Source organism: Nonomuraea sp. NPDC048881 (assembly GCF_040649795.1).
GTDB lineage: Bacteria > Actinomycetota > Actinomycetes > Streptosporangiales > Streptosporangiaceae > Nonomuraea.
The window spans coordinates 57,672-173,014 of record NZ_JBEZGC010000014.1 but is presented as its reverse complement, the minus strand read 5'-3'; the positions used below and the strand labels follow the sequence as shown (position 1 = coordinate 173,014).

General features: G+C 68.2%; 95 protein-coding genes (2 of these 95 cut by a window edge). 45 read left to right on the top strand and 50 right to left on the bottom strand.

Annotated features, from left to right (window positions below; translation table 11 throughout):
• The 4 genes from AB0C33_RS37760 to AB0C33_RS37745 all read left to right on the top strand — a co-directional run.
• Positions 1-1,041: the end of a type IV secretion system DNA-binding domain-containing protein gene (locus AB0C33_RS37760; protein WP_358296704.1), read on the top strand. The gene continues 1,554 nt to the left of window position 1, outside the view; 1,041 of the gene's 2,595 nt are visible here — the last part of the coding sequence; its start codon lies beyond the left edge, outside the window; its stop codon occupies positions 1,039-1,041.
• 70 nt (positions 1,042-1,111) lie between these two features.
• Positions 1,112-2,050 (top strand): replication-relaxation family protein, encoded by a 939-nt coding sequence (locus AB0C33_RS37755; RefSeq protein WP_358296701.1) that lies wholly within the window; start codon positions 1,112-1,114, stop codon positions 2,048-2,050.
• On the top strand, positions 2,047-3,033 hold the full coding sequence (locus AB0C33_RS37750; RefSeq protein ID WP_358296698.1) for a C40 family peptidase: 987 nt from the start codon (positions 2,047-2,049) through the stop codon (positions 3,031-3,033). Before AB0C33_RS37755 ends, AB0C33_RS37750 begins: the two co-directional genes overlap by 4 nt.
• Before the next feature lie 314 nt (positions 3,034-3,347).
• Positions 3,348-4,067 (top strand): hypothetical protein, encoded by a 720-nt coding sequence (locus AB0C33_RS37745; protein WP_358296696.1) that lies wholly within the window; start codon positions 3,348-3,350, stop codon positions 4,065-4,067.
• A 100-nt stretch (positions 4,068-4,167) separates the two neighbouring features.
• Here the strand turns inward: AB0C33_RS37745 and AB0C33_RS37740 are convergent, their stop codons facing one another.
• The 6 genes from AB0C33_RS37740 to AB0C33_RS37715 form a co-directional block, all read right to left on the bottom strand.
• The gene (locus AB0C33_RS37740) at positions 4,168-4,632 is read right to left on the bottom strand and encodes a hypothetical protein (protein ID WP_358296693.1); all 465 of its coding nucleotides are present in this window, start codon (positions 4,630-4,632) and stop codon (positions 4,168-4,170) included.
• A complete protein-coding gene (locus AB0C33_RS37735) occupies positions 4,629-5,174 on the bottom strand; it encodes a hypothetical protein (RefSeq protein ID WP_358296691.1) in 546 nt (181 codons plus the stop codon). The genes AB0C33_RS37740 and AB0C33_RS37735 overlap by 4 nt, the downstream gene beginning before the upstream one ends.
• Before the next feature lie 65 nt (positions 5,175-5,239).
• Entirely contained in the window at positions 5,240-5,827 is a 588-nt protein-coding gene (locus tag AB0C33_RS37730; RefSeq protein WP_358296689.1) for a hypothetical protein, read from the bottom strand.
• A 141-nt stretch (positions 5,828-5,968) separates the two neighbouring features.
• Complete coding sequence (locus AB0C33_RS37725) at positions 5,969-6,442, bottom strand: hypothetical protein (protein ID WP_358296687.1); 474 nt, start codon at positions 6,440-6,442, stop codon at positions 5,969-5,971.
• Positions 6,443-6,587: 145 nt separating this feature from the next.
• The gene (locus tag AB0C33_RS37720; protein WP_358296684.1) at positions 6,588-7,592 is read right to left on the bottom strand and encodes a DUF932 domain-containing protein; all 1,005 of its coding nucleotides are present in this window, start codon (positions 7,590-7,592) and stop codon (positions 6,588-6,590) included.
• 267 nt (positions 7,593-7,859) lie between these two features.
• Entirely contained in the window at positions 7,860-9,044 is a 1,185-nt protein-coding gene (locus AB0C33_RS37715; RefSeq protein WP_358296682.1) for a hypothetical protein, read from the bottom strand.
• A 415-nt stretch (positions 9,045-9,459) separates the two neighbouring features.
• Here AB0C33_RS37715 and AB0C33_RS37710 point away from each other — a divergent pair, with 415 nt between their 5' ends.
• Positions 9,460-10,224, top strand: a complete 765-nt coding sequence (locus tag AB0C33_RS37710) for a hypothetical protein (protein ID WP_358296679.1) — start codon at positions 9,460-9,462, stop codon at positions 10,222-10,224.
• A gap of 1,436 nt (positions 10,225-11,660) precedes the next feature.
• On the opposite strand, the gene AB0C33_RS37705 is transcribed toward AB0C33_RS37710, so the two are convergent.
• On the bottom strand, positions 11,661-12,359 hold the full coding sequence (locus AB0C33_RS37705; RefSeq protein ID WP_358296676.1) for an ATP-binding protein: 699 nt from the start codon (positions 12,357-12,359) through the stop codon (positions 11,661-11,663).
• 285 nt (positions 12,360-12,644) lie between these two features.
• Here AB0C33_RS37705 and AB0C33_RS37700 point away from each other — a divergent pair, with 285 nt between their 5' ends.
• A complete protein-coding gene (locus AB0C33_RS37700; RefSeq protein WP_358296673.1) occupies positions 12,645-13,034 on the top strand; it encodes a hypothetical protein in 390 nt (129 codons plus the stop codon).
• 44 nt (positions 13,035-13,078) lie between these two features.
• On the opposite strand, the gene AB0C33_RS37695 is transcribed toward AB0C33_RS37700, so the two are convergent.
• Positions 13,079-13,876 carry a bacterial transcriptional activator domain-containing protein gene (locus tag AB0C33_RS37695; protein WP_358296671.1) on the bottom strand — a complete coding sequence of 266 codons (798 nt, stop codon included), beginning with the start codon at positions 13,874-13,876 and terminating at the stop codon, positions 13,079-13,081.
• 1,671 nt (positions 13,877-15,547) lie between these two features.
• Positions 15,548-15,934: an SSI family serine proteinase inhibitor gene (locus AB0C33_RS37690; RefSeq protein ID WP_358296668.1), complete on the bottom strand. Its 387-nt coding sequence runs from the start codon at positions 15,932-15,934 to the stop codon at positions 15,548-15,550.
• A gap of 1,245 nt (positions 15,935-17,179) precedes the next feature.
• Here AB0C33_RS37690 and AB0C33_RS37685 point away from each other — a divergent pair.
• Complete coding sequence (locus AB0C33_RS37685; protein WP_358296665.1) at positions 17,180-17,629, top strand: NAD-binding protein; 450 nt, start codon at positions 17,180-17,182, stop codon at positions 17,627-17,629.
• A gap of 162 nt (positions 17,630-17,791) precedes the next feature.
• Here AB0C33_RS37685 and AB0C33_RS37680 read toward each other — a convergent pair whose 3' ends face one another.
• From AB0C33_RS37680 to AB0C33_RS37645, 8 genes are all read right to left on the bottom strand, one after another.
• On the bottom strand, positions 17,792-19,672 hold the full coding sequence (locus AB0C33_RS37680) for an NAD-dependent epimerase/dehydratase family protein (RefSeq protein WP_358296662.1): 1,881 nt from the start codon (positions 19,670-19,672) through the stop codon (positions 17,792-17,794).
• The gene (locus AB0C33_RS37675) at positions 19,669-20,316 is read right to left on the bottom strand and encodes a histidine phosphatase family protein (protein WP_358296660.1); all 648 of its coding nucleotides are present in this window, start codon (positions 20,314-20,316) and stop codon (positions 19,669-19,671) included. Before AB0C33_RS37675 ends, AB0C33_RS37680 begins: the two co-directional genes overlap by 4 nt.
• Positions 20,313-21,065 (bottom strand): phosphotransferase, encoded by a 753-nt coding sequence (locus tag AB0C33_RS37670; protein WP_358296658.1) that lies wholly within the window; start codon positions 21,063-21,065, stop codon positions 20,313-20,315. Before AB0C33_RS37670 ends, AB0C33_RS37675 begins: the two co-directional genes overlap by 4 nt.
• A complete protein-coding gene (locus AB0C33_RS37665) occupies positions 21,062-21,907 on the bottom strand; it encodes a class I SAM-dependent methyltransferase (RefSeq protein WP_358296654.1) in 846 nt (281 codons plus the stop codon). Before AB0C33_RS37665 ends, AB0C33_RS37670 begins: the two co-directional genes overlap by 4 nt.
• Before the next feature lie 31 nt (positions 21,908-21,938).
• Positions 21,939-22,451, bottom strand: coding sequence for a topology modulation protein (locus AB0C33_RS37660; RefSeq protein WP_358296652.1), 513 nt, complete (start codon positions 22,449-22,451; stop codon positions 21,939-21,941).
• A gap of 90 nt (positions 22,452-22,541) precedes the next feature.
• Positions 22,542-23,597: a hypothetical protein gene (locus tag AB0C33_RS37655; RefSeq protein ID WP_358296649.1), complete on the bottom strand. Its 1,056-nt coding sequence runs from the start codon at positions 23,595-23,597 to the stop codon at positions 22,542-22,544.
• Positions 23,594-25,306 (bottom strand): carbamoyltransferase C-terminal domain-containing protein, encoded by a 1,713-nt coding sequence (locus AB0C33_RS37650; RefSeq protein WP_358296646.1) that lies wholly within the window; start codon positions 25,304-25,306, stop codon positions 23,594-23,596. The genes AB0C33_RS37655 and AB0C33_RS37650 overlap by 4 nt, the downstream gene beginning before the upstream one ends.
• Positions 25,307-25,311: 5 nt before the next feature.
• Positions 25,312-26,268, bottom strand: a complete 957-nt coding sequence (locus tag AB0C33_RS37645; protein WP_358296644.1) for a thymidylate synthase — start codon at positions 26,266-26,268, stop codon at positions 25,312-25,314.
• Between the two features lie 204 nt (positions 26,269-26,472).
• On the opposite strand from AB0C33_RS37645, the gene AB0C33_RS37640 reads away from it, so the two are divergent.
• From AB0C33_RS37640 to AB0C33_RS37615, 6 genes are all read left to right on the top strand, one after another.
• Complete coding sequence (locus AB0C33_RS37640) at positions 26,473-27,681, top strand: hypothetical protein (protein WP_358296641.1); 1,209 nt, start codon at positions 26,473-26,475, stop codon at positions 27,679-27,681.
• The gene (gene ribD, locus AB0C33_RS37635) at positions 27,681-28,565 is read left to right on the top strand and encodes a bifunctional diaminohydroxyphosphoribosylaminopyrimidine deaminase/5-amino-6-(5-phosphoribosylamino)uracil reductase RibD (protein ID WP_358296638.1); all 885 of its coding nucleotides are present in this window, start codon (positions 27,681-27,683) and stop codon (positions 28,563-28,565) included. Before AB0C33_RS37640 ends, ribD begins: the two co-directional genes overlap by 1 nt.
• An 867-nt stretch (positions 28,566-29,432) precedes the next feature.
• Entirely contained in the window at positions 29,433-31,892 is a 2,460-nt protein-coding gene (gene hsdR, locus AB0C33_RS37630; protein WP_358296635.1) for an EcoAI/FtnUII family type I restriction enzme subunit R, read from the top strand.
• An 88-nt stretch (positions 31,893-31,980) separates the two neighbouring features.
• A complete protein-coding gene (locus tag AB0C33_RS37625; protein WP_358296632.1) occupies positions 31,981-32,454 on the top strand; it encodes a hypothetical protein in 474 nt (157 codons plus the stop codon).
• A gap of 5 nt (positions 32,455-32,459) precedes the next feature.
• The gene (locus AB0C33_RS37620) at positions 32,460-33,935 is read left to right on the top strand and encodes an N-6 DNA methylase (protein WP_358296629.1); all 1,476 of its coding nucleotides are present in this window, start codon (positions 32,460-32,462) and stop codon (positions 33,933-33,935) included.
• On the top strand, positions 33,935-35,071 hold the full coding sequence (locus tag AB0C33_RS37615) for a restriction endonuclease subunit S (RefSeq protein ID WP_358296626.1): 1,137 nt from the start codon (positions 33,935-33,937) through the stop codon (positions 35,069-35,071). Before AB0C33_RS37620 ends, AB0C33_RS37615 begins: the two co-directional genes overlap by 1 nt.
• Here AB0C33_RS37615 and AB0C33_RS37610 read toward each other — a convergent pair.
• The 5 genes from AB0C33_RS37610 to AB0C33_RS37590 all read right to left on the bottom strand — a co-directional run bounded on the left by AB0C33_RS37610 (position 35,055) and on the right by AB0C33_RS37590 (position 40,311).
• Complete coding sequence (locus AB0C33_RS37610) at positions 35,055-35,327, bottom strand: DUF397 domain-containing protein (RefSeq protein ID WP_358296623.1); 273 nt, start codon at positions 35,325-35,327, stop codon at positions 35,055-35,057. The two genes, AB0C33_RS37615 and AB0C33_RS37610, sit on opposite strands and share 17 nt — an antisense overlap.
• Before the next feature lie 227 nt (positions 35,328-35,554).
• Entirely contained in the window at positions 35,555-36,208 is a 654-nt protein-coding gene (gene radC / locus AB0C33_RS37605) for a DNA repair protein RadC (protein ID WP_358296620.1), read from the bottom strand.
• A gap of 76 nt (positions 36,209-36,284) precedes the next feature.
• The gene (locus AB0C33_RS37600; protein ID WP_358296617.1) at positions 36,285-37,979 is read right to left on the bottom strand and encodes a DUF262 domain-containing protein; all 1,695 of its coding nucleotides are present in this window, start codon (positions 37,977-37,979) and stop codon (positions 36,285-36,287) included.
• A gap of 205 nt (positions 37,980-38,184) precedes the next feature.
• Positions 38,185-39,372, bottom strand: coding sequence for a hypothetical protein (locus AB0C33_RS37595; RefSeq protein ID WP_358296614.1), 1,188 nt, complete (start codon positions 39,370-39,372; stop codon positions 38,185-38,187).
• 171 nt (positions 39,373-39,543) lie between these two features.
• Positions 39,544-40,311, bottom strand: a complete 768-nt coding sequence (locus tag AB0C33_RS37590; protein ID WP_358296611.1) for a hypothetical protein — start codon at positions 40,309-40,311, stop codon at positions 39,544-39,546.
• Between the two features lie 174 nt (positions 40,312-40,485).
• Between AB0C33_RS37590 and AB0C33_RS37585 the strand changes: the two genes are divergently transcribed.
• Complete coding sequence (locus AB0C33_RS37585; RefSeq protein ID WP_358296609.1) at positions 40,486-45,249, top strand: ATP-binding protein; 4,764 nt, start codon at positions 40,486-40,488, stop codon at positions 45,247-45,249.
• A 73-nt stretch (positions 45,250-45,322) separates the two neighbouring features.
• Here the strand turns inward: AB0C33_RS37585 and AB0C33_RS37580 are convergent, their stop codons facing one another.
• Together AB0C33_RS37580 and AB0C33_RS37575 are read right to left on the bottom strand one after the other, a co-directional pair.
• Positions 45,323-45,655 (bottom strand): integrase core domain-containing protein, encoded by a 333-nt coding sequence (locus AB0C33_RS37580; protein WP_358296607.1) that lies wholly within the window; start codon positions 45,653-45,655, stop codon positions 45,323-45,325.
• Positions 45,648-46,361: a hypothetical protein gene (locus AB0C33_RS37575; RefSeq protein WP_358296604.1), complete on the bottom strand. Its 714-nt coding sequence runs from the start codon at positions 46,359-46,361 to the stop codon at positions 45,648-45,650. The genes AB0C33_RS37580 and AB0C33_RS37575 overlap by 8 nt, the downstream gene beginning before the upstream one ends.
• 560 nt (positions 46,362-46,921) lie before the next feature.
• Between AB0C33_RS37575 and AB0C33_RS37570 the strand changes: the two genes are divergently transcribed.
• From AB0C33_RS37570 to AB0C33_RS37550, 5 genes are all read left to right on the top strand, one after another.
• Complete coding sequence (locus tag AB0C33_RS37570) at positions 46,922-47,140, top strand: hypothetical protein (protein WP_358296601.1); 219 nt, start codon at positions 46,922-46,924, stop codon at positions 47,138-47,140.
• Between the two features lie 71 nt (positions 47,141-47,211).
• Positions 47,212-49,005: a P-loop NTPase fold protein gene (locus AB0C33_RS37565; RefSeq protein WP_358296598.1), complete on the top strand. Its 1,794-nt coding sequence runs from the start codon at positions 47,212-47,214 to the stop codon at positions 49,003-49,005.
• Positions 49,005-49,808 (top strand): hypothetical protein, encoded by an 804-nt coding sequence (locus tag AB0C33_RS37560; RefSeq protein ID WP_358296595.1) that lies wholly within the window; start codon positions 49,005-49,007, stop codon positions 49,806-49,808. Before AB0C33_RS37565 ends, AB0C33_RS37560 begins: the two co-directional genes overlap by 1 nt.
• Entirely contained in the window at positions 49,808-51,094 is a 1,287-nt protein-coding gene (locus AB0C33_RS37555; RefSeq protein ID WP_358296592.1) for a 7-cyano-7-deazaguanine synthase, read from the top strand. The genes AB0C33_RS37560 and AB0C33_RS37555 overlap by 1 nt, the downstream gene beginning before the upstream one ends.
• Positions 51,091-51,867, top strand: a complete 777-nt coding sequence (locus AB0C33_RS37550; protein ID WP_358296560.1) for a TatD family hydrolase — start codon at positions 51,091-51,093, stop codon at positions 51,865-51,867. Before AB0C33_RS37555 ends, AB0C33_RS37550 begins: the two co-directional genes overlap by 4 nt.
• A gap of 322 nt (positions 51,868-52,189) precedes the next feature.
• On the opposite strand, the gene AB0C33_RS37545 is transcribed toward AB0C33_RS37550, so the two are convergent.
• On the bottom strand, positions 52,190-53,302 hold the full coding sequence (locus AB0C33_RS37545; RefSeq protein WP_358296557.1) for a hypothetical protein: 1,113 nt from the start codon (positions 53,300-53,302) through the stop codon (positions 52,190-52,192).
• 776 nt (positions 53,303-54,078) lie between these two features.
• On the opposite strand from AB0C33_RS37545, the gene AB0C33_RS37540 reads away from it, so the two are divergent.
• Entirely contained in the window at positions 54,079-55,332 is a 1,254-nt protein-coding gene (locus AB0C33_RS37540; RefSeq protein WP_358296554.1) for a hypothetical protein, read from the top strand.
• Positions 55,333-56,007: 675 nt separating this feature from the next.
• Here the strand turns inward: AB0C33_RS37540 and AB0C33_RS37535 are convergent.
• Complete coding sequence (locus AB0C33_RS37535) at positions 56,008-56,745, bottom strand: class I SAM-dependent methyltransferase (protein ID WP_358296552.1); 738 nt, start codon at positions 56,743-56,745, stop codon at positions 56,008-56,010.
• 305 nt (positions 56,746-57,050) lie between these two features.
• Here AB0C33_RS37535 and AB0C33_RS37530 point away from each other — a divergent pair, with 305 nt between their 5' ends.
• On the top strand, positions 57,051-57,332 hold the full coding sequence (locus AB0C33_RS37530; RefSeq protein ID WP_358296549.1) for a hypothetical protein: 282 nt from the start codon (positions 57,051-57,053) through the stop codon (positions 57,330-57,332).
• Between the two features lie 235 nt (positions 57,333-57,567).
• Here AB0C33_RS37530 and AB0C33_RS37525 read toward each other — a convergent pair whose 3' ends face one another.
• Positions 57,568-58,029: a hypothetical protein gene (locus AB0C33_RS37525; protein ID WP_358296546.1), complete on the bottom strand. Its 462-nt coding sequence runs from the start codon at positions 58,027-58,029 to the stop codon at positions 57,568-57,570.
• 403 nt (positions 58,030-58,432) lie between these two features.
• Here AB0C33_RS37525 and AB0C33_RS37520 point away from each other — a divergent pair, with 403 nt between their 5' ends.
• From AB0C33_RS37520 to AB0C33_RS37470, 11 genes are all read left to right on the top strand, one after another.
• Positions 58,433-58,636, top strand: a complete 204-nt coding sequence (locus AB0C33_RS37520) for a hypothetical protein (RefSeq protein WP_358296543.1) — start codon at positions 58,433-58,435, stop codon at positions 58,634-58,636.
• Between the two features lie 620 nt (positions 58,637-59,256).
• Positions 59,257-60,168 (top strand): ABC transporter ATP-binding protein, encoded by a 912-nt coding sequence (locus AB0C33_RS37515; RefSeq protein WP_358296523.1) that lies wholly within the window; start codon positions 59,257-59,259, stop codon positions 60,166-60,168.
• On the top strand, positions 60,165-60,968 hold the full coding sequence (locus tag AB0C33_RS37510) for a hypothetical protein (RefSeq protein ID WP_358296521.1): 804 nt from the start codon (positions 60,165-60,167) through the stop codon (positions 60,966-60,968). The genes AB0C33_RS37515 and AB0C33_RS37510 overlap by 4 nt, the downstream gene beginning before the upstream one ends.
• Positions 60,969-61,000: 32 nt before the next feature.
• On the top strand, positions 61,001-62,677 hold the full coding sequence (locus AB0C33_RS37505) for a BTAD domain-containing putative transcriptional regulator (RefSeq protein ID WP_358296518.1): 1,677 nt from the start codon (positions 61,001-61,003) through the stop codon (positions 62,675-62,677).
• Positions 62,678-62,752: 75 nt separating this feature from the next.
• Entirely contained in the window at positions 62,753-64,837 is a 2,085-nt protein-coding gene (locus AB0C33_RS37500) for a TOMM precursor leader peptide-binding protein (protein WP_358296515.1), read from the top strand.
• Positions 64,834-65,040 carry a thiazolylpeptide-type bacteriocin gene (locus AB0C33_RS37495; RefSeq protein ID WP_358296512.1) on the top strand — a complete coding sequence of 69 codons (207 nt, stop codon included), beginning with the start codon at positions 64,834-64,836 and terminating at the stop codon, positions 65,038-65,040. Before AB0C33_RS37500 ends, AB0C33_RS37495 begins: the two co-directional genes overlap by 4 nt.
• A gap of 532 nt (positions 65,041-65,572) precedes the next feature.
• Positions 65,573-67,480 carry a TOMM precursor leader peptide-binding protein gene (locus AB0C33_RS37490; RefSeq protein ID WP_358296509.1) on the top strand — a complete coding sequence of 636 codons (1,908 nt, stop codon included), beginning with the start codon at positions 65,573-65,575 and terminating at the stop codon, positions 67,478-67,480.
• A gap of 18 nt (positions 67,481-67,498) precedes the next feature.
• Complete coding sequence (locus AB0C33_RS37485; protein WP_358296506.1) at positions 67,499-69,001, top strand: SagB family peptide dehydrogenase; 1,503 nt, start codon at positions 67,499-67,501, stop codon at positions 68,999-69,001.
• 14 nt (positions 69,002-69,015) lie between these two features.
• Positions 69,016-71,730 carry a lantibiotic dehydratase gene (locus tag AB0C33_RS37480; RefSeq protein ID WP_358296503.1) on the top strand — a complete coding sequence of 905 codons (2,715 nt, stop codon included), beginning with the start codon at positions 69,016-69,018 and terminating at the stop codon, positions 71,728-71,730.
• Positions 71,723-72,745 (top strand): lantibiotic dehydratase C-terminal domain-containing protein, encoded by a 1,023-nt coding sequence (locus AB0C33_RS37475; RefSeq protein ID WP_358296500.1) that lies wholly within the window; start codon positions 71,723-71,725, stop codon positions 72,743-72,745. The genes AB0C33_RS37480 and AB0C33_RS37475 overlap by 8 nt, the downstream gene beginning before the upstream one ends.
• Before the next feature lie 104 nt (positions 72,746-72,849).
• Positions 72,850-73,938, top strand: coding sequence for a M50 family metallopeptidase (locus tag AB0C33_RS37470; protein ID WP_358296497.1), 1,089 nt, complete (start codon positions 72,850-72,852; stop codon positions 73,936-73,938).
• A 13-nt stretch (positions 73,939-73,951) separates the two neighbouring features.
• Here AB0C33_RS37470 and AB0C33_RS37465 read toward each other — a convergent pair whose 3' ends face one another.
• Positions 73,952-74,707, bottom strand: a complete 756-nt coding sequence (locus tag AB0C33_RS37465; RefSeq protein WP_358296810.1) for an AfsR/SARP family transcriptional regulator — start codon at positions 74,705-74,707, stop codon at positions 73,952-73,954.
• 713 nt (positions 74,708-75,420) lie between these two features.
• Here AB0C33_RS37465 and AB0C33_RS37460 point away from each other — a divergent pair.
• The 3 genes from AB0C33_RS37460 to AB0C33_RS37450 are packed head-to-tail and all read left to right on the top strand — an operon-like array spanning position 75,421 to position 81,854.
• Complete coding sequence (locus tag AB0C33_RS37460) at positions 75,421-75,804, top strand: YbaB/EbfC family nucleoid-associated protein (protein WP_358296495.1); 384 nt, start codon at positions 75,421-75,423, stop codon at positions 75,802-75,804.
• Positions 75,801-76,121, top strand: coding sequence for a hypothetical protein (locus AB0C33_RS37455; RefSeq protein WP_358296493.1), 321 nt, complete (start codon positions 75,801-75,803; stop codon positions 76,119-76,121). The genes AB0C33_RS37460 and AB0C33_RS37455 overlap by 4 nt, the downstream gene beginning before the upstream one ends.
• 6 nt (positions 76,122-76,127) lie before the next feature.
• Positions 76,128-81,854: a hypothetical protein gene (locus AB0C33_RS37450; protein ID WP_358296491.1), complete on the top strand. Its 5,727-nt coding sequence runs from the start codon at positions 76,128-76,130 to the stop codon at positions 81,852-81,854.
• Positions 81,855-81,862: 8 nt separating this feature from the next.
• On the opposite strand, the gene AB0C33_RS37445 is transcribed toward AB0C33_RS37450, so the two are convergent.
• Entirely contained in the window at positions 81,863-82,774 is a 912-nt protein-coding gene (locus AB0C33_RS37445) for a LysR substrate-binding domain-containing protein (protein WP_358296488.1), read from the bottom strand.
• A gap of 229 nt (positions 82,775-83,003) precedes the next feature.
• Here AB0C33_RS37445 and AB0C33_RS37440 point away from each other — a divergent pair, with 229 nt between their 5' ends.
• A complete protein-coding gene (locus AB0C33_RS37440; protein WP_358296486.1) occupies positions 83,004-84,764 on the top strand; it encodes an adenine deaminase C-terminal domain-containing protein in 1,761 nt (586 codons plus the stop codon).
• 75 nt (positions 84,765-84,839) lie between these two features.
• Positions 84,840-85,508 carry a DUF6198 family protein gene (locus AB0C33_RS37435; RefSeq protein WP_358296484.1) on the top strand — a complete coding sequence of 223 codons (669 nt, stop codon included), beginning with the start codon at positions 84,840-84,842 and terminating at the stop codon, positions 85,506-85,508.
• Here AB0C33_RS37435 and AB0C33_RS37430 read toward each other — a convergent pair.
• Positions 85,472-86,083, bottom strand: coding sequence for a hypothetical protein (locus AB0C33_RS37430; protein ID WP_358296482.1), 612 nt, complete (start codon positions 86,081-86,083; stop codon positions 85,472-85,474). The genes AB0C33_RS37435 and AB0C33_RS37430 overlap by 37 nt on opposite strands.
• Before the next feature lie 130 nt (positions 86,084-86,213).
• Here AB0C33_RS37430 and AB0C33_RS37425 point away from each other — a divergent pair, with 130 nt between their 5' ends.
• Both AB0C33_RS37425 and AB0C33_RS37420 read left to right on the top strand, forming a co-directional pair.
• Positions 86,214-86,774: an RNA polymerase sigma factor gene (locus tag AB0C33_RS37425; protein ID WP_358296479.1), complete on the top strand. Its 561-nt coding sequence runs from the start codon at positions 86,214-86,216 to the stop codon at positions 86,772-86,774.
• A gap of 20 nt (positions 86,775-86,794) precedes the next feature.
• On the top strand, positions 86,795-87,451 hold the full coding sequence (locus tag AB0C33_RS37420; RefSeq protein ID WP_358296477.1) for a hypothetical protein: 657 nt from the start codon (positions 86,795-86,797) through the stop codon (positions 87,449-87,451).
• 51 nt (positions 87,452-87,502) lie between these two features.
• Here the strand turns inward: AB0C33_RS37420 and AB0C33_RS37415 are convergent, their stop codons facing one another.
• From AB0C33_RS37415 to AB0C33_RS37400, 4 genes are all read right to left on the bottom strand, one after another.
• On the bottom strand, positions 87,503-87,637 hold the full coding sequence (locus AB0C33_RS37415; protein ID WP_358296475.1) for an ATP-binding protein: 135 nt from the start codon (positions 87,635-87,637) through the stop codon (positions 87,503-87,505).
• A 145-nt stretch (positions 87,638-87,782) separates the two neighbouring features.
• Entirely contained in the window at positions 87,783-88,244 is a 462-nt protein-coding gene (locus AB0C33_RS37410; protein WP_358296472.1) for a HAMP domain-containing protein, read from the bottom strand.
• 83 nt (positions 88,245-88,327) lie between these two features.
• Positions 88,328-89,839, bottom strand: a complete 1,512-nt coding sequence (gene glpK, locus AB0C33_RS37405; RefSeq protein WP_358296468.1) for a glycerol kinase GlpK — start codon at positions 89,837-89,839, stop codon at positions 88,328-88,330.
• A gap of 21 nt (positions 89,840-89,860) precedes the next feature.
• On the bottom strand, positions 89,861-90,706 hold the full coding sequence (locus tag AB0C33_RS37400; protein ID WP_358296465.1) for an MIP/aquaporin family protein: 846 nt from the start codon (positions 90,704-90,706) through the stop codon (positions 89,861-89,863).
• A 71-nt stretch (positions 90,707-90,777) separates the two neighbouring features.
• Here AB0C33_RS37400 and glpD point away from each other — a divergent pair, with 71 nt between their 5' ends.
• Positions 90,778-92,460, top strand: coding sequence for a glycerol-3-phosphate dehydrogenase (gene glpD, locus AB0C33_RS37395; RefSeq protein WP_358296462.1), 1,683 nt, complete (start codon positions 90,778-90,780; stop codon positions 92,458-92,460).
• 82 nt (positions 92,461-92,542) lie between these two features.
• Here the strand turns inward: glpD and AB0C33_RS37390 are convergent, their stop codons facing one another.
• Complete coding sequence (locus AB0C33_RS37390) at positions 92,543-93,529, bottom strand: S66 peptidase family protein (protein ID WP_358296459.1); 987 nt, start codon at positions 93,527-93,529, stop codon at positions 92,543-92,545.
• A gap of 418 nt (positions 93,530-93,947) precedes the next feature.
• Here AB0C33_RS37390 and AB0C33_RS37385 point away from each other — a divergent pair, with 418 nt between their 5' ends.
• The 4 genes from AB0C33_RS37385 to AB0C33_RS37370 all read left to right on the top strand — a co-directional run bounded on the left by AB0C33_RS37385 (position 93,948) and on the right by AB0C33_RS37370 (position 96,530).
• Positions 93,948-94,538: a hypothetical protein gene (locus tag AB0C33_RS37385; protein WP_358296456.1), complete on the top strand. Its 591-nt coding sequence runs from the start codon at positions 93,948-93,950 to the stop codon at positions 94,536-94,538.
• A 7-nt stretch (positions 94,539-94,545) separates the two neighbouring features.
• A complete protein-coding gene (locus AB0C33_RS37380) occupies positions 94,546-95,016 on the top strand; it encodes a hypothetical protein (protein WP_358296454.1) in 471 nt (156 codons plus the stop codon).
• Positions 95,017-95,083: 67 nt separating this feature from the next.
• Positions 95,084-95,596: a hypothetical protein gene (locus tag AB0C33_RS37375; RefSeq protein ID WP_358296451.1), complete on the top strand. Its 513-nt coding sequence runs from the start codon at positions 95,084-95,086 to the stop codon at positions 95,594-95,596.
• A 25-nt stretch (positions 95,597-95,621) separates the two neighbouring features.
• Positions 95,622-96,530 (top strand): cation transporter, encoded by a 909-nt coding sequence (locus tag AB0C33_RS37370; RefSeq protein ID WP_358296449.1) that lies wholly within the window; start codon positions 95,622-95,624, stop codon positions 96,528-96,530.
• Here the strand turns inward: AB0C33_RS37370 and AB0C33_RS37365 are convergent.
• The 11 genes from AB0C33_RS37365 to AB0C33_RS37315 all read right to left on the bottom strand — a co-directional run bounded on the left by AB0C33_RS37365 (position 96,503) and on the right by AB0C33_RS37315 (position 108,496).
• A complete protein-coding gene (locus AB0C33_RS37365) occupies positions 96,503-97,276 on the bottom strand; it encodes a hypothetical protein (RefSeq protein WP_358296446.1) in 774 nt (257 codons plus the stop codon). The two genes, AB0C33_RS37370 and AB0C33_RS37365, sit on opposite strands and share 28 nt — an antisense overlap.
• A 41-nt stretch (positions 97,277-97,317) precedes the next feature.
• Positions 97,318-98,166: a hypothetical protein gene (locus tag AB0C33_RS37360; RefSeq protein WP_358296443.1), complete on the bottom strand. Its 849-nt coding sequence runs from the start codon at positions 98,164-98,166 to the stop codon at positions 97,318-97,320.
• Positions 98,163-99,002 carry an ATP-binding cassette domain-containing protein gene (locus tag AB0C33_RS37355; protein ID WP_358296440.1) on the bottom strand — a complete coding sequence of 280 codons (840 nt, stop codon included), beginning with the start codon at positions 99,000-99,002 and terminating at the stop codon, positions 98,163-98,165. Before AB0C33_RS37355 ends, AB0C33_RS37360 begins: the two co-directional genes overlap by 4 nt.
• Complete coding sequence (locus tag AB0C33_RS37350; RefSeq protein WP_358296438.1) at positions 98,999-99,802, bottom strand: zf-HC2 domain-containing protein; 804 nt, start codon at positions 99,800-99,802, stop codon at positions 98,999-99,001. The genes AB0C33_RS37355 and AB0C33_RS37350 overlap by 4 nt, the downstream gene beginning before the upstream one ends.
• Entirely contained in the window at positions 99,799-100,326 is a 528-nt protein-coding gene (locus AB0C33_RS37345) for an RNA polymerase sigma factor (protein WP_358296435.1), read from the bottom strand. The genes AB0C33_RS37350 and AB0C33_RS37345 overlap by 4 nt, the downstream gene beginning before the upstream one ends.
• 133 nt (positions 100,327-100,459) lie before the next feature.
• Positions 100,460-101,383: an ABC transporter ATP-binding protein gene (locus AB0C33_RS37340; protein WP_352360871.1), complete on the bottom strand. Its 924-nt coding sequence runs from the start codon at positions 101,381-101,383 to the stop codon at positions 100,460-100,462.
• Complete coding sequence (locus tag AB0C33_RS37335; protein WP_358296432.1) at positions 101,383-102,357, bottom strand: ABC transporter ATP-binding protein; 975 nt, start codon at positions 102,355-102,357, stop codon at positions 101,383-101,385. Before AB0C33_RS37335 ends, AB0C33_RS37340 begins: the two co-directional genes overlap by 1 nt.
• The gene (locus AB0C33_RS37330) at positions 102,354-103,319 is read right to left on the bottom strand and encodes an ABC transporter permease (protein WP_358296429.1); all 966 of its coding nucleotides are present in this window, start codon (positions 103,317-103,319) and stop codon (positions 102,354-102,356) included. Before AB0C33_RS37330 ends, AB0C33_RS37335 begins: the two co-directional genes overlap by 4 nt.
• On the bottom strand, positions 103,316-104,233 hold the full coding sequence (locus AB0C33_RS37325; protein WP_358296427.1) for an ABC transporter permease: 918 nt from the start codon (positions 104,231-104,233) through the stop codon (positions 103,316-103,318). Before AB0C33_RS37325 ends, AB0C33_RS37330 begins: the two co-directional genes overlap by 4 nt.
• Positions 104,234-104,267: 34 nt before the next feature.
• Entirely contained in the window at positions 104,268-105,905 is a 1,638-nt protein-coding gene (locus tag AB0C33_RS37320) for an ABC transporter substrate-binding protein (protein WP_358296425.1), read from the bottom strand.
• A gap of 77 nt (positions 105,906-105,982) precedes the next feature.
• On the bottom strand, positions 105,983-108,496 hold the full coding sequence (locus AB0C33_RS37315; RefSeq protein ID WP_358296422.1) for a collagenase: 2,514 nt from the start codon (positions 108,494-108,496) through the stop codon (positions 105,983-105,985).
• A 153-nt stretch (positions 108,497-108,649) separates the two neighbouring features.
• Between AB0C33_RS37315 and AB0C33_RS37310 the strand changes: the two genes are divergently transcribed.
• A complete protein-coding gene (locus AB0C33_RS37310; RefSeq protein WP_358296418.1) occupies positions 108,650-109,606 on the top strand; it encodes a LysR family transcriptional regulator in 957 nt (318 codons plus the stop codon).
• A 25-nt stretch (positions 109,607-109,631) separates the two neighbouring features.
• On the opposite strand, the gene AB0C33_RS37305 is transcribed toward AB0C33_RS37310, so the two are convergent.
• The 4 genes from AB0C33_RS37305 to AB0C33_RS37290 all read right to left on the bottom strand — a co-directional run.
• Positions 109,632-111,623 carry an ABC transporter ATP-binding protein gene (locus AB0C33_RS37305; RefSeq protein WP_358296416.1) on the bottom strand — a complete coding sequence of 664 codons (1,992 nt, stop codon included), beginning with the start codon at positions 111,621-111,623 and terminating at the stop codon, positions 109,632-109,634.
• A 12-nt stretch (positions 111,624-111,635) separates the two neighbouring features.
• A complete protein-coding gene (locus AB0C33_RS37300) occupies positions 111,636-112,541 on the bottom strand; it encodes an ABC transporter permease (protein ID WP_358296413.1) in 906 nt (301 codons plus the stop codon).
• A complete protein-coding gene (locus tag AB0C33_RS37295) occupies positions 112,538-113,500 on the bottom strand; it encodes an ABC transporter permease (RefSeq protein ID WP_357983673.1) in 963 nt (320 codons plus the stop codon). The genes AB0C33_RS37300 and AB0C33_RS37295 overlap by 4 nt, the downstream gene beginning before the upstream one ends.
• A gap of 67 nt (positions 113,501-113,567) precedes the next feature.
• Positions 113,568-115,343, bottom strand: partial view of a peptide ABC transporter substrate-binding protein gene (locus tag AB0C33_RS37290; protein ID WP_358296410.1) — the 3' portion only. It continues 36 nt past the right edge of the window; 1,776 of the gene's 1,812 nt are visible here — the last part of the coding sequence; the start codon falls outside the window, past its right edge; the stop codon is at positions 113,568-113,570.

Genomic DNA, 115,343 nt, shown 5'->3' with positions numbered 1-115,343 from the left:
ATCCTCGCCGGGCCTGATCCCGCCTTCGCGGTCGACTCCGTTGTCACCATCTTCCACCGCTGCTTCTCCACAGCCTGGGGACCACGGGTGGATGACCTGCTCCGCTCCACCTGCCTCACCCTCACCCATGTCCTCGGCCGCATGGCGACCCTGAGCGAGGTGCCGAGGCTGCTGACAGACCAGGCCTTCCGCGCGCAGATCATCACCAAGCTGGATGACGGGCTGCTGGGCGGGTTCTGGGACTCCTACGAAGCCCTCACCCCAGCCGGGCAAGCAACCGTCATCGGCCCGGTGATGAACAAGCTCCGCGCCGTCCTGCTCCGGCCATTCGTGCGGCAGGCACTGGCCAGCCCGGACACCACCGTCCCCATCGGCAAGCTCCTCGATCAGGGAGGGCTCGTACTGGCTCGGCTACCCAAAGGGATCTTGGGCGATGATGCGGCCCGGCTGTTCGGCTCTATCCTGCTCGCCCACACCTGGCAGGCCGCCACTCGCCGCTCCAACCTCACGGAGGCCGACCGGCTGGACGCCTCCCTCGTCATCGACGAGTGCCACAACTTCCTCAACCTGCCCGGCCACATCAACGACGTCCTCGCCGAGGCGCGCGGCTACCGGCTCTCTCTGGTGCTCGCCCATCAGCATCTCGACCAGCTACCGGCGGACCTGCGTGAAGCGCTGTCGGCTGACGCGCGGAACAAGGTGTACTTCAACGCCTCGCCCAAGGACGCGAACGACCTCAAGCACCACACCGCGCCCCTGCTCACTCCGCACGACCTCACCCACCTCGGCGCCTACCAAGCCGCCGCCCGCCTCATCATCGGCGGACAGCAAACCTCCGCGTTCACCCTGCGCACCCGGCCCCTCCCCGCACCGATCGAAGGCCGGCAAGAGGCAGTCAGGCAGGCGTCCCGAGAGCAGTTCACTCAGCCCAGCCGTACCCCCCGGCCTCCCGTCCGCAGGGCCCGTCAGGTCCGCGTCGAGCTGGACCTGCGCCCCGCCATCCACAGCCAGACGACTACGCGAGACGAGCAGCTCGACTGAGCCTTCCTCGGCCAGCCACTCCCCCGCTACACAGCTCCACCAGCATCCATCTCAACCTTGGAGAACCGTCATGCCCGTCACCCGCCGCCCGCTCGGCCTGCCCCGCTTCGACGCCGCCGCCATCGCCCACGCCGCAGCCCGCCTCACCCCACGCGACTATCAGGTCCTGGAGCACCTTCTTCACCACCGGGTCTTGACCACTCACCAACTGGAAAAACTGTTCTTCACCAAGCCGCAGCCCACCCGCCGCCGCCTGGGCATCCTGCGTAGCCTCGGCATGATCACCCCCTACCGGCCCTGGACGCCCACAGGCTCCTATCCACACCACTGGATACTCGGCCGGGCCGGAGCCGAACTCCTCGCGCTGCGCGACCAGACCACGATCAAGGAACTGGGCTATCACCCGGACCGGTCCATGAGCGTCGCGGTGTCATCGCTACGGGGTCACCAGGTCGGCGTCAACGACTTCTTCGTCAACCTCGCCCACCTGGCCCGCCACCGTCCCGACACCCAGCTGCGGGCTTGGCTGTCAGAGAAGCAGTGCGCCCAGATGTGGGGCGACCTGGCCCGGCCCGACGCCTACGGATGCTGGGCCGAGAACGGCCGCCAGATCGACTTCTTCCTCGAACACGACACCGGCAGCATGACTCTGGCCAAGGTCACCGGCAAGCTCGCCTCATACAGCGACCTCGCCGACACCACCCGCATCACCACCCCGGTGCTGTTCTGGCTGCCCAGCCGCACCCGCGAATCCAACCTCCGCAAGCTGATCACCACCACTGACCTGCCGATCGCCACCGCCGTACAGACCGAACTGGACGACGGCCCGGCCGGGCCCTGCTGGTTTCCCACCACCGCCACGACCGGACAGGGAAGGATGCGGCTGGCCGACCTCGCCAACGGCTGGCCCCACCTCACCCTCGGCCAAGCCCCCGGACAACCCACCACTGCCGAAGACGGCGACGCATTCCCTGACCGCATCTTCGGTGTGGAGGAGCCGGGAAGGTGAAGGTCGCCGCGGCCGGCGCCGCTCTCCTGCTGCTCATCGTCTTGGCCTTCCTCGCAGCCGCCACCAGCATCCTCACCGGCTCAGCAACACCCGGCGGCATGGCCTGTGCGATCACACCCGCGACGACGGCGAGCAGGACGGCGGGCAAGCCGGTCGCGGCGCCCCTGACCGCTACCAGCCTCGCCACCGCCATGCCCTTGGACGGCGAGCAGCAGGCCAACGCCACGCTCATCGTCGAAGTCGCGATGGAACGCGGTCTGCCCGCGCGGGCGGCTGTGATCGCCGTCGCCACCGCCCTGCAGGAATCCCAGCTGCGGAACCTGCGCTACGGGCACCTCGATTCGCTGGGGTTGTTCCAGCAACGCCCCTCTCAAGGTTGGGGGACGCGTGAGCAGATCCTTGATCCCCACTATGCGACCGGCACTTTCTACGACCGGATGCTCAAGGTGCCGCGCTGGGAGCAGCTCCCGCTCACCCGCGCCGCCCAGGCGGTCCAGCGCTCCGGCTTCCCCGACGCCTACGCGCAATGGGAGGCACTCGCGCAGCGTGTGGTCGACGCCCTGGCCGGGACCTGCGTCACCCTCATCCCCGGCGAGCAGGTCGCCGCCGTCATCACCTACGCCCACGCCCAGCTCGGCAAACCCTACGTCTGGGGAGCCGAAGGACCAGCGTCCTTCGACTGCAGCGGGCTGACCATGCGCGCCTTCCAATCAGCCGGGATCTCCATCCCGCGCGTCGCCGCCGACCAATGGCGATGGGGACCCCCCATCCCGAGCGGGCAGGAACAGCCCGGCGACCTCGCCTTCTTCCGCATGGGACCAGACGGGCCCGGACACGTCGGCATCGTCCTCGGAGGCAGCCAGATGATCCACGCACCCAACAAGCGCACCGTCATCCAGATCGACACCTACCAGCGCAGTGACTTGATCGGGTTCACCCGCCCAGCCGCCCACGCACCCACCAGCCAGCCCGACCCGCGCTGACCATCCGCCACCCGACGCACCGGCCCCGGATGACGCGCCGTTCGGCATCCCGACACGGGGGCTGTTTGGAACGCCCTTACCGGCCGCCATACGGCCCGTACAGCGCCGGCAATGGGCCCTGCGGCACACCGCGTGACAGGGCCCAACCGGTGGTGACATGACGCCGCCACAAACGCGACCCGCCGGGTTGCCGACACCCCTATCCGCACGGTGAGCTGCGTGCTTCTTACCCAAAACCCCTGATTACTCAGGGCGACTTGACCGATACTGTTCGGGAAGATCTTGTTGTGGCACCAGGTGAAGGAGGCGCCCCCGTGCGCGCGATGCGGCTCGCCCCGTCCCAGCTCGTCATCAGCCTGCCCGAGGATCTCAACAACCCGATCAAGATCCGAGCCAAGCACAAGGTCGCCGGCATGCTCCTGCTCGACCGAGATCATGCCAGCCGCCTCGACCGAGGCTGGAACGTGCCCGGCGCCTACATCCTGCTCGACCGCCCCGACGCGAAGGGCCGGTGGGGAGCCTACGTCGGCAAGGCCACCAACCCGGGCCTGCGTAACCGAGTCCTACAGCAGCTCAAAGACCGCAACCACTGGTACCGCGCCCTGCTCATCCGCTACGAATCCAACGACGACGAAACGTTGAACAGCGCCGAAGCCGGATGGCTCGAAGGCGAGCTCTACAACTGCCTTGAAAGCTCCAGACTGGTCGACCTCCACAACCGAAGCAGACCCCAAGACCCCACCCTGACCGAGGACGACGAAGCCAGCCTCTTCGACTACCTGCTCCCCATCGAATCGGTGCTCCACCTCATCGGCCACACCCTCACCCCCCGAGCATCCGATGCTCTCAACGGTGATGGCCCTTTCATAAGGAGGATCGAATCCAAGGCCGAGCCCGGGTCAGACAAGCCCAAACCATACGTAAGCATCTTCGGATATGGCCCCAGCCCATATCTTCTCCAGAACCCAACCATGGAAGAGGCAATGGCAAGGTTCGCGCTGATCTTGGCAGCAAAGCGCCCCATATCGCGCTGACGCCGCCACGCACCCTCTCGTGAGCCGGTGGTGAAGGAGGTGTGCCCCGGCCAGCACACTGGACTTGTGCTGGACGGGGCATACCTCCTACATCACCGGCTCAGCTACCGCCATACGTCTCCTCGTCCCCGTACTCGTCCACCTCACCGCTGGACTCTCCGCCGAAGATCCGGCAGGCGAGCTCCTCCTCGGCCGTGAGGATCACCGCCGCCAGCTCGGGAACGCCGGTGGCCAGCGCCTTGTATAGGCGGTGCCAGCCGTCGATGATCAGCATGCCGCCGTTCGGGACGGTGGCCACGATCAAAGGCTCGGACAGATCTACGTGGGCGGCGTGCTCGGTGCTGATGGCGATCAGCCGGAGCATGCCCGCCCATTCCCTGGGATCGATCCGGCCCTGCGGGGTGCGGGCGCGGGTGAGCTTCTTGGCGGTGGTGATATCCCACCTCCATGCCATCATCTGGAAGAACTCCACCCGCGAGCTGTCCTGGTGGCGCGTGCTGGGACGGCTCGTGGCTGGCGGCTCGGGCGCGCTGGAGGGGTTGCCTGTGGCGGTGCTGTTGCTCATGCCTTCGCCTCCTGCGCGGCCGAGCTGCTGCTGGGGGCCTCTGCTGGGGAGGCCGGCTGGAGTGTCTTCGCCTGGGCCAGGAAGGTACGAGCCGCGTCTTGCCGGATGAGGGCCGAGGCCCGCTCGAAGTGGGCCAGGGCGAGTTCGTGCTCGCAGTGCAGTCCGAGGATGCGGCAGCTCGTAGCGGTGTCGAGCGTGCTGGCGTCGTCTTCCAGGTAGGGGCTGATCCAGGAGACGAACCTGGCCACCGTCTGCGCCGAGTTCAGGCCCCGGCCGCCTCGGGCGTGCCGGATGTGCCGGTCGACCAGAAGCCACCACCCGGCGCGCGTTTGGGCGTGCAGGATGTCGTAGAGCACCTCCGCACTCAGCCGCTCGCCCCGGCTCAGCCGCCGTCCGATGGTATCGGCGTTGTGATGCCGCATCTGGCGGGCCTGCTCGATCATCGCCTCCACCGACACCGGCTCGCTTGGGTTGAGGACGGAGGTGACGGCAGTGCCAGTGTCGGGTGCAGGAGCCGGTGCATCGGGGTGTGGGTTCCGCATGGGGCTGTCCTTTCGTGACGTGGTGGGGTCAGCACCGGGGCGCGCTGGCGCGGGGTGTTGGTCGTTCATGGCGCGTCCGCCGACGCTGGGGGCATCACCTGGGACGCTGCTGAATCGTCGGCGTGGCGGTGGTTCACGGGTGCGCCCGGAGCCGGGATGTCGGCTTGGTCGCCGGACTCGGTGGCGAGGTGGTGAGTCAGGATCTGACCGCTGGCGTTGAGGAAGTCGCGGGCGGCGATGCGTGAGGCGTGGGCGAGCGCGTGCTCGAACAGCGTTCCCGGACGCCCGGCCGGTGCCTCGTTCGTGAGGTAGTGGCGCGCCCAGGAACGCACCCGCCGCACCGCGTGATCACAGGCCAGCCTCTTGACCGTGATCTGCACGTCCACCAGATCCCACCAGCCGCGCGATGATCTGGTGTACTCGGCGGCGAACAACTGCTCGCCCGACAGCCAACGTCCGTTCTGCAGGGCGGCAACCGCCTCGGCCGCCGCCGCGTAATGCGCGTGACGCGCGGCGATGATCTTCTCGAACGTCAACTCGTCCAGCGAGCATTGCGTCTGCCCGGCCCAGACATTGGTGGTGCCCGAGCTCGGGGCGGCGGTGGGCGGCCCGTCATCCGGGAGCGGGGGGCGCGGCTGGTAGCGGTCATTCATCGCATGCGTTCCTTTCGTCGGGTGACATGGGCAGGTGCGGGATGAGGGTCATGAAGTAGCCCGCTGGTCCGGCGCTCCGCCCTTGCCACTGCGGGCAGAGGGCGGGCGAGACCATGCGGGCAGCGGGTGTCAGCCGCACTGTCACAGCCGGTACTCCCTGGCCGAAGCCCCAGACTCCGCAACGGCGGGCGTTGCGGCATGAGTGGCGGGGCCGTCAGCCGGGTGGGCGTCTCGTGCGGGCGGTGGGGTGAGTGCGTCGGCGAGATTCTGGGTGGCGTCCAGGAAGGCACGCGCGCCGCCTCGGCGGGACTCGGCCATCGCCAGGGCGAACAACCCGCCGTTGGTCAGCGGGCGGGCGTTGATCAGCAGGTCCTGTGCCCGTTGCCGGACGATCTCCAGCGCGGTCGCGCCGTCGACGGTCTCCTCGCGGCCGTGGGTGAGGTCGGCGACCTGCTGCCACCACGACATCCGCTGGTAGGCGTAGGCGATACGGCCCAGGTCCTTGTCGCGCAACGTGCCTTCGTCGTCGAGGGAGGCGATGCGGTTGAGGGCCTCGCCGAGCTCATGCCGGGTGAGGCAGGCGTTGTGCAGAACTAGGTCTTCGAGTCGTCCCATGATGAACTCCTTGAATCGCGGTTGATGGGTTCTGAGGGGCGGGCGTCAGATCCTGCGTAGCCCGGGGCGCGGGGACGCAGGGCCGTGGTTCTGGCGGCGGTTCCGGTACGGCCCCGCGCTGTGGGCCGTACCGGAACCGTCGGTGTCAGGCGGTGGCCAGGAGGCGGAAGGCGCGGGCCTTGATCTTGGCGTTGTCGTGGTCATCGAGCAGGGCGCGCTCCGCGCGCACCGTGGCCACATCGCGGCTGCCGAACACCGGGCTCTTGTGATCCAGCCGCTCGGTCACTGCGTTGTAGGCGGCCCAGCGGGTGTTACGGATCGGCTCCTGGGTGGGGGCCTGCGCGAACAGGTACTCCAGCTCGCGCATGGTCAGGTCGTGATTGCGCTTGGCCAGCTCCTTGGCGTCGGCGGGGAGTGGGTGGAGCCGGGTGGCGAACTGACGGAACTCCTTGACGTCCATCGGGACCGCGAGCAGCTTCTCGGCCTCGGCGGCGAACGCCTCACCGTGCTTCCACGTGAGTTTCAGCGCCTCGCGCGCCTCGGCGATGCGTCCGGCCACGTTGCCGGTATGCCGGACGGTGAACTTGGAGGCGTGGTTGGCCAACGCTGCCCGTTCGGTGTTGGCGCACACCACCCGGACCGGGGTCGCGACCGTTGTGAACGCGCCCCACCCGTCATGCCGGGAGAACGCCGCCAGGTAGAGGTCGATCTGGTCGAACCCGCCGACCATGAGGGGCTCGGGCAGGCGCATGGTGACGAACACGCGCCGCCCGTTGTTCAGCGATCCGCCGGTGTCGAAGATCGCCCCTGACTCATCCACGAGGGTCTGGAGAAAGTCGGTGACGTCCTCGTTCTGCAGGACCTGATACTCCTTACCGACGCGGCCGAGCCGTTCCGGTTGGCCGGTGACCGGGTTGGTACGGACGACCAGGAAGTCCTCGTCCGTGACGACCGGCTGGCCGGTGACGGGGTCGGTGACCTGACCGACCGGCACCTTGCGCACGTTCCACCCGGCGAGCTGGGCGTTGGACAGGAGCTCCTCGGCGGTCATCGGGCCGGGCGCGGTGTAGCCGAGTCCGTGCCAGCCGGGCCTTCCTGCGGCGGCGAATCCGGCTGAACCGTTGGCGAAGATTTCGATCTCGTGAGCCATGACAGTGCCTTTCTGGGGTGGGGATTCGATGTGCGGGCATGCGGGACAGACGCGATGCCGCGATGGGTGTTGTCAGGGGGGTTCGGCCCCGGCCCGTGCGGGGGGTGTGCCGGTGGATCAGTGGGTGAGGGGCTTTGGTCCGGCGCGGGGCCGGGGGCGGTGCTCGGGCGCGTTGCGGGCCGGTGCGGGCGGGGTGGTAGGGGTGTCCCGCCCGCTACTGGGCCGGGGCGGGCGGGCTGGTAAGGGCGGCCCGCCCAACCTCGGGCTTCAGGCCGCGTCGTCGTCCACGTCGGTGTCGGTGTTGTGGGTGTCGGCGGGTGCGGCGGGGGTGGGCTTGGCGGTGGGGGCGAGGCCGAACCGGCGGGGCCGCTCACACGTCAGCATCGCCTCGCCGAGGCTGACCAGTCGGTCCAGGGCGTTGGCCACCGCACCGGACGAACGGTTGATGACCTTCCCGATCTCGTAGGGGGTGAAGTCCTTGTCGGGGAACTCGATCAGGTGTGCGTACACCAGGTCCCGCAACGCACCCGGCCGAACCGCGTCCCCCGCGCCCGCGCCGCCACCGGCACCCGGACGGGACGCCGACACCGGACGGGCCGGGGCGGCGGTGCCGGTCAGCGCCGCCCGCGCGTTGCGGTGTGCCGAGGCGACCTTGGTCATTGCCATTTCCAGGCACCCCAACGCCATCACGGCGTTGCCCTCCTCGTTCGCCGAAATCACCCCGCCGAACAGGTTGACCAGTTCCGCCAGTTCTGCCCGTGCCCGCGCCCACGCCGGGTCATCCGCCACCGGCTCGCGCGCGTCGAGGTCGCCGTCCGTCCCGTCCGGATCCTCACCGGGCGCCTCATCGGCGATCAGGTCCTCCTCACCGATCGGTTCATCCGCCGATGCCAGATCGGCCGAATCGATCACGACCGAAAGCTCCTCTTCCGGCTCGGGCACCGCGCCAACATCTGGGATGTCGGCATCCGTGCCGGGTGTGGCGATCGCCTCGGGCTCGGCGTCCGGCGTCTCAGGGGCCGGGGCGGGCGCGTCGGCCGCACCGGTTGGCTCCGCGTCGGCGTCGGTGGTCGTAGCGGTGACGGCGTCGGCGTCGGCGATGATCGGGAACCACCGGTCAGCCGCCCGCCCGCGCCCGCCCTCGCTCACGCCCGGCTCACGCCGCGCCCGGCCGTCTGCCTCGAACTGGTTGAGGATCTTGCCCGCCGCCATCCGGCTCAGGCCCGCCGCCGCCCCGATCCCCGTGGCCGACCCGCCCGGCTCGGCGTTCAGCGCCGCCCACACCGCCATTTCGCGCCCGTCGGCGTCCGTCGCGGGGTCAGCGTCCGGGGCGGCGGTCGCGGGGCTGCCAGGGGCCGTCAGGGGCGCGGCAGCAACCGTTTCGGTAACGGCGATTTCCGCACCAGCGGGGACGATTTCGGTAGCGGTCATTTCCGGGGTGTGAATAGCCATTGCGCGACGCCCTTTCCGATCGAATTCCCGACCCCGTCCGGGTCGATGTTTTTCGTTTGCGCCACGACCATCCCTCGCCGATAACCCGGATGGCAAGCCGATCCGGCATCAAATGATGTCACCGCGACGGCTGGAGAGGCTGACCTAACAAAACAACATCTGGTCTGCGAAAACATCTCGCGAGAAGGCCGCCCGACCGACTTGACATTCCGGGTCGGCCCGACTCTTCACCTAACAGGAAGACGACGGTGAACGATGCCGGATTGCCCGAATCACCATGCAAAAGAATCTGCGAGATGAATACGAATCCCGGTTGACATCATTACGGGAACGAGCGTCCATGGAATTAGGCGAGAAACGCCGCTGGAACGCCGCCCCGGAATAACGCCGGGCCACAGGAAAGGGCACACCACAGATGACGCACACCGACCTCGGAACTGGCAACGGGAGCGGCACCGCCGCCCGCCGCACCGTCGAACCCGCGCACGCCCGCGCCCTCACTGACCATGGCCCCGGATGGGCGATCATGTGGGACGACCACCACGATCAGCCCGTCATCGCCCGCCCGGAACGCGGGGACGACGGCACCCTGCTGGAAGTCTGTGCCTACGAGCACATGTTCGGCCTGGGCAGCGATTGCGACACCTGCGACGACGCCCACACCTGTGAGGCATGCATGCCGGGCGGGCAACCTGACTTCGAGACGATCGCCGCCCACATGACCGACATCCTCGGCGACTACTACCTCAGCCGCGCCGACATCGCCGCGTACATGCCCCTCACGCTGCCCTACACCCGCGCCCTGCGGGCCCATGGCTACCAGCGCCACCTTCAGGGCAGCCGCCGCCCCGGCAGCCGCTCCCCCCGCATCTATGACACCTACGGTCAGGAGTACCGTTCGCCTGAAGGCCACCGTGTCGAGGTGAACATCCCGCTGACTGCGCCCGACCCCGCCCACGGGGACGCGCCCGCGCCGCCGCTCACGATCCGATGGATCTACCTCGGCCGCATCGCCTCCGGCGGCACCTACCCCCACACGGATCTCCGCGCCGACATCCCGCCCGCTGACGTGGCCGCGATGATCGCCGCGCACGTGGACATCCACCCGCCCGCCGCCCCGGACGCCACCGCAGGCGGCGCGGACGGGCCTGACAGCGCCGCCACACCCGCCCCCGTCTAACCCCTACCTCCGGCAACACAAGCGGCCCCGGCACCGCCCTACGGCGGTACCGGGGCCGCGCGTTTGCCCCACCCGCACCGTTCCCCGCGCCCGCGTCGCACCCGTCACACGCCCTCGCCGGGTCGGCCGGACGGAAGATGTCGATCAAGCCCTCAGGCAACGCGGACGGGTCCGCCACATGGCGGGCCAGGTTCAATATCACAGACGAAGGCACTGCTCGCCGCACAGAACGAGATCACCGCGAGGCCGGCCCGCGGCCAGGCCGCGGGCCGGCGACTGCTGATGGAAGAAGGGTAGGGCGGGGGCGCAGAAGCGGAACGAGAGAAGACAAGTTGATGGTGCAGGCACCCGCGAGAACGCGCGCACACATATTCAAAGGAGTCGCCTCTAGGCGATTCGGGGCGGCCAGCGCAACAGCCGATACCCGCATGACCTGAGCGCACGGCACGCCGGTGGGTGTCGCGCTCTCAGCGGCAACACCGGACGCGACAACAAAACGCGACACCGGATGCGACACCGAACAACGCCCAGTTTTTGAGTCCGCAACAGTGAACGCGACCCCCACACTTGCAGGCTCACTCTTGCGCTCGGCGGTGGGTTCGCCTCGCCCCTTACGCGAGGCGAACCCACCGGGCCGCCGCCAGGGCCGCCCCTCCGCGCCGGAGGGGCGGACCGGTATCAACACCCGCCTGCACCCCAGGTGTCAAGCCCGCCCCGCCCCCATGGCCGGACGCGGCCCTCAACCTATGCCGCGATGCCGCCAGCCAACTTCGGGGGCCTGGACCGGACACGGCGATGACGACGTCGAGCACCTTCCGCCGGCCCGGCTCGGAGGACCGAAGGAGTCGCTTCCCCCGCTCGCGGGTCTGGCCGTGACCGGTCACGCCGCCGCCCCCATGGCCACCATCCACCCTGCCGCCGCGCCACCCGCGCCCCATCAGCGCCCGCGACCGCCCACGTGCCCGTCACCGACCGCTCCGCCGCCATCACGCCCAACGGCGGCGCATCGGTCGTCCACGGACCGCTCATCCCCGCAGCGACCCCACCGCCCACACTGGCCGCACCCGCCTCCGCGCCGGGTGCGGACGCCGAGGCCAACAGCAGTGGCACGCTAGCTTTCGCCGAGCTCACACCGGGTGCTCCGTTGAGCAACTCGGCCAATCTCGCCAGGGGGCAAACCCCAACCACTCGGTGCTCGACCAGGCCAGAGAGCTGCGATCCTGACTCGAAAGCCGGCTGGGCCGGGATCGGCGGCAAGGCATGCCGCAGTGCCTGCGGCCCGGTGGCACTGATCATCACCTGCTTGCCGCGCAGCGCCAGCCACCGGTAGCCCACCACCAAGAAGGCCCAGTCAGGCCAGCCCCGGCGTAGCGCGGCGAGTGCCTGCCGCGCCCACGGCTCCTGCCCGTGCGCGGACACTTGGTCCGCCTTCGACCTCAATTCCTCTCCCGCAGAGCCGCGGAAGGGTCCAGCCGGACACCGTCCTGACGGCTAAAGCAGGGTCTAGCGGCCGATGGCAGTCCCAGAACGCCACTCGGCTCCTCCACCCAGTCACCTGTCACGTCATCCGAGGACGGTCCGGTAACCCCCTCCATCAGGGAGAGCTCCGCCCACACCGCATGCCCGGTCGCCGCATTACCCGCCACTCCGATGCGGTCCGCCAACTCGGCCACCGCGGCCAGCCCCCGGCCGTCCTCGGCCGTCTCCGGTACCGAGCCAGGCGTCTGAGAGAAGTCCGGGACCGGGCCGCCACCCAGGTCATAAACCACGATCCGCACCGACTCCGCCCCGCGCAGCACCTCCACCACGAAGAACCCCCGCTCTCGCCCCGAGAAAGAGTGCCGCAGCGCATTGCTGACCAGCTCGGCCGTCACCCACCGAGCATCGTCGGCCAGCCCGGTGTCGGCCAGGAGCTGCCCAACCATCCGGCGGGCTGCAGCCGACTGATCCGCCCTCCCGGCGAACGCCCGCCGCCAGGCCATCCCGGCCCACAACCGCGAGGAACGGAACGTCGACATCACCAGCCCTGGCGCCAGATCCGGGAACTCTTCCATCAACAACGGCTGCTGACAGCCTCGCGGGATGGGGGCGTCGACCGCCTCGCCCGAGATCGCGTGCTGCGTGAGCTTGTCCATGCGGAGCTGTCCCTTCCGGTCACGCCCCCGGCCGATCCAGGAGCGGCCAGCACGATCACCCACCTCGCCGCCCGAATCACACCCCCAACCCGAACCCCCCACCCACACCGCCCCGACCAGCGGCAACCCGCCGTGACCGGCACCGGCCGCCCCTCAACCCCGGCCGTCGAATACCCCACACCCAGACTGGAGCCCCTCTGCCGAGCCCGCCTACCGTCCCTCAACCCGAAACGCAACGGGCCCACCTCGCGCAACCATGCGCAACATGTGAAGGGACACCAGGCCATGTCCGGTACCGGATACCAGACCCTGCTCGACTGCCGACGCCGCAGCCGCTACCTACGCCAGCACGGCTTCACGATCGACCAGATCGCCGTCATCCTCGGCCTGGACCACCCCGCCACCCCGCTACGTCTCTACCGATACGCCGCCGGGCTCACCGCCGCCCAGGTGGTCGAGTGCTTCCACCGGCTCGCTGGCACCAACGGCGCAGGCCTGCGTGAGTCCCGCCTGTATGACTACGAGAACTGGCCACAAGCGGGCCGGCGCCCCTCCGTCTTCACCTTGCGGCTGCTGGCCCGCATCTACGCCGCCCAACCGGTCGGGCTGCTCACGGCCGAAGTTCTTGCCAGCTACCCCGCCCACGATCAGCGAGTTCTCCGCGAAGGCGGGTGACGTCACCGTCGCCGCCGCCAAGACCGCGCCTTCAGGCGCGCCGATCAGCGTAGAAGCCGCTCGTACACCTGCCGGACCTGCGGGCTCGGCACTGTATCGATCTCTGCCAATCGCTCCTTCAACAGCTCAAACGAGCGCCGGACTGCGAGCTGACGGCCCTGCTCTCCCTGAATCGTCATGAGGTGACCCCACAACATCTCGCTGTACGGATCGATGCGTTCCACCGCCAGCTGCAAGCCGTCCACCGCCCGATCCGGATCATCTGCCCGCACCAGCTCGGCCAGCCGTACAGCGGCGTTGACCGCATGCCGCTGAGCGGCCTGCCGGGGCGTGAGCACCCAAAGATCATCACGACCCGCCAGTAGCGGCCCCCGATACAGCGCCAGCGCCTCATGCAAGGCCGTCATCCGCGTCGCGTCGTCAGCCGCGGTGGCAGCGCGCTGGCGAGCGGCGTCGAACCGCCAGAAGTCCACATCGAACCACGCCGCAGGCAGCAGCCGCCGTTCTCTGGACTTCACCACGAACCGCACGCCCGACGCGCACCCGGTCGCGTGCCTCATGGCCTGGTTGATCTCCCGCACCGCCGACTCCAACCGGCGCCCGCCACGCTCGCCATCACCTGGCCACAACGCCTCTACGATGGCCTCGGACGACACCCCATCTTGGGAAACCGACAACAGCGCGAACAGATCCCGCGCCTCCGCCCGCCCAAACGACACCTCTTGTCCGCCCCAGCCCACCCGCGGCACCCCCAGCACCTCGACCTTGGTCTTGCCCGGCGCCACCACGAAGCCCGACTCCCCAGTCCCGAGCAAAGTTGCCGCCGTCGCGGCGTCTGCCACAGGAGCGGATGCTCTCGGCTGCTCCCCGCCTTGAGCAGGTACAGGCGCTTTGGTCTTCAGGCTCTCCGGTTCGCCGTCCGTCCTCACCTCGGCGGGCGCGACGCGGGGAGCCTGCATGCCAGTAGCCAGCGTGACTGGCAGAGCCGCCTGCTCACTTCGGTGACCTTGAGGTAGACCATCGACCGCAGGCGGGCCTATGCCTGATCGAGCGAGCCGGGACCGCACTCGAGCGATCACCGCGGCGCCCAGCAGCATGACCAGCAGCCCGAACGCCAGCGCGACGCCCAGCGGTCGCCTCACCTCAGATGAGGCCCCAGCCCGCTTCACCGTCGTATCGCCTGGACTGCCACTCACTGTCGGCAAGAGAGACGAAAGCAAGTTCGAGGGCGACGGAGTGGGCAGCGGCGGGGCAGTCGGCCTGATTCCGGCATCTCGCCGCTGCGAACGCACACCGTGGTCCTGATCACGCCTGCGATGGACGCGCCTGACCGTGTCGCTTCGATCCGGAACGGACTCCGATGGCAGCCGATCTGGCCGCGAGACCGTCTCCCGACGCTTGCGAGGCTCGTCCCTGCCTAGTCCGTCAGCCCCTTGTCGCCTGCTCGGCACAGGTACAGGTACGGCCACAGGCGTTGGCCGGCGACGCTCGGGCTGTGTCCTGGAGGGCGAGCTCTCCGGCGTCGATTGCGCTCGTGGTCTCGGCGACGGTGCCGTCCTCCCTGACACCCGCCGGGTCTCGGCCATCCGCTTTCCGAGATCGATCGGCCGGCCCTCCGCCAGGTCCTCATGAACCAGCAGGCACAGTTTCTCGACATCGAACATCTGGCGTGCCTGCTCTGAGGCCCACTGTGTCGGGCAATGAGGGTCTGCATAGGCCAAGGCCACGCTTGGATAACCCAGCAACTCGAACGTCAACGCGCCCGCGATAATAATTCGGCACAAAAGCTCGGAAGCTTCGCTCTTCCGGTCATTTGTAAGGCATTCCCGAATCACCAGGCTCCTCCAGAGGGGGTTGACTACGTCAAGGATTTACCACCGCACCCCTCGCATCACGACAAGGAATCAGAATGCGCATTACAAAGACTTGAAACCGCGCCGGACCTCGCACTCTCGCTCTCATTCCAGCATCCCGACACTCAGCCGTACGGCAATGGCATGAGAGCCTACGAGCCTGCCACAGCCAAGGTGATCACAGTGACGGCCTGGGGCCAGGCCCAGGTCCCGCCATACGCCTTCGAGGTCACTGGATGAAGCACCTCGGCAAGCGCGTCACAGAAGGGGGAATAGCTCTGCGCAAGCATTTGCGCTATGCGTGATGACGGAAAGGAACACCTTCTCAAGCTGAAGACGTTACCTGTGCCGCCGGGCAGAACTCCTCAACGTTCAGGCAGCCGCTCCTAGGCATGCCTTACCGGAGCGCTTGTGTCATCCCCTGTCGCGTTCAAGAGAGCGGCCTACGCCGGCCGCCTGCGTCCTCGACCTCCACACCCGTCCGTTTCTTGGCTACTACGGTCTGGGCGTCACCCAAGGATTAGTTCTCCTCGTTTAGGTCAGCCGGTGGATCAGGGAAGCCGCCGTATGCATCTGGCGCTCTCGCCCCGTTGCACGGTGAGCGCACTTGCTATCTCCAGCCCAACCGGTCCCACGTGTCGGTCCAGGTTGCGACCCCTGTCAGAAGCGGTAGATCACACCCGTCTTGGCGTAAAGCTCACAGACGCTGGGAAACGTCTTCTGCCAGCCGATCGATCGGTTCCGCCACATACCGTCCATTGTCGCTGTGACCGAGCCTTGATCCCCCCCGCACCGGCGGTATGGACTGCTGGAGAGACGGTTGAAGTCTCCGTCGACGGCGTCGATGGCGGCACATGCAGCCTCGCCGTACGGGTGCCCGCGCGTCGGATTCGGACATTGCACGTAGACGGCCCTCATAGTGGTGCCTTCGTGAGCCGTGACAGAGAGGAAGACCGCGTTCGGCCGAGCAGCACCATAGGCCGGGATGGCTGCGAGGACGAGACCAGCACAAAGACCGGCATTGGCGGCCAGCAGAGGCAGGCGCATCGACGCTCCAAACACTTGGTGGCGTAAAGTAGTTACAAGACTACAGTAAGTGCTCGGCCTGCACCCGGTATCCACCGAGTAAGCCTCACGAGACAGAGCCGCTTCTCCTGGGAGAGCGGCTCCCATGACGCCGAACCGCCCACTTCACCCCTCCATGGGTCCGGCGCACAGGATCCTGCCGACGACACACCTGCTCACGAGCACGCCCAAGGCCAGCCGCGACCACACCAGCAAAACGGCCCGAACTGAGAGAGACACGACGACCAGCGACCCGCATGAGATGGCAGCGTCATGAGTCCTCAAGGGGCAGCCAAAGCCCGGCGAATGTCCACAGAGCCGCAGCTACGCTACGCGGCGTAACGATCAAGAGCATCGGAGATCAAGGACATGCCTGACAACGGCCCGCGAAAGCGTGGACACGTTCGCCCCCGGACACTGCTCCTAGGAGGCGGGGCCGCTGCCGCCATAGCCGCCGCGATAGCGCTGAGCGGCACAGGAACAGCCAAGTCGAATGGCCAGCACGGCCTTGCACCTCAAGTCGTGGATGCTGGGCCAGCGATCGCCAGCCAGGATGCCGCCAGGCCAACTCTGCCAAGGCAAAAGCCCAGCGTCTCATCCACCCTCCCCTCACCGGTGTCACTCGCCCTCTCCCGCATAACGTCCGACCAAGATGAGAAGACGAGCAACGCCAAGGAGAGGAGCACGGCCAGAAACCGTGCACACATCCCTGAGCCACACCACCGGCACGGGATTCTGCACTCGCCACCACCAGCCGGTCCCGCAGCCGGGCGCCACCCATCCAAGCCAAGCAGCCAGGCAAAACGCGTAGCGGACGACCCACGCCCACCCTCGCTGGACCTGTCCAGATGGGGCATCAGCCCATTGATGATCGCCACGAAATGCGACGAGTTGTTCCCACCCCGCAAATCTGAGTACCGGATGCGCAACATCGCATGCCATCGCCTCTTCAGGTAATGCCCCGGTAATGCTTCGCTTGATCGCCTCCACCTGAGAAGTAGTCGTTCTGCTGTTTCATGAGCGCACGGTGCCACGCAGCGCGCGCAGCCAAGAGGCCACGGCGGGTCAGCCGGCAACAGCGGCCCAGCGAACCGCAGGCGAGGCAGCCGTCGGTCCTACCGAACCGCGGTGGAGGCGTACTCAACGGCCCCACTGCGTCCAGCCCTGCGTCACACGGCGGGGCCGCCTTCCTTGCAGGGTGCTCCTGCCCCGAGGAACGTGTCAGCGTTGGCTGACAAGAAGACGGATCCCGTCGTGGTCATCGGCCTGGGCCGGTTCGGCACCTCGCTCGCGCTGGAGCTGCCCCGGCGCGGCACCGAGGTCCTGGCCATCGACAACCGGCCCAAGGTCGCCCAGAGCCTGGCCGGGCAGGTCACCCACATCGCCACCGCGGACTCCACCGATCTGGAGACGCTGCGCCAGCTCGACGTGCCCGACTTCTACAAGGCGGTCGTTGCCATCGGGGGCGACCTGGGGGCCAGCATCCTGACCACGTCGCTGCCGATCGAGCTGGAGATCGACGACATCTGGGCCAAGGCCGTCAGCCGCCACCACGGCCGCATCCTGCGCCGTGTCCGGACGGACGGAGGACGTCGAACGCTTCGCCGAGCTTTCGTAGGACGGGTCGGCCGCCCGATCAACCCGGCCAACGTGCCCGTCTACAGGTTGGCTTGCTGAAGCCCTCCGAGAATGGCCTGAGACGCATTAGCGCTGTTGATCAGATATCTGGCGACCCCGTAGGAGGCTCCCAGCACTGCTTCGACTCGAAGTATGCACGCGTCGAAACGGGCGGCCTATCAGATCGCCGAGACTCGGCGCATCAACCGTCGAGGACGCCGTTCAGACCGGCTCTGCTGCTACCGGAGATCGGCTGCGGTTTGCTGTCAGCCATTCGAGCTGCGCGGTCATACCGCCGAGCAAGTCAGTGGTTGGGGCCCATCCCAGCAGCCGATGCGCGGTGGACACGTCCGCGTAGGTGCTGGAGACGTCGCCGCTTCGCGCGCTGGTCGAGCGAACGTTGAGTGGCTGACCTGTGAGCTTCCGTGCCAGTTCGACGACGTCGTTCAGACAGGTGGTGCCTGCGCCTCCAACATTGATCACGCTGTTGGGCAGATATGTGGTGCCGGCGGCGACGGTCGCGGCGATGGCGTCGTCGATGTAGGTGAAGTCCCGGCGCTGCCGACCATCTCCGTATATCTGGAGGGTCAGGCCGGTCGTGGCGGCGGTCAGCAGCCGTTGGACGAACATGTCCTCGCGTTGGCGTGGTCCGTAGACCGTGAAGTAGCGCAGGGCCACCACGGTGGTGTCGCAGTCGGACCGGGCCGCGTGAGCGAGGCAGAGTTGCTCCTCGGCCAGTTTGGTGACGGCGTACGGGGAGGCCGGGCGGGGGTGGTCGGTTTCGGCGCTCGGTCGGCCGCCGTTCGCTCCGTAGACGCTGGAGGAGGATGCGACGACGAGGCGGGGGATGCGTAGCCTGGTGACCGCGTGCATGAGCCGCTGAGTGGCTGAGATGTTGGAGGCGACGTAGTCGTCGAAGTCGGCTCCCCAGGACGGCTGTACGCCGGGGACTCCGGCCAGGTGGAAGACCACGTCGGCGTCGAGCAGGAGAGGCTCGATGGCACACGTGCGCAGGTCACCGGTCGCGAAGATGAAGCCGGCGGATCCGCGGGCGACCGCGAGGTTCCTCGCCCCACTATGGTGCTTGCCGAGGTCGCGGCGATCGACACCGATGACGGTTATGCCGAGGTCGAGCAGTGCTTGGCACAGGTGTGAGCCGATGAAGCCCGCCGCACCGGTGACGACGGCGCGGCGGGGCAGCATGGGGTGTACGTCCTTCGTGACAGCCGGGGTGGTGGTCATGGCGGCCCTTCGGGGTCGGGGGAGGTCAGCGAAGAGGGTGCGACCGTGGGCGAGGAGTTCCGCGTTGCCTGTTTCATGGCCTCGTACCAGTGCGGTGATGGCCTCCAACGTGCGGAAGCGCTCCAGTAGCTCCTGTTCGGCGTGGTCGAGGGGACGGCCGTAGCCGTCGAAGAATGCGCTGCGCAGGTGGGGTGCGCGTCGCCAGTAGCGGTGCTCCAGACGGCTGAAGTCTCGGACGCGGGCATCCAGGCGGGTGTGCTCGAAGTCCAGGACACCGATGTCACCGGTGGGCGCGAGGAGCCAGTTGCGGGGCTGGTAGTCCAGATGGCATATGGCTGTCTCCAGAGACTCGGCGGCCATGCGGTCCGCCCAGGTGTGCAGAACGCCTAAATCGGAGGCAGTGATGAGGTGGGCGAGGTGGGCACGGGCGGCCCACCAGCGCATGCGCTCAGCCAGGTATGCGGACACGTCGGTGCCGACCTGCGGGAAGCCAGGTGAGGCTTGGTGGAGCAGTCGCAGGACGCGTCCGGCCGCGCTGTGAGCCAGGCGTTCGGCGGAGCTACCCTCCGGGAGCTGCGCGGCGCGTTGTCCTGGCAGGACGGTCAGCAACAAGGACAGACTGTCGGGGTCGTTGTGGATCAGTCGGGGGGCATGTTCACCCAGGGACGGCACCCAGGTCGCGTAGGCGTGGGTCTCGGCGCGGAACCGGTCGAGGCTGTCGTGGCGCTTGAGGATGTAGCGCACGCCGTCTCCGGCGGCCAGGAGCGTAAGGTGCGCGGGCAGGTCGAACCGTGGCAGTCGAGTGACCGCGCCCAGGTGGCTGCGGGCCATGGCCAAGGGGCCATGTTCGTCCGTGTTCACGGGCTGACCAGTTCCGCAAGGTGGGCGGTGTCGTTGTGACGCGACAGCATCCATCGCTCGTCGTCGAACCGGTTGCGGTGAAGTTGCCAGTGGGTGATGGAGGCATGGTCGACGGTGAAACCGGCCATGAGGCCGGTACGCAGGTCCAGCAGCAGGGTGTGGGCGGCGAGCACGGTTTCGCCGTGTGCGGCGATCAGCACACGTGCGCCGCGGTGCTCCCGGATCAGGTCGGCGAGGACCGTGCAGGCGAGCTCGAGGTAGCCGTTCCAGGTGTCGGAGCTCCTTGCCCACGGCTTATCGGGATGAGCATGCGGACCACCCCGAAATGCCGTCTTCACCTCGTCCCAGGTCTTGCCATCGGCTTCTCCGTGTACCGGCCCGTCGAGGGAGTTGCTGATGATCAGCGGCAGGTTGAGGGCGCCGGCGAGGATTCGTCCGCTTTCCTGGAGCCTCCGCCGAGGGCCCGCGTAGACGTGGGTGAAGGGTTCGGCCTCATGCGCTGCGGCGAGGCGGGCGGCTGCCAGGGTCATCTGGCGGCGGCCGAGCTCGGTCAGGCCCGTGCAGGTGCGTGGGCCTCCGACGACGCCGTCGACGTTGCATTGAGCTTGGCCGTGTCGGACGAAGACCAGTTCGGTGACGATCACTGCAGGTCCTCCGAAGTGGGACGGACGGTTGGCCATGGATGCCGGTAGCCGCCTGTGCCGAGGTAGGGCAGGGTGAGCAAGTGGTGCAGTTCCGCGTAATCGAGGAGGCGCCGGAGGGGAACGAGTGGCAGTCCGGCGTCGAGGAGCGGTCGGTTGTAGCAGGTGAGCGCAGTGGCATAGGCGCCGCGTGGCAGGGAGCCGTGTGTCATCGCCAGAGTGACCAGCAGCTTGGCCAGGTCGTAGCCGAATGGCGCCAGTGTGAGGTCGTCGAGGTCCACCATCACTGGCTCGTCACCCGTGATCATGACATTGCGTGGGTTGGTGTCCTTGTAGAAGGCGGTCAGCTCGGCGGGGTGAGGTTTCAGTAGTGGCTGGACGGCGAGGATCTGGGATTCGCCGATCAAGCCGGCGTCGCGGTGTTTGTGAAGAGCCGCGATCCGCGGAGTGACGAAGGCGGGTAGCTCGTGGTTACCGGGCGTCGGATGCGGGTGGGTGAGCAGGGCATTGTGCAGATCGCTCTGCCATGCGGCGGCGTGGGCCTGGCCGAGAGCGGTGGCCACAGCGGGCGCGTCGTCGACCGAGCAGTGTCGACCACCGACGTGGCCGAGCTCGATGTGATCGGGGTGCACGGCCACGAGCGGTGGTAGCCGGAGTGGCTTGGCGTGTTCGGTGAGCCATGTGTGATTGGCGATGGCGCGTTCGAGCTCTCTGTGGGAGGAATACGACTTTCTGAAGGTGCCGGGACTCATGGCAGGTCACCTCGCACGGCGGTCATGTAGGTGATGGTGGAGGTGGCCACGACCGGCCGGTCTGTCATCCGGGCATGAAGTGCGGCGGCGATCGCGTCCGGGTTGGCTGCCATGCCTGAAGGCAGCTCGTACTTGGGGGTGGTGGCCAGGTAGGCGGCGACATGATCGAAGCCTGTGAAGGCGAACTTGTGCTCCTCGTGCTCTGTGCCGATGATCCTCAACGGTGGGGCTAGGAGGGTCGCCAGGTTGCCGCTGTGCGCCGTTTCGTACAGGCTCGGACGCCGGACCGCATCGGGGTCCAGACCGGCGGCGGCAATGAGTTCGTCGAGGGTCCGGTAGCTGTCGGTGGACTTGGTGACCAGGATGGCGATGCCGTCCGGAGCGAGGATGCGGGCGATCTCGGCGATGACAGGCCGCGGGTCGGGGGCGTGGTACAGGCAGAAGGCGGCCACGACCAGGGAACAGGTTGCGTCCGTAACTGGCAGCCGGTGGAAGTCGGCCCGGATGTATGTGATCCCCGCAGAAGGCTGCGCACACGCGATACGAGCACGGGCAGCGGCGAGCATCGCTGCCGAGGCGTCTATGGCCAGCAGGCTTTTCGGGTGGAGGCGTTCGGCCAGAATGCGGCTGCTTGTGCCGCGCCCGCAGCCGACGTCGGCGATGATCGCTTGTTGCGGGTCGGGCATCTGTCCGGCGGCCAGGTCGGCGATGACCTCGGCCACAGGCCGCCCTTGGACCTTGGCCTGGTGCAAGGCCGATGTGCGGGCGGCCAGGCGGGCTCCGTCATGGTACAGACCGGCGGTGGTGGCCGGATGGGTGAAGGCGTTGCCTGTCGGCGTCATGGGTGCCGCCCATCCGCGCTGACGAGGCGGGTCAGCGGCTGGCGGCCACCTGTTCGAGCCACCGCCGTGTCTTGGTGCGACTGGGCAGGAAGATCACTTGTTTGCCGGCTGCGAGATGGTGGATTTTGGCCAGCACCTTGGGACGCATGCGTTTGCGGTAGGTGGCCACGTACGTGAGCACGCCCCAGTGGATGCGGTTGTAGACACCGGAGGTGTGCTGGCCGGCGCCGTGCCGGAGCTGTCGGGAGAAGATTCCCCAGAGCGCGGCCCAGGTGGGGACGTCCATCATCACCACGGTGTCGCATGCTTGGAGCCGGACGTGCAGCGACGAGTTGTAGTTGCCGTCGATGACCCAGCGCGGTGCCGCGACCAGCTCTCGCTGAGCGGCCTCGAACTTCTCCGGCGGGAGCGGGTTCCACTCGTCGTCGAAGTAGATGGAGTCCAGATGGGTGACCGGCGCATCCAGCAGCCGGCCGAGTTCGCGGGCTAGGTGGGATTTGCCGCTCCCACCGGACCCGACGACGGCGACTCGGTTCATCTGCATGGCGCTCCACGATAGCCGCGATGGACGAGGTCAGAGGGATGATGACGCTGTCACTGCCTGGCGGGTCCGTCAGGGAGCGGAGGGTGATGTTCATCGACGTGCTCCTGTCGCTTGGGGGCGCAGGGCGGCGAGTTCGGCCAGGATCTCCTGCAGGGCCTGGATCTGGCGGCTGAGCCGGAAGATCTTCAGCTTGGTCAGGCTCGTGGCGATGAGGTCGGCGTGCTCGGTGGTGCCGGCGATGGACCACAGCCGATGTACGGTGTCGACCACCTCGGCGCCGCTGCTGACGATCAGCTCGTCGGGGACGAACCGCTCCACATGAGCGATCGTGGCGGGTGCGAGGGGCAGGCATCCGGCCAACGCCGCCTCGAAGATGCGCTGGGTCATCTGGCCCGCGGCCGCGTACCGGTCCGGCAGCAGCAGAACCGTGGCCAGACTCTCTCCGTACATGCGGGTCACGTCGCTGAACGGCACCCTCCCGAGGAAGGTGATGTGCGGCCACCGGCGTGTGTCCGGCCACTTGCCCGCCACCCAGTGCGGCAGGCGAGCCGCTGCGGACGCGAAGTAGCGGTGGAACGCCTCGTCGCGGTCGTACTGGTTGCCGATGTAACTCAGCGGAAAGGGCCGAGCTTGAGAGGCGAGCACCACGGGGTCCGCGGCGCGCAAGAGAGCGTCGTCCAGCGGGAACAGCAGCGAACGCGCGCCAGGCGAGGGCGTCAGCGCCGCCTCGCACACCACGACGCCGGCCTGTTGACGCAGCGGATCGTCGGGGGGAAGCCGGCGGTCCTTGTCCCAGATGATCGTCGGCAGGCCGAGTTCGCGGGTGTAGTGGTCGAGGAGTTCGGCTTGCCGATGCAGGTCGCAGGTGTGTCCGAGCGAGCCGCAGGCGGTGGTGTTCCGCCCAGGGATCGGCCAACGCCATTCGGCGAACAGCACGTCGATGTCCGGCAGTCCGGAGTCGAATCGGTAGGAGGTGGCGATCGCGTCGCGGGCCTCGGTGAGGTCGCGGTTCGGCTGGAGGAAGACGATCTGGTGGCCCGCCGCCTGGATGGCGTCGATGAAGGGGCGGCGGTGGCTGCGACCGCCATCTGGAGTGTCGGTGATGCCCGGCCCCAAGAAGCCCCAGAAGCTGTATCCGATCTTCATGAAGTGATCCACCAGCCCTCCAGGAGCAGCGCGTCCAGACCGCTGTTGGCCAGGCAATCGAGCGCCATGGCCGGGGTGCCACAGATCGGCTTGCCCTTGACGTTGAGGGAGGTGTTGATCAGGACGGGGATGCCGGTGCGTCGGGCGAAGGCGGTCAGCACGGCGTGCATGAACGGGTTGCTGTCTTTGGTGACGGTCTGGACGCGTGCCGTGCCGTTGGCGTGGACGACCGCGGGGATCTGCTCACGAGCAAGGTCGGTCACACCTGAGGCCATCGACATGAACGGCGCCTCCTGGCCGAGCGTGAAGTAGTCGGCGGCACGTTCGGCCACCACCATCGGAGCGAACGGCCGGAACGGCTCCCGGAACTTCACCGTGTCGTTCAGCCTCGCCACGACGCCCGTGCTTACGGGTGAGGCGAGGATTGAGCGGTTGCCGAGCGCGCGGGGCCCGGCTTCGACCCGGCCTCGGAAAACACCGACGATCTGCTCCTCAGCCAGGCGCTCGGCCAGAATCTCGGCAGCGTCACCGGCGATCCGGTGTCCCTTCAGTCGAGGCCAGGCGGACAGGTCAGGGACCCAGAACGGATAGGCGGGCCCCAGATAACAGACATCGGCGATGCCCGACACGGGGCGACTGCTGCCCTCCAGATGTAGGGCAGCCGCGGCGCCGATGGCGGTACCGGCGTCACCAGGCGCCGGAGGCACGAAGATCTCCTGGAACAGCCCAGACTCGACGATCTTCCCCACCGCTACGCAGTTGGTGGCGACCCCTCCCCCCAGGCACAACCGGTTCATGCCGGTACGTGTCCTCGTCAGAGCGGCCAGGTGCAGCATCACCACTTCGATGCGTTCCTGGAGGGCAGCGGCCAGGTCCTGGTGAACTTGAACGATGGGGCTGCCGGGGGCACGCCTTGGGCACGTCTCAGCGGCGAAGCGGGTGGTCAGACGGGCGTAGGACGAGGAGAGCACTCTCGGAGCGAAGTACTCCGGATGCAGGGCGAATCCGGTCGCGGTCATCGGGATGGCATGGGCGAACAAGTCTCGGAAGCGGGCCGGGTCGCCCAGCGCGGCCAGGGCCATCACGGTGCCTTCCTCGTCACCACGCCGCCAGCCCAGGTGCTCGGTGACCGCACCGTAGGCGTAGCCGAGCGACGCCGGATCCGTCATCGCATGCACCGTGCGCAGGACCGGACGCCCGGGGTGCGTCTGGAGGCCGGCCGCGATGGTGGTGGTCTGCGCCTCACCGAGGCTGTCCACGACCAGAACGGCCGCCCGCTCCCATCCGGATGCCGCGAAGGCGTACATCTGGTGAGTTCGGTGGTGCAGCATCGGACGGACGTGAGCGAGCGGAAAACGGCGGCCGAGTCCCTGTACTCGCCGCAAGGTACGCACGCCCACCTTGGCGAAGCTGGCGGCGCGGGCCAGGGTACGCCCACGCGCCGCAGATGTGCCGAGCAGGCCGAGTGATGTCGCGGCTGCTCGTAGGTAGTGGAGGCCATGAAAGTTGTAGGCGACCGCGTTCACCTGTTCGGCGACGATGTCTGCTTCGCTCAGGAGCCAGTCGACCGCCTCTTCGGGGAAGGCGCGGATGTGCTTGATCCCGGACAGGCGCTCTTCTTCCACGAATCCGATCAGCTTGCCGTCGACCAGGAGGGCCGCGGCCGAGTCATGGGTGAAGGAGCAGATGCCTAGGACGACGTGTGTCATCGCGATCACCGTGCCTGATCCGCGGATTCGGCCCTGCTCTGAAGGGCGGCGTACGAGGCGCGCAGTCCGTCCCCGAGCGGGCCGCTGATCGCTGCAGCGCCCTTGAGGGCGGCGTCGCGCTTGCCTCGTTTCCATTGCTGGTAGCTGGCCAGTACCGCAGCCATACAGTCCCATCCGGGATGGTTGACAGGCCGCCCGGAGCGTACGTCGGCGAGGAGCGCGTCGAACCCCTCCCAAGGAGTCTCAAGAGAGGGCAGGATCGGCGCGGGCGCGATCGTCGAGTTCGGCCGGACGACGTCGACGGCCTTGTCCAGGTCCCGCTCGTAGAGGTGCAGCGAATCAACGTGATGGTGGTAGTAACCGAGTTCGGCCCCCAGCCACCCGGCCATCAGTTCCTGCAGAGTGGTGGCGGCGAAGATGTCGTAGGGCAGGCCCGTCCAGAGGTCTTGGCTGCGCATGGTGGTCGCCATGTGGAGGCGTCCCTGGCGCAGGTGGAAGCGGTAGCCGAGGGTGCAGGGCACGTCCCGGTGCCCGCCGCAGTCGCGGGCAGGGTCGTAGAGCTGGATGACGGCTCGCCGGGAGTGCGGGTCGTCCCGAAGCGTGGCGAGCACTTGGGCGACTTGGTCGACGTGACCGTCCCAGCGGCGCATCCGAGGCCCGTACGCCCCACGCAGGATGCCGTCGTCCTCGGCGTACTGCCGAAGCTGACCGTTGAACTCGTAGATCCAGGGTGCGTCGGACCCCGACAGAATCCAGACGGTTTCAGCGACGGCGAACGCGGTGTTCAGCACGCGCGCCGGGGGCGCGTAAAGCAATCGGGCGCGCGGCTGCTCCAGGAGCAGCCGTACGTCCAGCACCTCGCGTGTCTCCATGCCACGCGGTTTGACCTTCTCCCCTTCCAGGGTCAGATGGACCGCGCCGGCGAACAGCTCGGCGATCGTGCCACCGGAGATGGTTGTCACTGGTCTTCCCTTTCGGGCTGCTTGTGGAGGACAGAGGGCGGGCGGCGCCCTGAACCAAGCAGCCTGGTCGGCGCACCTACCTCGCGCCGCGCAGGCACAGATCCATCACAGCCTGGTAAGACCTCGTGGTGGCAGAGGAGACTGGGGGAAGCATGAGGAGGGGTTTCCGCCCCCCTCCTTCCTCTCTGCGGCGAGGTGCAACGGATGGATGACCAGGTGACGCCCGACTGGGCGATACGGCTCCGCCAGGCAAGGCTCGAACGGTTGCTCAGCCAGAAGGGGCTTGTCCGGCTGATGCGTCAGGTCGCCGGAGAAGGCATGCCGCTGCCCAAGACCACGAGCGTGTGCCGGAACATCCGCTACTGGGAAGCGGGCACCTACAAGCCCAACGCCCTAGACCGGATGCTGCTGTCCAGAGCTCTGGGGATGAACGAGGCCGAACTCTTCGGTGGCCAGCTCCCGGAGCCCTCGCCGACCCTGCGTCGCGACACAGCGATGTCGATGACTACTGGCCAGCACTACAACGACGTCCTGGACCACCTGAGCGAGCAGTGGCACCTGTTCGTGCAGCGTGACAACCTCCTCGGCCCCCGCCACACGATCCCAGCGGTCCGCGAGCAGATCACCGTCCTTGAGGAACTGCTCGTCCCAGCCCGTGGAAGCGACCGGCTCGATGTGCTTCGCCTGGCGGCTCGGTACGCGGAATCGGCGGCCTGGCTGCACGAGGACGCAGGGGAAACGAGTCAGGCCGAGCGCTGGACCGACCGGGCGGCCACCTGGGCGTACGAGGTGGGCGACAACCACATGATCGCCTGGACGATGTTCCGCCGCAGTCAGCAGGCGATGAACGGCCGCCACGCGGGCGACGTCCTCGGGCTGGCCACGTCCGCGCTCCGCCAGGGAGAACACCTGCCCGTACCCATGCGCGCCGCGATCGTCCAGCAACAGGCGCAAGGACACGCTCTCGACGGCGACGAGGGGGCCTGCCAGCGGCTATTGGACGAGGCACACTCCCTGGCCTTGGCGGTCGACGACAAGGGGGACGCGCGCGGCGGCCACGGATCGTTCTGCACTCCCGCCTACGTGCAGGTCCAGCGGGCGCGCTGCTGGCTGGAACTGAACCGGCCCAAACGCGCGATCGCCGCCTACGAGAGCGCGCTCCCTGCCCTCCCACCGGTCTACCGGCGAGACCGCGGGATGGCGCTAGCAGGACTGGCCGCAGCCTACGCCGGCCATGGTGAGCCAGAACAAGCCGCCACCACCGCCGTCGAAGCTCTGGCCATCGCGCAGGCAGCCGGGTCTGTGAGAATCGTCAACGTGCTGAGTTCGGTCGAGCGCATGTTGAGCATCCACCGCCGCCTCCCGTCCGTGGCCCGGTTCCGGATGGCCTTCGCCAACGCGGTGGCCGGTTGATGGCCTCCAACCTCGAACTCCAAGCCATGCGGCGGGCGATTGCCCTCTCCGCTCACGGCCTCGGCTCCACAAGTCCGAACCCTCCCGTCGGCTGTGTGATCCTCGACGCGGCCGGACAGCCCGTCGGCGAGGGGTATCACGCCCGCAAGGGTGAAGCCCATGCCGAAGGGAACGCCCTGCTGGCCGCCGGGCCCGCCGCGAAGGGTGGCACCGCCGTGGTGACCCTGGAGCCCTGCAACCACGTCGGCCGCGCACCTGCCTGCCGCCAGCTTCTCATCGACGCCGGGATCTCCCGCGTCGTCGTCGCCGTCCTCGACCCAACCTCCAGAGGGGACGGCGGAGTGCACGATCTACGGCAAGCCGGGGTGGACGTCGAGACCGATGTGCTCGCCGACGAGGCACTGCTCGTGCTCGGTCAGTGGAGAGCCGCGTTCACACTGAGTCGGCCTGTACTCACCTGGACCTACACGGAGACCTCCACGGGGTTGGCAGGAGCCTTGGATCGCATCCCGGCATCCAGGCGCCTGCTTCTCGCCGCCGATGCCGTCTTGCACGCCGATGGCCGGCTCGAAGAGGCGATCCCGAACAGCCATGGATCTGGGATGATCCGGCTACCGTCCGATACTTCTCGGCTCCCTCCCGTTGAGCTCCTCGAAGCGCTTCACGCGGGCGGCGTCCGGCGCCTGCTGCTCAACGGGGGCGAAGACTTGGCCGCGGGCTTCCTGTCGAACGACCTCGTCGATCACATCGTGGCCTACTACCCCGACCATAGCCCGTCCGCTTCTCCCCCTGATAGGTGGCAGCCGACGTTCTTGCCACCCACGTTCCGCCTCACCGGCGTCTGCCGCATCCCGCGATATGTCCTGGTCAATGCCACGCGCTAGATGTACTGACCACAGAGGATGAGAACGACAAGGCGCAGCTGGACGTCGAGCCTCCGCCGAGTTACGTGCGGCCCTGACCACTGCCGACTCACCGCCAAGATCTTTAGGACACTCATAGGAGTTCTCGCGAAGGCGATCTTGAGAAATCCCCACTGGGGGCCACGGTGTCTCCCAACGGCGGCCAGTCATCTCCCCACCCTTGGTGCTGCTTCGGTTAGCGCTGAAGGGTTTGGCCCCTCCCGAGGTGGCTCACTGGCAATGGCGATTGATCAGGCTCACAGCCAAGGCATGTGATCCCTCCGCATCGCAGCCGTGGCCTTCGCGGGTCGCGGCAGGTGGCGGACTGAACACTCCCTTCATCTGTTCGAGGTCGCGCACTGCTTACGCCGATCAGGCTTGCGGGCGATCGGCCGGCTCTAGCGCACCCGTGGGACCTGAGGGCGCAGAACCGCGTTCTCGTGCCTGAGCACCAGCAGTTCCGCCTCATTGGAGACATCACTGCGAAACAACAGCGCGGGCACAGACAGCAGACGTCGAGTGACGGCGTACACCGTGGTCAAGAGGGCAAACCATGATTCCAGGCAACCCGAACCAGTCGACCACTGTCCCAGGGACGCCCGGCCCGACCAGGCGATGAACCCCGGCGTTGACGACGAATCGTGTTCTTGAGCCCCCACAGGACAGGATTGTGTACAGACGCAGAGGAACTGGCGACCGACCTCCGGGGACTGGCTAGCCGGGTGATTCGGCAGGTCTGCCGGTCTGAAGTTAGTTTCCCGTCACCCGGCCGAAGATCCAATCCGCGCTCAAAGGGGTTTGGGATCGATAGTCCGGAAATTGTCACACCCTCCGGGTAGAAAATAAAGGGTGACTTCCAGTAGCGGCAACCCCACCGAGGACGAGACCTGCAAGCGGTTCGTCCTGCCCGCTCTCGTCCGGACCGGTTGGAATGTAGAAGAGCAGGTCAAGAGCCAGTACCGGATCAACCGCGGCCGGATCCAGCCGACCGCCCGTCGCCACCATCAGCAACGCCCACTGATCGCCGATTACGTGCTGGAGTACTCCGACGGCCTACCGCTCGCCGTCGTCGAGGCCAAACGCTCCCGCATTGATCCCGCTGAGGGTTTTGAGCAGGCCAAACGCTACGCCGAGCTACTGGACGCCCCATTCGCCTACTCGACGAACGGCACCCGCACCATCGAGATCGACTACCGGACTGGCCTGATCTCGGAGATCTCAGAGTTCCCCACACCGGAGCAGCTCTGGGCCCGGTACCGCGATGACCGATCCCTCGCCGACGACGCTCATGCCGACTTGGCGTCCGCGCCGTTCATATTGACCCGCAACTGGGACGGCACTCCGAAGGACCCCCGCTACTACCAGCGCAACGCGATCAACCGAGCCGTCCAGGCCATCGCCAAGGGGCAACGACGGTTGCTCCTCGTGCTGGCCACCGGCACGGGCAAGACCCTGGTCTCGGCGCAGATCGTGGCGAAACTGTGGAACGCAAACTGGCCAGAGAAGGGGCGGCGGCCCCGTGTCCTGTATCTCGCCGACCGGAACATCCTCATCGACCAGCCCAAGGACGACTACTTCACCGAGATGTTCGGCGAGGCCGTCCACCGGCTCGGCCAGGGCAGAGTGCAGAGGAGCCGCAACATTTACTTCGCGCTGTATCAGTCGCTGTCTCAGCCCGGCGGGGCGCAGGATTTCTACACGAGGTTCGACCGGGACTTCTTCGACCTCATCATCGTCGACGAGTGCCATCGGGGCAGCGCCGCGGAGGGTTCGCAGTGGCGTGAGATCCTGGATTACTTCGAGCCCGCCGTCCAGCTGGGACTGACGGCCACGCCGATCAGCCGTAAGGACGTCGACACCTACCACTACTTCGGCGACGCGATCTACGAGTACTCCCTCGCCCAGGGCATTCGCGACGGATTCCTGGCCCCTTACCGGGTCCGCAACGTCCGGATCGACATCGACTTGTACGGCTGGCGGCCGGACGCAGGTCAGCTCGACATGTACGGCAGGGAGATCCCCGACGAGCTGTATGGGCCGAAGGACTTCGAGCGGGTCGTGGCGATCCTCGACCGCACCGACGAGGTAGCCCGCTACCTGACGGAGTATTTGCACAAGACCGGCCGCATGCACAAGACCATCGTGTTCTGCCAAACGAACGACCACGCAATGCGCATGGTCGAGGCGCTGACCCGTGCCAACGCCGACCTGTCGCAGCGGTACGGCCACAAGTGGGTCTGCCGGATCACCGGAGACGACCACGAGGCTGGCCGAGAGCGTCTGGACGAATTCCGCGACGACGCCTCCGAGGTCCCGGTCATTGCGGTGACGTCGCGGATGCTGTCGACAGGCGTCGACATCCCGACCGTCCGCAACATCGTGTTGTTCCGAGTGATCCGCTCGATGCCGGAGTTCAAGCAGACGATCGGCCGCGGCACCCGCCTGTCGCCCGAGACCGGCAAGTTCGCGTTCGACATCATCGACTTTGTGGACGCGACCCGTTTGTTCTACGACCCCAAGTTTGATGGCCCGCCGCTCCGGCGGCTCCGCGACGAGGCAGACCCGGACGGAAGCTTCATCACCTTCCCCGAGGACCTCGACGTCGAGCCCGACCCGGACCCCGACGAGGCGGCCGACTCCGAGGCTGGGTATGAAAGTCACGACGGCGGTGACCTTCCGCCGATGATCACCGACGGTGAGGAGATCGACGACATCCGCGCCGAGGGCCGCACCTTTTACATAGACGACGTAGAGGTGAACATCCTCGGTTCGGCCGTCTACATCACCGAGACCGACGGGACGGGCCTGCGGCTGCGCCTCGTGCGGCTGGAGCAGTTCATCAAGGACAAACTGCACGAGCTCGACCTATCCCCGCACCAGCTGCTCGCCCAGTGGGCGCATAGCCGGAGCCGCAAGGAGTTGCGGGAACGCCTGGAGGCCATCGGGATCAGCACTGCCGACCTCGGTGAGCTGACGGGCCGTCCCGACGCCGATGCCATCGACCTACTGATCTATCTCGGCTGGGGCCTCCCCGTGCTGTCGCGCTCCGAACGCGCCCTCCGCTTCAAGCTCCAGCACCGTGAGTTCCTGGAGTCGTTCGCCCCCGAAGCCCGCGCGATCCTCGACCGCGTGCTGGCACAGTACTCCGCGCACGACGAGAGCGAACTGGAGGTCCAGGCCATGGACTCCCCCGCCTACCAGGAGTTCGGCACGGTCGTCGAGATCGCGGAGCTCTTCGGTGACCGTTCCGGCGCCGGGCTGCGCACCGCCGTTGACCACCTGCGCGCCCAGCTGTACGAGGCCTCCTGAGTGCTTTGTGAGCAAACACAGGACGAGAGCCCCATCGTGCACAAAACTAAAAGTGACTATAAGTTTCACCTGAGCTAACCTGGTAACCGTGAGACAGCGGGACGAGGAGCCCCGGGCACGGCTCTGGCGCCGGGCCGCCCGTCAGCGCGGCTTCTTCACTGCGGCCCAGGCGCTGCTCGACGGCTACTCCTACCAGTCCCAGTACTTCCACGTCCGCCGGGGCAACTGGACTCGCGTCGACCGGGGCCTGTACCGCTTCCGCGAGTACGCCGACCTCCCGTCGAGCGACCTGGACCATCTGGTCCGCTGGTCCCTGTGGAGCCTGGACCGCGCGGTCTTCTCCCACGAGACAGCCCTGAGCGTCCACGGCCTCGCGCCGGTCGACCCGGCCGTCGTGCACATGACGGTTCCGCCTGGATTCCGCCAGCGGGACCCCGCCGTGCTCACCCACCGCGCCGACCTGTCTCCCGCCGACGTCGAACACCGCGACGGCTTTCGCGTGACAACCCTCGCCCGCACCCTCATCGATCTGAACATCCAGCCGACGAACAAGGATCTCTGACGACCATGGCCCCACCCGTAAAGAAGCAGGACACGACCTCTCGCGCCCGTCTGTCGGCCGTCATTAAGTCGGCCCGCGACATCATGCGCAAGGACGCGGGCCTCAACGGCGACCTGGACCGCCTGCCCCTGCTGTCCTGGCTGCTGTTCCTGCGCTCCTTCGACGCGCTGGAGGCCGAACGCGAGGTGTTCGGCGAAGACCCGATCATCAAACCGGAGTACCAGTGGCGGGCCTGGGCCGATGACGAGACGTTCACCGGCGCGGAACTGCTGGCGTTCGTCAATGGCAAGCTTCTGCCCGAACTCGCGAGCATGCGCAGCGACGTGCCTGGCGACCCGCGCAACGTCCTCGGCCAGGTATTCGCCGGCGTCCAGAACCGAATGCTGTCGGGCTACCTGTTCCGCGACCTGGTCAACCAGATCCGCGGCATCGACTTCAACAGCAGCGACGACATCCACACGATGGCGTTCCTGTACGAGGACCTGCTGAAGCAGATGCGCGACGCTGCGGGCGACTCCGGCGAGTTTTACACTCCGCGCCCCGTCATCCGCTTCATGGTCGAGCAGACCTTCCTCAAACTCGGCGAGTCGATCATGGACCCGGCGTGCGGAACCGGCGGCTTCCTCGTCGAGGCATACACCGAACTGTTCCCGCAAGCCACCAGCAAGGTCCTCCAACAGCAGCTGTTCAACAACATCCGCGGCATCGAGAAGAAGCCCCTGCCGTTCCTGCTCTGCATGATGAACCTGACCCTGCACGGCATCCCCTCCCCGAAGGTTCTCCACGCCAACTCCCTCCGCGTGATGATCGACGAGAAGGGTCCCGGCTCCCAGGTTGACGTCATCCTCACCAACCCGCCCTTCGGCGGCGAAGAGGAGGACTCGATCGCCAAAAGCTTCCCCTCCGGCTACCAGACCCGCGAAACGGCCTGGCTTTTCCTCCACGCCGTCATCAAGAAACTGAAGCCCCGTGGCCGCTGCGCTATCGTCCTCCCCAACGGCGCCCTTTTCGGCGAGGGCATCGGCGCCAAGATTCGCAAACAGCTCCTCGAGGAGTGCGACCTCCACACCGTCGTCCGCCTCCCCCAAGGCGTCTTCGCGCCCTACACCCAGATCCCCGCCAACCTCCTCTTCTTCGACAAGACCGGCCCCACCAAGGAAACCTGGTTCTACGAGATCACCCCACCCGAGGGCAGCCGCGGCTACGCCAAGACCAGGCCCATGCGCTACGAGGAATTCGAGTCCTCCGCCGCATGGTGGGGCGGCCCGGACCGCGCCGACCGCACCGAGAACGACCGCGCCTGGCGCGTTCCGATCGCCGACCTCCTCGCCTCCGGCTTCAACCTCGACCTCACCAACCCGAACACCACCGACGACCTGTTGCACCGGTCGCCAACCGAACTCCTTGCCGAGCTGATCGAAACCGAGCAGGACGTCCTCAGCCTTCTCACCTCTCTTCAGAAAGACGTGGAGGACCGCTGATGGCGCTTCCGGAACGCCCCCTCGGTGAGGCCATCACGCTCGCGCGTTGCTCGGTCTCTGTGAATGCCGACCACGAATACCGCATCGCGGGCATCTACAGCTTCGGCAAGGGCCTGATCAAACGCCCGACCATCACCGGCAACGAAACCGCCTACAAGGCGCTCAGCCGTCTCACCACCGGTCAGCTTGTGATGAGCAAACTCAACGCCTGGGAAGGGGCACTGGCCGTCGTCCCCGAAGAGTTCTCCGGAGCGTACGTCTCCCCGGAATACCCGGTCTTCGACATTATCGAGGCGGAAGCCGACGTCCGCTACATCTCCCACCTCGTCAGCTGGCCCACGCTATGGGACCGCCTCACCCCGCGCGGCTCCATGGTGCGCCGCAAACGCACCACCCCCGCCACCCTCATGTCCACCCCAGTCCCCCTGCCAGACCTGGACGAGCAGCGCCGCATCGCCGCCCGCCTCGACGCGGCCACGGCGAAGCTTGGTGAGCTTGCCAAGCTTCGCTCTCGCGCGGAAGCTCTCCGCGTCGCAATACGCGATTCCGTGTTCCATGAAGAGCAAGGCAATGCACCGACTCGTCTGGGGAACGTGCTAAGCCTCGAGCGGATCCCTGTGACACCTCAACCAGACGCGCAGTACTCGCAGATTGGAATCCGCTCATTCGGAAAAGGCATATTCCATCGCCCGCCAGTTCTCGGCAGCGAGCTCAGCAAGCTCAAGTACTTCGAGATCCATCCGGACCGTCTGATAGTAAGCAACATAATGGCTTGGGAGGGCGCAATTGCCATCTCCGGCACCAACGAGTCAGGCTTCATCGGGTCGCACCGCTTTTTGACCTACCGCCCGTCGGATGCAGTTGATATACGATACCTCAATTACTTCTTTCAGACTCGCGCGGGCCGCGACCTTATCCGGAGCACATCCACGGGAACGGTACTTCGGAACCAGACCCTCTCGATGAAGGACTTCGAGTCTCTCTCGGTTGCTCTTCCCAGCAAAAGGCGGCAGGAGGAAATCGCGCAAATGCTGGACCGGCTTGGGGACACCCAGAACCGTTCAGACCAGCAGGCGGATCTGGGCGTTACTCTAACCAATTCGCTGCTGAATGCAGCGTTCAGTGGGCGGTTGTGAGTGGGAGCGCAGCTTGCCCGACCTCGCACGGATCGTTCGTTAGGGCCGGTGGGCGCAGATCGCGACGAAGAGCGTATGGGAGTCGGTGTCCGTGACATTCAGAGGCCCTCGCCGGGTTCCTGGCATCGCGGACCAGGATGTGGTGCCGGAGGGAGGCGAGCTCGACGCATGCGGCTCTGGAACCGCTGTAACTGATCTTTCGCCACTCCAGGTCTGCGACCTCGCGAGTCACTCGTTGTCCTTCCGTTAACTTCATCCAAGTGACGGCCTTGAGCTGCGAGAGGAGCTCACCGAACGGGAGTGCGAGGGAGTCCGTCGATGGAGCCTCGTCTACGGACTCCTGGCGTGTGGAGCTTGGTGCAGGCGTGCGACGGGCAGCTGGTGGGCTTATCTGCCGGGGCCGCCCAACCGGCTCGTCGAGCCGGCGACCGGATGGGCTTGTGCGAGCCGTCCCCACCGGTTGGACCGGCACCGGTGCGATGGTCACGGGATTCTGGCCCACGAAGTCTCGGTGACGATGACGTGGTCGAGCAGGCGGAGCCCGACCGTGGTCGCGGCCTCGCGGAGGCGGGCGGTCACTCGGACATCCGCCTCGCTCGGTTCCGTCCGGCCGCTCGGATGGTTGTGCGCTACTGCGAAACGGGCGCCGCCCAGAGCGAGGACTAGGCTCAGGACGTCGCGGACTGGGATCTGGGTGCGATCCGCCGCGCCATCAGTGAGCGTGGCCGTCTTCAGGATCCGGCCGCCGGCGTCGCAGACGACCACGACCGCCCTCTCGTGCCGGAGACCACGCAGCAGCGGTGCGGCGGCGACCGCTATGTCCTCGGTGGCCGTGATCCGGCCGAGGCGCGGCGGCGTGGCCGCGCGTCGTGCCAGCTCGAACACCGCCGTCAGCCGGGCCGCCCTGGCCGGACCTATCCCCGCCGACCGCTGGAGCGCGCCCGGATCGGCCGCCGCCACCGCGGCCAGCCCGCCATGGTCTGCGAGCAACCGGGACGCCAGCTCGATGACGTCCACGCCGGGACGGCCCTCACCCAGCACCAGCGCCAGCAGCTCCCGGTCAGCAAGCGCACGCGGGCCGTGCTCAAGCAGCCGTTCCCTGGGCCGGTCGGCCTCGGGCAGATCAGGCACGCGCATCGGAATCACCTCCCGCCACTAGGAGACCATCTGGCACCGACAGAACGTGACCGGCCCGAACGCCGCCGCCCGGACCTCAGTCGTCGGTGTCCTCGTCCACGACCTCGACCTCGTTCGCGAGCCGCAGGCTCTCCTCGTCGAGCTCCGCGGGCGCGGCCTCCGTCGCCAGGCCGCGCTGGATGAGATCCCTAGCCCAATCCAGCAGGGTCTCTGACCGGGCGGCGAGGAACGCCTTGTAGTCGCCACGCATGGCAGCATCGAAAGCGGGCGCGGAGACGAGGCAGGTGTCGAGCCGCTCGCGGATCGTCCGCTCATCACTGAAGTCGATCTCGGCCTTCAGATAGGCGGACGGCGGCAGGTCAGAGACCTTCTGGTTGCTGATCGCGGTCAGCATGACGATGTTCGCGAGAACGTTGGCCTGCTCGAACTTAAGGCCGTCGCGCAGGAGGGCCGCTTTGGGAAAGAAGTGGTGGAACTGCATGTAGTTGTCCCCGGCCAGCGTCTTTCCCACGTCGATAGCTGCCCCGGTGATCAGGTCAACGGGGCCCCGTGCCGCGAGCATGAGCGCGAATGTCTTCTGCGGCGCCGTCCCCCGGTCGTACTTACCTGCCCACAGCCGCGTGCTGGGCGGCGGGACGTCCACCTCGATGCCCTTAGTCTCGCCCTTCGCGAACGCCGTCACCGCTGCGAGGTCCGCCGCCATCTTCCGTGGATTCCAGCCCTCGTAGTAGCCGCCGAGGACAGTCCGCCAGAACCAGCTGCGGAGCTGGGCGAACTGCTTGCCGTTCGGCCTTGGGATCTGCCGGAAGATCTCGATGACGACGGCGAGCTGGTTGGCGTGGGGAAGCGCGGCGGCCGTCGGAGTGCCTATCTCGGTGGTGAGGAAGTCCACCGCCTTCTTTGCAGCCTCCTCGGTCTCCTCGATGGCCGCCAGAAGACGCTCATGGCCAACGGAGGGCAGCTGCTCCATGTCGGACTTGGCGAACCCGAGCCCGGCCGCCGCCGAGATCGCGCGGAGCAGCAGCATCTGGTCGATCAAGCCGTAATTCTTGGCCGCGAGCACGTCGCGGACGCCGTCGATAGCGTCGAGGAGATCGAAGTCGCTGCGCCAGGTCGCCGCGCGGATGACCTGGACCGCCGTCAGCGGTGTGCCGCGAGTATTGACCCGTTCGAAAATCCGGCCGACCTCAGTGATCGAAGCCGTCTTCAGCGTCACGACCGAGGTCTCGTAGTTCGCGAAGTTATCGAACAGCTGCCCCGCCGCCTCCTCGAACTCATCAGGAAGCCGTTTCGAAGCCCACTTGGCGTACTGGTAGGGCTGGGCGAGCAGTCTCAGCGGAATCTGGTGCGCGGGCGGCTCGTCGAAGTCCTTCCGGTGCGCGAAACGCTCTTCCTCGAAGTCGTAGACCAGGTTCCAGAGGCTCTTCGGGTCGCCCTTCGGCTCCCAATACAGTGCCCCGCAGATTGTCGACAGACGCTGGCAGCCGTCGAGCAGGTAGGCAGTACGTTCCCGGTTCGGTGCCTGGTCGATCTCGATGCCCGCGATGTCGTGGTCGCTCGCCAGCCGCAACTCGCTGTCCCACAGCAACAGGCTGCCGATCGGGTAGTTCCGTGAGATCGAATCGAGGAGATCAAGGACCTGGTAGCCCTTCCACACGAACTGCCGCTGGAACTTCGGAAGCCTGATCTCCCCCGCTTTGACCCGCGACGCGAGCTCGGTGAGCTTCTCTAACTGCGGGCGGTGAGCGCGCTCATGGGGGATCGGCGACATACCCCAAGATTTTCACGAACGCCCTGCCGTTGTCAGCTGAAGCACCGGCGGGTGACCGTCCGGCTTTGTCGGAACCGTCGGGGTGATCGCGATCTTCTGACTTGAGGACTACTGGCGCGACGGCAGCCTGCCGACCGCTCTCGAGCGTTTGCGGCGCTGACAAGGGTCATAGTCCTTCGCGACGTCGTCATCCGAAGGGCACAAGCTATTTCAGGATGTATCTGCTCGGCTCTGTAAGGGGCGGCAGCAGGTCACGGGCGCGGGAGTTCAGGGGATTTAGCCTGCCCGTCGCGGGGTTGAGGCCGTACACGAATGCTTTGGCCTTGTCCGCGAACTCCGCTGCTGGTCCGCTGATCCTGCCATTGGTGATCACGATCAGCCTTTTTGGCAGGTCCTCGCCAGCCGCCGCGGCCAGGCCGTTCAGCCGCTGGATCTCGGACGTCGACAGGTCCTTGGTCCGGCCGTTCCAATCGACGTGATAGGTGTCGGAGTGAATAAGACTGTCCGGTCCGCCTTCGCGGATGTCTCCGAAGCCGAAGGTCGTGAGCTGCTCCAGAACGGCGTCCAGGTGTTCCCTTGCGCCTGCCGGCGGTAGGGCCGGCTCGGTGAGGAACAGAGATTCCTCTACGTCGGACCATGTCTCGACGGATGCTCGCGACGGCTTGGACGTCTCCCAGAAAACGCCGCTCTCGACCCACGCCTTTGGCCCGTCGCAGATTAGGTCGGCGATCCGACTCACAGGGACGTCGGCGCGCTGCATGCCCGGCGTCGGGAGTTTCCCGCGCCCTAGGGAACCGCCGAGATCGACACGTGTCCAGGCTTCACGCTCCGGGTCGTATATGTCGACCAGCCAGCCGACGCTGGCCTTGATGGAGACCCGGACCAAGATGTCGGAGAGCCTGGCCTCGACGTAGGCTCCTTCGTGCCCGTCTGCGATGTAGAGCTTGGGCTCGTAGCGCGGTCCATAGGCGAAGTATCGGTTCCCGGCCGCCACCCGTTGGACGTGTACTCCTCGTTCGGACAGGAGGTCGGCGAGCTCGGTCATGTCCGACGGTTCGCTCTCGTGCCAGCGCCAAGGCGACGCTACCGGCACTCCGGCAAGGCGGGCAGTAGCGTGGGCGTGAATGGCGTCGACGAGTACCTCGCTGGATGTGTCCGGCGGCCAGATGGAGGGCTCACTTCCCAGCACCGGATCGACGATCAGCCATACCAAAGCGTGGCCGAGCCTTGACTGGCTCAGCACGACCCCTCGATCTCCTGGCAGTTTGACCATCAGGTACAGCTGGGATCCGGTGGAGTTGAGGCGGACTCGGTCGCCCAGCTCGAGGTGGCGTTCATGCAGCAACCGCTCCAGTCTCTGGAAGTGCAGGTGCGTGCCGGCGGCGGCGACCATGTCACCGGGAGGGAAAGACAAGGAAAGAACGCTCCTCTGAAGTGGCCGTGCGATCCGCGATGCAATCATCTGCGAAAAGTGTAGAGCGGGCTGACTTTTGTGATCAACGCCCTTTGAATCCGTAGGTTCCGGGTTCGAGCCCCGGGCGCCCTACCACTCCAACCTGAAGGTTCACCCACCACCTTGATCAAAGACCGCGGTGAATTTGGCGTCGCGGTCGCGAATGAGGAATCTGATGCCCTCGGCCCGCGCTCCCTGGTTCATGACCAGGTTGCGGGCTTGTTGAGCAACCCAGGTTCCGGTCGGATGCGCCGTGATGCCCGCGAAGTGGACCACGCGGCTGGCGTGCTCGATGAAGAACAGAACGTAGAGCCGTTTAAGGAAGACGGGGTCGACGTGGAACAGATCGCACGCCCAGATGCCCTCGGCCTGCGCTTTGAGGAACTGGCCCCAACTCGGGCCGGTGCGACCTGGTGCCGGACCGAGACCGGCCTTTTTGAGGATGTCGCGTACGGTGCTGGGCGGTACCCGAAGGCCGATGCCGGTCAACTCTCCGCTGATGCGCTGATAGCCCCATGAAGGATTCTCCTGGGCCAGGCGCAACACCGCCTCCCGGACCTCTGCGCGGGTAGAGGGACGACCCGACCGTTTGGATGGGTAGGTCCACCGGCGCATCACCAGCGCGCGGTGCCAGCGCAGCAACGTCGCTGAGGTAACGAAGAAGACGTTCCACGACGAGCGGGGAAGCAACCGCGACAAGGCCGCGAGGACGACCCGATCCACCGGCTGGAGATTAGGCCGGTTCACTTGACGGCGTAGCACGGCGACCTGATGGCGAAGCACCACGATCTCGGCCGTCTTGGCCCGATCACCGCAGTCCAGCAGGACCAGAAGCTGAAAGACACGCCCGAGGATGAGGTAGAGGAAGGACCACGACACCGTCAGCAGGATGCCCGAGACCCCACCATGCTCGAACCACGAACCCTCAGGTCAACCTCACCGGCTGAGTTTCCGCACCCCACAGGCCAACGGGACGGGCATGACGGGCCGCGACGCCCCGTACCAAACGCACCGTACCAAGGGTGTGCACGTGATGTGAGACGCTGAAGCGTCATGAGTGAGAGCCTCCCCCGGGTCGACTTCCGGCAGATTCGCGAATACGGATCGAGCCAGCAGCGCGCGTTCGAAGAGCTGGGCTTCGTGCTGATGCCGTCGGTCGAGAATCTCCCACTGGGCACCCGGCTGGAGCGGCGCGGCACGCCCGACGCGGGGATCGAGTTCTCCTGCCCCGCCCCTGACGGCTCGGGAACATGGGCCTGGCAGGCGAAGTTTCTGTTCACCCTGGACGCTTCCGCAGTGAAACAGATGGACCGCAGCGTCACCGAAGCGCTCAATACGACGCCCGACCTGGTCAGATACGCCTTCTATCTGCCGATCGACCGCTCGGGACGAGAGCCCGTCCGCCAGGGCCAGGTCGCGGGGAAGAGCGGCCTGCAGCGCTGGAACGAGCAGGTGAAGGTGTGGAAGAAGCGGGCGGAAGATCTTGGCCGGGAGGTCGAGTTCGTCTACCTCGGCGAATCGGACCTCCTCAAGGCTCTGACGCGTGAGGAGAACGCGGGCACGCTCCGCTACTACTTCGACCGGGAAGTGTTTACCGGCGACTTCTTTCAGAGCCAGGTCAGCCGGCAAGTGGCCAATCTGGGCAACCGGTACCTGCCGCAGATGCATGTCGAACTCGACATCGCCGAGAGCATCAACACCCTCACCCTCGACCCGGACTTCCGCGACCAGGTCCGCCATGGCATCGGGTCAGTCATCCGCGCCCGCCAGGGGCTCGGTGCGCAGCCCGATGAGGCGTCCGCCGAATTCGGCCCCTGGTCGACGGCTGTACGAGCCCTGGACACGATCGCCGACCTCGGCGTCTCCAGCCAAGACGATCTCATGGACCCGGAGTCTTGCATTCTCCAGCGCCTGATGGCGGCATGCAGCGATGCGCGAGAGCAGGTCGACAACGCCCAGGAGATGGCCAATGAACAACTTCGAAGCGGCGACGAGCAGCAGCCCGACGACCTACTGCTGGGTCTGTGGCGATGCTTGGGGGTTCTCGACGGCTTTGCCGAGCGTCTCGCGCCCGCGGCGCGCCCACCGGTGCTGTTGATCGTCGGCCCCGCCGGGAGCGGCAAGAGCCACCTGGTGGCTGATGCGGCGGCCCATCGCGCAGACCAAGGCCATCCCACACTTCTGCTCCTCGGTCAGCAGTTCGGGCCTGGACCGGCATGGCCGCAGATCTCGGCTCAGGTCGGCCGGGACCTCACCGCCTCCGACCTGCTGGCCACCTTCGCGCAGGCCGCCCAGGTACGTCGCAGCGGCCGGGCATTGCTGATCATCGACGCGCTCAACGAGGGCCCCGGCGCCGAGATATGGAAGGAGCAACTGGCTGGCCTGCTCAAGGAAACCGAGCGTCATCCCTGGGTTGCCGTGGTGCTCACCGTCCGCGACACCTACCTCGGTGCCGTCCTGCCCGACCTTTCCTCCGACACGGTCACCACGGTGACTCATCCCGGATTCGCCGGGCATGAGGAGGAAGCCCTGGCGGTCTACGCCGAGCACCACGGGCTGCGGCTGCCCGACTTCCCTCCTCTGCAGCCAGAGTTCGCTCGCCCGCTGTTTCTGCGAGCCTTCTGCGAGTCGATCCGCGTGCGCGGCCTGGATACGCTGCCGAGGGAGGCGCCGTCCCTGTCCTGGGTGTTCGACGGGCTCCTGGACGCCGTCGATGACCGCCTGTCCGCCGCCAACCGGCTGGACTACCCGGCATCGGCGCAGGTGGTCCACCACGCCATAGACATCCTGTCCGAACGTATGCTGGAGGACGGCGTCGAGGCCCTGCCCCTGCCGACCGCCCGCGCGCTGTGCGATGCCGTCCACCATCCCTCAGGCGGATACAGCACGTCCCTGCTCCACGCCCTGATCACCGAGGGCCTGCTGCTTCAAGAACTGGCGCCGGGGAAACGCGGCCGCCCGCAGCAGCAGGTACGCTTCACCTACCAGCGGCTGTCGGATCACCTGCGGGCGCAGGCCCTGATGAGCTGCTGCTCAACCACCGAGGAGGTGGCAACCCAGGTCCGCGGCCTGCTGACCGGTGAGCAGGCCTGGCGTCATCTCGGCCTGCTGGAGGCGTTGGCCCTGGTCATGGGTGAGCGCGGTGAGGTGGAACTCGTCGACCTCGCCGAGAAGACCGTCGTGGCCGGCGAGGCCGAATGGGCCATCGGATACCTTGCCGAGCATTTCCTCAACTCGCTCGTGTGGAGAAGTCCCGGCTCCGTGCGCGATGAGACCATCGCGCTGGCCGAGCGGCTCGTGCTCCGGCATGACCGATTGCGGTCGCTTTGGCTGACCGTCACCTTGAGCGTCGCCTGCCTTCCCGGTCACCCGCTCAACAGCCGGTGGCGTGAGGCCACGCTCAGACCGCTGAGCATGGCCGAACGCGACCTGACCTGGACCGCCCCGATCGGCGATCGGTGGATCAGTGGCGAGGAGAGCCTGCGGCGGCTCATCAACTGGGCCTGGTCCAGCAAGATCGACGATGTGGCGCCCGAGGTGGCGGTTCTGGCCGCCCGGCTGATGGTGTGGCTGCTGGCCAGCCCCAACCGGATGCTGCGCGACAGCGTCACCAAATCGATGGTTCGTCTGCTGGAACGGCACACCGGCGTTCTCGCCGACCTCTTGGACGATGCCGCCGCCATCAACGATCCCTACATCGTCGAACGCCTCGTGGCCGTGGCCTACGGACATCTGCTGCGCCGCCGGCACGCCACTGTCGATGCTCGAGCCGTCCCGCCTTTGAGGCGGATCGCCGACGCTTGCGCAACGCTTGCCGGACAGCCGATCGCGCAGCACGTCCTTATCCGTCACTACGCGACCTCATCGGCCCGGCTCGCGCAACGCCTCCTCGGTGGAGAGCCCCCGGAAGTCGATGGGCCTTCCCTGCCGGACGTGCATCAGGCGCCGATGCTGTCGGCTCCCTCGCACGCGGAGTTGGCCGCCAGCTACGGACGTGAATCCTCCGAGTTCCTCTGGGCGGTCAGCGAGGTCGGGATGGACTTCGAGCGCTACATCCTCCACAGTGCTTGCGACCAGCTCGTTCTGCCTGATCAGGATCGGTTGCGCGGCGAGCGGCGTACACGCCGCGCCGCCGAGGTCGACGCCGCGACCCGGGAGCTCCGGAGGCTCCTGGTCGAGGACAACGGGGAGACGGCTTCGACACAGCTCGACGAGTTGATCGAAAAGCGGATGAACCCGTCCGATGGCCAGAAAGATGGCGGGAGAGACAATCAGGAGGAAGCCCGGGCCGAGGAGGAAGTTCTTGCCTCCATCCGCCAGCGGATAGCCCAGCTGGTGGAGCTTCGCGCTGACACGGGCGATGACACGGAGGAAGACGATCAGGAGGGCGCGGGCGGTTTCCCCTATTCCCCCGGCTGGGTTGGCGCCCTTCTCCGTGGGGAGAGCTTCGACTCGGGATGGCGGGAGTTTCGATCTGGGTTGAGCCGCAGTGCCGCCCACGCACTCGACACGCTGGATGCCGCGCTGAACCGACTGGGAGACGACCGTCCGGTGAGGCCGGACACCGATGTCGTCGGGCGATGGGTCGCCCAGCGCGTCCTCGACCTGGGCTGGACACGTGAAGCCTTCGGCGACATCGACGCCTTCATCAGGGCGGACCGGAACCGTGGCCGGGGAGAACGGGAGCGGTTCGCCAAGAAATACACCTGGATCGCCTTCCATCAGGTACTTCACGAACTACGTACCTGCGGGGTTCAGGACGTCGGGGAAAGCGAGGTCCCCTTCACCAACCCGTGGCAGATCACTGGAGCCTGCGACATTGACCCCAGCGTCATCGCCCGCGGCGACGCCACCCGCAAGACGCGTCGCCGCGCGGGAGGAAGTCGCGAGCCCTCTTCCTGGTGGACGCGCCCCTACCAGCACACCCTGGACGAGGGTGACGACCATTCGCGGTGGATCGCCGACCCCGCCGACGTCCCGGACCACAACGTCCTGCTCCAGGCCACGGATCCGTTCGGCGGCACCTGGCTCGCACTCGAAACGCACATGACGTGGGAGAGTCGCTACTCTTCCGGAGAAGGGGCCAGCCCCGTCCGGCAACAGTGGATGCGCGGCCATTCCTATCTGATCCGGCAGATAGACGTGAGCAAGGTCAAGCGGTGGGCCAAGGCGCAGAACTGGATGGGCCTGTGGATGCCGACCCCCGCACAGTTCGCCACGGGTCTGCTGGGCGAGTACCCTGACCTCGGCCCCTGGCCAGGCCATCTGGACGCAAAGGAACGCGAAGAAGCCGGCGTGCGGGAATCGCGTCTTCCGCCGCCGGGCTGGAGGATCGTGAACGCACGCGGTTTCGTGTGTGACATGGCGGAGGCGACGGCGTGGCACGGGCGGGAGAGCGAAGTGGACCACAGCCTCACCTCGCTCACCAACGGCCTGCTGCCCTCCCGATCACTTCTGGACGTCTTGGCGGCAACGTGGTTCGCCGGCGGAACCGACCAGCATCGCGACTATCGGCTCGGCTCGGTGGAAACCGACTACAGCTGGCAGTCCAACGGTGAACTTATCGCCTTCTGCAGCGCCAATGACGGAAACCCGCAGCGCCGGCCATGGACTCTGTGGGTCAAAGCGGCGCCCCTGCGGGAAGCCCTCACCCGTAACAGCCTGGCCCTGTGGGCCTGGACTCTGGGAGAGAAGATCTTCTGGAGCTCTCCGGGCGAGCCCTCGCCGAAGCGATTGGAGATCTCCGGCGCTCATCTACTCGCGCCCGGGCCTCTCACCACCTGGAATATCGACTACACGAACAAGGGACCGAGCTAGCCGCCTCTTTGGGGAATCCGGTCTATGGGCGACTGCTGAGCTGTGCGCCTGCCGAAAAATGCGTCCGTGCAGGTCAAGCCGCGTGTGAGTATTGGTGGAGGATGCCGCCGAGCCGATCGTGTCGGCGGATGTTCAGATCGAGGATGCGCGCCGGTTTGGTGATCGGGTCGGGTGCGGCGCGGAGCGGGGCGGCTTGGTCGAGGGCTTGATGAGCGCGATGCTCGTTGTAGAAACGTTCATACTCGCCGAGAGCGTGGCGTAGATGGCGTTCATTCCAGAGCAGGCAGCGGTCCAGGAGTTCGCGGCGGCAGTTCTGCACCCACCGCTCCATGATGGAGTTCATCCGCGGCATCCGAGTGCCGGTGAGCACAGTCTGGATACCGGTTTCGGCGAGAATCTCATCCATGAGAGCGGGGAACTTGCCGTCCCGGTCGCGAATCAGGAACCGTGCCCAGCATGCCCGCATCTTCCAGATCCATGACAAGATTCCTGATCGCCTGGGTAACCCAGGCGGCGGTGGGGTGAGCGGTGGTGCCGAGCACGCGAATACGCCTGATGGCGTGCTCGATGACGGTCAGGATGTACTGGCGCTGCCCGGTAAGGGTGACGGTTTCGATAAAGTCGCAGGCCAGGAGTGCGTCGGCTTGCGAGCGCAGGAAGTCGGCCCAGGTGGTGGAGCCTCGCTCGGGTGCTGGGTCGATGCCTTCCTGTTGGAGGATCTCCCAGACCGTGGACGGCGCGACCTTGAGGCCGAGCGTGATGAGCTCGCCGTGCACCCGCCGATATCCCCAGGCCGGGTTCTCCCGGACCAGGCGCAGGACGGGCGCGCGGATGGAGCGGACCGCGGGCAGGCGCCCACGCCGCTTCGGCCGGCAGGTCCGGGCATGCCGCTGTTTCACGATCTCGCGGTGCCAGCGCAGGATGGTGTCCGGGCGGACGACAAGCCGGAGCCGGCGCAAGACTGCGCGGGGAAGCGAGGTCAGGAGAGTCGCCAGGAAGAAGCGGTTCTCGGAGGTGAACCTGACCCGCACATCCGCGCCGAGCTGCCGTTCCAAGACCATGATCTGATGACGCAGCGCGAGAATCTCGACGTCCTTGTCACGATCACTCATCGGCAGTAGCCGTAGCGACGACGAATGCGTTCGTGACGGTCAGATAGGCCAGACGAAGAAGCACGAACGATCACCATGCCGCATTCAGCAGCCTCCCGAACGGGTGGAGACGGCCACTGTCAACTCTGACCTTTGCAAGGCCATGACCTGGCCGGACGGGATTTCCGGCAGCCGCACAGTCGGGAGGCGGGGTCGTGGGCGGGCTTGAGGAAATGTCGGAGGGGGGTGTTAGGTTCGAAGGTTCACTCGACTGGCGCCAAGAGACACAACATGTGGGATCGAATTGGCAGCCGACACCCACAAGTTGGGTTTTGAGTTGCCGCCAACCACGACTCGTGCTCTACTCGTCACTGGTAAAAAGGAAGGCCCCACGCGGGCCCGAACCCTGAGGTCGAGCACGTTCGTGGGGCCTACGCGTCTGGCCACGCTCCTGGACCCCTACCTCCGCTGGAGTACCCCTCCAAGCGGCGGCGGACTTGCCTGCCTCGGAGACGAGGAGGGCGCATTGAGAGTCGCCACGGTCAGTGAGGACGTCAAGGAACAGGACGAGGCTGGTCAGGATGTCTGAGCAGACGGTGTCCGTCCTGGGCTCGCGGCTCGAACCAGTCAATGTAACGGTGAACCACCAGCCGGTGGATCTCCCCGACCGCGCGACGACTGGCCGAGGTATCAAACTCGAAGCGATCCGGCAGGGGATTCTGATTCAGGGAAACTTCGTCCCGTCGGTCCACCAGGGCAACCAATTCGTCCCGGTTGACGATGCGCAGGCCGCCGAATGACAAATGGACAGCGATCTTCCGGTCTGTGGCTTGACGAACCATCCCTTGTCGATCTCCTCGCCTCCGACGCTGTGGCGCAGACGGTCGCCGAGGCGGTGCTCGACGACACGCTCGATCCAGTCGCGATCGGCGTCTCCGGATCATGGGGAAGCGGGAAAACCACAGTACTGCGGCTGGTGCGTGCTGCCCTGGCCGAACACAATCTGGGGCCGGATGAGCAAGTTCTCATCGTCGATACGGACCCTTGGCGGTACGACCCCGGCGTGGGCGCGAAGGAGACGCTCATCTCGGAGGTGCTGGGCGCGCTCGAACAGGAGATCCGCGAGGAAGCCGGCGCGAAGGGCCAGGCTCGCGAAATGGTGAAGAAGCTGAGAAGGCGTGTCGACTGGTCCAAGGCGTTGCAGATCGCCGGCAAGACATCGCTCGCGCTTCAGCTTCCGACCGTGGATGACCTGACGAAACTCGTCAATACCGACGCCAACGGCGCAGAGGGCGGGGAGGCTCGAGGGCTGGAGGCGTTCCGCACCGAGTTCGAGAACCTCATGGGGTCCAAGCAACTCGCCCACATCAGGCGAGTGGTGGTCCTCGTCGATGACCTCGACCGCTGCCTGTACGAAACGGTGGTCGGCACGCTGGAGACCATCCGGCTGTTCCTGGCGGTGCCCAAGATGTCGTTTGTAATCGCGGCCGACGAGCACAAGGTCGCCGAGGCGCTGCGCCCCCGATTCTCCGTCATCGAAGGCGCGGGCAACGGCAGAGGCGAGTCGCCGGAGGAAGCGGCCAGTCTGTATCTGCACAAGATCGTGCAGACCACCGTGCCGCTCCCCGCGCTCAGTCGCTTCGACACCGAGGCGTACCTCGTGCTGCTCCAACTCTCCCACGAGCTCGAAAAGCACGAACTTCAGCCATACATCGACAGCTGCGCGGACCTCCGATCAGGCAGCGGCTTGCTCGACGACCTGGCCGACATGCCGGGACGCGACATCACCGCCGAAATGGCGTTCGCCTCCCGGCTGACGCCGATCCTCTACGAGAAACTGCGCGGCAACCCCCGACGCATCAAGCGCTTCCTCAACGACCTGCGGGTGCGCCAATCCGTTGCGCAGCATCGCGGGATCAGCTTGGCTCCCGAGATCGTGGCCAAGCTCATGGTGCTCGAAGTTCTCCTCGACGACGGCTTCAAGAAGGTCCTCGACTGGCTGGCCAAGGGCGAACTGCGTGACCAGATCCAGGCATTGGAAACCGCCGCGGGCAGGCCGACACCAGCAGAGGCCACGTCGGACACAGACGCAGAACCCCCTGCCGAGGCCGACACAAAACGTCCTCCAGCAGAGGCCGACGGCCCTGGTTTCACCGATGACCTGGTGCGTTGGGCCAAGCTCACACCCGCGTTGGGGGGCCTGGACCTCGCCCCGTATCTGTATCTGGCCGCCTCATTCACCGGACAGGTCCTGCTCGATGTCGGTCTGCCGGAACGGCTGCGCGACATCACGGCCAACCTGCTCTCCAGCAGCCGGGCGGAGCAAAAGTCGGTCACCGAAGCCGACCTCGCCGCGCTCACAACCGCCGACGCGCTGGCGATCGTGCAGCACCTCGGTCGCGTCGCCCGGGACCGAACGGCGCAGCAAACCGTCGGCGTGGTCGGGATCCTGCGCATCACCCGCGTGCATGGCTCACTCGTCGAGGCCGCAGCCAAGTCGCTTGGCTCCATTCCCGCGGCGGAATTGCAGGCGCAGACAGTGCTGCGCTTCGAACGTGCCGATATGACCAGGTTTCGGGACGTAATGGAGGGCTGGCAGGCGAAGCTGCCTGACAACAGTACGAAGCGAGCGCTGCACGGGCTACTTTCGGGCGGGATCGCCTAATGGGAACCAAAGGCTCCTATACCGGTGGAGGCGGCGCTGCCGGCAATAAGCTGCGCAAGACCATCGATGACTGGCTCAACGAACTACCGCCCACACCTCCCCGCATAGATCAGAATCTCCCCGACAACCAGCAGCCCATTCCGCGTCTTCGGCCAGAGAGCCTTCTGCCGGTCATCGGGATGTTCCGGCCCGCGACCGGACACGCTGACGGACCAGGTGGCGCCGGAGGCAACGCCGGGAGAGGAACCCCAGGCGCCAGCCACGGTGGTGGTGCCCAACGCACGACGACACGCTCTGCGAACACCGCCGGACGGGCAGCAGCTGCGGCATTCGGCCTGAGGACCGGCAACACTGCGGTTCTCCGGGAGCTGGGTCTCGACTACGCAAGCCTTCGCGCGAATCCAGATCCGATCGACGTCACCCGCCAGATCGTCGCAGCGGCATGCGGACCCCTCCCCGACGGCACCATCGAAGACGAGGAACAGCGGGTCGTCGCGGCGATGGTGGCGGAGTGGATACTGGAGTCCGACGCCGATGGCGCTCCACCCAGTCCGGAGGAGGTCGTCAGAGAGGCGATCACCCGAATCATCTTCGAGGCCGCGAGCAGCGAGACCGCAGCTCGGCTGCGCAAGGGCGAGCGCCCGGAATGGGCCAGCGAAGAGGCCGAAAGACAACTCCTGGAGATCGCCCACGCCTTGGCGCTTCGGGCCCCTCTTTCTGCCACGGGACCGACAGCAGAAGAGTTCTCCCGGGCCATCGAGAACGGAATCGAAGCCATGCGGCTCATACAAGGGGCTTCCTGATGCCCGCCTACACCATGCGATTCTCCGTGCCGGACGACGTCTCTACAGGGCTCGCCAAATCGCGCTTCTTCTGGCCGCTGAAAGGAGCCGGCTCCTTCATCTCCCCGTTGGGCCCAGGTCTCGGCATGCTCGGCCCGGTAATGGAAACGAACGTCGACCTGGTCCGGCTCGCGGTTATGGTGTATGCGGCCGATCGCTCAACGCCCCGGCGTGCGGGAGGCTCCAACTGGTCGCGTCGCGATTTGGACATCGAGGTGCCGGTCGCCGAACCCGAACGGTGGCTCCGCCTTCGCGAGCGGTTCGAGGCCCTACTGGCATTCCTGTCCGGCGATGCGTGGACGTTGCGGTTTCGGAGGGCGACCACGCCCCGGGAAAAGGTCAGCGCGTACCGCTACGGCGGTGCGAAACGAGTGGTTCTGGCCAGCGGCGGGGCAGATTCCACGATCGGAATGCTTATGTCCCGCCACGACTTGGCGGACACATCTCATCTTCTTGTCTCCCATGTAGGCGCGACCAACATCGCGCCCGTGCAGCGGGACATCGTGCAGCAGATCGGCTTGCTGACTAGCGGACCAGAGCAGTTCCACCGACAGATCCGCTTCTCACGTGTGAAAAAGCAGCCTGGCGGCTTCACCTTCCACAACGAGTACTCCACCCGAACCCGGTCACTGCTCTTTCTCGCTCTCGGGCTCGCTCTTGCGTCCATCGAGAGAGTGCCTCTATGGATCCCCGAAAACGGCTTCGCTTCGCTCAACCCACCAATGGCCGCCGACCAGCGTGGCAGCCTCTCGACCCGAACCACCCATCCGCTCTTCCTGCAACAGCTCGCCGAGCTCGCCACCGAAGCCGGCGCGCATGCCGAGATCGACAACCCGTTCGACTTGATGACCAAGGGTGAGATGTTCCGGACGGCAGCCGATCTGGTGGGTGCCGAAGCCGCATCGTCTCTGTTGAGCGCCACACACTCCTGCGCGCACACCGGGCAGCGCACCCACCATTTTCCCTTCAGTGTCCACTGCGGGGTCTGCTTCGGATGTCTCCTTCGGCGGGCGTCGTTCCTCGCTTCGGGCCTGTCCGATCAGACGGACTACTTGGTGACCCATAGTGTGCGGCCGGAGACATACCTTGAAGGGAAATCGGTCGAGGCTTCCATCCGGGACTTTGTCACCCGTGGCCTGCGCCCTGCTGACGTGAGCGTACTCAGCCTGCCGTCGTCCTACTCCACCCGGGATGCTTATGACCTATGCAAACGAGGCGTCGCTGAACTGGAGTTGTTGTTCGCATGAGGACTGTCCTGCCGCCGCTGGATCTGCACGCGCACATCGACGTCAGCGTGTCCGAGGACGATCTCCGTGGCCTCGGCGCCGTCATCTTCGCGGCGACACGTTCGCTCGCCGAGGCAGCGCAGGCGTTGCAGCGCCGCGACGAGACGATTGTCTGGGGTGTGGGCAGCCACCCCGGACTCGCGCGAAGCCATAGCAGTTTCGACGAAGCCACCTTCAGCTCGCTGATCGCGGGAACCGCTTTCGTCAGCGAGTTCGGGCTCGACGGGCGGAGCAAGATCGACCTTGACCGGCAGCGCCGAACCCTCCAGGGAGCTCTCAAGGTCTTGAAGGAGACACCGCGGATCCTCAGCTTGCACAGCAGCGGAGCCACGGATGACGTTGTGGATGAGGTGCAAAGGTGCCCAGCACCTGGGGTCGTCCTCCACTGGTGGTTGGGCAATCCCCGTACGACCGCCCGCGCGGTCGATCTCGGCTGCTACTTCTCGGTCAATGCCGCATCGGCGCGCCGAACAGAAGTGCTCAAAACCATCCCGCTCAACCGCCTGTTCACCGAAACGGATCACCCCTTCGGCGACCGAACCTCCGCACAACGGCAACTGCCCGGCAACGTCGCAACCCTGGAGAGAGTTTTGGCTCGCCACCATGAGATCTCGGTGGAAGACCTCCGACGCCAAATGTGGCGTAACCTCGCAGAACTCGTACACACCACCGGTTGTGGTGCTCTGCTGAGCCGGCGGATACGAGCGCTCCTAGCGGCTGTTCCCCGCCCTTAACGCACCTTTCACACCCGGGCTTGGCAGCTTCCAGAGCGGCATTCACAGAACGCTGAGTGGTCGCGGCCAAGCCAGTTTGCAGGATGGGCAGCCGCTTTGGCGACAGCGACTACCGGTGGGGTTACGCCGGAGATCGCTGAGACATAATGCGTGTCGTCATGTGCCTCGCACGGCGCGAGTATGCTGCCGGCCATCGCTGCTGGTGGAGGGTAGGGCGGAAGGCGACCCAATCGGAGACCTCATGCACCGTTGACTGGCAGACATGGTCAGCAGGAAAGCTCCGTCGAAGGATATAGGCGTCTGGCTCAGATTTTCCGATGCATCAATCGATTCCAGACCATCCTCGAAGAAGCTCGCTCGACTTACGGAGCAGGTCGTCAACCATTACACCTAGCTCGATGTAGTTCAGGCCATCCATAAAGTGCTCGACAAGGCCGAAGAGTGGGCGGTCAGCCGGAAGGGAGGAAACCCCGGGAAGTATCACCCCATAATGCACCAAGGTATTCCTTAGTCTCCTCCCACCTGGCGACAAGACTTCTTGAACATCAGAACAGGAAAGCAGAGGGCTCGGTAGCACCACGCCGTGCTGTTCAGCCAAGCACTTCAGGCTATCGAGAACCTGAAATAAGGTGATGTATCGCAGCTTGAGTACTGGCACCGGCCAAGAGCCGTCAGGCAGACGTGGCGACTCGCCCACCAGTAACTCTACTGTGGCGCAGGCCGCCTGCACCGAGATCAGCGCTGCCGCCATATTGGCCGGCACGCTCCCGTCAAAAACATTCCGGTAAAACTGCCAGGACTTCGCATCCGAACTCTCCACCTCATGTTCCTCGATAAGGTCGAGCCAGCAAATCGTCTTCTCGGCCGCCGAACTCGGATCAGATTGAGCGAAGGCCGCCATATCCCTCGCGATCTCGTGCATTCGTTGTCCCATGGCGGACGAGCCGAACACCTCAGGCGGCATGCCGGAGTTGTAGTGCACCGAATGCGTGGTACCGATCAATTGCTGCCGATAGCGTACGATCCCCAGATCATCTCGAAGCCGGTCCAGCAGCCGACCAAGCCTCCCTCGTGTATCGGCGAAGAAGATGCTGTGATGCTGCCCAGAAATCAGCCCATAGTGCTCGGCGACACCGTCGACATATCTATGGGTATCGAGAAAGAGTTTGTTGGCGTGCCTGGATGCCTCCATGGCACTCTCTTCGAGGGACGGCACGGTCGGAAGCTGCCCTGGATCGGCCCCTTCCAAATGTTTCCTGCCCTCGTAGTTGATCAGGGCAAGGTGGTGCAGAGTGCATAGCATGGGCCAGACAGTCGCCTGAGGACGTCGAATGCAGGCTTGCCCGATCTGCCAGAGGTAGTCGCGGTCCAGCGCAAGCAGACGAAGGCCAGCTTCGTGTGTTGTGAGATCCGGCACGAGATGATCATATGCCAAGCACCCGACACTGGACTAACGGTTATGGACCCGCTGAGAACGCAACTCGCTCTGACACGTGGGACCTGGTAGCTCACGCCGTTCACAAGAGCCTCAGATTTCTGACTTGGGCTAGTTCGGAGCGAGCAATTTTTTCAGGTAAGGCCAAGCGGGGAGTCATTGACTACTCGGCGGTTGCCCATTGGTCCGCGATAGACCTCGGCACGCGGTATATCGGAAACTGTCCGATTTCCTGGGGGCAGGCTCTCCTACTCAAGCCCATCAGCGCGCGCATCCGAGCGCTGACGTGGGTGTGGACGTTGTCCCGGATCAGCACGATAGGTCTGCCCAACTGCTGGTCGGCGGCGTCCAGCAGGGGCACAGGCGCTCTCGTTGAAGCCTTTGCGCTCGCTCCTGCGGCGCTGATAGACCCTCATCCGGTAGATCAGCCGCGTGCGCTGCCCCGGTTTGAAGCAGAACAGGCCGGCAAGCTTGACCCGTCCGGTGCCCTTGCTCGTGACGGTGACGGTGGGAGTGTGGCCTCTGCGGGACCAGGTACAGGCCTCGGCCGGCCTCAGGGTGTCCTGCTTCGTCGGGGAAGCTGCGCCTCGTCTCCGTAAACGCCAACCTGTCGGTACTCCGACGCGCGTGTAACCCCTAATTCTGGGCACCCGCTCATCGCACGGCCGCAAGCAGGAATGGCCCTTCAAATTGTCGGCACGCTGATAGCCTGGTCGGCTGGCCTCCCCAGGCCACCGTCCACGAGTCGGACGCCCCGCGTACCCGAGGAGTGCGCTATGCCCGAGGCTGTCATCTCCTACGTCGGAGCAATGCCCTACCAACCCGGCGGAGTCGTTGACCTCCACCCGTTCGTCCCGTGCCTCACCGTGCATGTAGGAGGCAGCCTGCTGTTTCGGGTGCACGTACAACTGTCCTGGGAGGGCAGCCTCAACGGCACACGCCAGCTCGAAGCGCTCGGGTTCTCGACCGCCGAGGCGGAGGACCAAGTTAGTCAGGCGTTACTGCTGTACGGTGTGCGCCGGCTGGAGCTCTTGACCAAGGACTGGCTGAGCAATGACACCAAGCCCCACAACGTTGGTGATGTATGGGGGCTGACCACGGAGAACGTTCCGGAGTTGCTGGCGCTCGTCCACGAGAAGACATGCGACTATCAGGTTCGGCTACAACGCGACCTGTTCTGCACCGCAGCCAGCGAAGCGGACGCGACGCTCACCAACATCACCATCAAGAGCCGTCTCACGGCCCCGACCAGCAAGCCGCTCTGCCGAGACTGCGGCCTGCCCGACACCGACTTCATCTGCTCGCACCTGATGCACTCCAAGGTGGCGGCCACGAGCACCCTGGGCGGCATCGTGGAACGCAGCGTCAGGTCCGCCCTGTGTGACAAGGGGCATCACGAGAAGGTGTACAAGATCGGCCAGTGCCGGGCCGGCGGCCACGACTGCTGGCAGCGCCTCGTGGAGGTCCAAGAGCCGACCATCACCCCCGCCTCGCCCTTGGAACTGGCCGAAGCGTTCGACGTACTCGACGCCGTATGGCGGCTGGCCTTCGACAAGAAGACGCCGCTGCTGTCGCTCAGCACGGTAGCAACGCCCGCCGCTCTGTCGCTGGAGTGCGCGACCCGCGCTGAGTTCGAGACGAGGATGAGCGACCTGGCCGACCTGATCGACCGGATCAAGGTAGATGAAAAGCTGCTGCGGCCCCGGTCTGAAGAGGAACAGAAACGAGACGAGGGTCAGCTGCGGGGCAGCCTCAACCGCCTTGAAGACTGCCTGCACCACAAGCTCCCCGCGGAGCAGCATCCCGCCGTGGACAAAGCCATCCGTACGCTGCGGACCATCCGCCAGGCCCGGAATGCCGAACAGCATGGCATCACCGAGGGCGGGGGGCTAACAGCCAAACTGCGTGACCTCGGCATTCACGACGCGCCACCGAACTGGAGCGGCGCCTGGGCAGCAGTGCGGTCACGGGCGGTGGGAGCGCTGACCGGCCTGCGGCATGAGCTCATGACTTGGGTGAATCGCCCGTGAGCCCGCTGTTGGGTTACATGAAGCCGGGTTCCACAAGGTATCTTCGAGAGAATCTGGATAGTCAAGCCGATGCAATCAGCGCCCGCCGCCGCCAACGAAACCATGATCACGTGCTCGCCACGTGCTCTTCGGGAAACAATACGTTCTAGCACCATGCGGCATTTTGGGACATTTCAGATCTGTATGTTCACGCATGAAGTGGTGCATTAGAACACGTAGAGATATGGATTGACATAAAAGCTTCGGACTTTTAATCCGTAGGTTCCGGGTTCGAGCCCCGGGCGCCCTACCTCGACGACCTGGGCGGACTCCCCGATCATCATGATCTGGAAGCCCGCCCGGTTGCAGTTCGAGTTGCGGATATCCCCAAAGTGCCCGGCCCATGCGGGCTGCGGCTTCGGTCGAGAGCGTCGCCGTGATGTGGGTGTAGCGCTTCGTCGTGGTCAGTTGTGAGTGGCCGAGAATTCCTGAACGGTGCTGATGTCCGCGCCTTGCTCTTTCCATTCGTCCTAGTCCTGGCCGGCGTCGATGGGGCGTCCTCGTTTGAGGTCCATGTACTTCCAGCGGTGGCCCAGGGCTGCGCATTGCCGAAGACCCAGAGCGAGCGCCACGGACCAGTGGGTGCCGTTCCTCTGGCTGCCGGCCGCGTCCAGGACGTCGCGGCCCTCGTCGGCGTCAAGCGGCGGCGCGCCGCGCGATCGTGACGATCGAACGGCTGGCATCGGAGACGGCCTCATGCTCCCAGCCGCCGTACTGCGCCTCGATCTCGAAGCCCGCCTCGTGCAGAAACGCGCCAAGCTTCGATACATCCAGGAATCGCAGGCTCGCCCGATCGACGCGCAGGACGGTACCGTCCTGCGCACTGGTGGTTTCGGTGAGCGTCACCACATCGTCGACCACCGACTCGACGTGGTGTGACACGCGAAGCGTACGACCGTTTCCATCCACGACCTCGCTGGCGCTCGACGGCTTCCACTCCTCCCACTCGCGCACCTGGGGGTTACGCGTGTCGAACGCGAACCGGCCGCCGTCACGTAGCGCTCTCCTGATCGCGACCAGTGACGTGGACAGTTCCCCGTCGCTCACAAAGCACTGGAAGGCGTTGCCGGCCATGGTCGCCAGGTCGAACTGGCGATCCCAGGATGCGTCCGCCGCCACGCCGGCGACCCACTCGATGTCCGTGCGTCGCCCGGCCCGATCAAGTGCGGCCAGATCGGGGTCGAGCCCGACGAGCCGTCCACGATGACCGAGGTCACGGGCCTGGTGCAGCATGCTGCCCGTACCACAACCCACGTCCAGCACGGCATCTGCATCCATCACCAGGCCGTTGAAGAACGCGTCGCTGGGACAGCGCGTCGCGTCCCACGGATTGAGCCGGTCGTACAGGGCGGCAGCGTCAGCATCTGTGAACATCACCGCAGTATCACGACGCCTTCAGGCGCTGCCAACCGAATATCTGCAGCTGTGGGCGTGGGTGAGACACTGCGGAAACTTGGCAGCCCACGCGGGCACCGGCAAGCCCACACATGGGAGCCACCTTGAGAGCCACCCGGATGGACGACCACATGGATCAGAAGGCACGTGCCCGTTCCTGAAGCGATCAGCTGGGAGTCACAGTCATCCGACGGACGAATGCCCAGTTCAGCGTTTTCCTGGCCGGAGGACTTGATCTTGAAAGAGTTCCCAGGCTGACAGTGGCTACTCGGTAGCCTGGCCCCGTGACGATCAGCGGAAGGACGATCGGGGTCTTAGCCATCTGCGTCGGACTCCTGCGACCGGTTGCCAGTTGCATGGCGACCGCGGGCACCTATCTGCCCTATCAGGACCCGACGCCGGAGATGCTGAAGGAGCAAGCCGAGGCCATCGCCCGGGCGGATTTGATGAACTTCCGTGCGATGACAGCCGGCGCCCTGCTGACTCTGACGGGTGTCGCTCTCCTTGCCTACAGGGCGGTACGGCGACGTTGGGGTTCAACGACGAACGACACAGAGCGATCCTGACCGACTCAGGCTCGTGGGATATGCGCGGGATGACCTTTTCGGGTAGGGAAAAGGCAAGAGCCGTGCCCCGGAGGTCAAGGGCCTGATGGAGCCGGAACGTCAACCCGCCGTAACCGTCGGCGCCTCGCCGGCGTGCCCGTCAGGGCGGTCAACGAAGGGAAGCGCGAACAGGATGCCCGCCTCGTTGAGCTACACCGAAGTGCGTTCCGGCCAAGCAACACTGCACTGTCGAGGATCAACCCTCTGGTGGATCTCCGCCGACTGCGTGGAGCGCATCGATATACCCGCCACCGACGTCGAACCGGGTGATGTCCTTCGTCTTGTTCGTGGAACACATGAGCGCCCAGTCCGCCGCAGGGCCAATCTCCTGGAGACGCAATCGCTTCTTCCGGGTGACCCCGCGAGCACGACCGATGTAGCAGACATGTGGGTCGATCTTCTCGATGTAGACAGCCATGAGAGGAAACGCCTTGGTCAAGGTTGTGATGAGGCCCGTGGTGGAATTCAGGTCGATCCCCACCAGAGGCTGAGGGTGCTCCCCGCGCAGGGTGAGGGCGCGATGGGTCATGGTCGAACCCTCCCAGCCTGAGCACGTCGCGTGCTCGATGTCGCGAAGGCGTATGGCCGAGTAGCCATCAAGATGAAGGTCGTCAGAGATGGTGTGCAGCAGTGCCCACTTACAGCCGATGCCCACCACGTAGGCGTCAAGTCGACCGCGCGCGCGATCTCACGGGCAATCCTCACGGGTTCACCGGAACGTTTCGCCTTCTTCAGGTCTGTAAGAATCGTCCCCTTGGCCATGACTCCGGATCGTCTCACTTCAGGCATCTAATGATCATTTGATTTTTCGAGCGGCCCTGGATGATCAGGAGCGGTTGAAATACGAGGCCGTCCGGAGCTGGATCTTCTGATCCGTTGGTTCCAGGTTCGAGCCCCGGGCACCCTACACCCCATCCGACATGGGCCTTCTCGGTTCTCGGCCATCTCCGGAAAGGCGAGAACGGCCGAGTTCGTGCTCGTCACGTGCTCTTCGGCAATCGATTGCCGGACAGCGGGGCGGAATGCCGAACCTGCCCGGCTGTGACACTCACGTCGTGCACATGACGTTCGAGGCCGCCCGCACCGGAGGCACCGTGGGGGACGTCGTGGCGGGCGCAGACAGCACGCCGATCCGCGGCGTGAAGTTCGTGGCCCTGACCGATTTGCCCGCGCTCGGCTTCTCCCTGCGGTTTGTCAAGCTCGCTCAGGCCGGATGGCCGGAGGCAGGCTCGTACATGGGCGCCAAGGCCAACATAGGCCTGTGACCTGGCCAGGAACCGGGGGAACGCCACGATCAGGCGTTCGTCGAGCTCGCGCAAGGACAGGGTCCACTCGGCCAGGCCACGCATCCGGTCCTGCGCGGGGTCGATGTCGGCTCTCTGCAAGATGAGCCCCACCGTAGAAACTCCCACTCGATGGCCCGGACTTGCGAATTCTCCGGCGATCCGCCGACAACCCCACATCGGATCCCTCTCGCCAGGCGAAGAAGCAGGACGGCCGGCCCTGACTGCGGTGCTTGAAGGCCATCGCCGCCGCGCCAGAAAAGCATGCCGGCGCAACACGGTGCTCGGCGTCACGACCAACCGCAGCCCCCGGTCCATCGCCACCCAGTCGGCGTGCCGGAACTCCCGCAGAATTGAGCAGCGCATTCCCGGTCATCGCCTTGATCTCCGCCCTTACGGCCAAGGATGTCCGAGGCGAGGACGACGGAGAACATCGAGCCATTGAAAGAGAAGATGTTTCCAGTTCAGGTGGCACGCTAACACCTGGGTTTCATCCGAGTGACACAGCGCGTAATGACCCTGGCCGTGGGACTGCGCCTATGCCAGTCTGGCAAGCGAAGCCGTCTGCCACACAGGATGCCAGCACGCCTGATAGGGGTAACGTGACCGCGATTCTCGCCAGTTCTCTCTCCAAATCTTTCGGGCAGATCCATGCCGTCAGCGCTCTGAACTTACGGATCGAATCCGGACAGGTCTACGGCTTGCTAGGGCTCAACGGCGCGGGCAAGACGACCGTGATGCGGATGTTGCTCGGGCTGGTCAGGCCGACGTCGGGAGAGGCGAGTGTGCTGGGCCTCAAGCCCGGTCATCGTTCGCTCACCGGCCGGATCGGTGCGCTGATCGAGGAGCCCGCCTTCTTTCCGTGGCTGTCCGGCAGGGACAACCTTTTGCTTGTCGCGAAATATGCTGGAATTCCGTTCGGCCAGGTGCCGATAGCTCTGCGCCGGGTCGAACTGGAAAGTAAAGCCGATCAGCGGTTCCGGACCTACTCGCTCGGCATGAAACAGCGTCTGGGCGTGGCGGCGGCGCTGCTCGGCGACCCCGAACTGCTGGTGCTCGACGAGCCGACCAACGGCCTGGACCCCGAGGGCATGGCGGCCATGCGGGAGCTGATCCGCTCGCTCGGCCACAGCGGGAGCACGGTGATCCTCTCCAGCCATCTGCTGGGCGAGGTGGAGCAGGTCTGCGACCGGGTGGCCGTCATCCACCAGGGCAAGAACGTCGCCGAAGGCACCGTCGAAGAGGTGCGGAGCTCAGTCGGCGGAGCCCGCATCGTGATCGGGGTCGACGACGTCGAAGCCGCCCTCGCCTGCCTGGCCGCGGTATCGGGGGTGGCCGTGGTGGCGGTGCACGACGGGACGGTCGAGCTGACCTCCGACGCCGCCTCTCCGGGCGAGCTGAACCGGCTGCTGGTGGGCCGCGGGATCGAGGTCAGCGAGCTCAGGACCGCTCGTGGCTCGCTGGAGGCGGCGTTCCTGGGGCTGACTTCCGAGCGGCTGGAGCCGATCGCATGAGCGCACTTCGGTTGTCGATCTCCGGCGCGCTTCACGCGTTGCGCCGCCGCCCCGCCGTGCGGATTCTGGCGCTGGTGTGGTCGGTGCAGGTCGTGGGGTTCGCGTACGCGCTGTCCTATCTGCTGTACAAGAGCGCGCCCGAGGAGACCGCGGAGCTGCTGGCCGGCCTGATGCCGGCGCGGGCGGCCGACTTCGTCATCGGGTCGTTGCCGCTGTACGGCGGGCCGGTGCTGGTCATCTTGGGCGCGGTGGTGTCCGGCTCCGGGGGGCTGGTCACGTTGCTGCCAAGGTTTCCCGATCGCGGGTCGTTCCTGGTGGGCCGGTTCGTCGCGCTCAGCGTGGTCACCGCCGGGTATGCGGTGCTGACGCTGGTGCTGGCGGCGGTGTCGAGCCTGAGTGTGGCGCTGGCGGAGGGTTCGGCGCTGGTGTGGCCGGGGCCGCTGGAGTGGGTGCGCGGGTTCGCGGTCATCTGGCTGGTGATGACGGCGTTCGCCGGGCTGGGGGCCGCGATCGGGGTGCTGACCAAGAGTCTGCCGGTGGCGATCGCGGTCGGGCTGTTGTGGACGCCGGGAGCGGAGAGCGTGCTGGCGCTGGTCACCGGTGGGGTGGAGGCGCTGCACCCGGTGCGCGCCGCGCTGCTCAGCCCGTCGGCGGGGTCGCTGGCGGCGGCGCTGGGGAGTTCCGCGCCGGGGGTGGCGGCCGTCTCCGCTCCGGGGGTGGCGGTCGCGGTGCTGGCGGGCTGGATCGTCGTGCCGTTGCTGGTGTCGTTGCTGGTGTTCAACCGGCGTGACGTGACGTGAGGGACAGCTTTGCCCTGTTAGGGCGCCTGAACGTGGTCACGGACGATCAGCTGCGCTCGATCCCGAATGGCAGGCAGCGGGCGCTGCTCGCGGCGCTTCTGGTGAATCCCGGCTTCGAGGTGTCCTACGACGAGTTGGTCGACTGCGTGTGGAGCGAGGATCCTCCGCATCGGCCGAGGGCCAGCCTGAGCGTCTATGTGATGCGGCTGCGCAGGTCACTGGGTGACCCCGAGGGCAGGCGGCTGGTGACGGGCGGGAACGGCTACGCGCTGCACGTGAATCGCGGCACGGTGGACATGCACCGGTTCCACGACCTGATCGCCGAGGCCGTCGACGATGCGGACCCCTTCGAGCAGCGGCGGCTGCTCCTTCAGGCGCTCCGGCTGTGGCGCGGCGATCCGCTCGTCGACATCCCTTCGCCCAGGCTGCAGCGGTCGATCTGCCCGGTGCTCGAAGAGCAGCGACTGCTCGCGGTGGACCGCCTCATCACGCATGACCTGAATTCCGGCCACCATTCCGAGGTCATCTACCAGTTGCGTGACCTGATCGGCCGTTTCCCGCACATGGAGAAGCTCTGGGGTCAGCTCATCAGAGCGCTGTACTCGGGCGGGCGGCGTGCCGAAGCGCTGATCACCTACCAGGAGGCGCATCGCCGATTCCTGGACGAGCTCGGCCTGCCTCCTGGGCGTGAGCTCCAGCGGCTGGCCGAGCAGATAGAGCAGGAGGACCCGGCGCTCCTGACCACCGACCTTTCACCCCCGCCGTTGCGGCGCGTGCCTGTCTGCAGGGAGAAGGAGGTGGTCAGGCTTGCCGAGGCGCTGACCGCTCCCGGCCGTTCCGGGCCGATGCTGGCCCTGTACGGCATGCCAGGGATCGGCAAGACCTCACTGGCCAGGCAGGTGGCGGCATCGGTCGCGGAGGAGTATCCCGACGGCCGGATCCTGCTGGACCTGCACGGCCATACGAGCGGCCGGGAGCCGCTGGGGGAGCACGAAGCGCTCGGCGTATTGCTGGCCGCGGCGGACGTGGCCATCGACGCGATCCCGGAGGCCACGACCGCCAGAGCCGATCTCTGGCGCGAGGTGATGGCCTCCCGCAGGGTGGTGCTGATTCTCGACGACGCGTGGACGGCTCGGCAGGTGCGTTCACTGCTGCCGAACTCGGGCACGTGCGCGGTGATCATCACCAGTCGAGGGCTTCTGCCCCTCGTGACGGACCATGCTGTGCGCCTGGAACCGCTGGCGTTCGACGAGTCCGTGGCCCTGTTCAGGTCACTGTCGGCATCGGCCGAGGAGGGGGCGCTCCTCGACCTGGTGACCGCCTGCGCCGGCCTGCCGCTGGCCATCGCCATCGCGGCCGAGGCCGTACGGCAGGGCGGCCCGCCCTCGGCCGTCAGCGAACGCCTGCGCACAGGTGGCCTGGCCGAGTGGTCGATCGAGGGTCACAGCCTGCGTGATGCGTTCGCCGCGTCGGCTCAGCGGCTTGGTGGCGACGCCTTACAGGCGTTCCTGGCGCTCGGACGATTACCTGAGCGGTTCGTCTCGGGTGCGGAGTTGGCCGAGGTCACCGAGATCGGCTTACGCCGGATCGAGCCGGCTGTGGAAGAGCTGATCGGCGCCGGGTTGCTCGATGAGATCAAACCCGGGCTTTTCCACATGCATCCGTTGCTTCGCAAGTGCGCCCAGGAACAGGGTTATTCAGCAGTGTAATGCATCGTATCCGTCGTTGTTAGTGCGCTCTGGCATATTCCTCGGTGTCAGCAACACCGGTGCCAGGGAGCATTCATGACGAATAGCGGATTATTCGGGACGCGTCCCCGAGTTCGACACGACATCGTCTTCGCCGAAACCTATGGCGGTGTTCTCTTCCGGCACGCGGAAGACGGATTCGTGCTCAAGGGCAGATCAGCATACCCGTTGGTTTCCGCACTCCTTCCCCACCTCGATGGCAGCAGATATCTGGAAGAGCTCTGCGAGGGATTGGGCGCACCGCAGCGGGAGATGGTGGCTCAGGTCGTTCAGACGCTCATGGACCGCGGCTACGCGAGAGATGCCAAGGACGCGCCGGTCGCTGATCCGCCCGAGGGCTTCGAAACGCAGGTGCGTTTCCTGGAACATTTCGTGGACGAAGCCGCCGCCAGATTCTCGGACTTCAGGAACGCGAAGGTGGCCGTCTACGGCGCCGGCGAGCTGGCCAGGGCGGTATCGCTCGGGCTGGTGAACAATGGGCTGAACACCGTCCACCTGGTCGCCGAGCCCACCGCTGACCTGCCCGTAGAACAGGTCCCACAGGTGGTCGTGAACCCGGGCGAGCTGATCCCGAACGACTACGACATCATCATCGTCGACGCCGACCAGGTGGGCGTGGAGGCCGTGACCCACCTCACGCGCTGCCTGAACGGGCAGAGCACGCTACTGCCCGTCGTGACCATGGCGGGCAAGGCGATTCTCGGCCCTGCGGTTCGTGCGGGCGTCTCGCCCTGCTGGACCTGCGCGCTCCTGCGGGTCAGCGCGAACCTCGACGCGGTGGCGGTGGCCGACTCTTGGCGCAGCCTGTCCCTGCAGCAGGCGCCTCGGCGGCGGATCCGCGCGTCCCTGCCCATCCAGCGCATGCTCGGCAACGCGCTCGCCTTCGACGCCTTCCGGTTGCTCACCGGCTGCCTGCCCGCCGAGACCAGAGCGGCTGTCCTGGTCGTGGATCTGGAGCTCGGCGAGTCTCGGCGCGAGGACCTGCGCCCCCATCCCCTCTGCCCGGAATGCGTGGATGCGGACGAGATCGCCGCTGCACCGCCCACCTGGGCACACTCCCCAGAGGCGGAGATGACGTACCGGGATCTGCATCAGCGCTACGAGCGCCTGGTGGCGCCGCACGTGGGTGTGCTGTCCGGCTTCGACGACGACTCCGTCTCCCAGGCGCCGGTCAAGACCGGCCGGGTACGGCTTGGCCCGCCCAACGATCTGGCGGCCGGGCAGCGCGAGTTCACCGGATTCGACCTGTCGACCACGTTCGGCGCGCGAAACCGGGCAGTCGAGAAGGCCGCGCTCGCTTACGTGGAACAGCTCGGGGACCGAGGTCTCGCCCACCGCGTCTCGCTGGCGGAAGCGCGGAGCCGAGGGCGGCAGCCGGTCCCGATTCGGTCGCTGGCCACCTGGTCGGGTGTGCAGGTGGCCGAGCAACAGCCCATGGGCTGGAGGTATGCCCGTTCGCTGGCCACCGGCGAACTCGTCGAGATACCGGCCGCGGCGGTTTTCCCCGCCGACGAGCCCGGCGCCCTGGTGGAACCTTCAGGCGCGGGTCTGGGCGCGGGGCCGACGCTCTCCGTCGCGATCCAGCGCGGGCTGCACTCGGCGATCGCGCACCTGGCCCTGCGGAACCTGATCTCCGGCGGGAAGGCGTGGACGCTCGCCCCGGCCTCCGCCGGCGCCCCGGAGATCGACATGCTGAGCCGCGCGGTGGCCCACCTGGGCCACGAACTCCACCTGGTCGGCCTGCCCGCCGACGGGTTGAGCTCTGTGGTGCTCGCCTATCTGGCGGGGTCTTCGCGCTGGACCGTGTCCTCCGCGCTCACCTCCACCGAAGCGATCAAGGCAGCCCTGATCGAGTTGGTGGGCCTGATCCGCACCCCTGACGAGACCGCGGTTCTTGACGATCTCGACCCTGAGCTCCTGTGCCGCGCACGCGGCCTGCCGTACGAGCTTCCCTTGCCCGCGTCGGACCAGGACCTCGTACGACGCCTGGCGGCGAGGGGCTGGGGCGCATACGTCGTGGACACCACGACGCCCGACCTTCGCCAGGTGCTCAGCACCGTCCGGGTCGTCCTCGGCGTCTCCGGCGAAGGAACCGAGCCGAAAGGAGGTGAAATGACATGACCACGCTCAGCCGTGAACTCCGCGAGCTGGAAAGCGAGACGTTCGAGATCAGCGACATCGCCGAATTCGGCGACGAGCTCGCAGCCACCAGTTCGAGTTGTTGTAGCTGCAGCACGTCCAGCACCTGCTCGACCAGCAGCAGCAGCTGCGGCAGTAGCAGCAGCACCTCGTGCAGTTGCAGCAGCACCAGTAGCTGCCACTGACGGCGGCCGGAAGGAGGTACGAATCATGACCGCGAAGAGTCTGGCAGCCCAGCTCCTGGAGCTGGAAGGCGAGACGTTCGAGATCAGCGCCAGAGGCGACTTGAGCGAAGACCTCATGGATGCGTGCTCGAGCAGTTGCAGTTGCTCGAGCTGCTGCAGTTGCAGCACCTCCAGCACCTGCTCGACCAGCAGTTGTAGCTGCAGCAGCACCAGTAGCTGCGCCTGACCGGCGAAGGAGGTTCCGCATGACCCGCAACAACCTGGCGGTCGAACTCATGGCTCTCGAAAGCGAGACCTTCGAGATCACCACACAGAGCGAGTTGGGTGAGGATCTCGCGGCCTGGTGCTCATCCAGTTGCAGCACCACGAGCTGCTGCAGTTGTAGCTGTTCGAGCTGCTGTTCGACGACCAGCTGCAGCAGCTGTCAGAGCACCGGCCAGTAGGTGAGCTGACGATCAGTCCCGTCACAGTCCGTAGGCCGGCAGCGTCGGTCTCCGGCCTACGGACGCCCCGCGATGGAGGGTGAATCAGAATGACGGTCGATTCCGCGAACCGGACTCCGCTTGCGGACGCCTGCGCGGAGCTGGAGCTCTACCTGCGCGAAAGGCTCGCAGCCGACATCCGCGTCTCGGCGCTCGGCATGACGAACGCGCTCTCGGAGGAGGTCGAGGAGCCCGCGGCGGGCCTGCCCGTGCACCTCGTCGACCGCTGGGCGCTCGTCGGTCCCGCCAGGTCCGCGAGCGGACAGCCGTGTGGGACGTGTCTGGCACGGCGCTGGCAGGCGTTGCGATCCGACGAGGAGCGCCGCGTCCTGGAAGAGGGATACGGCCCGACCCGTGCGATCGCGCGGTCGCCGTACTTGACGGGATTCGCCATCGACGCCTTGGCGGACGTGTGCGATCTCATGCTGCGGCGGAAGGTTCCGGAGCGGCCGGGACGGGGGACGGTTCGCCAGCTCGCGCTGGACACCCTGGAGGTGACCGGCTACCCGCTCATCGCCGACTCGACCTGCCCCGCATGCTCGACCCCGCAGGTGGACAGCAGTGCGCGGGCCGTACCAGTGCTGGTCTCCCGTCCGAAACCTGACGTTGACGCCTACCGGCTCCAGCGGCCGCTGGACTTCGACATCGATCTGCGCGCCTACGCGAACCCGGTCTGCGGGGCGCTGGGGCTCGGCGCCTTCCCCGCGTTCGAGAGCAGCACGACGGCGCCGGTCACCGGGGCGATGCGCATGCGGGGTCTGTTCGGCTTCCATGAGTTCTTCTGGAGCGGTCACGCCAACCGCTTTGACGAGAGCGGAATCCTCGGCGTGATGGAGGGGCTTGAGCGGCACGCCGGCCTCTGGGCGCGGGACCTCGCGCTGCCCGCGGTGGGCTCGTTCGCCGACTTCAGAGGTGAGGCCCTGGATCCTCGCGAGGTCGGCGTCTACTCCGACGACACCTACGCGACGTCACGGATCCACGTCCCGTTCCGCGAGGACGCGGTCATGCGGTGGGTGTGGGGATACTCCCTGCGTGACGAGCGGCCGATCCGGGTGCCCGAACAGCTCGTCTATTACGGCACGGGCTTCCTCGGCGGCAAAGAGACCTTCGTGATGGACTGCTCCAACGGCTGCGCAGGCGGTGGCAGCCTTGAAGAGGCCACGCTGCACGGCATGCTGGAGCTGATCGAGCGCGACGCCTTCCTGCTCTGCTGGTACGGCAAGGCGGCTCTCACCGAGCTCGACCCGGGCACCTCGGCGGACCCCGAGGTGCGCATCATGATCGACCGCCTGGCGGCCGACGGGTACGAGGTGCGGCTCTTCGACAACCGGATCGACCTTCCCATTCCCGTGGTCACCGGGGTGGCGGTGCGTAAGGACGGCGGATTCGGCAGGCTCTGCTACGCCGCGGGCGCCGGACTGGATCCCGAGGACGCGGTGCGGGCCGCCCTGTGCGAGATCGCCTCCTACGTGCCCGGTTTCGACCTTCGCGTGGACAAGCATTTGGACGAGGCGCGGGCGATGGCGACCGACTACAACCTGGTCACCGAACTGCGCCAGCACGCGCTGCTGCACGGCTTGCCGGAGATGGCGGTGCATTCCGACTTCCTCCTCGGCAGGGACGAGCCGAAGCTGCCGATCGAGGAGGTCTACCGTGACTGGCAGCGGGTCAGGCCACGCAGCGGCGACCTCCTCGACGACGTGCGATACGTCCAGGACGCGCTGACCGCCGCCGGCTTCGACGTGATCATCGTGAACCAGACCAGCCCCGAGCAGCGGGCCGAGGGCCTGCACACGGTGTGTGTGATCGTCCCCGGGCTGCTGCCGATCGACTTCGGCTGGGCCAGGCAGCGGGTGCTGCATCTGCCAAGGACCCGAACGGCCTTCCGGCGTGCCGGATGGCTGTCGAGGGAGCTGAGTCCTGACGAACTGAACCGGGTGCCGCACCCGTTCCCGTGATCAGCAGGGAGGACATCGATGAGCGTTGCGCGCGAGTACGTGGAGTCCGTGATGCGCAGGGCCCGCGAGCCGATGGAGCCCGTCGGGTTCGCACCCGACTGGTCGGACCGGCCCGCACGGCACAAGCACTATCCGGGCACGTGGCGGATCCCCCTGCCGGACCAGGGCGACCCGCTGTCGGAGCTGCTCCAGCACTCCTACGGCCTGCTCAGCCGGCGGATGCGGCTGACCGGCAACCAGGACAGCTTCCTCATCCCTTGGCACGAGCATGCGACCTGGGCGCGAGGGACCGCTTCGGGCGGCGGGCTCTACCCGGTGGAGATCTATCTGGTGGCGGGCCCGAGCGGGACCGTCCCCGCGGGGATCTACCACTACGCCCAGCAGCACCACGCGCTGGACCGCCTCCTCAGCGGCGACCTGACCGCAGCCGTCAGGGCCGCGCTGCCGCACCACCCGGAGGTCGCCGAGACGGACTGCTTCGCGCTGCTGTCGGTGAAGTTCTGGAAGAACTCCTTCAAGTACAACTCCTTCAGCTACCACGTCGTCACGATGGATGTCGGCACCGTGCTCGGCACCTGGAGCATGTGGAGCAGGGACAACGGCCTGCCGCCGCTCAAGGCCGCGTTCTGGTTCGACGACCTCGCGATGAACGATCTGCTGGGTCTGGACACGGTCGATGAGAGCGTCTTCGCCGTGGTTCCGCTGCCCTGGGGGGATCCTCCGCCCGTTCTCGACCGGTCACCGGTGGAGCGCGGCGTGACCAGGACCGAGGTCGAGCACTCGCGGCGCGTCGTGCGCTTCCCGCAGCTCGAGAAGGTCCACATGGCCACGCTGGCCACGGATGACCGGGTGCCTGACCTGTCACGCCTGGGCCAGGCCGCGCCCCCCGCGCGGCCTGGCGCGGAGACGATCACCTTGCCCTGTTCCCGGCCGCCTGCCGTACCCGTGAAGGACGCGCTGAGGGCGAGGCGGTCGAGCTTCGGCGGCTTCGTCGCCAGCCCTCCCCTCAGCCTGCAGAGCGTGGGCGACGTGCTCTCCTGGGCCGCCGCGGTGCCACTGCCGTCGGAGGTGCCGAACCGGCTCACCAGGCTGGCACTGTTGGTGAACCACGTGGCCGGCCTGCGGCCGGGCGTCTACGACTACCAGCGGGACGAGCACCGGCTCAGCCTCGTGGGAGCTGATCCCGTCGGAGGCTTCCTCCAGCGGAACTACTTCCTCAACAACTACAACTTGGAGCAGGCGGCGGCGGTCATCGCCGTGATCGCGGATCCCGTGGCCGTCATCTCGGCGATCGGCGACCGCGGCTATCGGGTGACCAACGCGGAGGTGGGAGCCGTCACCCAGGCGGTATACGTCGCGTGCGCCGCGACGGGGCTCTCCTGCGGAGCCGTCCTCGGCTTCGACAACGTCGCTGTGGACGAGGTCCTGCGCACGTCACCGGACGAATGGCCACTGATTCTGATCATGATCGGCCGGGATCGGGGCTCCCCGCCCGACCTGGACTACCGCCTGACCCTCTGAACGTGGGAGTTGCCATGTCCGTCTCCGCACACATGTACAAATCCACCACCGACTGGGTGCTCCCCGGCTACTTCGTGTTCCGGCTCGCGGGAATGGAGGCCGCGCTCACCACCGGACTGCGCACCGGGCGATCCGTGGCCTGGGCCGACCAGATGATCGAGACAGAGCACGCCCTGTCCTCGGCCAAGGACGAGCTGGCCGATGCGCTTGGCGAGATCGTCAGCGCCCCCGCCATGGACGGACTCCGCCGTGAGCTGCTCGAACTGCGCAGGGATGTGTTCAACCTGCGGCTGCCGCACGAGGAGACCTGCCGGACGGTGACGAGCAGGCTTCCGACGGAGCTCGGCGGCGCGCTGGCCGGCTGGGTGGCCCTGCGCCGCGACCACGAGGCGCGCTTGCGCCAGGGCAGTGCCATCCTCGACGCAGAACTGGCCGAGGGCCGCGAACACCTCCGGCTCCTGGCGGAACACCCCCGGCTGCGCACCGGCATCCTGCTCGCCTCTCCCTCGCTCGACGCCTCGATGAGCCGCTACCTCAAGACGGCCGGCGCGAAGCTCGACAAGCGCTCACGCAGGATCGAGCGATCCCTGCTCGAATACGTCTACCGGACCGCCTGCAAGACCAGCCCGTTCAGCACGCTCACGGCGGTCGCCCTCGGCCACTTCGAACCCGGGCCGGGCGGGATCCTCACGATGGTGGGACCGCCGGACGAGTGGATCAGCCATACGCGGTTGAATCTCGCGATCCTGGCCCGGATCAGCGAGGCCGTACTCGCCGACCCCGGCATGGTCGACGACCTGCCGGTACGGCTGACAACCGGGCTGCGCGCCGACCACGAACGCGTGCGGTACGTGCGGCGGGAACAGATCTTCGGCGACGATGACGAGGCCGTCACCCTCGACACCGTCCAGGAGAGCCTGTTCTACCTGCCGGGACACGAGATCCTCTCCGACGTCCTGGACGTCCTGGCGGACGCGGCGACCCTCCGGCTCGGCGAGCTTCGCGACCGCCTCACCACCAGAGGCAAGGCCCGCGACGAGGTCGAGGCATACCTGGCCCATCTGCTGCGACTCGGGCTGCTCGTGACGCCATCGCTGCACGTCGACATCCACGAAGCGGATCCCGTGGGCGGCTTCACCCAGCGGCTGCGCGCGCTCGATCGCCCGTGGGCCGACGCATTCGCCGGAAAGCTGGACGTGGTTTCCGGCGCGGTCGGCCGCTACGCCGACGCGGAGCTGCCCGAGCGGAGGTCACTGCTCGACTCGATCCGCACCGCCCTCGCCGACGACCCAGCGCCCGTCCGCGCGCCGAGAACCCTCCTCTACGAGGACGTCACCGTCGGCCCCGCGCGGATCACCGCCGACCCGGCCGTCTGGGAGCGGCTGCTCACCCCCGCCCTCCAGAGCCTCTGCCGCATCCTGCCGATCTTCGACGTGATGCTGCCGCAGCGCCTCATGCTCAGAGCCTTCTTTCAGGCGAGGTACGGCACGGCAGGCCGCTGCGACGACGTGCCCGCGTTCCTGCACGAGTTCCAGCACGACTTCTTCGAGCACTACCAGAGCACCGCCATGCGCAGGCTCGAATTCGACGACGACAACGACTACGTGGACCAGCCCAATCTGCTGAACATCCCGGAACTGACCGCACTCGACGATGCCCGCAGGGAACTGATCCGGCAGATGCGATCCCGCTACCGAGGGCTCCCGCCCGGCGCGGAGGAACTCGTCCTCGACGAGGACTTCATCGATGCCGTCGCAGCCAGAGTCCCCCCGACCGGTGGATCACTCGAACCACGCTGCTTCTTCCTCCAGATCGGCCAGGACGCCGGCGGCCGGCCGCTGGCGGTGCTCAACCGCGCCTACAGCGGGCTGACGCTCCAGTTCTCCCGGTTCGGGCACTGCCTGGCGCAAGGTGACGCGGGGCTCATCGACGGGCTGCGCGCCCACCTGGCGGCCATCTGCCCGGCCGACGCGGTGTTCGCCGAAGTCAAGGGCGGATACGAGACGACGAACCTGAACCTGCACGCACCGGTCACACCGTACGAGATCGTCGGGCCTGGGGATCTGAGCTTCCGGCCGGAGCACGAACAGGTGCCGATGGACGACCTGTTCATCGAGGATTCCGCCGACGGGCGGCTCAAGCTGCGATCTCGCCGCCTCGGCCGCGAGGTGATCCCGGTCTATCTGGGCTTCCTGCTGCCACTCGCCCTGCCCGAGATGCAGCGGCTGCTGCTCACCTTCTCCTACACGACGATGGCCAGGATCGACATGTGGGGCGGGACGGACGAGCCGCTCGGCGACGCCTCGATCGGCGGTCACCCCCGGCTGAGTCATGGGAACCTCGTCATCCAACGGCGGCTCTGGAAGACCAGGACCGACCGGCTGCCACGACCGGCGCAGGATCGCGGCGACGCTGACCACTTCCTGGACTGGGTCCGTTGGCATCGGGAGAACGGCCTGCCGCGCCGGGTCTTCGTCACCGCGAGCCAATCCGCCGGCAACGGTGACGATCCTCCGGTTCTCGCATCGGGCAAGCCACAGTTCATCGACTTCGACAGTCACTTCTCACTGATGCTGCTCGACGACATCGTGAGAACCGCCGGAGAGCGGGTCGTCTTCACCGAGATGCTGCCCGACCTGGAGAACCTGTGGCCGTACGCCGGCGGGGGCGCGTACGTCAGCGAACTGACCGTGGAAATGGACGGAGTGCGAGGGGAAAACCGTGACTGAATGGCTGCCGATGCACATCTTCTACGCGGGCAACCCTAATCCGCTCCTGGCGGAATGCGTCGCGCCCATGACCGCGGAACTGCGCCGGCGAGGACTCGTCCAGCGCTATTTCTTCATCAGGTACTGGCAGGAAGGGCCGCATGTCCGCCTGCGCCTTCTGCCGAGCTCCGCCGAGTTCGCCGACGAAGTGCGCACGTTCGCGGAGTCCGCCGTGAACGCGTTCCTGGCCAGAAGGCCGGCCCTGTTCAAGGTGGACCCGGACCAGGTGAACGACTATCACAAGGACATGTTCGTCGCCGAGTACGGCGAGCAGGCCTGGGACGAGCAGTACGGCGAGGCCGGGATGCCACTGCGAGAGAACAACTCGTTCGCCTATCTTCCCTACGAGCCGGAATACGACAGGTACGGTGGCCCGTCCGGCGTGCGCTTGGCCGAATGGCACTTCGAGCAGTCGAGCGACCTCGTCCTGCGCCTGGTGGCCGAGATGAACGTGCACGTCAGGACCGTGATGTTCGGCCTGTCGGCACAGGTCGGCCTCATCCTCAGCCACTCCTTCCGGCCGACGCCCGACAGCCTGGCCTGGTTCCTGGAGCACTACCACGAGTTCTGGTCGACCACCTATCCCAGCCCGCGAGGTGACCTCACCCCCGACTGGGACAAGCTCTATGACAAGTCCTCGAACACGCTCGTCCCGCGGACCGCCGCGATCCTTGAGGCGATGCGGCCAGATGGGCGGCAGCAACTGGCGGACTTCCTCCAGTCCTGGGCCGCGCACTGCGCCGAGCTCAGGGACCGGGTCGTGGATCTCAGCCGGCGCGGCGAGCTGATCTTCAGATCTCCGGACGTCCCCGGGGCCAGAGTGCCTGTGACTGATCCCGACCTCGCGTTGGGCATCCTGCTCAGCGGCTATCTCCACATGACCAACAACCGGCTGGGCGTGAGCGTTCACGACGAGGCCTACCTGGCTTACGTGATGCGTCGCGCCGTCCTCGACGCGTACGGCGCCAGGGCATGATCCGGCCCAGGCTCAGATCGGATGTCGTCCTCGGGCCCCCGCTGGTTCAGGGCGCCCGCGTCGTACATTTCGTCAAGGACCGCAAAGGCGGCTGGTATTTCCAGATGGGGCCGAAGGAGGCCTTCATCCTGTCCAGGCTGGACGGGACGAGGTCGCCGGTCGAGATCGGTGAGGAGTACGCCGAGGAGTTCGGCAAGCGGCTGGGCGACGAGCACTGGGCAAGGATCTTCACGCTCCTCGGCAACCGCAGGCTCCTTGCCGGCATGGAGGACGCCGAACCGCCGGCGGCACCCGCCCGCCCGGCCCGCACCGTGCTGAAGGCCAGATGGCCGCTCGTCGATCCCGACCGGCTGCTGTCCGGGATGGAACGGCGGCTCCGCTGGATCTTCTCGCCACTGCTGATCCTGCCGCTGTCGGCGGTCCTGGTGATGCTGCTGAGCTGGGTCGCCACCAGAGTGCCCACGCTCTACGCGGAGGCGACCGGCGCGTGGCACACCCCCATGATGGTGGCGGTGTTCGCCGTGAGCTGGGGGACCTTGGCGTTGCACGAGCTCGCGCACGGGCTGACCTGCAAGCATTTCGGGGGGCACGCTCCCGAGATCGGGGTGATCTGGCGGTTTCCGCTGCTCGCGCCGTACTGCAAGGCCGACGACATGGTCCTGTTCGAGCGCAGGGGCGCCCGGGTGCTCACCTCGTTCGCCGGGATCTTCACCAGCCTGCTGGTGCTCGTCCCCATGTGGGCCGTCTACCCCCTTCTCCCTCATGGCAACGAGGTGCGGGGGGCGATCGCATCGGTACTCCTGTTCGGCAGCGCCACCACACTGCTCAACCTGGTGCCCTTCCTCCAACTGGACGGGTACTTCATGCTCAACCACGCGCTCGGCATGGTGAACCTGCGCGAGGAGAGCTACCGCTATCTGCTGATGGAGGCGAAGGCCATGCTCCGGCGAGGGCAGCGGATCGACTACCCGCGGCGTACGCGATTGATCTACCTGGCCTACGGTCTGTCCTCGGTCCTGTTCGGACTCGGCCTGGCCGCGGCCTTGCTGACATCCTGGTTCAGCGTCCTCAGCGGGTACGTCGGCGGCCTGTCGGCCGCTCTCATTCTCGGCGCCGAGGCCGGCGTCGTGGTCCTCGTCATGAGGTACCTCCGCAGCCGAAGGATGCGCGACCGCAGACCCCCGGCTGAATGAGCCCCCGCGCAGGTCAGAGCTGGGCGGAGATTCTCGCATCTCTCGGCGGGGGCTCGGCGGATTCGAGAATGGCCTGATGCAGGCGGCGCAACCGCACGTTGGGTTCGACGCGCGCCTTACGCTTCACCTCGCCGCGCAGGCGCCTGAAGGTGGCCAGCGCCTCAGTCTGCCGCCCGCACCGGTACAGCGCGATCATCAACATCTCCGCCACGCGCTCGTGCAGCGGGTTGGACATCGCCAAGTCCATCAGATCGGCCATGGCCTCGGTGTGCCGCCCGGCCGCCAAATCCGCGTCCAGGCAGTCGACCAGCACCTCGGTGCGATACTCGTGCATCCGTATCCGCTGCATCGCTGCGAACGGACCGGGCACGCCGTTCAACGGCGTGCCCCGCCACATGGCCAGCGCCTGCCGCAGGATCCGCACCGCGCGCTGCCAGTCGCCCTGAGTGCGCTCCTGCCGCCCCGTGAGCACCAGCTGGTGGAACGTGTCCATGTCCAACTGGTCCTCGCCGACGGACATCTGGTAGGCGCCCGGCATCGACTGGATCACCTCAGCCTCCGGCTGGTCCGTGGCGGCCGCGAGCGCCTTGCGCAGCCGGTGCACGTAGCACGCGATGACGCGGTGCCCGCCGTCGGGCGGCTGATCCCCCCAGACGCACTCCAGCAACGTCGTGGTGCTGACCGCCTGGTTGGCATGAAGGAGCAGAACGGCGAGAACGGCCTGCTGCCGCTTGCCGCCCAGATCCAGAACGCGTTCCCCGGCGTACACCTGCAACGGGCCCAGTAAAGAGAAAATAAGAGGTCGGCTCATCATCAGTCCTCGGCTCGGCGGTCTTGACTTCCCAAGAAAAGCCACTTCCGCTGCTCGGCCCGGAAGGCTCGGCTGACATATAGCGTTATATCAGCGTCTATATTTTCTCTACACGGCCATATTAGTTCACACCAATTCAATTGCAATTGGGGATTGATCTGCCTGCTGATACTAGTTGGTCATCCTGCGAGAGGTCACGAAGCGCCGGACTCGCCCCACCCTTCCACCGGGCCGACTTCCTTCCGGAAAAGACAGTGGACGATCCGACGCTCTGGGCGGGAAAGGACGAGAGCCCCTGCGGCGCCCTGGCGGCCGCCGCCCTGCTGTCCCAGAGCGTGCTGCCACTCGTACCGTCGGTGACGTGACAGGAAGCCTGGCCGCCGTACAGCCGCCCCGCCTCCAACCGTGGCAGATCGACTGGCTCAGGGCGGCGGCAGAGGAGGGCCGTTCACGACCTCGCCGCCGAGGTTCACCCCTGTGTTGGGCCGGCAGGGACGTTGCAGGAGGCGGGCCCGGGGGTGAATGCCTGCCTTTGTACGGTACGGCGGACGTTACTCAGACACCCCGTGACACCTTTGTTAACAGAAGGTAAACGATCCGGACACCCCTAATCGTGTAAAAAAGGGTGTCGTATGATGCCTTGCGGTATTAGGCGGGTGAAAGGTGCTTCTGTGGCGGACGCGTTCGAGGCGGAGGTCAGTGCGCTCGCGGGCGAGATCAACCAGCAGGTGGCCCGCGTACGCGAAGCGTTCGGCGAGCTCTCCGCCCTGGAGCACACGGCACGGTCGGCGGACGGGATGGTGACCGTGACCGTCGGCCGCCACGGTCAGTTGCGCGGCGTCGAGCTGAACCCTCGGGCCTATCGCACCCTGTCCCCCACCCAACTGGCCGACGCCATCATGCAGCAGGCCAACGCGGCCACCGCCGCGGTCTCCGAGCAGAGCAGGCAGCTGCTGGACCCCCTCATGCCGGACGGCCTGCCCTACGAGGACGTCTTCGGGGAGCGGGCCACGCTCGACGCGTTCTTCCCCGGCCCCGTGGAGCCGGCCCCGTGAGCGACTCCAGCGGCTACAGCGGCTACTACGTGCAGCGGGAGGCGCTGTACCGGGAGGCCAGGACGTACGAGCTGTTCGCGGGGAACGTCGAGCAGGTGCGCGCCGACCTCCGCGCGGCCTTCAACCGGGACCGGAACACGCTCGGCGACGACGAGTACGGCGCGGAGCTGGCCAAGAAGCTGCCCGAGATGGAACGCGGCATCTTCGACGCCCTGACGGCGTTCATCGACGAGCTTGAGAACGTCGCCTTGGGGCTCAACGCCAGCGCCCGTAACTACAAGACGGCGGAGCCCCCTCCCGCCGTCACGCGGAACTGATCGTCCATGGGGTTCGACGGGTTCCTGGTGCCCGACTTCGCCAAGCCGTACGTCGGCTGGGTGGTCGGCATGGACTGGCCGGAGGGTGACGAGACCGGCTGCTTCCGGCTGGCCGACGCGTGCGTGATCGCCGCGCACCGGATCGTCGAGGGCACCCGCGCCGACCTGCCGGGCAGCGCGCGCAGGATCGGCAAGGACTGGGACGGGGAGGCTCACCTCGCCTTCGCCGCCCACGTCGACAAGGTGGCGGGCGGTCAGGTCGCCCTCGCGGTCAAGCGGCTCGTGGACGCCGCGGTGGCGCTCAACGGCGTGGGCGTGCAGATCCAGTACGCCAAGTACATGATCGAGGTCACCGTCTGGCTGCTGATCATGCAGCTGGGGTATCTGCTGGCCGCGGCCCTGGCCACCGGCGGGGCGAGTCTGGCGCTCATTCCACCGCGGTTGCAGCTCGCCCGGCTGACGGTCGGGCAGATCGCCCGGCAGTGCCGGCGCAACATCCTGCTGTTCGCCGGGATCGTGGCCGGCATGGACCTGGGCATCCAGGGCACCCAGATGTTGCAGGGCCGCAGGGACGACATCGATGTCCGGCAACTCGTGATCTCGGCGGTGAGCGGCGGCGTCATGGGCGGGCTCATGGGGGTGGCCTCGGGCGGGCTGAGCCGTCTGGCCACGCCCACGCTGCGGGCCGGGCTGACCAGGGCCGAGATGTCCACGGCCGAGAAGCTGCTGGCGGCGGCGCACTCGTCGTTGTACGGCCAGGCCGCGCAGTTCGCCGTGACCGGCGGCATCACGACGGCCGGCTCCATGCTGGCCCAGGGCAACTTCAGCTGGGACCTGCTGGCCAAGGGCATCACGTCCAGCGCGCTCGGCGCGGACGGCCAGCACCTGGCCTCGCCGCTGCCGCACGGCGCCGACGGCCCGTCCGCGTCCCACTCGTCCTCTTCGTCCGGGCATCCGCTGTCCGGCCCGGACGGCGGGAACGGGCACGGGCCCAAGACCGGCGCCGACACGCTCCTGGCAGCGGTGAACCACAACCAGCGGACCATCGAGTCCCCCGCCTGGCACAGCCCCGACCTGCCGTCGGAGGTGCTTCAGGGGCTGACGTCCCATCTGGCGTCCGCCGACCCGGGACTGCCGAAGCCGGAGATCCATCCGCCTCGCGTCGTCGAGATGGGAGCCCTGGGCGAGACGGCCGTGCACGACGTCAGGGTGCCGGTGGACCCGAGGGCGGCGGCGCACGCCATGACCGCCGGGATCACGGGGATCGTCCCGCGGGAACGAGCCGTGATCCGCCTCTGGCTGGCGGAGGCGCTCGCCAGCAGCGACCGCGAGGTCTGGACCAACCACCTCCAAAGGGGCGTGGCGCTCGGCGTCGGCGACAAGGTGATCTACCTCAAGCTCCGGCCGAACGAGTTCACGCACGTGGAACAGCCGAGTCTGCCTCCGGAGAAGCCGGTCGCCTTCGGCGGGGACGGCGTGGAGGGCAAGTCCTCGCGGGGCTCCTCGCTGGATCGGACCGCGGGGCTGATGAAGGGGCTCTACCACTCGCCGGACGAGGCCGAGGCGAACGCCCTGCCCCGTTCGGGCGTCACCAGCACGGCCCGGACGACCCACACGAACGGCGTGGAGGTCATCAGCGGGCACAAGGCCATCTCCCCCGCCCATGACTACTTCGCCGCGGACATCGTCCTCGACGTCTACCGCGACGGCGAGCGGGTCACGCAGACCGCGGCGGTGCCGGACCTCTCGCTGACCATCCCCTTCCCCAAGCAGTTCACCCGGGAAGGGCCGCTGCTGAGCACCGACCACCCGTCGCCGCTCCCCCGCCACGAGGTGCCGGAGGGGGCGGGGCACAAGTTCCGTGACCACGGGATCGCGATCACCGGGCTGGACGTCACGCCTCTCGTGCTGGAGGTGCAGCGCCGGGGGCTGGCGGCGGGGCTGCCCGCGGGCGAGGTGGTCAAGATCACTGACCATCTCACCTCCACCCTGCTCAGCGAGCAGGGGATGAAGAACCGCAGCCAGTCGATGTTGTCGAGCGGGGTCTCCTCCGAGGCGATCCGGTACAAGACGTCGCTGCTGCGGTCGGAGGAGGACTCCGTCCGGATCAGCGGCGAGATCACGCGGGTCGAGCCGATCGACGGAAGCGGGCGCGCGCCGGTCGAGACGATGTTCCGGGACGACCTGGGGCGGCGCGAGAGCGAGGGCACCTCGCACCGGCAGGGCGCGAGCGTCGGCGTCCACGCGGGCGGCAAGATCGGGTTGCCGCTGGGCGAGCACGCTGAGGTCGTCGCGCGGGCCGTCGGCGGGGTCGGCTACGGGACGGACCACGTCACCTCCACCAACCGGGCGCACGGCAACCACACCGTCCTGACCAGGCTCGGTGACGTCACCATGTACGACGCCCGGATGCGGCTGCAGGTCGAGACCGAAACGCTCGGCGCCTTCGAGGTGGAGGTGAACGCCGAGCTGATCGTCCCGACGCGCGACGCGTCCCGGATGGAGCAGGACGTCTTCGGGCACGATCTCCGCCCGCTGGGCGAGTTCAACGACATCCAGCGCAAGCTCGCCGACCTCCACCGGGAGATCGACGACGTGGGGACGGAGTTCGCGCTGACCGAACCGGTCGGCGAGTACCCGGCCAGGGGCGAGCACCCCAACCGCGGCTACGACCCGCACGTCCTGGAGCCGGAGACGCTCGCCGCCGGTCGGGGCACCGGGCTCGGCAGCGGCGTCCGGGTCCACGGGGAGACGCTGCTCAGCGCGGAGCTCCGCCAGGCCGTCGACCGGGCGCTGCCCGACCTCCCGCCGGAGATCAGACGGCAGGTCGTGCGGGACCTGGAGAGCCGCTTCGGCGCCGTGGCGCTGGAAGCCGACCTGACGCACGCCCTCCACGGCATCAGGTACGACAGGACGATCGGCGGCTACACCATCGAGATCCTGGCCGAGGGCACGCTGGGCCGGCGGCACGAGGTCGGCGCGTCCGACCTGACGGTCAACGAACGCCGGATCACCTCGCGCACCGACACCAGCCAGCGGGAGAGCTCCCGCACGGGCCGTGCGGAGGTGCGTGGGGTCGCGCGCCTCGACGTGACGGAACGGCTCAAGATCGACCCGGTCAACCTGTCGCTCACCGGGAGCGGCACGAAGTCGGAGAGCACCGGCTTCTCCTCGGGTCACACCCGGTACGACCGCACGGAGACCAGCGGCGGCTTCACGATCACGCGGGATCTGTCCTTCGACGTCAGGATGAGGATCTCGCGGGACGGCACGGAGACGCTGAACACCTCGTGGGAGGTGCACGGCAGCAGGGCGGAGATCCTGGTACCGGACGTCCACCTGCCGCAGCGGCCGGTGCTCGCGCAGGACGTCGCGCATCTGGGACGGGTCGAGTCGACCACCGAGCGGCCCGCCGACCTGTGGCGGCCCGGCGCCGACGAGTTGTCGGCCATCGTCCGGATGGGGGCCATGCCCGACCTTCCCTCGACGCTGGCCGGGGCCTACAACCGGTGGGCGGGACTGCCGGCGGCCGCAGAGCGGCTGGACGTGCCGCCGGTGTTCGAGACCGCCACCGACGTGATCAACCTGGAGACCATGATCACGTCTCACCCCGACGGCCTGCACTACACCGTGTCGGACCGGGCGGGAACGCGGCACGACCTGCACGTCAAGGCCCATGTGGCCGAGGTGCGGCACGTCAAGTCGGAGACCGGGGTGGAGCACGAGAGCTACTCCAGCAGCAACTCCAGGGCGCTGGACGGCGAACGCGGCAGGCGTGCGGTCGGCGGCCACGCCAGGACCGGCCTGCGCGTCACCCTGAGCGACGGCGAGGCCGCGGGGGCCGCGCCCGGAGCCGGGGAAGCCGGCGGGACCGAGCGCAAGGTCGTGGCGCGAGCGGGGGTCCACGGCGCCGCCAAGCGCAGCGCCGTGGAGAGCTCCTACCTGGGCAGCAGCGACGTCTCGCGGGTCACCTACTCCGACGGCAGCACCTCCCACTGGTACCGCGCGGACCTGGTCCTGGAGGTCACCCCCAGCAGGACCAGCGGAGGAACGGTCGAGCAGGGCCCGACCACGTACGTCCGGGTGGCGGACATCGTGGACCTCGTGCTGCCCGACGAGGTGGCCCGCCGGCACGGGCTCGACGGCCCGCAGGCCGTGGAGCCCGTGCGTCCGGCCGGGGACACGACGCGGGCCTACGCGGCGCCCGAGGCGGCGTTGAACACCGCCTACGTCCAGCACCTCGACGCGGAGGGCGTGCTGCCGCAGATCGTGGAGCTGCTGCGCCGCGACGGCCTGCTCCTCCCCGGGCAGGAGCTCACGAACCACCCGGTGGCCGAGCACCTGCGCGGCAACTTCGGCCAGGACGCGCTCGGCACCAAACTGGGCGAGCTGCGCGGGAACGGCGTGTCCTCCTGGTTGTTCGTCACGGACGAGAACGGCCGGGTCACCGAACGCGTGGGCATCCGGGTCACGGCCGAGGTCGGCGACGGCGTACACGTCGGTGAGCGTCCTGACACCGGCCTCATGCTGCGCAACGAGCGCCTGAGCGGCGACCTGAGCGTGCGCGAGGCGGGGACGGACCGTGGCGCCGAGGCGATCGCCCGTTACATGGAGTCCTCGGGCGGCGAGCTCAGAGGAGGCGAGGCGGGGTTCGCGAACTCCCGCGACTCCCACACCGTGGACGGGGAGGGGACGATCGCGAAGGCGATCAACCGCTACCAGACGCGCGAGGCCCCGCAGGAGTTCAGGCATCCGGTCCGGTACGAGATCACGCTCGAACACGTCCCGGTCCGCCCGCTCCTGGAGCCCGTGCAGAACGTGGCCCGCAACGTGCTGCTCAAGGTGGGCGAGATGACCGGGCACGACGGCGCCGGAAGGCTGTTGGACCGGCACGCCGGGGTCACCGAGACGTCCCGGGCGGTCGTGGACGGCGAGGTCGGCGTCCTGGTGCCGGGCCACCTCACCACGGAGGTGCCGCAGGGCACGCCGGTCGCGGGGCGGACGCCGGTCGCCGCGGCGGATCCGCGCTGGGCGGACGCGACGGGGCCGAACCGCATGTCCGCCACCCTGGGCGACGGCGTGCCCAGGGGGGACGTCAGCCAGGTCGCGTTCCCGGCCGCGTCGCTGGTCGAGGAATGGGCGCCGCTGAGCGCGGTGCCGCCGAGGCTGCGGGGCGAGGTCCCGTCCCTGGCCGACCGGCCCGACGGGTTCGAGCTCTCCCGCCCGGCCGGCATGTCACTCGCCGAGGCCACCAAGGAACGGACCATGCGCGCCCACCTGGATCAGTTGCTCGCGCACGAGTACGAGATCCCGGGGATCGGCAGGGTGGGCATCGACGTCACCGGAGCCCGCGAGATCACCACCGCGCTGGTCAAGCAGCGTGTCTACGCCCAGACCATGAGCACGGTGGGGCACGGTCAGGAGCAGGGCCGGGGCGTGGCGGCCCGAGCGGGCGGCTCCGCCGGGGCGCAGGACGGGGGCCTCGGCTTCGGTGGCGTCGGCGGCAGCGTGAAGACGGCGGACGAGGCCGCGTCGCGGAACGCCAACATCGTCGAACGCAACTTCCTGGAGGAGACGCACGACAACACCTACCTTGAGCTGGATGTCTCCCTGGTGTTCTACGGCAAGGACAAGCCCCTGGCGGTGGACGTCCCCGGCGGCCTTCATCTCCGGCTCACCGCCGACGGACTCGCCGCCTTCGAGGCCGCGCACCCCGGCGTGATCGTCCGCTGACCGAGTCGTCACAGGGGTGGGTGGGCCACGGATTCCAGGGTTTGGATGATTTCTTCGGCGAACAGCAGGGCGGCGGGGCCGGGGCCGTGTTTCTCGCGGCGGACGAGCGACAGGATGTTGTTGCTGAAGGCGCGGTCGCGCACCGGGCGGAAGGCGAGGGTTCCGTTGTGGTGCTCCTCGGCCATGTCGAACCTGCTGAGAAAGGCGATGGCCTCCCCCGCGGCGGCCAGGCGTTTCATCGTCTCGATCGAATTGGTGTGGAAGGCGGGCTCGACCTTCAGGCCGGCCTCGGCGAAGGTGTCGGCGATGATGCCGTGGATCACCATCGAGCGGTCGGCGAAGATGAGCGGGTAGGCCGCGCACTGGGCCAGGGGGATGGATTCCAGGCGGGCCAGCGGGTGGGCCGGGGCGATGACCGCGCCGAGCCGGGTGTCCATCTGCCAGCACAGCTGGAGCTGCGGCGAGGACGGGACGTTGAACCCGAGGCCCAGGTCGGCCTCGCTGTCGGCCACCGCGCGGAGGATCTCGTGGGTGGACAGGGCGCGGATGGAGATGCGCACCTCGGGGTGGCGGGCGTGGAAGTTCACGGTGGCGGTGGAGACGATGCTGCTGGCCAGGCCGGTCATCGTGGCGATCACCACCTCGCCGCTCGGCAGTGACTGCAGGTCGCGGATCTCGGTCACGGCCTCGCGGTACTCCTGGAGCGTCCGGCGCACGTGGGCGAGGAGGACCTCGCCCGCCGGGGTGGGCCGCATGCCGCGCGGCAGGCGTTCGAACAGGGGCTCGCCGAGCTCTTCCTCAAGGAGCAGGATCTGCCGGTTGATGGCCGACGGGGCGACGTGGAGCCTGGCACCGGCGGCCCGGATGGAGCCGTACCGCGCCACCTCGTCGATGTAGTGCAGCACGCGTGAGTGGAGCATGGGGGCCTCCCTGGGCTGGACCGTGCGCAAAAAGAGTACAGTCCGTGCGAAAACGGCTGCTTGTCAGCAACGGTGCCGTGCCATTTCATAGCCACAGCGCGTACGAGCGACACGGCCACGGCGGCCCTGTGCTGAAACTCCGCGACCGGCTGCCGGCATCCCGGAGCCGCGTCCTCGGGTCTCGTTCCGCGAGCGGAATCCAACAGCCCAGCAATGAAGCGAGGAAATCATGCTCCAGCAGGAGAAGACGAGCCAGGCCGGTGGGGCGGACCGGGTCTCGGTCCACTACGACCACGTGCGGGCGGTCTTCGACATCCTGAGCGGGGAGAGGGAGGCAGATCTGCTGCTGCGCAACCTCAGCGTGCTGGATGTGCACAGCGAGAGCGTCTTCCAGGGTTCGATCCTCGTCTACAACGAGCGGATCATCGCGTTGAACCCGGACGAGTCGATCGTGCGGGTCCGCGAGGTGTTCGACGGCCAGGGCCTTTACGCGATCCCGGGGCTGATCGACGCGCACCTGCACTTCGACGCCCAGCTGGCCCACCCGGCGGCGTTCGGGGAGGCGATCGTCCCGAGCGGCACGACCACCATCTTCGCCGAGACCCTGGACTTCGCCAGCGCGGCCGGCGACGAGGCCGTCGAGGCCGCCGCGGCGTTGTTCAAGGACTACGAGAAGCTGCCCTACCGGATCTACGCCTTCGCGCCGGGCAAGAAGACGTCGGTCGAGGTCACCGACGCCATGCTGAAGATGGACCCGGTGATCGGGCTGGGCGAGCTCGCCCACCTGTCCTACATGACGGGCAACGAGGACGACTTCCGCAAGTCCGCCCTGGGCCGCGCCAACGGCGGCTTCGTGAACAGCCACTGGGGCGTGACGGCGCTGCCCGACATGCTGCTGAACTACATGCCGGCGATCGGCGCGCACAACAACCACGATGTCTGGAACGAGGACGACATCGAGAAGAGCATCCGGTACGGCTTCCAGACCCAGATCAAGTTCGGCGTCGGCAGCCCCGAGGTGATCAGGACCATGCTGCGCGCCATCGTCAAGCGCCGCTGGCCGGCCGAGAACTTCCAGATGTGCGCCGACAACATCTCGGTCGACCGGGTGCTGACCAAGGGGCACATCGACTGGGTGATCTCCCTGGCCGTCGAGATGGGCCTGAACCCGATCCAGGCGATCAAGATGGGCACGCTGTACTCCGCGCGCTCCTTCGGCATGGACCACGACTTCGGCTCCCTCGCTCCGGGCCGCTTCGCCGACATCGTGCTGACCGACAGCCTGTCGAAGATCAACCCGTTGTACGTGTTCAAGGGCGGCGAGCTGGTCGCCAAGGACCGCAAGCTCCTCAAGCCGGTCGATCTGGACTATTCGGTCATGGTGCAGGAGCCCCGGCCCGGCCTCGCCGGCCTGGCTCCCGAACAGCTCGACCTCACGCCCATCGAGATCTCCGACGACGGGAGCCGGGCGAAGGTCCTGCTCTTCGACGTCTACGGACGCGGCCACCTGAAGTTCTCCCAGGAGGTCTGGGTGCCGTTCGCGGACGGCGCCGTCGTACCCGAGGTGGACGGTGTCAGGCTGAACCGCATCTCCGTCGTCCAGCGGTACGCGGACGGCACCCGGCACGTCGTCAACGGGCTGTTCAAGGGGGTCTCGATCGACCGGGGCGCCGTGTCGACGTTCTGGCCCGCGCCCTTCGCCTACTTCGTGGTGGTCGGCAGCGACAGCGCCGAGATGTGCGACAACCTCAGGCAGCTCGACGCCTTCGTCGGCGGCTGCCTCGTCACCGAGGACGGGCAGGCGCGGGCCGCGCTGCCGCTCGACATCTACGGCGTGATGGCGGACATGAGCCTGGCCGAGCTGGTGGAGGCGACCCGGTCGATCGACGCCGCCCTGGAGAAGCTGGGCAACCACAACGAGGGCGAGCCGGTCGTCAACAAGCTCCTGACCCTGTTCATCTCACTCGACCGCTTCGGGTTCATGGTCTGAGCCGTGCTCTGAGAAGCGGGCACCACGTCGTCCGGCAGGCTCCGGCCGGAACAGCTAACAGCCAAGGAGGCAACTGTGCTACAGCATGAAAAAGAGGCCGGAGTCGTCGACACCGGAAGTCTGGTGCGGCGTTGGATCACCTACGGCGCCGGCATCTACCTGCTGACCCTGGGGGTCAGCCTGGCCATCAGGGCGGGGATCGGCATCTCGCCGCAGAGCAGCCTCACCCGGACGATGACCCTGGTCTTCCCCTCGATCAGCCAGGGGACCTTCAACTTCGCCCTTGAGCTGCTGATGTTGCTGCTGACCTATCTCGTCCTGCCGAAGGACTTCAAGCTCAGGAACTTCCTGTCGTTGATCCCGGCCCTGGTGCTGGCCACGTTCCTCGATCTGAACCTGATGCTGACGAGCTGGATCGCGCTGGACGCCTACGCCGCAAAGTTCGTCCTCCTGGTGGTCGCGGACGCGACGCTGGCGTTCGGCCTGTTCCTGATGATCCGGGCCAACCTGGTGCTCATGCCGGTCGACATGTTCGTCAACACGGTCTTCAAGCGCACCGGCTTCAAATGGGGCAACCTCAAGACGGGCTTCGACTGCACGCTGCTGGTGGTCTCCGCGGCGATCGGGCTGATCTTCCTGGGCGGCCCGCAGTTCATCCGCGAGGGGACCATCATCAACGGCATCCTCGTCGGGCAGTACATCAAGCTCTATTTCTTCCTGTTCAAGAAGTTCTCGCGGTCCTGAGCCCGGAGGCCCTCCAGGATCGGACGCCGCCGCGCGTCCGGGACGCCGGCGGCGTCCATCGCGCGGCGCAGCAGGCCGGGGTCGAAGCCGTGGGCGCGCAGGTGGCCGACGAGCGGGCCGTACCGGTCGGCGCGGTCGCGCAGGAGCTCGGTGGCCAGCCGGATCTCCAGCCGGACCGCCGGCACCTGGTGCGGACCGCACGCGACCAGGACGTGATGCCGCCACGGCCCTTCGCCGACGCATTCCAGGGCGTCCGAACCGGCCTGCCGCTCGACGGTGCTGAGCTCGACCTCCACCCCGTTCACCGCGAATCTGGCGAAGTACTGGTCGCTCCCCGGGATCCAGGCGGGGGCGTGGAGGCAGGGGAACGGCGCCAGGGCCGCGGCGAACGCGTGCAGCTCCGGCCGGCCGGGCATCAGGAGGTCGATGTCCCCGGCCGGCAGCGGGACGCCTTGGAGCAGCGCCGCGCCCGTGCCGCACAGGCGGTAGGGGACGGCGGCGCCCGCCGCGTCCAGGGTCATGGCCAACGCCGTGGTGACGTCCGCCCGGCTCAGTGATCTCTTTCCGTGGCCCATGCCGGGCAACGTAGCAAGACCGCGCCCCGCGTCGTCAGAGACGGCGCGGGGCGTCTGTTCTGTCGGCTCTCATAACGTTTTCTCGGCTACTGACCAAGAAGGGGTGTAATCGACGAAGGGAGCACGGCCGGTGCGTCGCAAACAGCCGGATATCGCCACAGATCCGGACGCTTTCGAAGCCTTCTACCGGCGCCACGTCGATGCGGTCACCTCGTTCCTCGCCCGCCGGGTCGATGATCCCCACACGGCCGCCGACCTGGTGGCGGAGGTGTTCATGGCGGTGCTCGACTCCGCCCACACCTACCGGCCCGGACGCGGCAGTGAGATCGCCTGGCTGTACGGCGTCGCGCGCAACACGCTCTCGGCCGAGCGGCGGCGGGCGTACAAGGAGTCGCGGCTGGTCGATCGCGTCGGCGGGCGACGGCATCTCGACTCCGACGACGTGGCCGAGCTCGTGGCGCGGATAGACGCCGAGAACCCGGCCAGGCGGGCCTTCCAGGCCATGGCCGGACTGCCCGACGGTGACCGCGCGATGCTCGAACTGGTCGTCATCGACCAGCTCACGATCAGCGAGGCCGCCACCGCCCTGGGCATCCGGCAGGGAGCCGCCCGAGCCAGGTTGCACCGCGCCCGCCACGCGCTCATGGACGTGCCGGAGATGGCTCCCTTCGTCATGGAAGGAATCCGATGAACTTCAAGGAGCACGTACTGATGGAACTGAAAGCCGAGATCGAGGCCCGCAACGGGGAACGGCGCCGGCGCACCAGGCGGCGCCTGCTCACCGGCGCGGCGGTGGCCGCCGTCGCGGCCGCCGCGGCGGTCGTGACGCCGTTCCTCAACGGCTCGGACGCCCCCGCCTACGCGCTCACCAAGAACACCGACGGCACGATCACGCTGCAGATCAACGAGTTCCGCGACCCCGGCCAGGTGGAGAAGGACCTGGCGGCGCTCGGCGTGCCCTCCGACGTCTCCTACCTCAAGCCCGGCACCCGCTGCGCCCCCGACCGCGCCCCGGCCGACGCCGGCCCGTCCTTCACCAAGGAAGAGCTCCAGAGCAAGGACCCCGCGGTCCGGAAGAGGATCAAGGAGGCGATCGAGAACAGCCCCAACGCGAAGACGTTCCGGATGGGCGGCGGCCAGGTACGGATCGACCCCAAGCGCATCAAGACGGGGCAGACCGCCGTCCTGGAGTTCACCGAGAACGGCGACCAGACCTCCGGCCCCGAGAAGCCCAGGGTGCTGTGGCAGTTCAGCGGCTTCCTGGTCGACGGGCCGGCCAAGCCCTGCAAGGTGATCGACGACCCGTCCTGGGACCAGATGCCCGACCCGAAGGAGCACCCGGAGGCGTACCCGCCGTCCGGCATGTGATCGCCCCCCGCAGGCGGCCCGCGCCCGGATCGGGGGCCGGGCCGGGCCGCCTCAGCGGCCGGGAAGGCTGATCGTCACGGACAGGCCGCCGCCCTCGCGCGGGGTCGCGGTCACCTCGCCGCCGTGGGCCTGGACGACCGCGCGGACGATCGACAGTCCGAGCCCCGAGCCGTTCGCCGAGTCCACCCGGTCGGCGTTGAGCCGACGTCCACCAGGTTCCCCACGGCGTGTTCCAGGAGGACGGGGTCGCCCGCCATGGTCGTGCCGCCGAGGCGGGAGACGACGGTCACACCGCGCTGGTCGGCGACGGGCGTCAGCTGCTCCACCGCCGTCAGCGCCACGTCGTCGATGTCCACCGGCTTGCGGCGCGCGAGCTCCCGTTCGCTCCTGGCCAGGAGAGCTGGTGGGAGGCGTTGGCGACGAAGCGGCGCTGGGAGTTGAAGGCGCTGTTGAGCCGGGTCAGCATCGAGTCGAAGGTGTCGGCCAGTTCCTTCAGCTCGTCGTCCGGGCCCTGGAGGTCGAGGCGCTGGTGGGCCAGCGTGCTCTCGGACAGCTTGCGGGCCGTCGCGGTCATCTTGGCGACGGGCCGCAACGCCCGGTCGGCGACCAGGTAGCCGAAGACGCGCAGCAGCAGGTAGCCGACGGTGAGCAGGAGCGTGCCGCCGACGAACAGCATGGATCCGTACGTGAGCGTCAGCCGGGCGCGGATGCCCAGCTTTCCGAACAGCGCCGCGGCCCTGCCGGGCGGAGCGTGGCCACCAGGGGTCCGGCCGGCATGGGACGGTGATCGCACGCTGTCTCCTTCCGCTGGAGACCTCATTCTGGGCGCCGCCCCGGTAAGCGCACGGTAAGGGCGTCGCGCGCCTTCGGCGGCGGTCAGATCTCCCAGTCGAGGGTGCGGCTCACCGCGCGTTTCCAGCCCTCGTACCCCTTCTCGCGCTGCTCGTCGGTCCACTCCGGGTTCCAGCGCCGGTCCTCGGCCCAGTTGGCGCGCAGTTCGTCGGTGTCCTTCCAGTAGCCGACGGCCAGCCCGGCGGCGTACGCGGCGCCCAGCGCGGTCGTCTCGGCCACCACGGGACGGCTGACCGGCACGCCCAGGATGTCGGACTGGAGTTGCATGCACAGGTTGTTCGCGGTGACGCCGCCGTCGACCTTGAGCACGTCCAGCACCACGCCGGAGTCCTGCTGCATGGCCTCCACGACGTCCCTGCTCTGGTAGCAGATGGCCTCCAGCGTGGCGCGCGCCAGATGGGCGTCCCTGTTGTAGCGGGACAGGCCGACGATCGCGCCGCGCGCGTCGGGCCGCCAGTACGGCGCGAACAACCCCGAGAACGCCGGGACGAAGTAGATCCCGCCGTTGTCGGTCACCTGCCGGGCCAGGTCCTCGCTCTGCGCGGAGGACCGGATGATGTGCAACTGGTCGCGCAGCCACTGCACGGCCGACCCGGTCACGGCGATCGAGCCCTCCAGCGCGAACACGGCCGGCTGGCCGGCGAACTTGTAGGCGACGGTGGTGAGCAGGCCGCGCTCGGAGCGTACGAGGTCGGTGCCGGTGTTGAGGAGCATGAAGTTGCCGGTGCCGTAGGTGTTCTTGGCCTCGCCCGGCGAGAAGCACACCTGGCCGACGGTGGCCGCCTGCTGGTCGCCGAGGATGCCGGTGATCGGCACCTCGCCGCCGAACGCGCCGTACCTGCTGGTCGTGCCGTAGGAGGCGGGCTCGGAGGACGGGCGGATCTCCGGCAGCATCTCGCGCGGGATGCCGAAGAAGGACAGCAGCTCGTCGTCCCACTCCAGCGTCTCCAGGTCCATCAGCATGGTGCGGCTGGCGTTGGTCACGTCGGTGACGTGCACGCCGCCGCGGGCGCCGCCGGTGAGGTTCCACAGGGTCCAGGTGTCGGTGTTGCCGAAGACCGCCTCGCCCCGCCCGGCCGCCTGGCGCACGCCCTCGACGTTCTCCAGGATCCACTGGAGCTTGCCGCCGGAGAAGTAGGCGTCCGGCCGCAGGCCCGTCTTCCTGCGGATGACCTCGCCGCGGCCGTCCCGTTCGAGCTGAGCGGCGATCCTGGCGCTGCGGGTGTCCTGCCACACGATGGCGTTGCAGTACGGGCGGCCGGTGCGCGGGTTCCACACGACCGTGGTCTCACGCTGGTTGGTGATGCCCACGGCGGCCAGGTCGGTGTCGTGCAGCCCGGTGCGCTGGAGCGCGGTCTCGATCACCGCGGAGGTCCTGGTCGAGATCTCGATCGGGTTGTGCTCCACCCAGCCCGCCCTGGGGAGGATCTGCTCGTGTTCGAGCTGGAACTTGCACACCTCCAGGCCGCTGTGATTGAAGATCATGAACCTGGTGCTGGTGGTGCCCTGGTCGACGGCCCCCACGAAATCGGGCATGGTCGTTCTCCTCCGTTCGGGTCAGACGCGGCCCGCGTCCTCGATGTCGGGCTCGGGCTCGGGGAGGAACCGGGCGATCATGAGCTGGTAGAGCCCGGCGCCGGCCAGGCCGCCGAGCAGGGGGCCGACGATGGGCACCCAGAAGTACAGGTCGCCGTACTGGTCGCGCCAGGCGCCGGAGTAGCCGGTGAGGTAGCTGGCCAGGCGTGGCCCGAAGTCGCGCGCCGGGTTGATCGCGTAGCCTGCGTCGGCGCCCCACGCCATGCCGATGCCGACGATGAGCAGGCCGATGACCACCGGGCCGAGATTGGCGCCGGGCGCGAGGTTGTGCGAGTCGGACAGGGCGTACAGGACGAACATCAGGATGGCGGTGCCGATGATCTGGTCGCGGAACCCGCCCCAGGCGCTGACCGGGAGCGAGCCGTTGCCGGGCAGGGTGGAGAAGACGGTCTGGGTCTTCAGCGTGTGCCCGGGGTCCACCTTGTTCAGCACCTCGGTGTAGTTCCAGCGCACCAGCAGCGCCCCGACGAACGCCCCCACGGTCTGCGCCAGCGAGTACGGCAGCACCTTGGCCCACGGGAACCCGCGGAAGGTCGCGAACGCGAGCGTGACGGCCGGGTTGAGATGGGCGCCGGTGATGCGGCCCGCGACGTAGACGCCGAGCGCGACGCCGATCCCCCACGCCCAGGCGATGCTGTCGTGATCGCCGAGGCCGGCCGCGACCACTTGGGCGACGACGCCCACCCCGAACAGGATGAGCACCATCGTGCCGGCGAACTCGGCGATGAGCTCGCCGGCCAGTTCCAGGCGTTTGACACGTTCGACCACCGCTGCCCCCGCTTTCGTGGTGTCGACGTTGTGTGCCATTCCCTGATCCGGGAAACGTATACGGATCGTGAGCGTTTGAGCACAAAGTGTGGTTCGGGGGATCCATGAACATGACCGGGGCGATGGACGCCAGGAACCGTCAGGCAGCCATCGACCGGCTGGCGGAGCAGTCCTTCGACGTGCTGGTGATCGGCGGCGGCGTGACCGGCGCGGGCGCCGCGCTGGACGCCGCCTCCCGCGGGCTGCGGGTCGCGCTGGTGGAGAGCCGCGACCTGGCCGCCGGCACGTCGAGCAGGTCGAGCAAGCTCATCCACGGCGGCCTGCGCTACCTGGAGCAGTTCGACTTCAAGCTGGTCCGCGAGGCGCTGAAGGAGCGCGACCTGCTGGTCTCGCGGCTGGCCCCGCACCTGGTCAAGCCGGTCACGTTCCTGTATCCGCTACAGCACGGGCTCATCGAGCGGCCGTACGTGGGGGCCGGGCTGACCCTGTACGACACGCTGGAGGGCATGCGCCGGCCGATGCCCCGGCACCGGTACCTGTCGGTCAAGGAGTCGCGGCGGATGGCGCCCGGCCTGCGCGCGGACGCGGTGTCGGGCAGCATGATCTACTTCGACGCCCAGGTGGACGACGCGCGCTTCACCCTCACCCTGGCCAGGACGGCCGCCGCGCACGGCGCCGTGGTCGCCACCCGGACGCGGGTCGTCGAGATGCTGCGCGACCAGGGCAGCGAGCGCGTCGTCGGCGCCCGCGTGCACGACGAGGAGACCGGCCGCGACCTCGACGTCAGGGCCGACGCCGTGGTGGTGTGCGCGGGCGTGTGGACCGACCCGATCAACGGGCTGCCCGGCTCGGCGCCGGCCGGTTTCAAGGTCAGGATGTCGAAGGGCGTGCACGTCATGGTGCCGGGCGAGGCCATCGACTCGGCCACCGGCATGATCATCCCGACCGAGAAGAGCGTGCTGTTCATCATCCCGTGGACGCGGCGGCGGTGGATCGTCGGCACCACCGACACCGAGTACGACGGCGACCGCGAGGAGCCGGCCGCCACCGGCGAGGACATCGACTACATCCTCGACCACGCCAACGCCGTGCTGGCCCGGCCGCTGACCCGTGACGACGTGGTGGGCGTCTACGTGGGCCTGCGCCCGCTGGTGGCGGCCGACGAGAGCTCGGCGACCACGAAGCTGTCCCGCGAGCACGTCGTGGACGTGCCGGCGCCGGGCCTGGCCACGATCGCCGGGGGCAAGTTCACCACGTACCGGGTCATGGCCAAGGACGTGGTCGACGCGGCGCTGGAGGGCTTCGACGTGCCGGAGTCGGTGACCGACCGGCTGCCGCTGATCGGCGCGGACGGGCTGCCGGCGGTGCGCGCGTCCGTGCGGCGGCTGGCCGAGGACCACGACGTGGACGCCGACGTGGTGGAGCATCTCGTCCAGCGCTACGGCACGCTCGCGATGGAGGTGCTCGCCCTGGTCGACGACGACCGCTCGCTGGGCGAGCCGCTGGTGGAGGGGTGCCCGTGGATCAGGGCCGAGGTCGTGTACGCCGTCACGCACGAGGGCGCGCTGCACGCCGAGGACGTCCTGTCGCGCCGGACCCGGATGCTCATCGAGGCGATCCCCGCCGCGCTCGACGCGGCCCCGGTGGTGGCGCGGCTGATGGCGGGGCTGCTCGGCTGGGACGAGGCCCGGGTGGAGGCCGAGGCGGCGCGCTGCCGCACCCTGGTCGAGGCCGAGCGCAAGGCCCTGGCCGAGGCCACGGCCCCGCGCCGCGAGCCCGCCGCCGCGTCCTAGCGGCGGCGGGTCACCGGCCGATCGAGGGTCAGTGGCCGATCGAGGGTCAGTGGCCGATCGAGGGTCAGTGGCCGGTCGAGGGTCAGTGGCTGGTGAGCGTCAGCGACGGTTCGGGGCCGACCGTCAGGCGGGCCCGGCCGCCGACCGGGAAGGTGGCCAGCGGGTTGGTGTGGCCGACGTCGACGTTGGCCAGGACGGGCACGTCCCGCAACCCCGGCTGCGTCTCGACGATCTGCTCAAGCAGGTCCCGGGTCATCCGGCTGGCCTGCTGGAACCGCCCGATCACCAGGCCGCGGACGGTCTCGGCGCCCGGGAGCTGGAGCAGCGAGGTGAGGTTGCGGGCGAAGATCGCCGGGTGGGACTCCAGGTCGTCCTCCACGATCAGCAGCGCGTCGTCGAGTGAGGGCATGTACGGCGTGCCCTGCAGCAGGTTCAGGGTGCAGAGGTTGCCGCCGACGACGCGCCCCTCGGCGGCGCCGGGCCGCAGCGGCCACCAGCCCTCGTTGGGCATCGGCTCGCGCCCGTCCTGGTCGAGGAACCACGGGTCGTCGGTCCAGTACTTCGACGCCCCCAGCTCGACCGGCGCGTCGCCGAACAGGACGGCGGTGAACCACTCCAGGGTCTGCTCGAAGTGGTCGCGCATCCCGAACGTCGACCAGTGGGGCCCCGAGTACGTGACCAGCCCGGCGCGGGCGAGGACGGCGTTCTGCAGGGCGGTGATGTCGGAGTAGCCGCACAGGATCTTGGGGTTGGCCCGGATCAGCTCCCAGTCGAGGTGCGGCAGGAGCTCGTTGCAGTTGTAGCCGCCGATGACCGTCAGGATCGCCGCCACCGACGGGTCGGCGAAGGCGTCGTGCAGGTCGGCGACGCGGGAGGCGACGCTGCTGGAGTGGAAGGCGTCCCGCTCGTCGACGTGACGGCCGTAGGTGAGCGTCAGGCCGAGCTCGGCGAAGCGGGCGTCGATGTGCGCGGTGTGGTCGTGCTCCATGACCATCGCGCGCGAGCAGGCCGGCGCGACGACGCGGACGACGTCGCCCGCTTTGAGTTTGGGGGGATGGATGACGTCCATCTAGCGAAGCATAGGCGAGCCGCTCTCCGCCTCGCCGGTGACCAGCGCTCCAGCCGAGCCATCCACGGCAAAAATGCGGACGTTGCTCAATAATTCAGGCAACAGTGTGTGGTTTTGTTATGGACGGCCGATAAACGTGCGGCCACAATGCCGTCGGCACGGCGATTGATGGAGTTGCAAACCAATGTCAATCGAGCCGTCGAGCTGGCGAATGTAGCCGGAATGTAGCCATGCGAGCGCCGGTAGCACAGGAGCCTGAGCCGTACAAGAGGTTGCTCGCCGTTCAATGGCGTGAATAACTGTCGCTCAATACCCGGCACAGAGCCGGGGGGGCAACTCACAAGCTGCACGGACGGGTGCCGCGACCAACGATCCCCGCCCGTGGAGCACCATTCGATACAGAGGGAGCCTACCTACAATGTCGTTGAAACGCACGCTTTCGACAGCCGCGCTGATCGCACCGCTCGCGACGCTGGGCACGGCGCCGGCCTTCGCCGACGACCCCCGGCCCGTTCCCGGCAACCCGGACGTGGTCGTCGGCTACGACAACGACACGGAGATCTTCCGTGCCAGGGCCGCCACTTCGTCGCCGGCGATGGCCTGCCGTCCCGGTGACGTCAGCTATCGGGTCTCCACGTACAGCAACAGTCACAAGGCGGTCGGCCCGACGCAGTCGAACCACAACGGCACCTCCCGCACCGCGACGTCGACCTTCACCGCCACCGTTTCCGGTACGGTCTCGGTCGCCTGGAACGTGTCCGGCAGCCTGAAGGTCGACCGGCTCATCGCGGGCGCCGAAGTGGCCACAGGGGTGAATCTGTCCGCCAGTCTCACGGCTTCATTAGGCAACAGCATCTCGATCCCCACTCCCGCCCGCAGAACCACCACCGCCACGTACGGCGTCTGGCGCAAGAAGACCAACGGCGTCTATCACGTGTGCCCCCAAAAGCCGAAAAACGTGACCGCCTGGACTCCATGGCGCGTCGGCTGGTACGTCAAACAAAGGTGAATTCGACATGACGATCCGACAGGTAGCGTCCTTTCTCGGCTTTTGCTGCTTCCTTTCTCTGGCGGCGGCCTGCACGGCCGCGCCTCCGACCGGTCCGGCGGCTGAGCGGCGGGACGCCACCCCGTCGGCCTCCCCCGCCGAGAGCCCGGCGAGCACGCCGCCAGCCCGGCCCGCGGCCCTGCGGCTGCCGGGCGTGGAGGCCGGCACCACCACCGTGCTCAAGGCGGGGCCGAGGAAGGGCAGCATGGTCGTGGGCGACGTGCCGCCCGGCAAGGACGAGCTGTGGGTGCTGTTCCGGTGCCGGGGCGAGGGCAAGGCGGAGATCATCCTGGAGCCGGGCGTCAACATGCCCTTCACCTGCCTGGACGATCTGATCAGCCCCGTCATGAACCGTCTCGACCTGGGCCGCAGGAAGACCCTGACGGTACGGGTCCAGGCTCCGGACTCGGTCGAGTGGGCCCTGCGCGTCACTCGTTGAGCACGCGCGGCGGCGCGCCGGGCGAGGCTCCGGGGCCGGGTCCGTCCCGGCGCCTAGGGTGTTTGCCATGGTCAAGTGGCTTGTACTCCTGCTGGCTTGCTCGCTGACCGGATGCGCCGGTCCCGTCGGGACGGCCGGGCGCACGTCGCCGTCCGCGCCCGCGCCGCCCGAATCCGCCGCATCCGAATCCGCGCCGGACGGGTCCGCGCCGGACGGGTCGTCTTCCGGCGACGCCGCGGGCGCGGGCGGGCGGGAGGTCGGCGGGTGCGCGGACGCCCGGTGCGAGGTCACCCTCCGGGCGGGCGACGTCCTGAAGTTCGGGCAGCGTCACGGGGTCTCCCGGTTCGCCGTCGCGAGCGTCCAGGGCGACAAGGTCACGTGGGAGGCGGACTTCACCGGGGGCGGGGACATGAGCTCCCAGGGCGAGCAGGGCGGCGCGTCCACCTGCAAGTTCGACGAGGGCGGGGGCTGCTCGGGCTACATCCGGGGCGTCACCACGCTCACCCTGAACGACGTCGTCCTGCGATTCCTCTCCTTCGACCGCGGCCGCGCCGTCGTACGGGTGACACCGAAGCGATGACCGCCGGCCGGGAGGTCGTGCCGTCATGAGCGCGCGGCCCAGCAGCCGGACCAGCGTGATCGTCACGATGGCGGTCGTGGGGGCGCAGGCCGTCGTCCTCGGGGTCCTGGCGGCGGTCACCGGCTCGGCCATCCTGTACGCCGAGGCCATGTTCAGCGTGGCCGACTTCGGGGTGGAGGTGTTCCTGCTCATCGGGCTGGCGCGGGTGGCGCGCCCGGCCGACGAGCGGCACCCGCTCGGCTACGGGCAGGAGATCTTCTTCTGGTCGCTGTTCGCCGCCGTGGGGCTGTTCGTGGGCGGGGGCGTCGCCTCGATCGTGGAGGGTCTGGGCGAGCCGTCGGCCTCGGGCGGTTCGTACGCGCTGGGCTACCTGGTGATCATGCTGATCACGGTCAGCGACGGGTGGGCCCTGGTCGTCTCGGTACGGGCGCTCGGCGCGCGGGCCACGGTCACCGGCCGGTCGTGGTGGGCGGAGCTGCTGGCCGGCAGCGACCCGGCGGCCAAGACCGTGACCCTGGCCAACGCGGCGGCCGTGGTCAGCGGCCCGATCGCGGTGGCCGGCCTCGCGCTGCACCAGGCGACCGGGAACGAGGTCTTCGACTCGCTGGGCAGCGTGCTGATCGGGGTCCTGCTGGTCGCCGTCTCGGGCCTGCTGCTGCGGCTCAACCAGAACCTCATCGCCGCGCCCAGCGTGGACGCCGCCGACCTGGCCCGCATCCGCCGCGCGATCGTCGAGGTGCCGGACGTCACCGGGGTGCGCGGGGTGATCGCGGTGATCGTCGGGCCCCACCAGGTCATGGTGGCCGCCCGGGTGACCCTCGCCTCGGCCACCGACCTTCCCCGGGCCGAGCGGGCCATGGCCGCGGTCGAGGAACGGCTGCGGCGGCGTCCGGAGATCCGCGAGGTCTACGTCACGCCGGTCGCCCCCGAATGAGCCCGCACCCGATCGAGCCGCGGCGACGGCACGCGGGGACGCGGGCCGGGGAGTGGTGACGGGGCCGGTTGCGGTCGCGGGTCGCCCTGGAGCGGTGGCCGGGCAGGGTGGGGGCGCGGGTCCTGGAGGAGGGTTCTGATCTCCTGGCTGATCGTGTTCATGGCGGCGCTCAGGTCGTGCAGGAGCCGGTCGGCCGCGGCCGGGTCGGTGCGGTGGCCGGTGGCGGCGGCGTCGACCGTCCCGGCCAGGTCGCGCAGGGCCCGGCCGAGCCCTTCGCGCAGGTCGTGGTGGAGGCGGCGACGTTCCTCCTCGCGGATGGCGAGCACGCGTTCCCGGGCCCGGCGCAGGTCCGCGGTGACGGCCATGCTGTGGGCGGCGCCGGCGACGTACGGGGTGATCGCGGCGACCGTCCGCGGGTCGGCGTACGGGGTGATCAGCAGGCGGCCCACCGCCCGTCCGTGCCACACCAGCGGCACGTCGGAGGCCACCGGCCCGGGCTCGCCCGCCGCGATCCGCACGCCGGCCAGCTCCACCGCGACCCCGGCGGCCGGCAGCCCGTCCCGTACCAGCTCGACCATGGCGGCCAGCGCGGCCTGCGGCCCGGTGGAGGCGACGGCCCGCCGCAGCCGCCGGACCAGCAACGCCCCCACCCACCCCCGCACACCGGGCACCCGGACCAGCAACGCACGCGCCCGGCCACGCACACCGGGCGCGCGCACGAGCAGCACACGCGCCCGGCCCCCCACACCGGGCTCCCGCAGGAGCGGGTGCCGCGAGGCGGGCGGGGTCACGGGAGTTGCCGGGTGGCGGCCACGGCCGCGATCGCGACCAGGGCGGCGCCGACGCCGAGCCAGAGCCCGCGCCGAGCCGCGTCACGGATCATCGCCAGCGCCCCGGCCCCCAGGCTCAGCGCCAGCAGGTAGAGGGCGTGCCAGTCGGGCGAGCCGGCCACGAACCCCACGGCCTCCAGGTACGGCGGCGGCCCCCACCGCGCGAACTCGACGTAGAAGCCCAGCATGGTCAGCGTCGAGTGCAGCGGCTCCACGACCCCGTTGACGGCGATCAGCACCAGCATCACCAGGACGGACGCCCCCGGCCACGGCAGCCACCGGGCCACCGCGACGCCCAGCGTGCCGGCCCCGAGCACGCACAACGGCCCGGCCCCGATCTCGTACAGGCTCGGGAACCGCTCCAGCTCGACGCCGGCGACCGCGTAGACCGCCGCCAGGACGGCCTGCATCGCGCAGGCCAGCAGGAACGGCCCCAGCGCGGCCAGGCAGGAGGCCGCGGTGCGCAGGTCGCGCCCGGCGGGGGCCGCGGCCAGCAGCTCGTCGGTGCCCGCGCGTCTGGTCGCCGAGGCCGTGAGCACCGCGGCGAAGAACACCGGCACGCCGAACGGGAGGACGAGTTCGCTGGTGAGCGCGCTGTAGGCGGGCCGGGGCGCCCAGTCCGTGGCGGCCAGGCCGATCAGGCGCAGGACCAGGCCGGTGATCGCGAGCGGGTGCAGCATCAGCCGCCGGGTCTCGGCCAGCGCGAGCGAGGGCAGCAGGTGCGAGGGCAGCAGGTGGGCGGGGCCCGCGCCGTTCTCCAGTTCGTCGGATTCGCCCGGCGCGACGGGGCTCACGTGGCGCGTCATGCCGTCGTCTCCGTGGTCGCGCCGGTGAGGAGCAGCAGGTAGCCGTCCTCCAGGGTGGGGTCGGCGGGGCGGGCGTCCCCGGGGGCGGTGCCGAGGCCGCGGTACAGGCCGTCGCCGGTCCGCCGCGAGCGGCCGGCCGCCTTCTCCGCCGACACCCAGACCTGCCCCTCGGCCAGCGCCCGGAGCTCGGCGGGGGTGCCGGTGAACGCGCACCGGCCGTCCTTGAGCACGACCACCCGGTCGCAGAGGGCGGCGACGTCCTCCGTCTGGTGGGTGGACAGCACGACCGCGCGGTCCTGGCCGAGGCGGGCGACCAGTTCGCCGAACAGCAGCCGCTGCTCGGGGTCGAGACCGGCGGCGGGCTCGTCCAGGAGGATCAGCTCGGGCTCGCCGAGCAGGGCCTGGGCGATGCCGAGGCGCCGCCGCATGCCGCCCGACAGCGTACGGACGCGCCTGCCGCTCACGGACGTGAGCCCGACCTCCTCGATCACCCTGCGCACCTCGTCGTGTCTGGACCGGCGGTGTGTCATCTCCTTCAGGACCGCCACGTAGTCGACGAACTCGAACGCGGTGAGTCCGCGCTGGAAGCCCAGCTCCTGCGGCAGGTAGCCGAGCCGCCGCCGGATCTCCAGCCGGCCCGCGCCCAGGTCGCGGCCGAGCAGCCGCAGCTCGCCCCCGTCCGGCGCGAGGACGGTCGCGAGGACCCGGACGAGGGTGCTCTTGCCCGCGCCGTTCGGCCCGAGCAGGCCGGTGACGCCCTTGCCCGCGCTGAGGGTGAGCCCGTCCAGGGCCCGGCGGCGGCCGTAGGTCTTCACCAGGCCGACTGCCTCGATCATGAGAACTCCCTGCGGCGGACGACGAGCAGCACGACGGACACCACGATGACGGCCAGGTAGCCGGCCTGCCCGGCGGCCCCGAACATGGCCAGGTCCGGCTCGCGCACGTTCGTGGCGACGACCGCGGCCACCCAGGGCACGGTCACCGCGACGGCGCAGCGGCGCGGGTCGTACCGGCTGGACAGCGCCAGGGTCAGCGAGGTCAGGGCGAGCGAGGGCAGCAGCCACGCGGCCGTCGCCCAGCCGCCGCCCGGCAGGGTCAGCCCGGCCGCCAGCGCCAGCGCCGACGACGTCGCCACCACGGCGGCGGCCCGCATCAGCATCAGCCGGAACGTCGAGTACGGCGCAGCCAGCCCGATCTCGTAGGCCGGATCGCCGTCCCGCCCGAAGGCCACGGCGACTCCGGCCACCGGCACGACCGGCGCCAGCGTGAGGAACGTCAGCAGCCCCCACCGGGTCGTCTCCCCCGAGGCCAGCGCGGCGAAGAACAGCGCCACGGCGCTCGCGGCCAGCCACGGCAGCCGCAGCGAGGTCGTGGCGCCCAGCAGGCGGGCGGTGTGCTCGCGCACCCCGGCGGCCCGCAGCAGCCGTTCGACCGGGCGGGGCGCGGGCGCGTCCACGGCGTCGGCGATGTCGTCCCAGACCCGGTCCAGGCGGGCCCGCGGCACCCGCGCGGCCAGCAGGAGCCGGCACTGCTCGCAGGCCAGCAGGTGGGCCTCGACGGAGGCGGCGGGCGTCGCGGCCAGCTCACCCGCCGCGTACGCCGCGGCCATGCCGTCGTCCATGTGCCAGGCGCTCACGCCAGTTCCTCCCTCAGCAGCGCGCGGGCGCGCATCATCCGGGTCTTGACCGTGCCGGCCGGGATGCCGAGCAGGCGTCCGGCCTCGCGGGTGGTCAGGCCGTCCAGCACGGTCGCCTGGACCACGGCGCGCAGTTCCGGGGAGAGCTGGTTGAGCGCCCGGCCGAGCTCGCCGTACTCGATGCCGAGCAGCACCTGCTCCTCGGCGGAGACCATGACCTGCTCGTGGGCGGGCAGCGCCGCCGCAGGGCGGCGGCGCAGCTGGTCGAGCAGGCGGCGCACGCCGATCCCCCAGATCCAGGCCGCGACCTCGCCTCGCCCGTCCCATTTGCGCGCGGTACGCCAGACCGCGACGAAGGTGTCCTGGACCGCCTCGTCCACCACGGCCGGGTCGGCGCAGCGGCGGGTGAGCCGGAGGAGCAGCCAGGGCGCGTGCCGGGCATAGAGGACTTCCAGCGCACGCCGGTCGCCGTCGGCCACGGCCTCCAGCAGCCGGGCGTCCCGCCACGTCTCGTGCTCGCTCACGGGAGCCCGTTCATCGGTGTCATGCCTCTCTGTCGCGTCCCTCCGCTCCGGCGGTTCACGATGAGAGGAAAAGTACTGGCGGCGACGACCGCTCTGGCCGTCGCCGCCTTCCGGGATCTCTACGCGAGCCCGCTCACTCCTCCGGGAAGTGGCAGCTCACCTGCCGTCCCCTGACCGTCGTGAGCGCGGGCGGCTCGGTCCGGCACAACGGCTGCGCCTTCGGGCAGCGGGGATGGAAGGTGCAGCCGGGCGGCGGCGCGAGCGGGCTGGGCGGGTCGCCGTGCAGGACGATGCGCTCCCGCGTGGCCTCCACCTCCGGATCGGGCACCGGCACGGCCGACAGGAGCGTGCGCGTGTAGGGGTGGGCGGGATCGGAGTAGACGGTGTCCGACGAGCCGGTCTCCACGATCCGGCCCAGGTACATGACGGCGACCGTCTCGCACATGTGCCGCACCACCGACAGGTCGTGCGCGATGAACAGATAGCCGAGCCCGAGGTCGGCCCGCAGGTCGGCGAGCAGGTTGACGATCTGGGCCTGGATGGACACGTCCAGCGCCGAGACCGGCTCGTCGCAGACCACCAGACGGGGCCGGGAGGCGAGCGCGCGGGCGATGCCGATCCGCTGCGCCTGGCCGCCGGAGAACTCGTGGGGGTAGCGGTCGGCGTGCTCGGCGTCCAGGCCGACGAGCCGGAGCAGCTCGACGACGCCGTCCCGGTCGACCGTCCGGCGCGGCCCGGCGACGATCTGCCGGACGGTGTGGCGCGGGTTGAGCGACGCGTACGGGTCCTGGAAGATCATCTGGAGCCGGCCGCGCATCGGCAGCAGGGCCCGGGGGCCCAGATGGGTGATGTCGTGGCCGTCGAAGGTGACGGTCCCGCCGGTGGGCTCCAGCAGCCGCACGATCATGCGCCCGGTGGTGGACTTGCCGCAGCCCGACTCCCCGACCAGGCCGAGCGCCTGGCCTTCCGGCACGTCGAAGCTCACGCCGTCCACCGCCCGGACCCGTTGCCCGCGGCGTCCGGAGAAGGTCATCCGCAGGTCGCGCACGGAGAGCATCAGTGGTCGGCTCCTTCCAGGTGGCACGCGACCCGGTGGGGGTCGCCGGTGAGCGGCGGCCGCGTGGTCGCGCAGACGTCCAGGGCGGCCGGGCAGCGCGGGTGGAACCGGCAGCCCGGCGGCGGCGCGAGCAGCGAGGGCGGCGCCCCCGCGATCGCCCTCAGCCGTGCCCGGCCGGGGGCCGCCGCCGTGCCGGTCAGCGCGTCCGGCAGCGCGGCGCCCGGCACCGAGTCCAGCAGGGCCCGCGTGTACGGGTGCAGCGGCCGTTTGAAGATCTCCCTGGCGGGGGCGTGCTCCACGGTCCGGCCGCCGTACATGACCAGGACGTCGTCGGCCATGCGCGCCACCACGCCCAGGTCGTGGGTGATCAGGACGACCGCGAGCCCCCGCTCCCGCTGGATGCGCGCGATCAGGTCGAGGATCTGCGCCTGGACGGTCACGTCGAGCGCCGTCGTCGGCTCGTCGGCGATCAGCACGCCCGGCTCGCAGGCCAGCGCCATCGCGATCATCGCCCGCTGCCGCATGCCGCCCGAGAAGCGGTGCGGATGCTCCCCGGCGCGCCGCCGCGGCTCCGGGATGCCCACCTCGGCCAGCATCTCGACCGCCCGCTCGCGGGCCGCCCGCCGACCGGCCCCGCGGTGCAGCCGGTACGCCTCGGCGATCTGCTCCCCCACGGTGAAGAAGGGATGCAACGACGACAGCGGATCCTGGAAGATCATCGACACCGCGCTGCCGCGCAACCGGCGCAGCCGTTCGGCCGGGGCCCCGACGAGCTCCTCCCCGTCGAGCTCGATCGACCCGGCGACGGTCGCCCGGCGGTGCAGCCCCAGCAGCGACAGCGCGGTCACGGACTTGCCGGACCCGGACTCGCCGACGACCCCCAGGGTCCGCCCCCGCTCGACGCCGAAGGACACGCCGTCCACGATCCGGACGTCGCCGAAGCTCACCGACAGGTCGCGCACGGAAAGGATCACGAGTACCTCACCCTGGGGTCGATGACCGCGTAGACCAGGTCCACCAGCAGGTTGGCCAGCACGATGAAGAAGGCCGCGAGCAGCGTCGTGCCGAGGATCACGGGCTGGTCGGACTTGACGATGCCGTCGTAGGCGAGCCGGCCGACGCCGGGCAGGCCGTACACGGTCTCGGTGATCATCGCGCCGGCCAGCAGGCCGCCCAGGTCCATGCCGAAGACGGTGACGACCGGCGTCATGGCCGCGCGCATGCCGTGCTTGGCGACGACCGTCCGCTCGTGCAGGCCCTTGGCGCGGGCCGTCCTGATGTACGGCTCGGCCATCGTCTCGATCATCTGCGCCCGAGTGAGCCGGGCGTACATGGCGGCGTAGAGCGCGGCCAGCGTGACCCAGGGCAGGATCAGGTTGCCGGCCCAGGCGGCGGGGTCGTCGGTGAGCGGCACGTACGCCGGGTACGGCAGCAGCCCGGTCACCCGTACCGCCAGCAGGAGCAGCACCATCGCCACGAAGTAGACCGGCAGGGACGCGCTGGTCAGCGTGGCGATCATCAGCGTCCGGTCCAGGGCGCTCCCCCGGCGCAGCGCCGACACCACCCCGACCGTGACGCCCACGGCCAGCCACAGCAGGGCCGCGCCGACCGCCAGGGACGCGCTGGCGCCGAGCCGGTCGATCAGCAGGTCCCAGACCGGCAGCGCGTTCTGGTAGGAGAAGCCGAGGCAGGGCACGTGGCAGCCGGGGCGCCCGGCGACGATGCCCGCGACGTAGCCGCCGAACTGCTCCCACAGCGGCCGGTCCAGCCCCATCTGCGCGCGCACCTCGGCGACCCGCTCGGGCGTGCAGGTCTTGCCGCACGCCTGGACCGCCGGGTCGGACGGCAGCACGTAGAAGATCACGAAGGTCACCGCGCAGATCACCAGCAGCACGCCGGCGACCGCGAGGGCCCGTCTGGCCAGGTACGACGTCATTGTGCCGCCCCCTTGGGGTCGACGGCGTCGCGCAGGGCGTCACCGAGGAGGGTGAAGGCGAGCACGGTCAGGAACAGGCAGGTGCCAGGGACGAGCAGGTACATCGGGTCGACCTCGTACCAGAGCATCGCCTCCTGGATCATCTGCCCCCAGGACGCGGTCGGCGGGCGCACTCCGACGCCGAGGAACGACAGCGCCGCCTCGGTGCCGATGTTGGCGGGCACCGCGAGCGTCGCGTACACGAGGATCGGCGCGGTGATGTTGGGCATGATCTCGCGGAAGACGATGACGCCGTTCAGCGCGCCGCCGACCCGGGCGGCGTCCACGTACTCGCGGTGCTTGACGGAGATCGCCTGCCCCCGGACGATCCGCCCGATGTACGGCCAGCCGAACCCGCCCATCACACACACCAGCAGGACCATCCGGTCGCCGTCCGGCATGACCGAGATGAGGGCGATCATGAAGATCAGGCTCGGGAACGACATGAGCAGGTCCATGGTCCGGCTGATCACCGCGTCCGCCCAGCCGCCGAGGTAGCCGGCCAGCAGCCCGAGCACGGTGCCGAGCAGCACCGACACCAGCGTGGCCAGGGTGGAGACCATCAGCGAGACGCGGGCGCCGTAGACGACGCGGCTGAACACGTCGCGGCCGTTGACGGGCTCGACGCCGAGCCAGTGCTCGCCGCTGACGCCGCCCAGCGCCCCCTTGGGCACGCCCGCCAGCTCCTGGTCGATCGCGGAGGGGTCGAAGGCGTCCGGCGGCCAGCCGTTCAGCTTGGTGAGCAGCGGCGCGGCGAGCGCGACCAGCACCAGGACCGTCACCACGGCCAGCGCGAACCGGGCGGCGGCGCCGCCCAGCAGGCGCTTCCTGACCAGCCGGGCGGGCGGGCTCGCCGTGACGACCGTCGCCGTCATGTCCGGCTCCGCCGGTATCCGGGGTAGCCGTTCCTCACTTCTGCCTCACCCCCAGGACGGCGAAGTCGAGCTGCCCGGACCAGACGGGATGGCCCACCGCGCCGGAGACGTCCTTGCCGACCAGGATCGGCTTGCGGTCCCACGCGTACGGCACCGCCGGCGAGGACTGCATGACCTGCCGGTCGAGGTCGACCCAGGCGGCTTCGGCGGCCTTCGGATCGCTCATGGCCTGGATCTCGTCGATGCGCTTCTGCACCGCTTCGTCGCGGAACTGCCAGACGTTGCCGGAGTTGCCCTTCTCGACGATCGTGCGCCCGTCGAACAGCAGCGGCAGGAACGTCGCCCCGGACGGGTAGTCGGGGCACCAGCCGTAGGTGAACAGGTCGGGCGTCTTGGCGGTGTCGCCGACGGTGTCGTAGTAGACCGAGGGATCGACCGGCGTGAGCACGACCTCGACGCCCGCCCGCTTCAGCGACGCCTGCACGGCCTCGCCGAGCGCCTTGTCGCCGGTCGAGATCGTCATCCGCACGTTCAGCGTCCTGCCGCCCAGCAGGGCCTTGGCCTTCTCGACGTCCCCGGTCGGCGGGAGGTGGAACACGTCCTGCGGCGTGCCCCCCGACAGGGCCGGCGGCAGGTAGGAGGTGGCGATCGAGGTCATGGCCGGGCCGCCGGCGGCGGTCTGGAGCGCCTGCTTGTCCAGGGCGAAGTGCACCGCCTGCCGGGCCTTCGGGTCGTCGAAGGGCGGCTTGGAGGTGTTGAAGCCGATCATGTCGGTGCATCCCGACATGGCGTTGACCAGCCGGGACTTCACGTCCGGCCGGGGCAGGATCTTGGCCAGGCTGGCGGCGCTGACGTCGGTGTAGGCGATGGAGGTGGCGTCCTCGCCCCTGCTCTCGATGAGCCGGTCGTCGATCACGCCCTGCCGCAGTCCTTGCTTGACCACGATGCGGTCGGGCGCGGCCTTGCGCACCGGGTCGGTGGCCGCCGACCAGTGCGGGTTGCGCACCAGGACCATCTCCTTGCCCCGGTCGTAGCGCTCGATCTTGTACGGCCCGGAGGAGAAGGGCCGGTTGTCGTACTGCGCGCCGGTCTCCTTCGCGGCCGGCACCGGCGCGAACGTCGGCAGCGTCACCGTGGAGGAGAACTCGGCCACCGGCCGCTTGAGCCGGAAGACGATGGTCCGGTCGTCCGGGGTCTCGATCGAGTCCAGGTGTTTGCCCTTCAGCGGGCCCTTGTAGCCGTCGGCGCCGGCCAGGTAGAGCTGGGCGTAGTTGGGGCCGCCGGGCAGTTCGGGGGCGAAGGAACGCTCCACGTTGTACTTGATGTCCTTCGCGGTGACGGGGGTGCCGTCCTCGTACTTGACGCCGTCCTTGAGGGTGAAGGTCCACACCTTGCCGCCCTCGGAGGCGGTGCCCAGGTCGGTGGCCAGATCCGGGACGATCTCGTGGCTGCCCGCCTTGAAGGTGGTGAGGGTGCGGTAGAGCAGCCGGATGCCGAAGTCCATCTGGGGCATCGTCCAGTTGCGGGCCGGGTCCAGGTGGGAGAAGTCCTGGTTGGACAGGATCGTCAGGGTCCCGCCCCCGGCCGCCGTCGCCGGGGTGGCGGCCTTGCCGCCGCCGCAGGCCGCCACGCCGAGCAGGAGCCCCGCGGTCAGCACGTTACGGAGAGTCACGGATCACTCCAGTGAGGTGAGAGGGCCCGGGCCGGGACCGGCGGGAGAGGGTTCGCCGGCCCCGGCGCCCGGGCGGTCTAGTACTCGGTCTTGACGCTCGCGCCCGAGAAGGTCTGCGCGGCGTGGAGGCTGATGTAGTTGTAGCCGGCGGGCGGGTTGTTGATCACCAGGGTCTCGGCGTTGCCCGACGCGGTGGAGCGCTGGGTGTAGGCCGAGGTGGTGGCCCAGGTGGCGGCGTTGTAGTAGAGGTCGGCGTTCCCGGTGCCGCCGGAGGCGGTGATGGTCAGCCGGGCCGTCCCGGCGGGCAGGTAGATGTAGAGGTAGGCGTAGTTGCCCTGGGTGGCCGACAGGTTGCTGCGCTTGCAGTTCTTGTCGAGCTTGCGGGTGTCGGAGGCGGTGCACTCCGGCGTCGAGCCGCCGCCGGTCGTCACCGTGACCTGCTTCGACGTCGTCGCGGTGGCGCCGCCGTCGTCGGTGACGGTCAGCGTGACGGTGTACGTGCCCTGCGCCGCGTAGGCGTGCGACGGGTTGGCCGCGGTGGAGGTGGCGCCGTCGCCGAAGTCCCAGCGGCGGGCGGCGATGGTGCCGTCGGAGTCGGTGGAGGTGTCGGTGAAGGCGGCCGTCAGCCCGCTGGCCGTGGAGGTGAAGTTCGCGGTGGGCGCCTGGTTGCCGGTGCCGCCACCGGAGCACGCCCCGGCCGCGCAGGCGGCGAGCCAGGTGTACCAGTCGGAGTCGTAGCGGCTGCCGAGCGTGCCGGTCAGGAACGACCTGGCGGTGCTCCACGCGCCGGTCCGGTACGAGCCGAGCAGCGTCGCGACGTCGGCCGGGTGCTTCTCGAACATGTAGCGGACGGCCAGGTACCCCCACCGGTAGATGCGGGTGGTGTCATGGTCGTAGGTGGTGTTCCACAGCGTGCTCAGCGCGTACGTGCGCTTGCCCGCCTCGGTGATCGCCGCGTCGTAGACGACCTTGCGGTAGGAGTAGGAGACGTACTCGGCGAAGCCCTCGATCCACCAGATGGTCGGCGTGCTCACCCCGGCGTTGAAGTCGCCGTACATGTCGAACCGGCCGTCGAGGTAGTGGGTGTACTCGTGGTTGAGGTTCCAGATCTGGAAGTCGGGGCGCAGCCACTCGGCCTCGTAGGCGATGAACCTGGGCTGGTTGCCCGCGGCGGCGGGGTCGCCCTCCAGGTACATGCCGCCGTTGTTGGTGTCGATGCCGAACATCGCGCCGGCGTAGGTCTGGTAGTCGGTGCTGGAGTCGAAGACCACCACTTCCAGCGTGGTGTTGTTGTCGCTCGCGACCGGGCCGTTGTCCTTGACCAGGTTGTGGAAGAAGGCGTCCTGGTTGGCCAGGCTGGCGCAGGTGGCGGCGAGCTGGCTTGAGGTGACCTCCTGGGCCCGGATCCTGATGCTGGCGCTGCACGTGTGAGTGATCGGCAGCACGGCGGCCGTCAGGCGGGCGGCCAGGTCGCAGGTGCCGTAGTAGGAGCAGTTGGCCTTGTCGTAGGAGTCGGTCATCTCGGCCACGCCCACCCACAGCGGCGCGGTGGCGCCGGTCATGGCGCTGCGGCCGAGCAGGTTCTTGGCCAGCGGCCGGACGACGGCCTGCAACGTCGTGTGCTGCAGGAAGCGGCCCAGCTCGCGCCCGGCGTTGGAGACGAGGTAGGAGCGGTCGGTGCCGAGCATGCTGAGGTGGTTCGCGGCGAAGGCGTTCAGGGAGTCCAGGACGCTGCGGTCCGCCTGCACGGCGCTGACGAACGCGGGCACCTGGTGGCCGCGGAACAGCACGGTGTAGACGTTGTTGACCGCGTTGAGCATCCACCACGACGCGTCGTAGGAGCTGTTGTAGCCGTCGAGCAGGCGCTTGACCACGTACAGGTAGCGGTCGTTCTGCTCGGCGCTGTCGATCAGGGTGACGGCCTCGGCCAGCACCTCGCCGTTGGCGTCGCTGACGGTCGAGGACCGGGAGCTGCCGAAGAAGGCGTCCAGGCCGGACCGGATCGCGGTGGTGAGTGCCTGGCCGTACGAGCCGACGTCGCCGGAGTTGTACCAGTGGACGTAGTAGCCGGCCCGCAGGTAGAGGACGAGCTGGGCGGTGCCGGTGGTGTTGTCGCCCGGGTAGTTCGCCGAGTTGTCGCGCAGGGCGTAGGCGACGGTCGTCATCTGCGCCTCGCGGAAGGCGTTGTAGGCGTCCGTGCCGGTCAGGTTGAACAGGGTGTTGACGCAGTCGGTGGCGCTGGCCTTGATCTGCTGGACCAGGGCGCTGCCGGTGCGGCTGGTGAAGTCGGAGACGTTGCAGGCGGCGGCCGCGGCGACGCTCTTGCGCGCCGACGGTCTGGCGTGCTCCGGCCGGGTGGCGGGTTCGTCGTAGTCGCGGCGGAGGGCGTCCTTGGCCGCGGGCTGGGGCGCCCGGTCACGGGTGTCGAGCCGGGACTTGGCGACGTGCGGGGCGTCGTCGGCCGGGACCGCGAGGCGGGCGGCCGGGGGCGGTTCGGCCGCCGCGCTCGCCGGTGTCGCGGCGAACGGTGTGAGTAGGGCTAATGCGGCCAGGGGGACGATCATCCGCCAGCCGTGCAGGACCTTGCGCACAAGAACCTCCGGGGGGTATCCGCATGGATGCGAGGTCGGGTACGAGTGTGCGGTCCGTCCGGAGGGCGTGGTCATACGACGCCGCATAAGTGTTGCCTATGGGCGTTCCGAAGGCGTCGCCAAGAGCCATCACATGTCACATAATCCTGAGCTATGGACCTGGATCTCCGGCATCTCCGAATGGTCTGTACGATCGCCGAGGCCGGCAGCGTGACCAAAGCGGCCGCACGCCTCGGGCTGTCCCAACCGGCGATCACCACCCAGCTCCGCAGGATCGAGGAGATGGTGGGCGGTGAGCTGTTCACCCGCAGCCGGAACGGCGTCGAACCCACCCAGCTCGGACGTCAGGTCATCGCCCGCGCCCGGATCGTCCTGTCGGAGATCGACTCGCTCTTCGGCGACCTGCACGACGCGAACCCGGCCGTCACCGGGCTGCGGCTCGGGTGCAGCCACCTGGCGTGCGTGGCCAGCGTGGTGGACCGGGTCGGCGAGGCGTTACCCGGCCGGTCGATCTCCCTGCGCATCGAGCCGTCCAGCGTGCAGCTCGCCGACGCGCTCACCCACGGCCAGCTCGACGCCGCGCTCATGGGCATGATCGAGGGGTTCGACGTCCCCCTCACGCCGCCGGTCGTCACCCGCACGCTGGTGCCCAGGTATCCCATCTTCGTGGCCATGGCCGCCGGGCACCCGCTGGCCGAGCAGCCCGAGGTGCACCTGTCCGACCTCAGGAACGAGCGCTGGATCAGCCCGCCCGGCGCCGACGACGGCTCGCTCGCCGCCCTGCGCGCCTCCTGCCGGGCCGCCGGCTTCGAGCCGGACGTGCGCTACGACGCCCCCAGCGGCGCCGGCCGCCCGCTGGTCGCCGCCGGGCTGGGCGTGCGCCTGGTGGACCCGACCTGGCCGGTGCCCGAGGGCACCGCCGTACGGCCGCTGGCAGGCGAGCCGCAGGTCGGGCACCTGGTCATGGCCTGGCGCAGGGACCTGATCGGCGCGGACGCGGCGGCGGCCATCTACCGCGGGCTCGCCGCCGCCTTCGAGGACCACATCGACGACAACCCCCTCTTCCGCCGGTGGTGGGACGAGCACCCGGGCGCCCATCCCCTCCGCTGACGGCCCCGATCGGCGCGCGTGGGCCTCACTCCGCCGTGCGCAGCGGGAAGTGGCAGGCCACCTGGTGCTCGCCGCCCGCCAGCGGCGGCTCGGTCTCGCAGATCTCCTGGGCGAGCGGGCAGCGCGTCCTGAACCGGCATCCCGAGGGCGGGTTCTGCGCGCTGGGCAGCTCGCCCTTGATGGCGACGCTCGTGCGCGGCGCCACGCCCGGCTCGGCCGAGGGCACGGCCTCGATCAGCGCCTGCGTGTACGGGTGCCGGGCCGCCCTGACGACGTCGCGGGCCGGCCCGACCTCGACGAGCTTGCCCAGGTACATGACGCCGATCCGGTCCGACATGTAGTCCACGACGGACAGGTCGTGGCTGATGAACACGTACGACAGGCCCAGCTCGCGCTGCAGGTCGCGCATGAGGTTGAGCACCTGGGCCTGGATGGAGACGTCGAGCGCGCTCACCGGCTCGTCGCACACGATCAGCCGCGGCTCCAGGGCCAGCGACCTGGCCAGCCCGATGCGCTGGAGCTGACCGCCGGAGAACTCGTGCGGGTAGCGGTCGAGCACCCGTCGCGGCAGGCCCACCTGGTCCAGCAGGGTGCCGATGCGGGAGCGGCGGCCGGCCCGGTCGCCGGCCTGCTGGATCTCCAGGGGCTCGGCCAGGATGGAGTCGATGCGCATGCGCGGGTTCATCGCCGCGTAGCTGTCCTGGAACATGAGCTGGACCCGCCGGTGCATGGCGCGGCGGGCGCGCCGGTCGAGCGTGGCGATGTCGGCGCCGTCCACCACGATCTGGCCGGAGGTGGGCTCCTCCAGGCCGACGATCAGCCGGCCCACGGTCGACTTGCCGCAGCCCGACTCGCCCACGAGCCCGAACGTCTCGCCGGGGCGCACGTCGAAGCCGACCCCCGCGACGGCGCTGACCTGCGGCGCCTTGCGGCCCAGCGAGCCCGTGCCGTCGTAGTTCTTGACCAGGTCGCGGACGGACAGGATCGGCGCGGCCCCGGCCTGCGGCCCGGCCCGGTCGGGCCGCGGCCCGGCGGCCTCGGCGCGCGCCCGCGGCTGGAGCACCGGGTGCAGGCAGGCGTGCTGGTGCTCGCCGCCGGACAGGGTCACGTCGGTGGTGCGGCACTCCTCGGTCGCGAAGCGGCAGCGGGGGGCGAACCGGCAGCCGGTCATCGGCCGGGACAGGTCCGGCGGCAGGCCGGGGATGCTGTAGAGCGCGCCGTCGTCGTGCTCGGCCGCGCCGGGCAGCGACTCCATGAGGGCCTCGGTGTAGCGGTGGCGCGGCTGCCGGAACAGCTCGGCGGTGGTCGCGGCCTCCACCACGCGGCCGGCGTACATGACGGCGACCCGGTCGGCGCGGCTGGCGATCACGCCCAGGTCGTGGGTGACCAGGATGACCGCCATCTGGAACTCCTCGCGCAGGTCGTCGATGAGTTCCAGGATCTGGCGCTGGGTGGTGACGTCGAGGGCGGTGGTCGGCTCGTCGGCGATGAGCAGCCGGGGCGAGCAGACCAGGGCCATGGCGATGACCACGCGCTGGCGCATGCCGCCGGAGAGCTGGTGGGGGTAGGCGTCGGCGATCTTGTCTGGACGCGGCATGCCGACCCGGCGCAGGATCTCCACGGCCCGCTCGCGCGCCTCGGCCTTGCCGACGCCCTGGTGGACCCGGAGCGGCTCGGCGACCTGGGCGCCGATGCGCATGGTGGGGTTGAGCGAGGTGAGCGGGTCCTGGAACACCATGCCCATCTCGACGCCGCGGATCCTGCGCATCTCGGCGGGCGGCAGGGACAGCAGGTCGCGGCCCTCGAACAGGATCTCGCCGCCGACGACGCGGCCGCCGGACGGCAGCAGGCCCATGATCGACAGGGCGGTCATGGTCTTGCCGCTGCCCGACTCGCCGACGATGCCGAGCGTCTCGCCCTGCCGCACCTCCAGGTTGACGTGGTCGAGGGCGTGCACGACGCCCTGACGCAGCGGGATGTCGGTGCTGACGTCGCGCAGGCGCAGCAAAGGGCTCATGTTCCGTTCCTCCTAGCGCCGCCGGAGGCGGACCTCGAAGACGTCCCTCAGCCCGTCGCCGATGAAGTTGAAGGCGAGGACGATGAGGATGATGGCGATCCCGGGCGGGTACAGCAGCCACCAGTAGCCGCTGTAGGTGTTGGCGAGGCCGTCGGAGAGCATCCCGCCCCAGTTCGCCGCGGGTGGCGGCACGCCGAGGCCGAGGAAGGACAGGTAGGCGACGTACAGGATGGCGTCGGCGACCTGGAAGGTGGCGTTGACGATCACGGTGCCGATGGCGTTGGGGATGATGTGCCGCCGTACGGCCCGGCCGCCGGTGCCGCCCATCGACCGCATGGCCTGGACGTACTCGCGCGAGCGCAGGGTCAGCGCCTCGCCGCGGACCAGGCGGGCCGGACCCAGCCAGGCGAAGGCGCCGATGATGAGGATGAGCATCGGCACGGTCGGCGTGACGATGGTCGCCATCAGCATGAACAGGAACAGCGAGGGGATCGACATCATCGCGTCGACCACCCGCATCATGGCCGCGTCCACCCAGCCGCTGGTGAAGCCGGCGATGGCGCCCCAGATCGTGCCCACGACCGTGGCCAGCACGCCGGCGGCCAGCCCGACGACGATGGACGTCTGCCCGCCGAGCAGCAGGCGGCCGAGCTGGTCGTAGCCGACGCCGTCGGTGCCCAGCGGGTGGCCCGGGGTGCCGGGGGCCAGGTAGACCGAGGCGAGGTCGGTGTGCACCTGGTCGGTCCGGTAGAACAGCGGGCCGAGGAAGCACAGGCCGCCCAGCACGATGAAGATGATCAGCCCCAGCAGGGCGAGGCGGTTCTCGGCGAAGACGGTCAGCGCCTGACGCCACTGGCCGCGTACGGGCGCCTCTTCGGCGGGGACGGGCGTGCCGGTCGCCTCGGCGGACGCGGTCATGAGCGGGCCGCCGTCCTGAGCCGGACGCGCGGATCGACGGCGGCGTACAGCAGGTCGGCGAGCAGGGCGCCGAGCACGGTCGCGATCGCGATGATCAGCGTGACGCCGAACAGGATCGGGAAGTCCCGCTTCAGCGCCGCCTGCCAGAACAGCTGGCCCATGCCGGGGTAGTTGAACAGGGCCTCGACGACCAGGGCGCCGCTGAACAGCGCGGGCAGGTACATCCCGAGCAGGGTGATGACCGGGAACAGGCCGTTGCGCAGCGTGTGCCGGGCGACGACGCGCGCCTCCGACAGGCCCTTGCTGCGGGCGGTGCGCACGTAGTTCTCGTTGAGGTTGTCGACCATCGAGGAGCGCACGTACCGCGAGTAGACGGCGACGGTCACGATGGCGAGCGTGACGGTGGGCAGGACGAGCCCGGCCGGATCGGCCAGCACCTCACCGAGGGTGAACCCCTGCGAGGCCTCCGGCGGCAGGATCGGCCAGACCTGCGAGAAGAGAATGATCATCATGAGACCCATGAAGAAGATCGGCGTGGCGTAGGCCAGCAGCGACAGGGTGGTGATCGTGTAGTCGGGCCACCGGTTGCGCCGCATCGCCTGGACGACGCCGAGCGGGATGGCGACGACGACGGCCAGCATCGTCGAGAACAACGACAACACCATGGTCTTGGGCAGCCGCTGGCCGATGGCCTCGGCCACCGACTGGTTGAGCTGGAAGGAGTAGCCGAGGTCGCCGCGCAGGAGGCGGCCGATGAACATGACGTACTGCTGGATCCAGGGGCGGTCGTAGCCCATTTCGTGGTCGAACGCCGCCAGCTGGGCCAGCGTCGCGTCCTTGCCCAGGGTGGCCCGCGCCGCGCCGCCCGGCAGGAGATGCAGGATGACGAACGTGATCATCGTGACCAGCACGACGATGATCAGGGCCTGGCCCAAGCGGGTGATCAGATACCGGGCCACGCGGGGCCCCTCCTTGTTCCAGGGACCCCGGCGACCCCCGCACGGGCCGCCGGAGTCGGGGACGGTCTCAGCTCTTCCAGGACCAGTCCTGGAAGAACATGTTGTTCATCGGGTCCTGCGTGACGCCCTGGAGCCCGGAGCGGTACGCCGAGATCTGGTAGACGGGGTTCGGCATCCACAACACCGGCAGGTCCTGGGCCAGCCGGTCGTTGTACGCCTTGAGCGTCGCCTCGTCGTCGGCGAACTGGGTGGCCTCGATGAGCTTGTCGGCCTCGGGGTCGCTGTAGCTGCCCAGGTTGACCGGGGCGTCGGTGGCGAACAGCCGCTCGCCGCTGGGGAAGGCCGGGTAGTACCAGCTGCCCTGCGAGCCGAAGAACGACATGTCCCACGAGCAGTTGGAGTCCGACGGCTTGCACGCCGGGGTGACCGCGACCGAGTCCGGCACTTCCTTGATGGTGAGCTGGATGCCCAGCTTGGACATCTGCGACTTGATCTCGGCGAACATCTTGGTCGTCGCGGCGAAGCCGGTCTGGCTGGTGACGGTGAAGGCCAGCTTCGCGCCGGACTTGACGCCCTCGCCGCACTGGTCGGCGCCGCTACCCGGCTTCTGGCAGGTCGTCTGCCCGTCGGGGGTCACCTGCCAGCCGTGGCTCTCCAGGAGCTGCTTGGCCTTGGCCGGGTCGAAGGGGTAGGCGCAGCCTTCGCTGGAGCCGTTCGTGCCGGGCTTGGCCGGGACGGGCCCACAGGTCGGGGCCGCCATGCCGGACCAGATGGCCTTGCTGATGGTCGGCTGGTCGATGAGCGACTGCAGGGCCTGGCGCAGGTAGAGCTGCTTGAACAGGGGGCCCGAGTCGGGGTTGTTGAAGTTGAGCTGAAGGTAGGTGATGGACCAGCCGTACCAGGGGGCGATCTGGTAGCCCTTCGACTCCAGGTACTTCTGCTGCGACAGGTTGGCCGGCGGCACGTAGCCGTAGTCGATCTGGCCGGCGCGCAGCACGTTGAACTCGGCGTCGTCGCTGGTGAAGGGGCGCAGCGTGACCGACTTGAGCTTCGGCTTGTCGCTGCCGGAGTAGTTCGCGCGGGCGGTGAGGACGACCTCGCCGTTCGGCACGTACTTCTCCAGCTTCCACGGGCCGCTGTTGACCTGCCACAGCTCGTTGGTCGCGTACGTCTTGGGGTCCTTCGACGCGGCGGTGAGGAAGTCGAAGACCTTCTTGGCGCCCTCGGGGGTGGTGTCGAGGTCGCTCACCTTGCCGGTGGCCGAGTCCTTGTCCCAGACGTGCTGGGGCAGCGGCACGATGCGGTTGAGCTGGTTGCCGACGAACCACCCGGTGTTGTACGTCTTCGTGGTCGTCAGGGAGAAGGTCTTGTCGTCCTTCACCTTGAACTCGGCGATGTTGTCCGGGAAGCCGCCCTCCCGGTAGGACGCCCACTTGTCCTTGTTCGCGGTGACGAGATTCCACCAGAACTGGATGTCACGGGTGGTGACGGGCTTGCCGTCGGACCACGTGTTGTCCTTCAGCGTGATCGTCAGCGTCTTGCCGCCGTCGCTCACCTCGGGCGGTTCGGCCATCGAGCGCCCGGGGTCGATGTTGTACTTCGCCGAGCCGTCCAGCAGGTACTCGTACAGGTGACGGTACTGGGCGGAGCCGAAGATGACGTTCTCGCCCTGGGTGAAGCCGGGTGCCGAGATCGGCAGGATCCAGTTCGGGGTCCTGAGGGCGACGGTCACGCCGTCCTTGCTCTGGCCCCCGCTCTGGGCGCCCTTCTGCGCGCCGCCGGCGGACCCGCTGCACGCGGTCAGCGCCAGCCCGAGGGCCAGCACGCCCGCCAGGGCGCCGGT

Excerpts from the sequence above, each read along its gene's own strand:
- AB0C33_RS37310 (WP_358296418.1), top strand. The coding sequence starts at position 108,650 with ATGGACCTGGATCTCCGGCATCTCCGAATGGTCTGTACGATCGCCGAG.
- AB0C33_RS37595 (WP_358296614.1), bottom strand. The coding sequence starts at position 39,372 with ATGGTCGCCGCCGCCGGCACGCACCTGCACTTCCAGAGACTGGAGCGG.
- AB0C33_RS37600 (WP_358296617.1), bottom strand. The coding sequence starts at position 37,979 with ATGTCGCCGATCCCCCATGAGCGCGCTCACCGCCCGCAGTTAGAGAAG.
- AB0C33_RS37485 (WP_358296506.1), top strand. The coding sequence starts at position 67,499 with ATGAGCGTTGCGCGCGAGTACGTGGAGTCCGTGATGCGCAGGGCCCGC.
- AB0C33_RS37445 (WP_358296488.1), bottom strand. The coding sequence starts at position 82,774 with ATGCTCCACTCACGCGTGCTGCACTACATCGACGAGGTGGCGCGGTAC.
- AB0C33_RS37300 (WP_358296413.1), bottom strand. The coding sequence starts at position 112,541 with ATGACCGCGTCCGCCGAGGCGACCGGCACGCCCGTCCCCGCCGAAGAG.
- AB0C33_RS37400 (WP_358296465.1), bottom strand. The coding sequence starts at position 90,706 with ATGGCACACAACGTCGACACCACGAAAGCGGGGGCAGCGGTGGTCGAA.
- AB0C33_RS37420 (WP_358296477.1), top strand. The coding sequence starts at position 86,795 with ATGGAACTGAAAGCCGAGATCGAGGCCCGCAACGGGGAACGGCGCCGG.
- AB0C33_RS37650 (WP_358296646.1), bottom strand. The coding sequence starts at position 25,306 with ATGACACACGTCGTCCTAGGCATCTGCTCCTTCACCCATGACTCGGCC.
- AB0C33_RS37730 (WP_358296689.1), bottom strand. The coding sequence starts at position 5,827 with ATGAATGACCGCTACCAGCCGCGCCCCCCGCTCCCGGATGACGGGCCG.
- AB0C33_RS37330 (WP_358296429.1), bottom strand. The coding sequence starts at position 103,319 with ATGACGTCGTACCTGGCCAGACGGGCCCTCGCGGTCGCCGGCGTGCTG.
- AB0C33_RS37555 (WP_358296592.1), top strand. The coding sequence starts at position 49,808 with ATGCCCGCCTACACCATGCGATTCTCCGTGCCGGACGACGTCTCTACA.
- AB0C33_RS37305 (WP_358296416.1), bottom strand. The coding sequence starts at position 111,623 with ATGAGCCCTTTGCTGCGCCTGCGCGACGTCAGCACCGACATCCCGCTG.
- AB0C33_RS37355 (WP_358296440.1), bottom strand. The coding sequence starts at position 99,002 with ATGATCGAGGCAGTCGGCCTGGTGAAGACCTACGGCCGCCGCCGGGCC.
- AB0C33_RS37640 (WP_358296641.1), top strand. The coding sequence starts at position 26,473 with ATGGATGACCAGGTGACGCCCGACTGGGCGATACGGCTCCGCCAGGCA.
- AB0C33_RS37520 (WP_358296543.1), top strand. The coding sequence starts at position 58,433 with ATGACGTTCGAGGCCGCCCGCACCGGAGGCACCGTGGGGGACGTCGTG.
- AB0C33_RS37535 (WP_358296552.1), bottom strand. The coding sequence starts at position 56,745 with ATGTTCACAGATGCTGACGCTGCCGCCCTGTACGACCGGCTCAATCCG.
- AB0C33_RS37665 (WP_358296654.1), bottom strand. The coding sequence starts at position 21,907 with ATGACGCCGACAGGCAACGCCTTCACCCATCCGGCCACCACCGCCGGT.
- AB0C33_RS37430 (WP_358296482.1), bottom strand. The coding sequence starts at position 86,083 with ATGGGCCACGGAAAGAGATCACTGAGCCGGGCGGACGTCACCACGGCG.
- AB0C33_RS37755 (WP_358296701.1), top strand. The coding sequence starts at position 1,112 with ATGCCCGTCACCCGCCGCCCGCTCGGCCTGCCCCGCTTCGACGCCGCC.
- AB0C33_RS37440 (WP_358296486.1), top strand. The coding sequence starts at position 83,004 with ATGCTCCAGCAGGAGAAGACGAGCCAGGCCGGTGGGGCGGACCGGGTC.
- AB0C33_RS37340 (WP_352360871.1), bottom strand. The coding sequence starts at position 101,383 with ATGCTCTCCGTGCGCGACCTGCGGATGACCTTCTCCGGACGCCGCGGG.
- AB0C33_RS37550 (WP_358296560.1), top strand. The coding sequence starts at position 51,091 with ATGAGGACTGTCCTGCCGCCGCTGGATCTGCACGCGCACATCGACGTC.
- AB0C33_RS37375 (WP_358296451.1), top strand. The coding sequence starts at position 95,084 with ATGGTCAAGTGGCTTGTACTCCTGCTGGCTTGCTCGCTGACCGGATGC.
- AB0C33_RS37560 (WP_358296595.1), top strand. The coding sequence starts at position 49,005 with ATGGGAACCAAAGGCTCCTATACCGGTGGAGGCGGCGCTGCCGGCAAT.
- AB0C33_RS37740 (WP_358296693.1), bottom strand. The coding sequence starts at position 4,632 with ATGAGCAACAGCACCGCCACAGGCAACCCCTCCAGCGCGCCCGAGCCG.
- AB0C33_RS37510 (WP_358296521.1), top strand. The coding sequence starts at position 60,165 with ATGAGCGCACTTCGGTTGTCGATCTCCGGCGCGCTTCACGCGTTGCGC.
- AB0C33_RS37390 (WP_358296459.1), bottom strand. The coding sequence starts at position 93,529 with ATGGACGTCATCCATCCCCCCAAACTCAAAGCGGGCGACGTCGTCCGC.
- AB0C33_RS37615 (WP_358296626.1), top strand. The coding sequence starts at position 33,935 with ATGGCGCTTCCGGAACGCCCCCTCGGTGAGGCCATCACGCTCGCGCGT.
- AB0C33_RS37540 (WP_358296554.1), top strand. The coding sequence starts at position 54,079 with ATGCCCGAGGCTGTCATCTCCTACGTCGGAGCAATGCCCTACCAACCC.
- AB0C33_RS37580 (WP_358296607.1), bottom strand. The coding sequence starts at position 45,655 with ATGGATGAGATTCTCGCCGAAACCGGTATCCAGACTGTGCTCACCGGC.
- AB0C33_RS37610 (WP_358296623.1), bottom strand. The coding sequence starts at position 35,327 with ATGAAGTTAACGGAAGGACAACGAGTGACTCGCGAGGTCGCAGACCTG.
- AB0C33_RS37385 (WP_358296456.1), top strand. The coding sequence starts at position 93,948 with ATGTCGTTGAAACGCACGCTTTCGACAGCCGCGCTGATCGCACCGCTC.
- AB0C33_RS37670 (WP_358296658.1), bottom strand. The coding sequence starts at position 21,065 with ATGAGTCCCGGCACCTTCAGAAAGTCGTATTCCTCCCACAGAGAGCTC.
- AB0C33_RS37655 (WP_358296649.1), bottom strand. The coding sequence starts at position 23,597 with ATGAAGATCGGATACAGCTTCTGGGGCTTCTTGGGGCCGGGCATCACC.
- AB0C33_RS37700 (WP_358296673.1), top strand. The coding sequence starts at position 12,645 with ATGTCCGGTACCGGATACCAGACCCTGCTCGACTGCCGACGCCGCAGC.
- ribD (WP_358296638.1), top strand. The coding sequence starts at position 27,681 with ATGGCCTCCAACCTCGAACTCCAAGCCATGCGGCGGGCGATTGCCCTC.
- AB0C33_RS37705 (WP_358296676.1), bottom strand. The coding sequence starts at position 12,359 with ATGGACAAGCTCACGCAGCACGCGATCTCGGGCGAGGCGGTCGACGCC.
- glpK (WP_358296468.1), bottom strand. The coding sequence starts at position 89,839 with ATGCCCGATTTCGTGGGGGCCGTCGACCAGGGCACCACCAGCACCAGG.
- AB0C33_RS37735 (WP_358296691.1), bottom strand. The coding sequence starts at position 5,174 with ATGCGGAACCCACACCCCGATGCACCGGCTCCTGCACCCGACACTGGC.
- AB0C33_RS37585 (WP_358296609.1), top strand. The coding sequence starts at position 40,486 with ATGAGTGAGAGCCTCCCCCGGGTCGACTTCCGGCAGATTCGCGAATAC.
- AB0C33_RS37720 (WP_358296684.1), bottom strand. The coding sequence starts at position 7,592 with ATGGCTCACGAGATCGAAATCTTCGCCAACGGTTCAGCCGGATTCGCC.
- AB0C33_RS37725 (WP_358296687.1), bottom strand. The coding sequence starts at position 6,442 with ATGGGACGACTCGAAGACCTAGTTCTGCACAACGCCTGCCTCACCCGG.
- AB0C33_RS37575 (WP_358296604.1), bottom strand. The coding sequence starts at position 46,361 with ATGAGTGATCGTGACAAGGACGTCGAGATTCTCGCGCTGCGTCATCAG.
- AB0C33_RS37570 (WP_358296601.1), top strand. The coding sequence starts at position 46,922 with ATGTCTGAGCAGACGGTGTCCGTCCTGGGCTCGCGGCTCGAACCAGTC.
- AB0C33_RS37690 (WP_358296668.1), bottom strand. The coding sequence starts at position 15,934 with ATGCGCCTGCCTCTGCTGGCCGCCAATGCCGGTCTTTGTGCTGGTCTC.
- AB0C33_RS37620 (WP_358296629.1), top strand. The coding sequence starts at position 32,460 with ATGGCCCCACCCGTAAAGAAGCAGGACACGACCTCTCGCGCCCGTCTG.
- AB0C33_RS37470 (WP_358296497.1), top strand. The coding sequence starts at position 72,850 with ATGGGGCCGAAGGAGGCCTTCATCCTGTCCAGGCTGGACGGGACGAGG.
- AB0C33_RS37370 (WP_358296449.1), top strand. The coding sequence starts at position 95,622 with ATGAGCGCGCGGCCCAGCAGCCGGACCAGCGTGATCGTCACGATGGCG.
- AB0C33_RS37500 (WP_358296515.1), top strand. The coding sequence starts at position 62,753 with ATGACGAATAGCGGATTATTCGGGACGCGTCCCCGAGTTCGACACGAC.
- glpD (WP_358296462.1), top strand. The coding sequence starts at position 90,778 with ATGACCGGGGCGATGGACGCCAGGAACCGTCAGGCAGCCATCGACCGG.
- AB0C33_RS37710 (WP_358296679.1), top strand. The coding sequence starts at position 9,460 with ATGACGCACACCGACCTCGGAACTGGCAACGGGAGCGGCACCGCCGCC.
- AB0C33_RS37495 (WP_358296512.1), top strand. The coding sequence starts at position 64,834 with ATGACCACGCTCAGCCGTGAACTCCGCGAGCTGGAAAGCGAGACGTTC.
- AB0C33_RS37660 (WP_358296652.1), bottom strand. The coding sequence starts at position 22,451 with ATGCAGATGAACCGAGTCGCCGTCGTCGGGTCCGGTGGGAGCGGCAAA.
- AB0C33_RS37325 (WP_358296427.1), bottom strand. The coding sequence starts at position 104,233 with ATGACGGCGACGGTCGTCACGGCGAGCCCGCCCGCCCGGCTGGTCAGG.
- AB0C33_RS37715 (WP_358296682.1), bottom strand. The coding sequence starts at position 9,044 with ATGGCTATTCACACCCCGGAAATGACCGCTACCGAAATCGTCCCCGCT.
- radC (WP_358296620.1), bottom strand. The coding sequence starts at position 36,208 with ATGCGCGTGCCTGATCTGCCCGAGGCCGACCGGCCCAGGGAACGGCTG.
- AB0C33_RS37490 (WP_358296509.1), top strand. The coding sequence starts at position 65,573 with ATGACGGTCGATTCCGCGAACCGGACTCCGCTTGCGGACGCCTGCGCG.
- AB0C33_RS37480 (WP_358296503.1), top strand. The coding sequence starts at position 69,016 with ATGTCCGTCTCCGCACACATGTACAAATCCACCACCGACTGGGTGCTC.
- AB0C33_RS37450 (WP_358296491.1), top strand. The coding sequence starts at position 76,128 with ATGGGGTTCGACGGGTTCCTGGTGCCCGACTTCGCCAAGCCGTACGTC.
- AB0C33_RS37360 (WP_358296443.1), bottom strand. The coding sequence starts at position 98,166 with ATGACGCGCCACGTGAGCCCCGTCGCGCCGGGCGAATCCGACGAACTG.
- AB0C33_RS37380 (WP_358296454.1), top strand. The coding sequence starts at position 94,546 with ATGACGATCCGACAGGTAGCGTCCTTTCTCGGCTTTTGCTGCTTCCTT.